The organism is Nitrospira sp. (assembly GCA_035968315.1).
Classification (GTDB): Bacteria; Nitrospirota; Nitrospiria; order Nitrospirales; family Nitrospiraceae; genus Nitrospira_D.
The window spans coordinates 1-85075 of record JAVYIN010000011.1 but is presented as its reverse complement, the minus strand read 5'-3'; the positions used below and the strand labels follow the sequence as shown (position 1 = coordinate 85075).

The following is an 85075-nucleotide window of genomic DNA, read 5'->3' as shown; positions in this document are numbered from 1 at the left end:
GCACATCCGGTTCTATGCCGGGGCGCCACTGATCACCTCGCAAGGCCATGCGCTGGGAACCCTCTGTGTGATCGATCGCGTCCCGCGCCGGCTCACAGCCACGCAGCAAGAGGCCCTCCGCAGACTCGCCAGGCAGACGGTGCAGCTATTGGAATTACGGCTGCGGGATCGGGAGCAGCGCGAAACACATACGGCACTCCGCGCAAGCGAAGCACAGTACAAACAACTCGTCGAGACCGCCAACGATATTCTGTACAGCACGGATGCCACGGGCCACTTTACGTTCATCAGCTCCTCCGTGGAGCGTTTCATGGGCTATCCCAAACAGGACTTGCTCGGCCAGCGATTCACCGTGCTGATCCGGGACGACCACCGCAAGAGAGTCGAACGATTCTACAACCGCCAATTCTTCCGAAAGATCCCCAATACCTATTTGGAATTTCCCGTACTCCGCCGCGACGGCGAAGAGCGATGGGTGGGACAGCAGGTCAACCTGCTGCAGAGCGGCGGGCAGGCGGCTGGCTTCCATGCCATCGTCCGCGACATCACCGACCGCAAGCGGGCAGAAGAGGCCTTGCAGATCAGCACGACCTTCCAACGAGCCATCCTCAACAACGCCGGCCATGCCATCATCTCCACCACGCCTACCGGCCTCATTCTGGTCTTTAACCCCGCCGCCGAAGCCCTGCTGGGATACTCGGCCGAGGAGATGGTCGGGAAGCAGACCCCGGCGGTGTTTCATGATCCCGAGGAAATACGCGCGCGCGCGCGCCTCTTCTCTGAGGAGCTGGGAGTCGCGCTCACCCCAGGTTTTGACGTCTTTGTCGAAAAAAGCCGACACAATTTGCCCAACGAACACGAGTGGACCTATGTGAAGAAAGACGGCACCCGCGTGGCCGTGCTCCTGAACATAACGGCCTTGCGGAACACAGACGGCCACATTACCGGTTTTCTCGGCATCGCCAGCGACATCACTGACCGAAAACGCATTGAACAGGAGCTGCTCATTGCGAAAAACGCCGCTGAATCGGCCAATCTTGCCAAGTCGCAATTCATGGCCCACATGAGCCATGAAATCCGAACGCCCATGAACGGGGTCATCGGCATGACCGAGCTGATGCTCACCACACCGCTCACCGACCGCCAGCGGCATTTGGCGGACACCGTCCATCAATCGGCAACGGCGCTGCTCGACATCATCAACGACATTTTGGATTGGTCCAAGATCGAAGCCGGCAAACTGCAACTGAGTCAGATCGATTTTGACCTCTCCGGCCTCTGCGAAGATGTCGCGGCGTTCTTTGAGGAAGCCGCGCGAAGAAAAGGGCTGACGTTCATCTGGCACGCCGCCGCATCCGTTCCGGCCCATATGCACGGCGACCCTGTCAGACTCAGGCAGATTCTCGTGAATCTGTTGAGCAACGCCGTGAAGTTTACCGAGCACGGGACCATCGAGCTGCGGATGGATCTTGTCGAAACATGTCACGACAACACCTTGCTCCGGTTCAGCGTCAAGGATAGCGGCATCGGCATTCCCCAAGAAGCCCAGCAGCAGATTTTCAAAGCGTTCCAGCAGGCCGACTCGTCCACGACGAGAAAGTACGGAGGGACCGGCCTCGGCTTGGCCATCGTCAATCAGCTGGTTGAATTAATGGACGGCGTGATCGGCGTCGAGAGCGCCCCGGGGGAAGGCGCGCTGTTTTGGTTCGTCGTTCGTTTGGCCCATAGCACCGGCGCCCCCCAAACATTCGATGCGAGACCGGCCCCCGCGATACCCCGCTCCGACAAAGCCGCTAGAACGGCCCGGCTCTCCGCCAAGGTGCTCCTGGCTGAAGACAATGCCGTGAATCGCGAAGTTGCGCTCGGCATGCTGGAGAATCTGGGTTGCCATGTTCACGCGGTCGAGACCGGCCGCCTTGCACTTGAGGCACTCCGGAGAGAGCCCTTCGATCTAGTCCTCATGGACTGCCAGATGCCGGACATGGACGGCTTCGAAGCCACGCGCGAGATTCGCCACAGAGAGGAACGGCTCGGCACCAGAATCCCCATCGTGGCGCTCACCGCGCATGCGCTGCAAGGCGACCGGGAGCTCTGCCTCGTGCTCGGAATGGACGACTACCTCAGCAAACCCTTTACGATCGACCAGTTGCGGAACCTCCTCCAGCGCTGGCTCCCGTCCTCCGCATCAACCCAGGACCATGCGGCCCCACCGCAAGCCACTCCCCCGTCATTGCCAGCGGCGACACCGCTCCTAACAGACCAATCTCCCGTCGATCCACGCACGTGGGAGAGCATTCTGAGCCTCCAGCGGCCCGGGCACCCTGATCTCCTGGCCAAAATCATCGATCTCTACCTCAAGGATTCAGAGAAATTGGTCGATAAGATAGTGGCTGCGGCAGAGACCGGCGATCTCCCCGGCCTGCAAGACGCGGCACATAGCTTAAAATCGCGCAGTGCGACGCTCGGCGCGTGGCAGGTCGCCGAAATCTGCAAGCAATTGGAACTGGGCGCACGGACACAGGACATGGGAAACGCCGGCACACTCGCCGCCGCGCTTCCGCGGGTCTTTGCGGCAACCTGCGAAATCTTTCATGCTGAACGACTGAAAAGAGCAGCCTAAATGAATCTGCCCCCGCTCGCTCTCATCGTTGACGACGATATCACCTTGCGTGTGCTCGCGCGGGCCGCCCTGGAGCAAGCCGGATGCCGGGTGGAAGACGCCGCGACGGGGCCGGAAGCGATTGAGGCCTTTCAGCGGGAAACTCCGCACATTGTCTTGATGGACATCGTGATGCCGGGAATGGACGGGTTTGCCACCTGCGCGGCCCTGCGGCAATTGCCAGGCGGCGCCAGCGTCCCGATCTTGATCATGACCGGCCTCGACGATGTCCGGTCGATCGAAACCGCATACGACGCCGGCGCCACAGACTTCATCACAAAGCCGTGGAACGGGCTCGTCCTCAGCCACCGCGTCCGGTATATGCTCCGCGCCAGCCACACCCTGGAAGAGCTCCGTGAACGGGAAACACGCTTGGCCGAAGCCCAACGGATTGCCCAACTGGGCAACTGGCGCTGGGAGCTGTCGTCCAATCGTCTCATCGCCTCCGGCGAAGTCTTCCGCATTCTGGGCATCGACGGGCATCCCGCCGCCATGCCATTTGAACAATTCTTGCACCACCTGCATTCCCCGGATCGCGCCGCGATCGAGGCCGGCATCCATCAGGCGCTGGCCACCGGAGTCCCGTTCCAGCAAGACCATCGGATTCTGCTCCCCTCAGGAGCGACTCGCGTCGTCCATCATCAGGCGGAAGCCGTCTTCGCCCCCGGCGGCACGGCCACCTTCGTCACGGGAACCATTCAGGATGTCACCGATCAAAAACAGGCAGAAGCTCAAATCCACTTCCTGTCCAATTATGACCGCCTCACCCAGCTGCCCAATCGCCAGCTGTTTCAAGACCGTGTGGCCCAAGCCCTCGCCGCGCACAAGCGCCATGGCACGGGGGGCGCGGTCTTTCTGATCAACCTCGACCGGTTCCAGCGCATTAACGATACGCTCGGATCCAAATGCGGAGACACGATTCTCCGCGAAGTCGCCGAGCGCCTCCGCTATTGCGTCAGGCAATCCGACACCGTCGCGCGATTCGACGATCAGGAACCCACCACGCTTTCCAGGCTGGGGGGAGACGAGTTCACCGTGCTCCTGACGCATCTCTCTTCGGTGCAAAACACCACGAAGGTCGCGCAACGGATCCAGGACGCGCTCAACGTCCCCTATCATCTCGACAACCAGGACATTGTCGTCACCGCCAGCATCGGCATCGTCCTGCTGGGAACGGACGGGGACACCGTCGATACGCTCCTGCGCAATGCCGATGCAGCCATGCACGCCGCGCAAGACCAGGGCCGCAACACCTATCAGTTTTATTCGCACTCGATGAACATCGCCCTGGCGGAACGGCTCAGCCTGGAGAGCGACCTTCGCAATGCCATCGCCCGGGAAGAATTTCTGCTTCACTATCAGCCCCAGGTGGATATCCGCCGCTGGAACATCACCGGCGTCGAAGCCTTGATCCGCTGGCGCCACCCGGTGCGGGGCATGGTGTCTCCGGCCTCGTTCATTCCCTTGGCGGAAGAAGCGGGATTGATTAGCGACATCGGCGAATGGGTCTTGCGTCAGGCCTGCAGGCAACAGGTCGCCTGGTCTGCCTGCGGCCTCGGCGACCTCTCGATCGCCGTCAATCTCTCTGCCGTGCAGTTTCATCAACGATCGCTGGTCGAGATGATCGCCCGCATCGTCCGGGAAACCGGCGTTTCCCCCAGCAAGATCGAACTGGAGCTGACGGAGAGCACCGCGATGCAGCAAGCGGAAAATGCCGTCTCCATATTCCATCAGTTAAAAGCCATGGGGTTCCACCTGGCCATCGACGACTTCGGCACCGGCTATTCATCGCTCGCCTATCTCAAACGGTTTCCCATCGATACGATCAAGATCGACCGGGCGTTCATCAAGGACCTCGATGAACAATCGGAACAGGCGGCCATCGCCGTGGCCATTATCGCCATGGCACATGGGCTCAAGCTCCACGTGCTCGCCGAAGGCGTCGAAACCCAAGGCCAGCTTGACATCCTCAAAGCCCAAGGATGCGATGAGATCCAGGGCTATTTCTTCAGCCACCCCCTGCCGGGCGAGCTCGTGGAACCATTCATCCGTGAGCACCAGGCCAAGCCCCTTCCTTTCAAGGACGCGGCCTAGCACGCATTCCGCCGCCCCATTCCTGTGCTTGTATTTCGAGGACGCGCGCGATACCCTCGCCCCATCCACCACCGGCTCGCAAGACAATGGCGACCTACGCAATCGGCGACATTCAAGGCTGCGCCCAATCCTTCGAACAATTACTCGAACAGATCCGGTTCGACCCGGCCTCCGACCGTCTCTGGTGCGCGGGCGATCTGGTCAACCGCGGGCCTGGCTCGTTGCGCGTCCTGCGCTATCTGAAACATCTGGGCTCATCCGCCCAAGTGGTCTTGGGCAATCATGATCTGTTCTTGCTCGCCGTGTCGGAGGGCATCGTACCCCCAAGGCCGAAAGATACGATCCACGATGTCTTGGCCGCAGAGGACCGGCTGGAATTGATGGACTGGCTGCGCCGGCAGCCGCTCCACTACCGTGAAGGCGCTTATTTCATGGTGCATGCCGGACTTCTGCCGCAATGGTCGATCGATGAGGCGGCGCAGCTGGCCCACGAAGTTGAAGCCGTTCTCGCAGGACCTGCCCATCGCGCCTTTCTCCAAGCCCTCTTTCACGGCACCGCCGCGCACTGGGATCCGGACTTAACGGGGCCAGAGCGCCTCGTCGCCATTACCCGCGCCCTCACCCGCTTGCGCACCTGCACTCTCACAGGCGCCCTGTCCGGATTTTCCGGCCACCCTGAAGACGCCCCCCCAGGACACCACCCTTGGTTTCGCATCCCGCACCGGCGCAGCACGGATCACACGGTCCTCTTCGGCCATTGGGCCGCGCTCGGCTTGCACATCGAACAGAATCTGCTCGGACTCGACAGCGGCTGCGCCTGGGGACGGCGCCTGACGGCGATTCGACTGGAAGATCGTGTCGTCTATCAAGTCGAGTGCGCCGATCGGCTTCACCGTGACTGACCCGCGCCAGGCTGATCCCTCGTGGCCTCGTTACTCGGCTCGCCCGTTTCCCTCCTTCCGGTTTATACCAGGCACGTCCCAGCATCCACGACACAACCCTCGCGGCCCTTCTTATGGCCAAGAAGAGCCTACGACGGGGCTGCTCCCTCCCGGCCAGTGGACACAATCCACCGACTACCTGTACGGGATCGACCTCTACAACTATGCGTACTGGTGGGAATGCCATGAAACGTTCGAAGGACTCTGGAATGCGGCCGGACGGCGCAGCGAACAGGGGAATTTCTTCCAAGCGATCATTCAGCTCGCCGCGGCCAATCTGAAACTGTTCATGGGAAACCCTCAGGCGGCGCACAATCTGCTGCACCGCGGCATGATTCGACTTCAAAGCGTACCGGCATCCTATATGGGGGTGGATGTCGGCGGCCTGACCGAAAATCTGCGGAACCGTGCGCCGGGATCAGCGCTCTGGGCGCCGCGCATTCGCCTGAATGGGCTGAACTAAGCGGGATCAGTGGTAGGATTCGGAATCGCTGGGGAACGTGCCTTGCTCCACGTCTTCCTTAAACTGCCGAAGCGCCTGAAGCGCGTCAGCTTTCAAGTGCGCATAGGGCCTGACGAATTTCGGCACGAAGTCGTCAAACATTCCGAGTAAATCGTACACCACCAGCACTTGTCCATCGCAATGGGGACCGGCCCCGATGCCGATGGTTGGAATCGAGAGTGCCGCCGTCATCGCCTTGGCCAGCGAGACAGGAACGGCTTCCAGCACGATGGCGAACGCGCCCGCCGCCTCCAGCGCTTTGGCATCGGCCAGGAGAGCCTTCGCACGATCCTTCGCCTTGCCCTGCACTTTGTAGCCGCCATATTGATTCACCGACTGCGGGGTCATCCCGAGATGGCCCATGACAGGGATGCCGACCGCGGTCATGGCCGCCACCCGGTCAGCCATCGGCCGCCCCCCTTCCAGCTTCACCGCATGGGCGCCGGCTTGAATTAAGCGCCCGGCATTCCGCACCGCCTCTTCCTGGCTGGCTTGATAGGACATGAAGGGCATATCTCCGATCACCAACGCCTGCGTGGCGGCACCGGCCACCAGCTTGGTGTGATACAGCATGTCCTCCATCGTGACGGACAAGGTGTTGGCCTGGCCTTGCACGACCACGCCAAGCGAATCTCCCACCAGAATGGCATTGATCCCGGCCTGTTCAAGGATGCGGGTGAACAGCGCGTCATAGGCCGTCACGACCACCAGCTTTTTCCGCTGGCGCTTGTGCTGTTGAAATTCAGGAATAGTCATCAGCCGAGCTGGGCCTTGGTAATGATGTCCGCCAGTCGATGCGTCGCCTTGATCGCCATGATGTGCACGCCATCACAATGGGCCCGCACCGCATTGATCGTCCGCACGGCGATCTCCACGCCGACATCCTCGGATTTCGGCCCGGCGGCCTTCAGTTCATCGATCATCTTCTGAGGCACCGACACGCCGGGAATATTAGCGTTCATGAACTCCGCCATCTTGTGGTTGCGCAGCACGAGAATCCCGGCCAGCACTTTCACTTTGTACGGCCGCACCGCCGTCATGAAGCTCGCAAATTGGTCGGGGTCATAGATCGCCTGAGTTTGAAAGAACTGGGCTCCCGCTTTGACTTTGACCTCAAACTTGGCCAGCATCGGGCCGAGCGGATCGGCCTCCGGCGTCACCGCCGCCCCGATCGTGAAGTCGGTCGATCCGTCCAGCTTGTTGCCCGCCATGTCCCGGCCGTTGTTCAGCCCCTGCACCAGTTGCATCACTTGGACGGAATCCAGATCATAGACCGGCTTGGCCTCTTTATGGTCCCCCACGGTCGGATAGTCGCCGGTCAGGCAGAGGATGTTGCGGATACCCAGCATATGGGCGCCCATGAGATCCGACTGCATCGCGATCCGATTCCGGTCCCGGCAGGTCAGCTGCATCACCGGATCGTGTCCCATCTCGTAGAGAAGACGGCACACCGGCAGCGACCCGGCCCGCACCACGGCCGCCGTGTTGTCGGTCACATTCACGCCATGGACACGCCCTACAAGCTGCCTGGCGTTATCCAACACGCCGGAGATATTCGTTCCCTTCGGCGGGTTATACTCGACCGTGACAGCGAACGCTCCTGAATCCAGCACCTCTTTCAGCCGTCGCGGTTCCTTACCCATGTTCCCCTTCCACTCCTTCACTTTTCCACACCGTTGTAGGAGGAATGGGGGCTCCTACTGCGCGCATTGAACGAGCACGGTCTTTTTGTGCGCGTTCAGCGAGCAAGGGAGCCCCCTTCCTCCTACAACATCCCCGCCATTCTCTTCGCCGACTCCACGGTATTGTCCAGCAGCATGGCAATCGTCATCGGGCCGACGCCACCAGGGACAGGACTAATCCACCCGGCCTTCTGGCTCACGGCCTCGAAATCGACATCGCCGCACAGCTTCCCGTCGGTCCACCGATTGGTGCCCACATCGATCACGACGGCTCCTTCTTTCACCATGTCCGCCGTCACAAACTTGGCCTTCCCGATCGCAACCAGCAGCAGGTCCGCCTCGCGGCAGACAGCGGCGATATCCTTGGTCTTGGAATGGCAAATGGTCACCGTCGCGTTGCGCTGCAACAACATGAGCGCCAGCGGCTTGCCCACAATATTGCTGCGTCCCAACACGACCGCCCGCTTCCCTTCAATGCCGATTCCGGTGGATTCCAACATCTTGATCACGCCCTTCGGAGTGCAGGCCTCAAAGACCGGATTCCCCTCGACCAGCCGGCCAAAATTATAGGGATGAAACCCATCGGCATCCTTGTCGGGGGACACGGCCTCAAGTACAACACGACTCTCGATGTGCTTGGGCAGCGGAAGCTGAACCAAGATTCCGTGAATCTTGGGATCCGCGTTCATCCTCTCAATCAAGGACAACAACTCTGCTTGTGTTGTGCTGGCAGGTAACTTGTGGTCATCGATATAGATACCGGCCGCATCGCAGGCTTTTTGCTTGCTCTTCACATACTGATGGGACGCGGGGTCGTCGCCGACAAGAATCGTCGCCAAACCCGGCTTCATCCCTGTTTTGGCCAATACGGCGGCTGACTCCACCGCAAGGCGGTCACGAACTTGCTGCGCCAAGGCCTTCCCGTCAATGAGTCGTGCTCCCACAATTTCCCTCCCTGAATTCAAGCGGTTGGCTAGAAAACCGTTGGCACCTTAGCAGGGCATTTTTATGCAAGTCAACGCTCTGCTTCGCGCGGCACAAGGAATGAGGCGAGGGGCACGAGGTCACCCTCTTCCTTGACAGGCTCTTCCGCCGTTCGCTACGATGCAATCCAATCCTCTTACATGATGATCCAACCTTGAACAGCCGTCCAACCGGGTACAATCGATCGAACAGCCTCCTTGCGGCCGCTGCGCTCGCATGCGGCTTGCTCATATGGCCGGCGGCCTCGCAGGCCGCCCAGATTACCGGTCTGGAATCGCCCAACAGCTTTGTCGGCGACCCGCAGGGCAAAGAATTCTTCATCTCCAATATCAATGGCGAGCCGGACGCCCGTGACAACAATGGCTTTATTACGAAAGTCGACGCCGAAGGCAAAGTGCTGAACCTCAAGTTCATCCAGGGCGGTATTTCCGACATGATGCTCCATGCCCCCAAAGGCATGGCCTTGATGGCGAACATCCTCTATATCGCGGACCTCGATCAACTCAAGGGGTTTGACAAAGCCACGGGGAAATTCCTGGTCACCGTCTCCTTTCCGCCTCAGACGGCAAAGATGCCCGTATCGCTGACCGATGTCACCGCCGGACCGAACGGCATCCTGTATGCCTCCGATCAATCCGGCAATACGATTTACCGGATCGATTCGTCCGCCGACCACAAAGTAAGCCTGCTGATACATGACGAGCGGCTGGCCGGCCCGTCAGGCATCGCGGTCCATCCGCGGACCGGCCATATCATTGCCGTCAGTTGGGAGAAGGGCAAGATTCTGGAGATCACCCCCGACGGACAGCTGACCGAACTGGTCTCGAATGGCTTCTTTACCAGCCGCTTCCAGAACCTGAGCGGCGTGGACTTCGATCGCTGGGGCAATATGTATGTATCGGATTTCACCAAAGGGAAAATCTGGCGGATGACCCGCGATAACCACTTTCAAGTCATCGCGGAATATCTCCCCGCCCCCGCGGACATCAGCATTGACCGCGCCAACAATCTCATTCTCGTCCCCTATCACTATGCCCATACCGCCGAGATCAACGGTTTGGAAGCGCCCTCGGAGGGCAAAAGCCGGGATACCAGAAGAACCCTCGCGGACTACGGATTCGGCGCGGCGGGGCCGCCCAAGGCTGCAGCGGAAGGATCGCCCAAGAAATGAGCCAGTGTCTCTATTGCAAGCAACGCAAAGGCAAACGCCCCTGCCCCGCCCTGGGCGGGCTCATCTGTAACTCCTGTTGCGGTGAACATCGCCTCGTGCGCGTCAACTGCCCCGCCGACTGCGTCTACCTCGACAGCGGCAGCGACTATCAGCAGAAGCGTCTGGGCGAACAGTTCATGCCGGTGCGGCGGGATTTTTACCGGGAGCTCAGCGAATTCGGAGGAGAGCAGGCCGTGGCGCTCTTCAACCTGGTCGAAGTGATTACCTTCAGCTTCTTTCAGGGGCGGCGGGACGGACAGGACGCCGAAGTCATCGCCGCCATCCAAGGCCTTCGCCGCACGCTCAGCCCCTTGCATGTGCCGTCTGCGCCCATGCCGGTCTTCGCGGAACACTTGATCAAGGAATACGAGACCTTCAAAAAGCAAAACCCGAAGCAGATCGCAGACTCCTCCAATGCGCCGGAGATCCTCGACCGCGCCGTCAAATTCGTGTCGGATTTTTCAGGGAAGGATTTCCAGTCCCGGCGATTCGTCAGCGGGCTGATCGGCTATGTCAGCTCCTATCATCCTCAGATTGCGGATCACTTGAAGAAAAAACATGAACCGGGACACATCGTGCTCCCCGGCCAATCGTTCATGCCTCCGCCCGCTGCCCAGCCCCATGAGCATGGGCCGGAATGCCAGCACCATCACCACTGATCCAGCCCTGTTCCCTCACAGGCGGAGCCGCTTTGCGCGCTGACGAGAGCGAGCATTCGACATACCGCGCCAGCTGAAAATCCGCTCCGTTCGACAGCGCCACGATCTGTAAGCCGATCTCCCCATGGCGTTCCCAGCGGATCACCGCCTGATCGATATCAATCGGCTCCTTCACCCCCGGCACCCATATCCGCACCATCACAAACGATCCCGGGGCAAACTCCCGATCCGACTGAATACGACACCCATTCAGCGATACATCAGAAATGCGACACCGGCTGACAGTCGTGGCCGTTAAAATACAGCCATCGCATTCCCTCTGTACGCGCCGATACATCCGCCGCGTCATCCCCTCGTGCATAGAACCTGCCCCCTTCATCGACCGCCAGACGGCAACGGAGCGAGAATACGCTGCAGAATAGGCCAATAAACATCCCGCAAAAGATCCCCCCTCGAAGGTAGGGTGACCTGACTAGCACCCCCCGGCCATTTCGCTGGGCAAATCGGGGCATGCCGCGATGACCGCACAAGAATGAGGAAGACTCGATTAGGAGATTGAAATGGCTGGGAGGAGAAATAGGCGCTCCCCCCATCGTGGGATGGGAGGAGCAAACGGGCTTGCTTGCCGAAACCGCTATTCTACGATGGTCACTGTCATCTCGATGCGTTCATTGGGATTGTCTCGTCCATCTCGCGGCACATTTACAATCTTATCGGCCACCCCGATGCCCTTGGTGACTTCGCCGAACGCGGTGTACTTCCGGTCGAGAAATCGTGAATCCTCGACCACGATGAAAAACTGCGAACCCGCCGAGTCAGGATCGGCCGCCCGCGCCATCGAGAGAATGCCTCGCTTGTGCGGGGTATCGCTGAACTCCGCCTTCACTGTAAACCCAGGACCACCCTGTCCATACGCGTCTTTCCTCAGCGAATCTTTTGTATTGGGATCTCCCCCTTGAATCATGAATCCAGGGATCACCCGATGAAAGATCGTCCCATTATAGAACCCCTCCTTCGCCAGCTTGATAAAGTTTTCCACATGCTTCGGGGCGATGTCGGGATAGAATTTCAGTTCAATGTCTCCGAACTTGGTTTTAATAATCGCACGAGGGCTCTTCGGCGCCTCTGCTTTAGGGGCAGGCCCCTTGTCTGCCGCCGCCACGATGCCACTCATCCCAAAAAATGGAAGGCCTACGGCCAACACAAGACATCCCAGCAATCCGGTCAATCGTCTCTGCATCATCATCCCTCCTTCTTTATCAAACCACTTATCAATAGATAGCGACCAGCCCCGCCTGCTTCAAGGCACCAGCCGTTCCAGTGCCTGCTGCGCCGCCATCTGCTCAGCCTCTTTTTTACTGAGGCCCCGCCCTTGCCCGGCTACGGACCCGTTGACCCGCACTTCGACATCGAACAGCTTTTGATGATCAGGCCCAGTCTCTCGCACAATGTCATATTGCGGCAACTGATCATACCGCTGCTGGCACCATTCCTGAAGCCGCGTCTTATAATCTTCGCCGCCCGGGGTTCCCTGCTGCGCCTCAGCCTGAGCGAGTTCATGAGCCAGCACCCCTTCGGTAAAAATCCGGCTCGCCTCCAGCCCGCCATCCAGATAGACGGCCGCAATCACCGCCTCCAACGCATCGGCCAGGAGCGAATTTTTCTCCCGTCCCTGCGACCGCTCTTCCCCCCGCCCAAGCCGCAGGAACGAGCCGAGCTTCAAGCGGCGCGCCGCCTGAGCCAGTGAGGCTTCGCTCACCAGCGTCGCTTTCAGCTTTGAGAGCGAGCCTTCGCTTAATTGGGGATAGAGCCGCGCCAGATGGTCGCTGACAATCAGGGACAAGACCGCATCGCCGAGAAACTCCAGCCGCTCGTTATGCGGGCGCACGCCCCCCTTCCGCTCATTCACATGCGACTTGTGGGTAAGCGCCTCCTCCAGCAACGAAGGGTTCTTGAACTGATACGCGAACGGATGTGAGGAAGAGTCGGCTGGCAAAGCCGGTGTCATAGTTCCGCGCTACGCTTCCGGACGCTTGAAGATCAGACAGGCGTTGACGCCCCCGAACCCGAAGGAATTGGAGAGCGCAACCTGAATAGGGACCGCGCGAGCCTGGTTGGGAATATAGTCCAGATCGCAGGCCGGGTCAGGATTGTCGAGGTTGATCGTCGGCGGCAACATCCCGTGATGGAGCGCCAGAATGCTGAACACGGCCTCGATCCCGCCGGCGGCGCCGAGCAAATGCCCCGTCATCGACTTCGTCGAACTCACGGGAATCTTGTAGGCCTGCTCGCCGAACACTTGCTTGATGGCCCGCGTCTCGATCGCATCCGCCATGGTGGAGGTCCCATGGGCATTGATGTAGCCGACCTGATCCTTTGCAATCCCCGCATCCTTCAATGCGAGTTCCATGCAGCGAACAGCCCCCTCACCTTCCTCCGGCGGAGCCGTGATGTGATAGGCATCGCTGTTCATCCCATAGCCGATAAGCTCGGCATAAATCCGCGCCCCGCGGCGCCGCGCATGGTCGAGCTCCTCCAGCACGACCACACCCGCGCCTTCGCCGAGCACGAAACCATCCCGATCCTTGTCGAATGGGCGGCTGGCTTTCGTGGGCTCATCGTTCCGGAACGACAGGGCTTTGGCCGCCGCAAACCCGGCCACGCCCAGCGGCGTGATCGCCGCTTCGGCGCCGCCCGCCACCATCACATCGGCATCGCCCCGCTGAATCAGCCTGAACGCATCGCCGATGCAGTGGTTGCCGGTCGCGCAGGCTGTGACCGCGCACGAGTTCGGCCCCTTCGCCCCAATGCGGATCGCCACTTGGCCGGACGCCAGATTGATGATCGTCATCGGAATAAAGAAGGGCGACACACGCCCGGGCCCTTTCTCCTTCAGCACATCGTGATAATGCTCGATCGAGCCCAGGCCGCCGATGCCAGACCCGATATAGACGCCCACCTTGGTCGCTTCTTCCGGCGCCACTTTCAACGCGGCATCATCCACCGCCAATTGGGCCGCGCCAACGGCATAGTGGATGAACGTGTCCATTTTTTTGATTTCTTTTTTCTCGATGAACCGGCCGGGATCGAAATCGCGCACCTCACCCGCAATCTGGGCATCATAGCCGGCTGGATCAAACTTGGTGATCCGCCCAATCCCGGATTGCCCGGCACAGAGCGCCGCCCAGGTTTTCTCCACTCCGGTGCCCAGAGGAGTGACCAGTCCAAGACCGGTCACAACGATGCGACGTGTCGATCGATCTGCCATAACACCCTGCCCGGTTAGGCCTTCTCTTTAATATAATCCAACGCCTTCCCGACCGTGAGGATCTTTTCTGCATCCTCGTCGGGAATCTCGATCTCAAATTCTTCTTCCAGCGCCATCACCAACTCGACGGTATCGAGCGAATCGGCACCGAGATCTTCCACGAACGATGCTTCGGGAGTCACTTCATCTTCTTCAACCCCGAGCTGTTCGGCGATAATTTTCTTGACCCGCTCTTCAACAGTTGCCATCGATCTGCCTACCTCCTTCCCCAATGTGACTGAACCTGCACTACAGCATGGGGATGTGCCGCAGCCCTCTCGTATCCGAACCCGTTGCCATCTATACCATTAACATCCCGCCATTCACATGCAAAACATGGCCGGTAATATACGCCGCCTCTTCCGACACCAGGAAGCGCACCGCCGCCGCAATATCCGCCGGCGTCCCGAGCCGCCCCAACGGAATCTGCTTCTGCAAGGTTTCTTTGACATCCGCCGGCAATCCATGCGTCATCGCCGTATCGATGAACCCCGGCGCAACCGCATTCACGGTGACATTGCGGCTGGCATACTCCCGGCCGACGGTTTTGGTGAATCCGATCACCGCCGCCTTGGACGCCGAGTAATTCGCCTGTCCGGCATTGCCCATGACTCCCACGATCGAGGCAATATTAACGATGCGACCATACCGCTGCTTGGTCATCGGCTGCAAGACCGCTTTGGTGCAATTGAACGTCCCGTTGAGATTCACCTGCATCACCAGGTTCCAATCCTCTTCCTTCATCCGCAACAGCAGCCCGTCGCGCGTGATCCCGGCATTGTTCACCAGGATGTCGATCTTGCCCCAGGCCTTCATCACCTGCTCGACCATCGCCTTGGTATCGGTGGCATCCGCCACGTTCACTTTGACGTTGAGCACGTTGCGGCCCAGGGCCTCAATCGCCTTCACCGTATCCTGAGACCGGTTGGGGTCGAGATCCGCCACCACAATATCCGCGCCCGCTTGCGCCAACACTTCCGCAATGGCCCGCCCGATACCCTGCGCAGCCCCGGTTACTATCGCCACTCGTCCTTGCAATGACATGCCGACTTCCTTGTTAAACGTGAAACTTCAGGCTGAATGCGCCGCGCCCAACGCCTGCAGCGTGGCATCCAGTGACTTGGGATCATTGACGTTCAATACCTTGGCCTCCGGCACGATCCGTTTGATCAAGCCTGTCAGCACCGTGCCAGGCCCGACTTCGATAAACGTCGTCACGCCCATCTTCGCCATCGCGAGGACCGAATCTTCCCAGAGAACTGACGAGGGTAACTGGCGAACCAGCGAGGGGGGAATGTCGGCCGCCCGGCTGATCGGCTTGGCTTCGGCATTGTTGATGAGCGGCATCGCGAGATCGGTCCATTGCACTGCGGCAAGATCTTTCGAGAGACGATCCGCCGCCGTCTGCATCAGCGGCGTGTGAACCGGCACACTGACGGGCAAGGGGATCGCCTTTTTACAACCCTTCCCCTTTGCCAATTCAATCGCCCGTTCCACGGCGGCTTTTGCTCCGGCAATCACGACCTGTCCCGGTGAGTTGAAATTAGCGGCCGCCACCACGCCGACCGATGACGCCTCCCGGCACACATCGCGCACCACCTCTGGCGTCAGCCCAAGCAACGCCGCCACTTGTCCCGTTCCCGGCGCGACGGCCTCGGACATATAGCGGCCGCGTTTCTGCACGAGCCCCACCGCATCCCGAAACGACACGCCCCCGGCCGCCACCAACGCTGAATACTCTCCCAGGCTGTGACCGGCCACGGCGACGGGCTTGAGGCCCGCCGAGTCCAAGGCTCTCAGGGCCGCGATGCTGCTGACCAGCAGAGCCGGCTGGGTATTCTCGGTGAGATTCAACCGTTCCGCCGGCCCTTCAAAACAGAGCGCGGCGCTATCATAGCCCAGGACGGCAGAGGCTTCGTCGTAAACGGCTTTCAGGGTCGGATAGGCTTCGAAAAGGGCTTTGCCCATCCCAACCGACTGCGACCCTTGCCCTGGAAATACGAGTCCGATTCCTGCATTCATAGCGCGCTAGATATCTTAGAAATGACGTGGAATGTCAACGGGAAAAGTTGTTGGAATCATGCCATCACTATCGCGAAGCCTCTACCATCTGATCAAGGCTGACGCCCAGGTCAGCCCCGCGCCGAAGGCTCCCAGCATGACCAAGGAACCGTCTTTCACCCGTCCGGCACGGACCGCCTCATCGAGAGCGATGGGAATCGACGCGGCGGAGGTATTTCCGTACCGATCCACATTCAACATAATCTTCTCTTGAGGCAGCCCCAGCCGCTCGGACACCGCACTCAGAATACGCATGTTGGCTTGGTGCGGAACGTACAAATCAAGCGCCTCGACGGTGAGCTGGTTGGCCGCCAATGTTTCGCGGGCAATTTCCTCCAGCGACCGGACCGCGACTTTAAACGTCTCATTCCCTTTCATCTTAATGTACTGCTGGCGTTCGGCGACCACTTTCTCCGACGGCGGCTGCCGCGACCCGCCCGCAGGCACCGCGATCAAGTCACAGAGCGCTCCGTCCGAACGCAGATGCGTGGAGAGGATGCCGCGCTCGCCGTCGGTCGCGCTAACGACCGCCGCGCCGGCGCCATCCCCGAACAACACACAGGTGTTGCGGTCCGTCCAGTCGGTGATCGCGGACATGACTTCCGCCCCAATCACCAGCACATGCTTCATGCCGGTGCGCACATAGGCGTCGGCGACCGACAGGGCATAGACGAACCCGCAACAAGCCGCGCCGAGATCACAGGCGGCCGCTTTGGTCGCGCCCAATTGATGCTGGACAAGACAGGCGGTGGAGGGAAGCGGATAGTCTCCCGTGCACGTCGCCACCAGGATCAGGTCAAGATCCGTCGGGGCAATACCGGCCGCCGCCAAGGCGCGCTTGCCGGCTTGCACCGCCAAGTCCGAACAGGCTTCACCGGCTGCGGCAATGTGGCGCTCGCGAATCCCGGTCCGCTCACGAATCCATTCGTCGGAGGTGGCGACCATGCCTTCAAGATCCGCGTTCGTCATCACCCGGGCTGGTGCATAGGAACCGGTCCCGGCAATGCGAGCCCTCATGACAGTGACTCCGCAGAAGGCTTATGGCTGAGACTCTCTTCGATATCCCGCTGGATCAGCTCATGCACGCGCCCTTCGGCCATGCCTTTGGCCCGCTTGATGGCGTTCTTGATCGCCTTCGCCGACGACCGGCCATGACAAATGATCGTAATGCCGTTGACGCCAAGCAACGGGGCGCCCCCGAACTCGGCATAATCGATTCGGCGTTTCAGATTGAGCAACGGCGCCGCAATCAGCGGATACGCCAGCCGCCCCAACCACGAACTGGATATTTCCTTGAGCAGCAGCTTCTTGATCGTATCGGCCACGCCTTCTGAAATTTTCAACGCCACGTTGCCGATAAACCCGTCGCACACCACCACATCCGCAGTGCCGCTATACACGTCGCGGCCCTCGACATTCCCGATAAAATTCAATGGACTGGCCTTCAGCAGCTTGAAGGCCTCTTTGGTCACTTCATTGCCCTTGCTGTCTTCTTCACCGATGCTTAACAGCCCGACACGGGGACTGGCTTTACGAAAAAGCAGCTTGCCGTAATCGTTCCCCATGAGCGCAAACTGTTCGAGGTGTTTGGCCGTGCAATCGACGTTGGCCCCTACATCCAGCATGATGGCTTCCCCGGTGAGCGTCGGCAAACTGGTCGCGATCGCCGGGCGCTCAACGCCCTTGATCAGGCCCAGCACAAAAAACGCCGACACCATGCTCGCTCCGGTATTGCCAGGGCTCACCACGGCGCTGGCTTCTCCGCTCTTCACCAGTTCGGTCGCAATCCAGATCGACGAGTCCCGCTTCTTCCTGGCCACCGCTGCGGGCGATTCATGCATTTCGACGACTTGAGGCGCGTGACGAATCGTGAGGCGGGGATCCGTCAAACCAAGGCGGGCACATTCCTGCGCAAGCGCCGCCTCATCGCCAACGAGGATGACCTCGACGTCGAGTTCTTTGGCGGCCTGGAGGGCGCCTTCGATACAGGGCGCAGGACCGTGGTCCCCCCCCATCGCATCAAGCGCGATCTTCATACGGGATGATGTGCTCAAGGTTGGAATAGTTGGCTGAATACGCGTCGCACCCGTAATCGTCTCCGATAGGCCGAGAGCTTAGCGCAGAAGCCCGAAATGCACAACTGAAGAGGCGCAGGAGAGGACCGAACCGGAGTCCCGCCATCTCCCGCGCCCGTCAGCTTACGACTCTTCGACCTGAATGACCGACTTCCCCTTGTAGGTCCCGCAATTCAAGCAGGTGTAGTGCGGTAGCTTCAGCTCGTGACACTGCGGACACACGGACATGCCTGGCGGCGTCATGCGCAGCTTCTGAGTGCGGCGCTTGTCTCGTCTGGCCCGTGAATGTTTATGTTTCGGATTAGGCATGGCAACTCCTTCCCACGTTCAACACCGCCGGCAGCCCGTGGCTCCGGCCTCAATTCAGTTCAGTCTTCAAGCCCCGCAGCACATGAAACGGATTCCGCTCCGGCTCCACCGGACACTGGCAGGGCCCTTCGTTCAAATCTTTCCCGCAATGGGCACAGAGCCCCGCACAATCTTCCTTGCACAGCGGATGCATCGGGGCCGAGAGGATGACTTGTTCGCGGAGCATCGGAGCCAAATCGAGACGATCGCCTTGATAGTGATAAATCTCGTCGCCGGTCTCGTCTGACTCGACCTCGTCCAGCTCAGCCTGTTTCCGCCGCGCATCAACGCGCTTCGCCGCAGGCGTGCCCACCTTGGGCTTGGCCTTGGGCTCCGGTTCGAACACCACACGCAACGAGAAGGCCATCGGCTCTTCAAAATCTTTCAGGCACCGCACACATTCCCGCACAGCCGTGCCTTCAATCACCCCGGTCACGCAGACGGTTTGCTCCACCTTTGTGAGATCCAATCCAACGGCCAGTGCGCCGCTCAGATTCGTATCCTCGCGCGTCAATCCGATTTCATCCCCGGTCACGTCGCCGGTCAGCGACAAGCCTTCCGGGGTGATATCCGCAAGATTTGGTGTGAGCAGATCCATCGTGATCTCCGGCGAGACGCCACCCTCCCACGCCTTCATGCCACCGAGCTCCGCCACAAACCCTATCGCTCCTCAGCAAAACTGATGATCGCAATGTGCCGCGCCCGCTTGATCGCGATCGTCAATTCACGCTGATGGCCCATACAGTTGCCGGAAATCCTGCGCGGGACAATGCGGCCGCGTTCCGTCAAAAAGTTCCGCAGCAACCCGGCGTCCTTAAAATCGATCGGCGCCTTATCCAAACAAAACCGGCAGGGCCGCCGGCGCTGGAACAACCGCCCGCCGCCACCACCGTTGTCGCGACGATCACCGCCACCCATACTTCCACTTCGTTCCATCACTGCCTCCTCATTCGGCCCGATTATGCCTGTTCATCGAACTCATAGCTGGGATCATCGTGAACCGGCGGTTCCCCGCCGGCAGCCCCGCCACCGTCCTGCCGCTTGGGCATGAACGTGACGCTTTGCGCCACCACCTCATGCTTGCTGCGCTTTTGGCCGTCTTCTGTTTCCCAACGGCGCTGCTGTAAGCGGCCTTCGATGATCGCCCCATTACCCTTGCTTAAATATTGCCCGCAGTGCTCGGCTTGCTTGCCAAACACCACAATATCGACAAAACACACTTCCTCTTTGAGTTCCTCACCCTGCTTGAACCGGCGGCTCATCGCCAAGCCAAAGCTCGCCACCGGCGTCCCGTTCGGCGTATACCGCAACTCGGGATTCCTGGTGAGGTTTCCCATGAGAATGACTTTATTAAATCCGGCCACCGTCAGACTCCTGAGCCGTCGGCTCCAACGGACGTCTCTCCACCAATTCTTTTTCGTGATGGATCGTCAGGAACTTGATGATGTTGTCTTCCAACCGATAGGCCCGTTCCAACTCGCTCACCGTATTGTTCGGCGCTTTGAAGTAGAAATAGGCATAGGTGCCCTTCCGCTCATGCCGGACTTCGTAGGCAAGTTTTTTCTTGCCCCAGTTTTCGAACTTGATGAATTCCGCGCCGGTCTTATCCGCCACGCCCTTCATCTTTTCGATAAGCGACTTGGTTTCCTCGTCGGTAATAGACGGACGAATGATAAACAGAGACTCGTAGAGCTCCATGCAGCGATCCTCCTGGACAAAGGCCCCCGAACCGGTCGGGAGCAAGGTGTAGGGCGCCTATATGGCGCAGAGAAAAAAGGACGGTACCATAGCGCCAAAGAACCTGTCAATTGAATGGTTACTGGGCCTCATTGACCTATTGCGCAGGCCAACTCAATTGGGGGCGCTCGCGCAATCTATGGCTCATCGGCTCGTGCCGGCTTCTCCCGCACATTGAACTGGTTCATGGCAACGGCCGTCCCTCGATGGGCCAGACATTCCAGCGCATCGACGGCACGATCGAGACAGGGCGCCAAAATCTCACGCTCCTCTTTCGAGAAGGCCTCCAGCACATAGTCCGCCGCATCCTGCCTGGGTGCTGGACGGCCGATTCCAATCTTGACCCTGACAAACTCAGACGTCCCCAGAGCTTCGATGACCGATTTTATTCCGTTATGGCCGCCGGGGCCGCCGCCCTGCTTAATCCGCAGGCGCCCCAGCTCCAAATCAAGATCGTCGTGAACAAGGATGAGGTCTTCCGGGGTGAGCTTGAACTCGCGCAGCAGACCCTTCAGCGGTGGGCCAGTGAGGTTCATCCAATCAAGGGTGCCAGCCAGCTCCAGTTGAATGGAACCAAGCCGTCCAGACCCGCGAATGGCGATGCCGCGAACGCTGAGTGGAATCCTCCACCGCGCCGCGGCACGCGCAATCACGTCTATCCCAACATTGTGGCGTGTCCCGGCATAGGCAGCGCCAGGATTGCCCAGCCCAACAATGAGCCGCACTGCGACTACTTCTTCGCGTCCTTCTTTTCAGCCTTCGGAGCTTCCTTGCCGGCGTCCTTTTTATCACCGGCTTTGGCTTCTCCCGCAGGCGCCGCAGCGCCGGCTTTCCCAGCTTCCGCGCCTTCACCAGCCTCTTTCCCCTTGGCTGCAACTTCCGTTTCGGCTGGTCCGCCCGCGCCGGCCGTCAAGAGCGCTTCCAGCTTGGCATCGGAAATCGGCGCCGCCACGCTCACAATCATCTGGTCGGCATCGTCCAAGAATCGAACCCCTTCGACCTTGGCGAGGTCTTTCAGGTGAAGCCCTTGGCTAATCCCCAAAGAAGACGCATCGACTTCAATCTGATCCGGCAAGACTGCCGGCAAACATTCGATGTGCAGGTCACGTACATGGTGATGCAACACGCCGCCTTCCTTCACCCCGGCAGGCACCGCGCCAACCACATGCACCGGCACCTTCACGCGAATCGGCTTGTCCATCGATATCTCAAATAAGTCTGCGTGCAATAGGCTGCCCGTAATGGGATCGACCTGGTAATCGCGGATCAAGGCGTTGCGGTTCGGCTTGGTCTTGGCCCCGTTCACCGTCAAGGCAAGCAAGGCGGAACTGCCGGCATGGGACTTGAGAATTTTGACCAATTCGTCTGGATTGACGGTCAATAACACACACTCCCCTTGGCCATAAAGCACTGCGGGCACTTGACCGCTCCGCCGCAATTGGCGCGCGGCACCCTTCCCGGCTTGTTCGCGAACGGTGACTGCTAATTCAAATTTCATGATGCTCCTCCGTCTCCCCTACGGTCGATCAGGCCCCCCCTCCAGGGAAAGCCTAGGCAAATAATGAGCTGACTGATTCGTCTTCGTGAATGCGCCGGATGGCCTCGCCCAAAAGCGGCGCCACCGATAGCTGGTGTAACTTTGGACAGGCCTGTTCTTTCCCGCGCAGCGGAATCGTATTGGTCACCACCACTTGGGAAATGCACGACTTCTGAAGGCGCTCAAGCGCCGGGCCTGACAAGACAGCATGCGTGCAGGCGGTCCATACTTCTCGCGCGCCCTTATCGGCGCAGGCCTGAGCGCCCTGCACAATGGTGCCTGCCGTATCGATCATGTCGTCCAACAGCAGCACGCTCTTTCCCTGCACATCACCGATGATGTTCATAATCTGTGTTTGATTCGGACCTTCACGCCGCTTGTCGATGATCGCCAAATTGGCCTGAAGACGCTTGGCGAAGGCCCTCGCCCGCTCGACACCCCCGGCGTCCGGCGAGACCACGACAAGATCGCTGAGCTTTTTCTTCGTTATATAGTCCAGCAACACCGGCAAGGCATACAAGTGATCCACCGGCACATTGAAAAACCCTTGAATCTGACCGGCATGGAGATCCATGGTCAGCACCCGATCGGTCCCGGCCGTGCTGATCAAATCAGCAATCAGCTTGGCCGAAATCGGCACCCGGGGCTGATCTTTGCGATCTTGCCGCGCATAGCCGAAATACGGAAGCACCGCCGTAATTCGATTGGCCGACGACCGCTTCAACGCATCGATGATGATCAGCAATTCCAGCAACGAATCGTTGACCGGCTGACAGGTTGACTGCACAACAAATACGTCCGCGCCCCGGACGTTCTCATCGATCCTAACCCGAATTTCCCCGTCGCTAAACGAAGAAACCGTCGCGGCCCCTAATTTTTGCCCAAGATATTGGCAAATCTCATTGGCAAGCGCAGGATTAGCGTTGCCAGAGAATATTTTCAGTTCTCTGTTCATCCACCGGCTCTCAACGCACTCAGGTTTTCATGCAAGACACTGATAATGTGAACGAATCGTCTTACGGCGGGCGTCGGCTGGGCAACTGTAGCCCCGCCACCTCTTCGCTGTTTGCTGCGGAGGAAGCCAACCAAGAGAGGGAATTTATCGGAAAGCCATGCTGCTTGTCAACCGAACCCAAGAGAAAGCCCCTGCACCCCTCAGCGCGCGCCTAAGGGCCCAGAGCAGGCAGGCACAGCGAACACCTTCAGCTCTCGGCGAGGTTGAAAGCAAGCAACCGCTTGCTGCGCTCCCGCTTCATCGCGAAACACCCCAAACACCGTCGCCCCACTGCCGGACAACAAAGCAATCTCGGCGCCGGCGGCCAACAATTCTTCTTTAATCTCCCGCAGCACAGGATGCGCCGAAAACACAGGAAGTTCGAAATCATTACCTGCCAGGTCCAGTACGTCATTCCATGAAAGTGGCGCGTGTGATTCCAGCCGCCTAAGTCCTTCCGACAGCGGCTCAAGGCCTTTTCTGGTAGCCGATAGCTGTTGATAGGCCCACTTCGTCTCAACCGGAAACCCTGGATTGACCAGTACTATCCATCGGCCGCCGGCAAGCTGAATAGGCCTCACATCCTCGCCTCGTCCTGCGACGATCGCCGCAGGCGCATAGAGGAAAAACGGCACGTCACTTCCCAGCGTTTGCCCCACTTCAGCCATCTGGGCAGGCAACCACTCTAAATGAAGAATACGATTCAGACCAATGATGGTCGCGGCTGCATCACTGCTTCCCCCGCCAAGCCCGGCCCCCATCGGAATACGTTTGGTCAAGTAGATATCGAGGCCGACGGATTTTCCCGACCGCTCCAGCACCGCTGCCGCCGCACGATAAACCAGGTTGGATTGATCCGTGCGGAGTGACGCATCATCACAGCCGAGCCGAATATCCGAACGATGAGGAGCGACACGGATCGAGACTTCATCTTCCAGCCCCACCGTCTGCATAATGGACCAAAGATTGTGATATCCGTCCGGACGGCGGTCGAGAACACGAAGAATGAGATTGACTTTGGCAGGGGCAACGATGGTGATCACGGGCAAATCTATGGCTGCTGATTCGGAGAACGCTTAGTCACGACCTCCTTTTATAGCATACTTCTCAAGCCGGTAGCGGAACGACCGCGTATTGAGCTTGAGCAACCGGGCGGCTTTTTTCTTGACCCACTTCGAGCGCTCTAGGGCTTTGAGCAGCAACTCTTTTTCAATCCCGCTGATCATTCCCTCCAGATCCAGCCCATCTTCAGGCAGTTCTGCGGGCACCCCTTGCGACTGCGGGGACACGGACCGGTGGAGCCACCCACGGACATCCTGCTCCGTCACTGGCACTCCCGTGGAAAACGCCACCACCCGCTCGATCAGGTTTTCCAGCTCACGAACATTCCCCCGCCATTCGTGGCCAAGAAGCACGTGCATCGCCTCTGCCGTAAGAGTCGGCGCCGGTTTGCCGCTCTCCTTTGAAAAACGTTCGAGGAAATGAGTAACCAATAAGGGGATGTCACCGGCCCGAAGCCGGAGCGGTGGAAGCCGGATCGGGATGACATCCAGTCGATAATAGAGATCTTCCCGGAACGACCCGTCAGCCACGGCTTTCTCAAGATCCTTGTTCGTGGCGGCCACGATCCGCACATCCACCTTCACATCCTGACTTCCACCAACACGGCGAAATTCCCGCTCCTGAATCACCCGCAACAGCTTCACCTGGATCGTCGGAGTCGTATCCCCGATCTCATCGAGAAAAATTGTCCCGCCATCGGCGACTTCAAACAACCCGGCCTTATTGGAAATGGCGCCCGTAAACGACCCCTTCATATGGCCGAAGAGCTCACTCTCCAACAAGGTCTCCGGCACGGCGCTGCAATTGACCGCGACGAAAGGCCTGACACTGCGCACGCTATTGTAGTGAATGGCCCGCGCGACCAACTCTTTCCCCGTTCCGCTTTCCCCGCAAATCAGGACATTGCTTTTGGAGTCGGCCACCTTTCTCACAATATCAAACACTTTCTGCATGGCATCGCTTTGGCCGACCAGTTGGGCAAACGACGATTGGCTCGCCATCTCCCGTTTCAGCAGAATGTTTTCAGCCGTCAGCCGGCGCTTTTCGAGCGCGTTGCGGATGATCATCTGCACTTCATCGACCTGAAACGGCTTCGTCAAATAATCGTAGGCACCCTGCTTCATCGCCTCAACGGCGGAATCGGCCGTCGCAAAGGCGGTGATGATCAAGACCACCGTTTCCGGCGAAGCCGACTTGACCGCCCTGAGCACCTCCATCCCATCGACCTTGGGCATGCGCAGATCGGTAATGACGAGGTCGAATATTTCCTTCTGGAGCTGCTCGATTGCCTCTTCGCCGTCGGCTACACTCGTGACCGCATACCCCGCCCGTTTGAGCATGATGCTCAAGACCTCTCGCAGGCTCTGTTCGTCGTCGACGACTAAGATCTTTTCCACGGTTCCCTGCCTTCGTGCCGAAGCCGCACACCAACTTCCGCCGAATGCGGCAAACACACGACGAATCGAGAGCCTTCACGCTCCCGGCTTTCCACCTTAATCCATCCTCCATGCAAGTCCACGATCCGATGAACTGCCGCCAGTCCCAATCCGGACCCTTGCTTCTTGGTCGTAAAAAACGGGAGGAAAATCTTGTCGAGATTGGCCTTGGGGATTCCTTCCCCTGTATCCTGAAACGAGATTTCGACGACATCCCCCTTCCGTCCGCCAACATCGATCACCCGGCATCCGGTCGCGATCGTCAGCTGACCGCCCTTGGGCATGGCATCAAACGCATTCGTCGCCAAGTTCCAGAACACCTGTTTCATCTGATCCTGATCCACCTGCCTGCCGAGGGACTCCGCCGCAAGCGCCGTTACGATCGTGATGTTTTTTCTGGCCCGCGCTTCATGTTGTACCAGATCCAATGTCTCAGCAAGGACTTTGTTCAAATCGTGCTCGGCCAAATTCAGGGCCGGCGGGCGCGCATATTGGAGAAATTCGGTAATAATCGTGTCCAGCCTGGTGGCCTCACGGACCGCAATATCCATCAGCCGCTGGCTCGTGTCATCGCCCTGGAGATCTTTGCGCAACATCTGCATCGCCCCGGCCAGCGCCCCCAGCGGATTACGAATTTCGTGCGCCATCCCGGCAGACATCTCTCCCAGGCTGGCCAGCCATTCTTTTCGCTGCATTTCCTCTTCGAGATCTCGAATTTGCGTCAGGTCCTTGAAGACACCGACCAACCCTGTCGCACGCCCCTGTTCATGGAGCGGCGAGAGCGTCATCCCGAGGATCAGGCGATTGCCGTCGGCCCGCTTGCTTTCGACTTCGAACCGCCGATGCGAATCCTCCTCACCCAACTCATCCGCCGGCCGATCGGGATGCCAATTGAAGACTTCCTCCCAGCGACGTCCCCGCACCTGGTCAAGCGAATACCCAGTCGCTTCCTGTGCCGCGGGATTGAATGACGTAATTCGCCCGCCCTCGTCCGTGGTGAACACCCCGCTGCTGATGCTGTAGACGATATTCTCATGAAACGCCTGCAGGCGATTCAGCCCCTGTTCCTTTTCCCGCAATGAATGATCGGCCTGTTGGAGTTGATCCACCAACGCACCGCTGAGCAAACCCACCACCAGAAAGGCAAGCCCATACACACCGAAGGTCTGGAGCGATTCCGGAGCGCTCAGCCGCGTCCTTGGCAGCCACCCCCAGACTTCGACGAGCCCATAGAGCTGAACATTGACCAGCACTCCAAAAAGAATGATACAGAGGCTCGCCGCTAAGAGCCCAACGCGACGGCGAGGCACCAGACTCGCCAACGTGATGGAGATGACATAGAGCACGGCAAACGGGCTCTCGACTCCTCCCGTCCTCGCAATGAGAACGGTTTCAAGCAAGGCATCGATTCCAATTTGAATCCAGGCAAACAGGACCAACGCTTCCGCCCCCGTGAGCGTCCGAAGCAGAACCGCATAGGGAATCGTGATGGCGTAGGTGAGGATGATGAGCGCGTAAAATGTTTCTACCCGCTCGCCGTTCGTGACTTGGAAAGTGAGAGACAAGCCCAGCAGCAGAGTAACCACAAGGACCCGCAGCCCAATCAGCCACTGGATCCTCGCTCTAAGATCGCCCATTGGTGCTCCGGTTTCAGCGCAAACCATCGCTCATTCGGTTGAGGCACTGGCCACAAGTCCGTGGGAATCGCCTCTCGGAATTGAGTCCGCACTGCGTAGACTCAGCAGGAGCAAGACACACTCACGCCCCAACAAGCCTCACTCACCCGCATCAGAACACTTCCAAAGCACGGGCTGCAAACCACCACACACTATCCGATGGCCGAAGCCATTGAGAAAATAGGCAGGTACATGGCAATTACGATAAATCCCACCGTCACACCGAGAAACACCATCATCATCGGCTCCAACAAGGCCGTGAGGTTCGTCACCGCTTGATCGACTTCATCTTCATAAAAGTCGGCGATCTTGCCAAGCATGTTGTCAAGCGCGCCCGTCGATTCGCCGACTGAAATCATATGCGTCACCATCTTAGGAAACACCTCGCTCTTGGCCAGGGGCTCCGCGATCGTTTTCCCTCCGCTGATGCTAACCCTCGCTTCCATGAGCGTGCCCTCGATAACCTTATTCCCAGACGTCTTTGCACAGATCGACAAGGCCTCCAAGAGCGGCACGCCGCTGGTCAGCAAGGTCCCCAATGTGCGTGTGAACTTTGCGACGGAGGCTTTTCTAATCAAGTCCCCAAACACCGGCAGCTTCAAAACAAACTTGTCAACGGTATAGCGGCCCTGGGTGGTCGAATAGTATTTCTTGAACATCACTACGGCGGCAATGATCGACCCTAAAATGATGTACCAATAGGCCTGGGCGAAATTGCTCATATCAATGACCAGCTGTGTCGGACCCGGCAACGCCATCTTGCCGCCCGACATTTCCTTGAACATCTTTTCGAATACCGGAATCACCCAGATCATTAACACCGTAATAACGATGGTCGCGATGCCGACAATCGCAGCGGGATAGACCATCGCACTCTTGATTTGTCCCTTCAGCTTCATGGCCTTTTCAATGTGCTTCGACAATCGCGCCAAAATGGTATCAAGCAAGCCGCCCACCTCACCGGCATGCACCATGTTAATGTATAAATCGTCAAACACTTTCGGATGCTTGCGAAGCGCATCGGAGAACGTCGAGCCGCCCTCGACTTGCACCTTGATCTCTCCGACAGCCTTTCGGAGCGCCGCATTCTCTGACTGGGTGGAGAGGATTTCGAGGCACTGAATCAGCGGGAGTCCTGCGTTGATCATTGTTCCGAATTGACGCGTGAAAATCACCAGATCCTTGTCCGTCATTCCGGACCCGAAACTCAAACTAAACCCGTCCTTCCCGGATTTTTCCTCCAGGCTAGTCACCACCACACTTTGCTTCCGCAATTGATCCACGGCCTCATCGCGAGTCTTGGCGACGAGTTCGCCCTTCTTCACTGACCCAGACTTGGTTCGTCCAACATACGCAAAAGTGGCCATGGGCGTGTCATCCTGTTATGGCTCGGTGAGCCGGTTGGGAAATAGATGGCGCGACTATGGAGTGAGTCTACGGGGGGGGCAAAAACCTGTCAAAATAAATGCGCTTTCCGTACGAAGCAGGCGCACGGAGCATGCCAGCAAAACCATCCCGGATTTTTATTCAGCCGTGCCCACAGCCTGAGTATGGCGATACCCTCGGTAGAGGTAATGGAATCCTGAGGCCAGCGTGAATGCCACCATCAGGAGAAGGAGGGGAAACAGGGACTTCTGATGGGAGCCATGCCAGGCGGTGAAGACCACGAACCCGACATAACCCAATTGAAATAACGTGGTGCCTTTCCCGAGCCAAGTCGGCGTGATATCAACGGGCGAATTCGTCACATGTGCCACCGCCGTGCCAAGCAGCAGCATGACATCCCGGCTGACCACGATAATCACCACCCAGGAAGGCACGAGATGCAGCACCGCAAGTGTCAGAAACGACGAGGTCAGGAGCAGCTTGTCGGCAAGGGGGTCGAGAATTTCACCAAGTTTCGTTCGCTGGTTCGTCCTGCGCGCAATCAGCCCGTCCAACACGTCTGTAACCCCGGCACACAGCAGCGTGACCAGCGCTGCACCGTACCGCCCATAGGTCATGAACCCCATATAGACAGGGATCAAAAAGATCCGCAAAATCGTTAAGCTGTTGGGTATATTCATGAGACCGCGATTGAGTCTCTGCCATTACCGGGCAGAACGGCATCTTAGTGAGGGTATTTCCAGCTTGTCAACGCGGTTGCAGTCGAGCGCCAGGCCGCCTATAATTCGACCTCCCTGTCATGCTTGAACCCTGTGGAGGACCCGATGAGCGCGCTGCCCTTAATCTTGAAGAAAGAAGGCTTGGTCGAAAAGCATCAACTGGAAGGCGTCGATCCCAGCGATCGCTATTTCAGCCGGGCGGTGCTGGTCAGTCGCACAGGCTCGGGCTATACCGCCAAGGTCATGTATGAAGCCTTGACCGTTCAGGGCGAATCCCATCAAACCATTGGCGCAGCGGTGCGCACCCTCGTCGAGAAACTGCAGGGGCTCGGATTCGTACGGATCCGCACCAGAGCCAATTTCAAAGGGACCCGCTATCTCGCCGAGAAGGAAACGTGGGTCGATTACCCCGATCCGGCCTAACGAGTTCCGGCATATTCCCGCCACACAACATCATGAATCGTCGGGCGAAACGCCCGGATAAGATCGTTTTTTCTTGTCGGATGCACCCGGTTCGAGAGCAACACCACCTCTAATTCCTTATCCGGATCGATCCAGAGGGACGTGCCGGTATATCCGAGATGGCCGAACGAGCTCGCAGAGAAATACTGTCCGGATGAGGAGGGAGACGAGGGGGTATCCCATCCCAAGGCCCAACTCGATCCTGGAATTCGCTGTTGCCGGGCGGTAAACGCACGAACTATTGCGGAGTCAAGCCACGATGGCTGCCCACTGTACGCTCGAAGCCACCCCCCCGTGACGGCTAACACCGATTCCGCTGTCCCAAAGAGGCCCGCATGACCTGCAACGCCACCTAAGGCCGCCGCATTTTCATCGTGCACTTCTCCGCACAGCAGCCGGCCCCGCCAGGAATCCACTTCTGTCGGCGCGATGCCTCCGTGCGCAACCCCACCGCCTTGTCGGACTGCCGCCAAATCCTCCACAGGAATAAATCGCAATACGCCGGCACCCGCGAGCCGAGCGATACGAACATCGAAAAACCGATCTAAGTGCATCCCGCTGCATCGTTCGACGATGAGACCCAACAAGATAAACCCGATATCGCTATAGAGGCTTCGCGCCCCGCGCTCATAGATCAGCGCTTCACCACACACAAGCGGCAATACGGCTTGTCGGGCCTTCCCCCTGGCCTCTTCTGTCGCAGGAATAGTTGCGGCAGGACTGAGCCGCTCATAATACCCTCGCCACCCAGGCAAGCCGGAGCTGTGTGTCAGCAAATGCCGCACCGTGGCACCCCCGATTGGAACACCGGCGCATTCAGGAAGAAGCGCTTCGACAGAATCCTCAAGATGACAGCGCCCCTCCTGAACCAAGAGCGCGATGGCCGTCACCGTCGCCAGCGGCTTCGTCAGGGACGCGAGATCGTAGATGGCCGACGCCGTAACCGCCTCGCCCGGCGGATGTGTGGAGAGGTGGCCTGCGCAGGCCACCTGAATCGGAGAGCCGCCTTTGCGCACGGCAAGCACAGCGCCAGGGAAAACCCCGTCTCGCACGGCTGCATCAAGAGCCGCTTGGATAGCTGGAGAAACGGGCATGATGAGCAGATCACTCACTCGAACGAGAGACTGGGCATGGTACGGACCGGCTGGAACCGGCGAACAACACCGGAACATCTGGAATCACACGGCACCCCACGCCCGACATACCTACCGGGCGGGGCTCGACTCGCCTTCCATTTTCTCTTCCGGCACGCCGGCATGATCCTGATAGGCTTCAGCCGCCTCGACATCAAGCATGCGCTCAAAGGTATGCAGCGTCGCGCGCATCCGCTCCAGCATCAAGAACCGCTGTTTCTGTAACTGCGAGAGGTCCCGTTGGGTATCGGCCAGGTCTACGCGGGCTTGGCGAATGACCTCCCCGGCTTTGAACTCCGCCTCTTTGATCACCAGCTCAGCCTCGCGCTGCGCGCTGCGTTTCACATCTTCAGCCAGGGATTGCGCCGCCACCAGCGTATTCGACAAGGTAGTTTCCGTCCGCTTCAACTCCGACACCTGCTGCTCCGCGGCCGCAATCCGCTCCCGCAGTTGCGCGTTGTCCCGATTGAGCGCCTCGACGGTCTGCGCGATCTCCTCCAGAAACCGGCTCACTTCCTCACGATCGTAGCCGCGAAGCTTTGTCTGAAATACCATCTGTTGAATGTCGAGCGGTGTTAAATGCATGGCAGCCCCCCATTCGTTGAATCAATTCATCCACAACGCGAGATCTTTCAGCGACTGCACGACCGCAAACTGAAGGAACGTCAGGATCAGAATCGCAATAATCGGCGACAAGTCGATCCCCATCCGCCAGCCGATCCATCGGCGAATCGGCGTGAGGACCGGCTCCGTGGCCCGATCGAGAAACTGGACGATCGGGTTCCAGGGATCGGGGTTGACCCAGGAAATCAACGCCCGCGCAATAATAATCCACATATACAGCCAGAGAATATAGTCGAGCACCGTGGCCGTACCGAGCAAGACATTGCGAAGTACAAACATCAGCGTCCTAACTCCTGCGACCGCTTCGTCGCTGTTTCGACCGCATCGATTAGCGTTGCGCGCAACCCCCCCGCCTCCAACCGATGCAATCCGGCAATCGTCGTGCCTCCCGGTGACGCCACGCGATCTTTCAATCGCGCCGGATGCTCACCGGTTTCCAGCACCATCTTGGCGGCACCCAGCACCGTCTGCCCTGCCAGCAGTTCCGCCGTCGCGCGGGGAAGCCCCACTTTCACCCCCCCGTCAGCCAGCGCCTCAATGGCGAGAAACACATAGGCCGGTCCGCTCCCGCTCAACCCGGTCACCGCATCCATCAACCGCTCTTCAACGGCAATCACCTTGCCAACCGACTCAAAGATCGTCCGTGCTGCGGCCACCTCGGCATCCGACACCCCTGCGCCGATGGCGATAGCGGTCATCCCCTCACGAACCATGGCCGGGGTGTTCGGCATGGCGCGGATAATCCTGCTTCCAGCCCCGCATCGCTCCGCAATGCTGCGAATGGGAATCCCGGCCGCGACAGACAGCACGAGCGCCTTCTTGACCTCCTCCCCAATCTCACGCAACACCGCGTCAAGCAGCTGGGGCTTCACCGCCAGCACCACAATATCGGCCCACAGGACGGCCTCCCGGTTCGATTGCCCGACCCGAATCCCATACTGGCGCTTGAGCGTATCCAGCCGCTCCGCAACCGGATCCGTCGCCCAGATCTGTTCCGGGGCACACAGGTTCGCGGCGGTCAACCCGCCAATCAACGCTTCGGCCATCTGACCGCCGCCGACAAACGCCAGCTTCTGTGTGAGCATACGATTAGACATGCCGCGCTCCAAAAATCGCCGTCCCAACACGAACAAGCGTCGCTCCCTCTTCAATGGCGACCTCGTAATCATGCGACATCCCCATCGAGAGTTCCTGCATCGTCACTGACGGCACCCCTTGATCGGCAATCCGGCCCGCTAGTTCACGCAACCCACGAAAATACGAACGGGCCTGCTCGGGCTCGGGGGTCAGAGGAGGAATCGTCATCAGCCCTTGTATCCGCACATGCGGCAACGCACCCAACACCGGGATCTGCCGCTCAATTTCATTCGGCTGAAACCCCGCCTTGGTCGATTCGCCCCCCATGTTCACTTCCAAGAGAATCGGTTGCGCCATCCCTGCCTCGCCCGCACGCCGGTCGATTTCCTGCGCCAGCTCCACCGAATCCACGGAATGAATCATATCAAAAAGACCGATGATTGACCGCACTTTGCGGCGCTGCAGTTGACCGATAAAATGCCACCGGACCGGAGCGTCTGCAAGACAGGCCATCTTGGCAAGCGCCTCCTGCATCCGATTCTCACCCAGGAGTGTGAGCCCCGCTGCGATCCCCTCCTGAATCCGCTCCGCCGAAACCGTCTTGGTCGCAGCCACCAGCCGGATCCCGTCAGGATTCCGCCCCACTCGCTCCGCCGCGCGGCGGATGTTCCCCAACACCAGCCGCACACGCTGGGCAATGGAATCCCCTGCTCCCGACTCCATGATCTCTGTCACCGCCTGGTTCCATCTTTCGCGGCAGCCGTATGAGCGCCAGTTGATATTCTAACGGAAGCCTCAAGGAATTGGCAGGGGATTCGCCCTGCTAGCGCAGGGGATCCAAGCCAATGGCACTCACCATCGTTCCCAAGACCTTCCCCTCCCGGCGATAGGAAAAGAACAAGTCCTCGTGGCAGATCGTGCACACATTGACACTGGTCACCCGTTCACCGGCGATCCCATAGTCCCGCACCTGCCGTCTGATCAGCGCCTTCAAGTCGAGGCGAGCCCTCCCCTCACGATGGTCCCGCAGCACCGCTTCCCACCAGGGGAATCGCTCCCGCACCTGATCGAGCACCGGCTCATCCACTTCATAGCAGCAGACTCCGGCCGAGGGGCCGATACTGACGTGCAGCGTGTCGAGATCCGCGTTGAATCGCGCCTGCATCAGCGCCAGCGTTTTGGGCACGATCCCGGCGACGGCGCCGCGCCAGCCGGCATGAATCGCCGCCACCACCCGGCGCCGGGCGTCATGGACCAACACCGGCACACAATCCGCCGTTCGCACCGCCACCATCGTCCCGGGCTGATCCGTCACCAGCGCGTCCCAGCCGCCGTCAAAGCGATCCGCTTCGGCCAGCGGGCGGTCCACCACGAGCGCGTCGGTCCCATGCACTTGCTTGACAGACAGCAGCCATGGCGCGCGCGCAGAGCTTCCCGCCGCACGCACGGGCGTTCCCGTCCCCAGGCGCAACGCCGAGGCATGCCGCCGCGTGCCGAAGAAATGCCGGACACCGCTGCGCGCCGGCGCAAACGCAGGCACCGTGATGACAGGCGCATTCACCATACGAGACTCCCTCACTCTCCAACCGTTGCAACGATTCCGCTAGTCCGCTTGCTTCCGGAGAAATGTCGGCACATCCCATTCATCTTCCGCGACCAGCGCCCGATCGATGGCTTCGCGGGATTCGGCCATCCGGCGAAGGAAGGTCGGACGATCGAGATCTTTCATCGGACGCTCAGTTGCCGCCGCAGCTCCGACACCCACCCCGGTCAATACCGGTTGAACGGGCTTGGAAGTCCGCACCGCCGCTCGCTCCGGAGCCGCCGTCATCGCCGCCACGTCCTCCTCCGTCTCAAAACCCGTGGCAATCACCGTCACCACCAAATCGTCGCCCATATCGTGATTGATCACCTGGCCCACAATGATGTTCGCCTCGGGATCGGCCGTCTGCTGAATAATCGAGGCCGCCTCTTCGATTTCATGCAGCGACATATTCGGGCCGCCCGTGATGTTCAACAGCACGCCGCGCGCGCCCTGCACGCTTCCTTCTTCGAGCAAGGGGCTGCAGATCGCCTTTTGCGCCGCTTCGATCGCGCGATTCGTGCCGCGCGCAATCCCCATCCCCATCACCGCGCGCCCCGTGTGCGACATGATCGTGCGCACATCGGCAAAGTCCACATTGACATGGCCGGTCGTCGTAATCACATCGGCGATCCCCTGGATCGCCTGCCGCAACACATCGTCGGCCACCTTGAACGCTTCGAGCAACGGCGTGGACTTGTCGACGATGCCGAGCAGCCGCTGATTTGGAATCACCAACAGGGTATCCACATGACGCCGGAGATCGCGGATGCCTTCCTCCGCATGCTTGTGGCGCCGCTGGCCTTCGTACTGAAACGGCTTTGTGACCACCCCGACCGTCAGGATGCCCTGCTCCCGCGCAATGCTCGCCACGATCGGAGCGGCGCCGGTCCCGGTTCCCCCGCCCATGCCGGCCGTGACGAACACCATATCCGCCCCTTCCAGACACTCGCGGATATGATCCTTGCTTTCGAGCGCCGCATCCTTGCCGATTTCCGGTTTGGCGCCGGCGCCCAGTCCGCGCGTCCGCTCCGGCCCCAACTGAATCTTATAGGGTGCCATCGACCGGTCCAGCGCCTGCAAATCCGTATTGGCCGCGATAAAGTCCACCCGGGCGAGCCCCGAATGGATCATCGTGTTGACCGCGTTGCACCCGCCTCCACCAACCCCGATCACTTTGATCCGGACCGGCAGCAGCACATCTTCCTGGAATGAGAACATGCGGCACCTCCTCACCTCTGATCGCTGAGCGGCCCCATGCCGCGCGCGAAACCTAGAACACTTCAAACACCCGTTTGGTCCAGCCCACCATCTTGGTCCAGGGACCGCCGTTGCGCAGCCCGGCCGTTTCCAATTCTTCCGCATGCCGGCGGGCGTGCAGCAGCAGGCCCACCCCGGTGGCATGACTGGGATGCGTCACAATATCCCGCAGGCCGCCCACGCCGGAGGGAGCCCCGCGCCGCGCCGGCAGATTCAACACCTTTTCCGCCGCGTCCGGCATGCCTTCGAGCAACGACGTGCCGCCCGTGATCACGACGCCCGCGCCCAGCATCCCTTCGTACCCGGCGCGCGCGATCTCCCGCCGCACCAAATCAAACATCTCCTCCACACGCGGCTCCAGAATCTCCGCAATGTCCCGGCGGGAAAAACTCCGCGCCGGACGATCGCCCACCGACGGTACCTCGACCATGTCATTCCCGGCAATCAACTCGGTCCTGGCGATGCCATAGTGCATTTTGATTTTTTCGGCTTCGGTCTGCGAGGTCAGCAGCCCGATCGCCAGGTCTTTCGTGAGATTCTGCCCGCCGATCGGCAACACCGCCGAGTGCCGGATGCTCCCGTCGAGGAAAATGGCCAGATCGGTGGTCCCTCCGCCAAGATCCACCATCGCCACCCCGAGATCGCGCTCTTCCTGGCTCAAGACCGCTTCGCTGGACGCCAGCGGCTGCAGAATGATATCCACCACGTCGAGACCGGCGCGGTTGACACTCTTGATGATGTTCTGCGCGGAGGTCACGGCGCCGGTAATCACATGTACGTTGACTTCGAGCCGGTTCCCGGACAGCCCCAGCGGCTCGCGTACGCCCTCCTGCCCGTCCACCATGAATTCGCGTGGCAACACATGCAGGATGCGCCGCTCGTGCGGAATCACCGCAAGCGTCCGCGCGCTCTCGATCGCCCGATGAATATCTTCGCGCGTGACTTCGGCCTTTTTCAGCGCCACCACCCCTTTGCAATTCTCCGCGGAGATGTGGCTGCCAGCGATCCCCGTATAGACGGAGTTGATCTGCACCGCCGCCATGAGCTCGGCCTCCTCCACCGCCTTCTTGATCGACTCCACCGTACTCTCGATATCGACGACCACCCCTTTGCGCAACCCGCGTGATGGACTCGATCCGACCCCGATGATGTTCAAGGCGCCGTCGTCCGTCACTTCGGACACGATGGCGCAAATCTTGGTGGTCCCAATATCCAACCCAACAAGGATTTGATCTCGTTTCGACACCGCGATCACCCCCTTTCTCGCACGATCACTCGATTGTCATAGCGCAGATCCACTTCGCTGGCGCCACGATTCTGGCCATCGAACGTCAACGTCTTCAGCGAGGGCTTGACACGCTGAAACCGCTCCCACTGATCGCTCAGCCGGTCCTGGCCGAATTGAAATTGCACGCCCAGCACAGAGGCCACCAGATTCGCCGGATTGGCGGCATTCACTTGCAGCCGCCCGTCGAACGAATGGCCGACCAATCTGGCCAGCTCGACCCCGGACTTCACCGCATGCCGCACGGCGGCATCGCCCTGCGCCAGCCCCTTCGGATCGATGCCGATCACCATCGGCAGCGCGCTCTCATCCTCTTGCCCCAACTTGGCCAGCACATGGCCCTCCTCATCGCTCAGAAAGTTCTCAGACCCGGAACGGATCACCGCCGCCGGTGCCCGCTCGACAATGGAGATGCGCACCTCATGGAACGGCACCCGCGTCACCACCGCTTCCTTGACCCAGGGGTGCGACTCCACCCGCTCCTTAATCGTTTCCGTGACGACATGGTACAGCGGCGTGCCGGGCTGCAGATCCACCTGCTCCAAGACTTGCTGCCGGGGAATGCGGTGCAGGCCCTCCACCGTCACGGTTTTCACTTCCAGCCACCGCTGTACCATCGGGCCCGCCGCGTTCAGACCGGCCACGATCGCCCATCCGGCCATCACCACACCCGCCACGATGGCGCCACGTCGAAACACGGCCCGGACGTTCGCCCACCGCTGCGCACGACGCGCCATGCGCTCCTGCTTCGCCGCGGATTCCGCACGGGAGCCTTTCCACTGATTCTTCCGCAATCCCGCCGGCCGTGGCGTCTCCTGTCGTCTCACTGCCCATCGCTTCATGGTCATACCCCTCGTATCTCACGAGTCATCCGCGCCGCACGGTCGAGCGCCGACTGCAGAATGCATTCGACCAGGGCGTCATAGGTGAGCCCCGCCTGCCCGGCCGCCATCGGCAAGAGACTCGTTTCCGTCATACCCGGCACCGTGTTGATTTCGAGCATATACGGCTTGCCGCGAGGCGTAATGCGGAAATCCACCCGTGCCGCCCCCTCGCACCCCAACGCTTCATACGTCCTCCGGCCGAGCTCAGCCACCTGCTTGGCAAGCTTGGCTGAAAGCGGAGCCGGACAGAGATACTGCGTCTTCCCTTTTTGATACTTCGCCGTAAAGTCGTAAAACCCGTCCGGCGCCACGATTTCCACGGCCGGCAAGACCGCGATCCGCCCCTCCGATCCCCCTAGAATCGACACCGTGATTTCATGGCCAGGGATATAGGCTTCCACCATCGCATCGGGATCGTAGCGATGCGCGAGCGCCAGCGCCGGTTTCCAGTGCGCCGGCTTGCGCACGATCGTCACACCGATCGTGGATCCCTGCGACGCCGGCTTGACGACCACCGGCAATTTCAGCTTCGCCGCTTTCAGAACCATCGCGAGCGAGGGCTGTTCACCCCGCCGCACCACCGTGCCGCCCGGCACAGGCACCCCCTGCGACGCCGCCAGGGTTTTCGTCGTCACTTTGTGCATGCCCACCGCGCTGGCCTGCACGCCGGATCCCGTATAGGGAATCCCCAGCGTGTCCAGAAATCCCTGAATCGTCCCGTCCTCCCCGCCCGGGCCGTGCAACGCCAGGAAGGCGATCTCGATCTTGTGCTCCATGAGATCCCGATAGAGGGTCGGACCGACATCGATGGCCACCGCGTCATAGCTCCGGCGCAACAGCGATTGCTGGACCGCCTGTCCGGTGCGCAACGAGACCTCGCGCTCGGACGATTGTCCGCCCATGAGGACGCCGATCCGTTTCTGTGTTAACCGATCAGTCTGTGCCATACGTTATTCCTCGCGATCGGTGATCCGTGACAAGTGATGAGTCGAACGTCGATCCATCCCGGCAGCTCGTTCATCACGCATCACACGCCACATCCCGTTAGGCCTGTCCGACGACCTTCAGTTCCAGTTCCAGCTTCACGCCGGTCTTCCGCGTCACCGCCGCACGCACCTTGCGGATCAAGGCCAGCACATCCTTCGCGCTAGCCTGTCCCTGGTTCACGATAAAGTTCGCGTGCTTCTCCGACACCTGCGCATCGCCGACCTGCGCGCCCTTGAGCCCGGCCGCGTCGATGACGCGTCCCGCCGAATCCTTGGGGGGATTCTTGAACACACAGCCGGCGCTCGGCAGCGTCAGTGGCTGCGTGTCGCGGCGATAGTGCAGATAGTCTTTCACCACTTTTTCGATGTCCGCTCGCACACCCGCCTTCAGCTGCAGCCACACGCCCACGACGATCCCCGGTGGAAGCGTCGCCCGCCGATAGGCAAAAGGGATCTCGGAGGCGGGAATATCGACAATCGCTCCCTGCCCATTCACCAGCCGCACGGCCTTCACACAGTCTTTCATTTCGCCCAGCCTGGTGCCCGCATTCATGACCACGCACCCCGCAACCGTTCCCGGAATCCCGGCCGCCCATTCCAATCCCGCCAGCGAATGGCGGATGGCATAGCCGATCAGCGTCGGCATCCCCACGCCCCCCTCGGCGTACAACACCGCCTCCGGTTCTTCTTTAATCGCACGCAGCTTTCCAAGGCTGACCACCACGCCCCGGATGCCCTTGTCCCGGATGAGCAAGTTCGTCCCCCCCACCACGAAGAGCGGAAGCTTCTGCGCACGGACTTGCCGGACGAGACGGGCCACATCCTCGACATCCGCCGGCTCCACAAGCGCATCGGCCGGCCCCCCGATGCGGAACGAGGTGTAGTCTTTGAGTGGCGCATCAAACTGCACCGTCCCTTTAAGACCGGCGACCGCCGCGGCCAACCGCCGCCCACTGCTGGTCTGCCGAGTCTGTGCCTGCGTCCGCCCCTGCCGCGCCATCGTGTTACGAACCGGGGGCTAACCGGGCCAACAAGCCCGTCCCGGCCTTCCAGATATCACCCGCCCCCAATGTCACCACCAGATCACCGGGCTTCAGATGAGGCAAAACCTGATCCGGCAACGATTCTTTCTTTTCGATGAAGGTCACGCCCTGATGGCCGGCTTGCTTCACGGCTTCGGCCAGCTGCGCGCCGGACACGCCGGGAATCGGCTGCTCGCCGGCCGCATAAATCTCCGTCATAAACACGAGGTCGGCGTGATCGAATGCGTGGGCGAACTCGTTGACCAGATCGCGCGTCCGGCTATACCGATGCGGCTGGAAGAGCACCACCAAGCGGCGATCCCATCCCTGTTTGGCCGCCGCCAGCGTGGCTTTGACTTCGGTGGGATGATGCCCATAGTCGTCCACCACCATGATGCCGTTGGCTTCTCCACGCAGGTGAAACCGCCGTTCCACCCCGGTAAACGCCGCCAAGCCCTTGCGGATCAAATCGACCGGCACCTCCAGCTCAATCCCGATCGCAATGGCCACCAGCGCATTGGAGACATTGTGAATGCCGGGGACGGCCAGCCGGAAGGGCCCGAGATTTTTCCCCCGGAAGTGCGCGCGGAATTCCGCCCCCCATTGCTTGAGGCTGATATCCGTCGCCTTGAAGTCCGGCACCACCCCGTCCCGCTCCTGCAGCCCGTAGGTGTAATACCGTTTCACAATGCGCGGGAACAGCGCCTGCAGCCGTTCGTCATCGGAACATAAGACCGCGACTCCATAGAAAGGGATCTTGTTGATGAACTCCAGAAAGCTGTCGTAAATCTTTTCCATCGACCCATAGTGGTCAAGATGTTCGCGATCAAGATTCGTCACCGCTACAATCGTCGGCGAGAGCCGGAGGAACGACCCGTCGCTTTCATCCGCTTCAGCTACCAGCAACTCTCCCCGGCCCAGCCGCGCATGGCTGCCGAGCGCGTTGACCTTGCCGCCGATCACCATCGTGGGATCCAATCCGCCCGACGCCAGCACGTTCGCCACCATCGACGTGGTAGTCGTCTTCCCATGGGCACCCGCAATCGCCACGCCGAATTTTAAGCGCATCAGCTCGGCCAGCATTTCCGCCCGTGGAATCACCGGCACCTGCTTGGCCTTCGCGGCGAGCACCTCGGGATTGGTCGCCGCTACGGCGGAGGAAATGACGACCACCTGGGCCTCCCCGACATTCGCTTCATGATGGCCGATAAAGATCTTGCCGCCGAGCTCTTCCAGACGCCGGGTGGTTTCAGAGGCTTGCAGATCGGACCCGGTCACCTTGTATCCCAAGGTGAGCAGCACCTCCGCGATCCCGCTCATCCCCGATCCGCCGATCCCGACCAGATGAATCTGTTGTGTTTTTCGAAACATGACGGTTCGCCTCAATCCTGTTGCGCCCGGTGATGGCCGAGGTTTCTGTTCGCGCGTGCTGCTTGCATTAGACTCCTGCCGCTCCAACAGTCCGGTTGATGTCATGGTTCACCCCCATGAGTGCGTAGCATTCACGGACAATGGTCTCCGCCGCCTCGATCCGCCGCATCCCCCAACTCTTCTCCTGCATCGCGCGCAGCCGCACCGGCTGCCGCAGAATGTCGGCAATGGCGCCGGCCAGCGTCGCCCCGGTCAGCTCCGGCTGCGGAAGGACCATCGCCCCGCCCGCCGCCTCCATCGCGCGCGCGTTCATCATTTGATGGTTGTAGATCGCCGTCGGCAGCGGAATGAGGATCGCCGGCTTTCCACAGGCCGTCAGCTCCGCGATCGTCATGGCCCCTGAACGCGCCACCACGAGATCGGCCGCCCGTAAGACGGCCGGCATGTCGTACAAAAACGGGACGACGTCTGCCGATACGCCGGCCTGCCGATAGGCCTCGACGACCCGCGCATGATCGGCCTCACCGGTCTGGTGCGTGATGGACAGGCGAGGCACCTGTTGCGTCAGCGACGCCAATCCGTCGATGACGGCGCTATTGATCGCCTTCGCACCCTGGCTTCCGCCGAAAATCAACAACCGCTGCGGCGCGCCGGTTGCCGCCGCCGCAGGCCGAGCCGCGTCCCGGAGAAAGTCTTGGCGAATCGGCGTCCCCACCACACGCACTTTGCGCGCGGCAAACCTCTTCGCGGCCGACTCAAAGGCCAGAAAGACCCGCTGGGCGCAGGGCCCGACCGCAATATTCGCCATGCCGGGATAGGCGTTCGGCTCCAAGATCACCCGGGCGATGCCTCTGAGCGCCGCCGCCGCCAACATCGTGGGACTCGTGTATCCACCCACGCCGATCACGAGATCGGCCCGGTGCGCGCCGAGAATCTTCCACGACTGCCAAAGCCCGGCCGGAACCGACAACAATCCCCGTAGCGCGTCCGCGAAACCCTTGCCCATCACCGGTTTCGCCGTGATGAGTTCGAGCGGAAATCCTTCATGGGCCAGCACTTTGGACTCAATCCCTTTCGCCGTGCCGACGAAAACAATCTTCGCCGAGGCGTCGCGCCGCAGAAACTCTCGAGCCAAGGCGATCGCCGGATACAAGTGCCCTCCCGTGCCGCCTGCCGCAATCACGATCGTCATCGGCGATTGAACCTGCCCCGAGCGGCTCGTGATCCGCTCTCTTCCCGTCCGGCTTGGCGATCCCGTGAAATATTCAGCAGGATGCCCACCCCGATCAGACAGATGATCAAGGAAGATCCGCCGTAACTGACAAACGGGAGCGTCAACCCCTTGGTCGGCAGCAAACCCGTCACCACGGCCGCGTTCACCAACGCTTGCACGCCGATCAGCAACGTAATCCCCATGGCCAAATGCCGTCCGAAGGGCATCCGAGCCCGCGCCGCGATCTGAAATCCGCGCACCACGAACAGTACGAAGAGCAGGATGATCGTGACGGTCCCCACCAAGCCCAGCTCCTCTCCCACCAAGGCCAGCACGAAATCCGTGTGGGCTTCGGGCAGAAAGAACAGCTTCTGCTTCCCCTCGCCCAGCCCGACTCCGAACGGCCCGCCGCTGCCAAAGGCGAGAAACGACTGGGTGATCTGAAACCCCGCGTCCGACGCGTCCTTCCAGGGAGCCAGGAACGTCAGCATGCGCTGGCGCCGGTAGCTCGAGCCGAGGACGAGCGCCAAAACGACCGGCACGGCACACAAGCCCAGCCCCACCAGATGCTTCACTTGCGCCCCGCCGAGAAAGAGCAGGCCCACGGTCACCAGGCCGATCACCACGACCGTCCCCAGATCCGGCTCCAGCAGCACCAATCCGCTCAACACCCCGATGACCCCCAACACCGGCACCAGGCCAGAGGAGAAGGTTGTGATGAGATCTTCCTTCTTCGTCAGATAAGCCGCCACATAGATCACCGCGACCAGCTTGACCATCTCGGCCGGCTGGATGGAGATCGGCCCCAGACGCAACCAGCGCCTGGCGCCTTTTGCCGCCACGCCCAACGAGGGAATCAGCACCATCACCAGCAGCAGCAGCATGCAGCCCAGCATGGGAATCGACAGGCGCTTCCACCAGATATAATCGATGCGCGACGCGAGATGGAGCAGCAGAAATCCGAACGTCAGCCAGGCCAGCTGCCGCTTGAGGAAGTACCCGGAGTCGTGGAAGCGGTTGCCCGCCACCACGGCGCTCGCGCTGAACACCATCACCAGGCCGACCAAGGCCAGGACGATCGTCACGATCAACAGCGTATGGTCCATCGGCACCCGCTTTTTCGCGGTGCGAGGACTCGTGGTGGGCCACGGTAATGCCAGCGTCCCTGCGGCTCTCTGTGACATCGTCCAGTGTCAATTCTCCTCTGCCTTGCACGCTCAAGCGGGCAAGGATTGCACCAGGGCCTTAAACTGCCGCCCTCGATCCTGGTAGTCCGCAAACATATCGAAACTCGCACAAGCCGGTGACAGCAACACCACCTCGCCGGAGACCGCCCCGTCCGCCGCCGCCTGGACAGCGTCTTTGAAAGAGGCAGCCCACACAATCGACGGGAATCCGGTCACCGCATTCGCAATCAAGGGCGTGGCTTCTCCAATTAAGATGAGCCCCTTGACCCGCTGCCTGATCGCCGGGGCCAATCGGGAAAAATCTCCGCCCTTATCACGCCCGCCGGCAATCAACCAAATAGGCTGCTCGATACTCTCCAAGGCTTTCAGCGTGGCATCGACGTTGGTCCCCTTGGAATCGTTCACAAAGCGCACGCCCCGGCGGTCCCGCACGATCTCCAAGGCATGCTCAAGGCCTGGAAACGTCATCAAAACGCGCCTGATGGCGTCGAGCGGACACCCGCTCAAGAGCGCATAGGTGACGGCCGCCATGACATTCTCAACATTGTGGTTGCCGATGATCTTGATCTCCGAACGCCGGCAGACCTCCTGCCGAACCCCGGTCACCGTGGTCACAATGCGATCGCCCTCCAAATAGGTGCCTCCGCTCAGGTCGGATGGGAGAGATGATTGCCGGGTAAATCCAAGGACCCGGGCCTTGACCCCATGCCTGAGCGCCGCCACCAGCGGATCGTCCAAGTTGAAGAGCGCATAGTCCGTCGGCTTCTGATTCTCAAAAATCCTGCGCTTAGCCGCGACATACTCGTCAATCGATTCATACCGATCTTGATGATCCACCGTCACATTCAGGATCGCCGCGATCCAGGGATGAAACTGATCCACGGTTTCCAACTGAAAGCTGGACACTTCCACCACGGCGAAATCATACGGACTGGGCAGCCCCTGCCGGGACGCCTGAAACGATTGCTCCGCCGCTTCACTGAGCGCCGTCCCGAGATTGCCGCCGACAAAGACCCGTTTCCCGCTTTCCTGCAGCATCTTGCCGATCAACGTCACAGTGGTGCTTTTCCCGTTGGTGCCGGTCAGGGCCAGGATCGGGGCGGACAGGAACCGGGATGCCAGCTCTAATTCGCTGATGACCTTGACGCCACGGCGACGAACCCGTTCCAACGCGTCCATCCGATAGGGCACGCCGGGACTGATCACGACCAGTTCCGCCGCATCCAGTGCCGTCTCGTACTGGCTGCCGACGGTGACGCCAATGCGCGAGCCGTCCAACTGCGTCAACACGGCCTCCAGCTCACGGCGTTCCTTTTTATCGGCCACGGTCACCTGCGCGCCCGCAGCCTGCAGCAACCGGGCTGCCGCCACGCCGCTGCGTGCCAGACCCACCACGGTGACTTTGGTTCCCGTCAGTTCCATCGTGTCTTCGCTCACCAATCCCATTACCGCAACTTCAACGTACTCAGGCTCAAGAGCGCCAACAGAATGGCGATGATCCAGAGCCGCACCACGACTTTGGGCTCCTCCCATCCCTTCATCTCGAAGTGATGATGGATCGGCGCCATCAGGAAAATCCGCTTCCCGCGCGACTTGAACGACAACACTTGGAAGATGACCGACACGGCCTCGATCACAAACACGCCGCCGACCATCAACAGCAACAGTTCGTGTTTGCTGATCACCGCCACGGTCCCGAGCGCCGCGCCCAACGGCAGCGATCCGACATCGCCCATGAAGACGGAGGCCGGATAGGTATTAAACCAGAGAAAGCCGAGGCTCGACCCCAAGATGGCCGCCGTAAACACCGCAATCTCGCCGGCATTTTCGATGTGCGGGATGAGCAGATAGTCGGACATCAGCCGGTGCCCGGCGACGTAGGCCACAATCGTGTAGGCCAGGGCGGTAATCATGACGGGCCCGATGGCCAAGCCGTCGAGGCCGTCGGTCAGATTGACGGCATTCGAACTGCCGACAATCACCAGCACGGCGAACACGATATAGAACCACCCGAGATCCGGCATGAAGTTCTTGAAAAAGGGCACACTGAGCTTCGTGGAATACCCCGGCAGAAAATACAACGTGAGGGCGATCCCCAACGCCACCGTCACCTGCGCGGCAAACTTCTGCCTGGCCGACAGCCCCTTCGATTGGGCCTTGATGAATTTGAGATAGTCGTCCGCGAATCCGATCGCGCCGAACCCGACGGTCGCCCCCAGCACCAGCCAGACGTAGGGCTTGGTGATATCCGCCCAGAGCAGCGTCGAAAGCACGACGGCAAAGATGATCAGCAGCCCCCCCATCGTCGGCGTGCCGCTTTTGGCCAAATGCCGCTTGGGACCGTCATCGCGCACTTGCTGGCCCAGCTTGATCTCTTGCAGCTTCCGGATCAGCCAGGGCGCCAGCATGAACGCGATGAGAAAGGCCGTCACCGCCGCATAGATAATGCGGAAGCTTTGATAGCGGAAGACATTCAGAAACGAGAACTCGGTATGGAGCGGATAGAGCCAGTTATACAGCATACGATCGCCTTGACGACGCTGGGGGCGGACAGCGTCTGAATAGTGACGCCCCTGAATGGTTACGACGCCTTCTTTGCGGCCCGCTTCATGCGCTGCAGCGCACTCACGACCTGCTCCATTTTCATGCCGCGCGACGCCTTCACCAACACCACATTACCCTGCGCGACCATCGCGGTCACGGCCGCCGCTGCCGCTGCCGCGTCCGGCATTTCGAGCACGGCATCAGCGCTCATCCCGGCCCGGCGCGCCCCTTCGGCCAACCCTCGTCCGAGGGCGCCGCAGGCCACCAACTGTGTAATCCCCTGCTGTGCGATGAAGGCGCCGACCTCTTGGTGCATTCGCCCCGCGTTCGGCCCCAGCTCCAACATATCCCCCAGCACCGCGATCGTCTTGCGCCCCGCGCCGGATTGCGCCAGCAACTGCACCGCCGCTTTCATCGAGGCCGGATTGGCGTTGTAACAGTCGTTGATGATCTTGACCCCCTGGCTCATGACGACCTGCGACCGCATCGCCGCCGGGCGGAAACGGGAAAGCCCCTGGGCAATCACCGCACCGGAAATACCTAAGACCGTCCCGACTGCTGCCGCAGCGAGAGCATTCGTGACATTGTGAGAACCCTGTACTTTCATCCGGACAATCGTATGGCGGACTTTTCCGGGAAGCAGTAGTCTGAAAATGGTGCCGTCCTTGCCATCGGACTTTTCCTGCACCGCCTGCACGTCAGCTTTCGGCGAATAGCCGAACGAGACCACCCGGCATTGCGCGCGCGCGGCCAGATAATCGAAATAGGGATCGTCGGCATTCAACACGGCGGCGCCATCCGGCGGCAGCAAATCGAGCAGCTCCGCCTTCGCCTGCGCCGACCCCTCCATGCTGCCGAAGAATTCCAAATGGTCCGGCCCGATATTGGTGATGATCCCGATCGTCGGCCGCGCGATTTCACACAGCCGCGTCGTCTGCCCGACGTTATCGACCCCCAGCTCGATGACCGCCGCTTCATGGCGGACCGTCAATCGGAAGAGGGTCTGCGGGACACCGATGCGATTGTTCAAATTGCCTTCCGTTTTCAACGTCCGCCAGCGCTGGCCCAGCACACTGGCGACCATTTCTTTCGTCGTGGTCTTGCCGTTGCTGCCCGTCACCGCGACCAGCGGAATCTCGAACCGGCAGCGATGGTGCGTGGCCAGTTGCTGGTACGCAAAGAGCGGATCGCGCACGCCAAGCACAAACGCCGAGGACTTTCCGACCGTTTTCACCACCGCCGGCGGCACGGCATAGGCATCGTGCACGATGGCGCCGACCGCACCCCGCGACAAGGCCATCGCGACATACTCATGCCCGTCAAACCGATCGCCCTTGATCGCCACAAACAGGTCCCCGGCGCGGATCGTTCGGGAATCCAGATTGATGCGCCGAATGCGTTGCTTGGCCCACCGGGCTCCCTCGGCGGCAAGCACCTTCACGCTGATGACTTCTCGCAATTCTTCAATCGTAAACAGGGCCATGGGATCCTCGAATCCTACTGCACCGTCAACTGGTCTTCGCCCCACTCGTCAATTGCTGGATGGCGTCCCGCGCAACTTCGCGATCGTCGAAGTGCTGTTTCGTCGTGCCAATAATCTGATAATCCTCATGCCCCTTGCCGGCAATGAGCACCATGTCACCCGGCCGCGCCTCCCGAACCGCCGCGCCAATCGCCTCGCGCCGATCCGCGATCTTCCGATACTGGACGTGCGGTCTCTGCCGGAGCGCATCCGTGACGCCGGCTTCCACTTCGTCCAAAATCGCCAGCGGGTTCTCCGTCCGCGGATTGTCCGATGTGAGAATCACCACATCGCTATACTGAACCGCCGCGCGCCCCATCTTGGGCCGCTTGCCCCGATCCCGGTCCCCTCCGCATCCGAACACCGTAAGGATGCGGCCGGCTTTCAGGGCCTGAGCGGCCGTCAGGAGGCGCACCAGCGCATCTTCCGTATGGGCATAGTCCACCACCACGGTGAACGCTTGTCCCGCCATGACCCGCTCAAATCGGCCAGGCACGTTCGTTACGTGCGCGACCGCCTCACGGACCTGTTGAGTCGTCGCGCCTTCATGCAGCGCCACGCCGATGGCCGCCAGCAGGTTGTAGACGTTATGCTCGCCGACCAAATGGCTCTCGACCGGGAAGGATCCAGCCGGCGTGGCCGCCGTGAAGGTCGTCCCGCCCAAGGACAGCCGGACATCCTCCGCCCGAAGATCCGCCTTCCCCTTGATCCCGTAGGTCCAGACCGGCGCGGGACTGAGGGCGGCGATGCGGCTGCCGCTCGGATCGTCCATATTGATGATCGCCCGCTTCTTCGGTTTCGCGGTTCCGGTTAATCCGGTGAAAAGCCGCAACTTGGCCTGGAAATAGGCGTCCATCGTCTTGTGAAAGTCGAGGTGGTCCTGCGTCAGGTTCGAGAAGACCGCCACATCGTATTCGCACCCGCTCGTCCGGTCCTGCACGAGCGCATGGGAGGACACTTCCATCACCGCCGCCGTGCAGCCGCTATCCACCATCTTTCTGAGCAACTGCTGCAGCTCCAGCGCGCCCGGCGTCGTATGCGACGATGGAATGGTTTCTGCTCCGATCTGATAGGCCACGGTCCCGATCAGCCCGACGCGCTTTCCGATCGCTTCGAGCAGCGATTTGCACACATACGTCGTGGTGGTTTTGCCGTTGGTGCCGGTGATCCCGATCATCCGCAACTGTGCCGACGGATCGCCGTAAAACCGACTGCCCAGCAACCCCAAGGCCTTCCGGGAATCCGCAACGCGCAGGGCGGGGAGATCGCCACCCGAGAGTGGCTCTTGCTGCACCAGCGCCGCCGCTCCGGCCGCCACCGCCCCGGCAACATACCGATGGCCATCCACCTGCTCGCCTTTGACGGCGACAAACAGACTGCCCGCCCGAGCCGCTCTGGAGTCGTCCGTGATTGCTGCCACAGGCACGCCGAGATCTCCCCTCTGGTCAAGGACCTCCACCTGTCCTCGCAAGGCCTCAGCTAATTGCGCCAACGTCATCGCCATGGCAGAAACATCCGCGTTATCGATGGCCGGTGGCCATCGCCAATTTCACCGGTTCATTCGATGACACGCCTAAGTAATTTAACACCTGCTCGCCCACCCGCCGAAAGACCGGCGCCGCCACCAACCCACCAAATGACTCCCCTTGCGGTTCGTCGATCACAACGATCATGGCCAGCCGGGGATTATCGGCCGGCACGAACCCGACAAACGACCCCACGAATTGCGTGGAGGAATAGGCGCCGGTGCGCGGATCGATTTTTTGCGCCGTGCCGGTCTTCCCCGCGACGCGGAATCCTGGAATCGCCGCCTTCGTCCCGGTCCCGTCCGTCACTACGCCTTCGAGAATCGAGGTCACCGCGCGCGCCGTCTCCGGCGAAATCACCCGCCGCTTCATGTGCGGCTCAATCTGCTTCAGCAGCTGCCCTTGCGCGTCCCGCACTTCCGAGACAACGTAGGGCTTCATCAACATGCCGCCGTTCGCCAGCACCGAAATCGCCGACACCATTTGCATCGGCGTGACGCCGATTTCCTGCCCCATGGAAATCGAGGCCAGCGAGCGGCGCCCCCAATCTTTGGGGTCCCGCAACAGGCCGACGGCTTCGCCTGGCAAGTCGATCTCGGTCCGCTGCCCGAATCCGAACGCCTGCAAATACCGATAGAGCCGCTGATCGCCCAGCGCCATGCCGGTTTTCGCAGCCCCGATGTTGCTCGACTTCTGAATGACCTGCGCGAACGTCACCCACCCGAGCTTCTCATGATCGTGAATCACCGTATTGGCAATGGTCATGCGGCCGTTCTCGCCGAACACCATCGTCCCGGGCTTCATGACTTTTTCTTCGAGGGCCGCAGCGGCCACAATGGCTTTCATCGTCGAACCGGGCTCATAGGCATCGGTCAAGGCCCGATTCCGCCAGCGGCCCGGCGTGAGCGCGGCCACGGAGTTCGGATCGAACCGCGGGCTGATGGCCAGGGCCAGCAGCGCCCCTGTCCGAGGATCGAGCACCATGACGGTGCCGGCCTTGGCCCGCGTCTTGTTCATCGCCTCTTCGAGTTCTTTTTCGGCGATATATTGAATGACTTCGTCGATCGTGAGCGTCAAACTGTGACCGGAGGCCGGGTTCTGCTCCGCCTCACCTTTCGGAAACACGATGCGCCCCAAGGCATCGCGCTGCAGCACCGCCACGCGCTTCTCCCCATGCAACTGCGACTCGTACCGGCGCTCCAGCCCTTCAAGCCCCGCTCCATCCATCCCGGCAAATCCCAGCACATGCGCCAACAGCGGGCCCTTCGGATAGAACCGGCGCCCTTCCAGCACCGTTCCGATGCCTTCCATCGGCATCTGCTCCAACCGATGCCCCTGCTCCGGATCCAGCTTTCTCGCCAGCCATACAAAGCTGCGATCCTGGCGCAATTTCTTTTCCAGCTCGGACGCGCGCACATGCAGAACCGGAGACAGTGTCCGCGCCGCCTGGGCGGGACTTTCGAGGGCGGTCGGCACGCCAAATACGGAGGGCACGTCCATATTCATGGCCAGCACCTTTCCGTGTCGATCCACGATCGTTCCCCGCGCGCCTTCCAACGCCACCGTCTTTTGATGCTGCCGGTCCGCCTTGACGGTCAATTCCGCCGCCTGCAACACTTGCAGCGACACGAGCCGAAACAGCACCACGCCGAATCCGCACAGCAACACCAGCAACAACACAAATCGGCGCGTGCGCGACGGAGAACCTGCCACTACCGCCTCCCTCCGGACATATCAATTTGGGCGAGCCGCACCTCTGCCGCTTGACGGGACGCCCCCGGCCATTCCGCCGGTCCGGACTGCACCATCACCACTTGTCCCGGTTGGGGCAACGTCATCCCAAACTTGTCCGTCGCCACCTTTGCGATGCGGTCGGGAGCACTGAGCGTCGCGACCTTCACCCGAAGCTCGTCCCGCTCCCGTTCAAGCAACACCTTTTCGTGCTTCAGCCGCTCGATGTGGTAGCCGAGGCGCACCATATCGACCCGCTCCCACACAAACACAAATACGAGACAGACCCCCATGAGCACTGCCAACAGCTTCTTCATTGGACACACTCCTGTGGAAGACGCTCCGCCACTCGCAACTTGGCACTCCGCGCGCGCGGATTCTCCCGGCATTCCGCCTCGGAGGGCACTTGCGGCTTTTTGGTGAGCACCCGGATTTGCGCCTGCGGCTCATCGGCCAGGGCGCGCAACGTGTGTTTCACAATGCGATCCTCAAGCGAGTGAAAAGAGATGACCGCGAGACGCCCCCCCGGACGCAGGACATCCACCGCGTCGCGAATGGCCGGCGCAATCACGTCCAGCTCCCGATTGACCGCGATCCGCAACGCCTGAAACGTCCGTGTTGCGCAATGAATGCGTCCGTGGCGATAGGCCGCGGGCACAGCTCCCTTGATCACCGCCACCAACTCTTGAGTCGTTGCCAATGCCTTGAGCACGCGCGCCTGCACAATGGCCCGCGCAATGCGCCGGGAAAATCGCTCTTCCCCATATTCGAAAATCATATCGGCCAGCTCGGCCTCTGGCAGCTCGTTGACCAACTGCGCCGCAGTGCGGGGACCAGCCTGATCCATGCGCATATCAAGCGGGCCATCGGTCTGAAAACTGAAGCCTCGCCGCGGATCATCCAGCTGCGGCGAGGACACCCCGAGGTCAAACAAGACACCATCGACGGATTGAACACCCACGCTCCGCAGCAACGGTTTCACATCCACAAAGTCACCCTTGAGCAACCGCACGCGCTGACCGAAAGGGGCCAACCGAGACCGGCACGCCGTGAGCGCCTCGTCATCCCGATCGATGCCGACGAGAGTCGATTGGTCCGCCATTTTCCGAAGCAATGATTCAGCATGCCCACCATATCCCACTGTCCCATCGACAAGGACCTGAACCCCTTCAGGATTGAGCCAATAGATGACTTCATCGTGAAAGACAGGAACATGCTGGCGATTTCCCTCGATATATACTTCCCCACTTATAGCCACTTTACCCCACTAACGGCGGAGTATACTCCCGTTTGACGCCTTGTCAATATTAAATTCATAGACTTACGACGAATTGTCTCCGTCCTGCCTCCACGTCATTTTTCAGGTTCAAAGAAGCCCTTCTACAGGCATTGGACCGCTCAAACCACATAGCCCAGAGCTATCCATCCCGTGCCAACCGACGAACCCCGCCCCACACTGGTCTGCCTGATGCACTGCGAGTCAACGGACACCAGGACAGGACGCGGCCATCGCCCGTGATAAATAGAGGATTCGTTGACAACACGCGTCATGACATCAACAATGGGCCTATGCGCGCGACAAGTACGAGGCACTACACCCTCTGCGTAATCACCCTGAGTTTAGGGCTGGCATGTGGCCTGAGCCTCGTGCCACACACGGCTCAGGCCGCATCGAACCTCTATTGGTGCCCTGATCGGAAAGCTGACCAGCAATACTCCGCGAAGCCAGGCCCCGGCTGCTCGCCGCTGGTTGAGAAGAAAGATCCCGCCCTGGAGCAGCCGGAGCGCCCAGGCGAGCCTGGCAAGGAAGCGCGGAATTTCAAAATCGATAATCTCCAGCACGACGTGTCGGAATTCCTGAAGCAGTACCGCCAATTTCTTGCCTGCTGCAGAACCGATCTTGGGGAACTGCAACAAATCGAGGCGATGGGTGATGAACTGGGCGATCTCCTCGCATCGATTCAGACGCAGATGTCCAATCACTCTCTCGCTTCCCGAGGCGTGATACTACGGGAGCTCATCCCCCCCATCGCCAAAGCAAGAGCCGATCTGCGCACACTACGCGCACGACTGGAGCAAATCGGGCAATCGACAAACCAGCGCAACAGCGCCAGCCTTGAAGAGGCGGGGCGAGAATCTCAGACCATTCACGCGATCGAAGAATCGATTCATCGGGACATCACCGCGCCATCCCTCCCCACCGGGCCACGAACTGGCGCCGCAATTGGCGCAGCACCGGCCACGGGCCCCAATATTGGGAAATCGCCCACAGCAGGATCGGCGATAGGACGGGAAGGAACCACCGGGCAAGATATCGGCGCCTCCCCCAAGAGCGGCGGCGACATTGGCCGTTCAGGAGCGACTGGATTTGCGATTGGCGAGACCGGCCGCGCAGGGCCATCGATCGGCGAATCAGAACTGAACAGCGACGCCTCTTCAAGCGTCAACTCCTCACTCCAGCAATCGACCGTCGGCTCCAGTCTTTCCGATTCAACGATCGGCTCAACCTTTGGCGGGTCATCTATTGGATCCAGCCTGCAGGATTCTTCGGTGGGCTCTTCGTTTGGCGGGTCATCCGCCGGGGCAAACCAGCAAGACCAGGAAACCAGCCGATAGCAGATCCTCCTTGAACTAGTTCACCGCGATCACCGGTGGCATGACCTCCCAGGATTCGCCTGCGTCTGCGCTCCGATACAATCCGCTGCCGTTCGTGCCCGCATAAAAGAGCTTGGGATCGGTCTGGCTCTGCGCGAGCGAGCGGATGTTCGTCGTGGCAAATCCTCGATTCATCACCTTCCACGTCGCGCCGCCATCTTCGCTCCGATGCACCCCTTCACGCCCGGTGATATAGATGACGCCCTTCTTCGAGCGATCGAGCACCATCGAAATGATCATCTGATCCGCCAGCGACTCACCGATGCGCGCCCACGACTTCGCGCCATCCGTCGACTTGTACAGCCCCGCCAGCGTCGCGGCGTAGACCGTCTCCGGCTCGAAGGCATCGACCTCGATCGCCGTCACATTCAACGCGCGGGACGACTTCACCATCTCGGGCGGCACTAGGCCATTGTTCACCTTTTCCCAATGGCCGGCCTGATCGACCGACTTGTACACGCCGCCGCTCGTGCCCGCATAGAGGATCGACGGCCTGGTCGGGTCCATCTCCAGCGAGACGACCATCAGCACTTCCTTCATCCCCTCCATCCGCTTCGTCCAGCTGTCGCCCGCATTCTTCGACTCGAACACCCCCATCGTCGTCGCGGCGAAGAGATGGGTGTTGTCCTGCGGATCGAACACGAACTGGTTCACCACCGAGGAGATCGTCGCATCGTCCAACCCGGACCGCTGCGACACCCAGCGCTGTCCGCCGTCGTAACTCTTGTAGACCGCATCGCCCTTCGTGCCCGCATACACCGTGGCGGGATAGGCCGGATCGATCGCCATCGCAATCACCCGGGAATGGCTCATCCCGCGCGAGAGATTCGCCCAGGTCTTCCCGCCATCACGCGTCTTATAGATGTAATCGTTCGTGGCGATATAGATGATGTCGGAATTCTTGGGATGGAGCTCAATGACGACGATGGGATCGCTGCGATTGCAGCCGGCGAGAGAAATCCCCACCAATAGACAAAGTAGGTACGCCAGCTGCTTCATAGAATCGGCTTAAAAAATTGCAGGAAAGGGGCGGGGTGAGCGCCTACTGCGCGCATGCACCGAGCACAGCCCTTGATCTTACCATTCGATCATTCCGAGTGCGCGGGGCGCGAGCAAAGGGGCTCACCCCGCCCCCTGATCCTACCGATAGTTCGTGAACTGCAAATCCACGCCGAAATCTTTCCCTTTGAGAAACGCCATCGTCGCCTGCAGATCGTCCTTACTCTTGCTGAGCACCCGCACCTGCTCGCCCTGAATCTGCCCCTGCACCTTGATCTTTGAATCCTTGATCGCCTTGGTGATTTCCTTGGCCTTTTCCGACGTCAGCCCGCTCTGAATCTTCGCCGTCTGCCGCACCGTCCCGCTCAACGCCGGCTCCACCGCGCCATAGTCGAAGGCCTTCAGCGACACCCCGCGCTTCGTACACTTCGTCTTAATAATCTCGATCACCGCGTTCAGCTTATAGTCGTCATCCGAGACAACCACAAGCTCCTTCTCTTTTTCCTTCAGCGTAATCTCCGTTTTCGAATCCTTGAAATCGAACCGCTGCTTGATCTCCTTCGTCGCCTGATCCAGCGCGTTTTTCAACTCCTGCATATTCACTTCCGACACCACATCGAACGAAAATTGATCAGCCACGATTTCCTCCTTCTTTCACCCTACTTACCCCAGGGGCGGTCGGGTCGATCTCCTACTGCGCGCATGCACCGAGCACAGCCCTTAATGTCACCCTTTGATCAATCCAAGTGCGCGGGGCGCGAGCACAGGAGATCGACCCGACCGCCCATCAACAACACCCGCCCCCATGCGGCAACTTAAACCCCTTCCCCTCATCATCACGACAGATCGCCGTCTGCATCCGTCCCGCCGAGCCGCCACCGGCCAGCACCAACACCTCGCTGCTCGTGAAGGGCTTCTTCAACACCACATACCCGTACCATTGCCGCAGGCTGTCGATCAAGACGATCAGCCCCAGGAAGGCCACCCCCGCGACCAGCACCGCGTCCAGATACAGCGCAAACGCCTGCCCGCTATCCTGCAGCTTCGCCGCCTTCCCCATGAAGAGGCCGAACATCTGATAGGACCCGATCAGCGTGACCCCTCCGACAAACAGCATCGGCACCGCCGTGATCCAGAGGAACTGCGCCTTGCGCATCTTGATCAGCACCGTCGTTCCGATGCAAAGCGCCAGCGTCCCCAGCAACTGATTCGCCGCGCCGAACATCGGCCAGATCGTCGAAATACTCCCCGTGCCGATCAGGTAGGCCCAGGCTCCCACCACCAAACCGCTGCTCGCCAGCACCCCCGGCCACCAGTTGATCCGCCGCAGCGGCGCATAGACCCGCCCGCCCATTTCCTGGAGCAGATAGCGCGCCACCCGCGTGCCCGTATCCATCGTCGTGAGAATAAAGAGCGCTTCAAACACCAGCGCAAATTGATACCAATAGGCCATCAACCCCGCCATCCCCGGCAAGGCCGAGAAAATCGAGGCCATCCCGACCGCCAGCGACACAGCCCCGCCCGGCCGCCCCGCCACATCCACTTCCACCAGCTGCGACAACTCCTGAATGCGCGAGACCGGGAATCCCATCGAGGCCAACTGCTCCGGCGAAAGCATCGTGTTGATCACAAAATAGTCACCGGGAATCAGCACCGAGGCCGCAATCAACGCCATCACGCCGACGAAACTTTCCAGCAGCATCGCTCCGTACCCCACCGTCGCCTGCGATTCCTGCTCGATCATCTTCGGCGTCGTTCCGGAGGAGACCAGCGAATGAAAGCCCGAGACCGCCCCGCAGGCAATCGTAATGAAGAGGAAGGGGAAGAGGGTGCCGGGGATAATCGGCCCGCCGCCGCTGGCGAAGATTGTCACGCGCGGCATCTCAATCGTGGGCGCCATCAGCACCACGCCGAGACCGAGCAAAAACACCACACCCAGTTTCATGAAGGTCGAGAGATAGCCGCGCGGCACCAGCAACATCCAGCCGGGCAAGATGGAAGCCAGGAACCCATAGCCCGCCAGCATCCACACCAGCGCCCCACGCTCAAACTCCAGCCAGGGCGCCAGCGCCGAATGGGCCACCGCATGCCCGGCGATCACCGAGGCAATCAACAGCACGACGCCAAGCACCGAAACTTCCCCCACCGCACCGGGGCGAAACTTCTGGAGATAGAAGCCCATGATAAAGCCAATAGGAATCGTCATCGCAATCGTGAAGGTCCCCCAGGCATTCCGGTACAAAGCGTTCACCACCGCAAAGCCCAACCCCGCCAGCGCCACCACCACGATGAAGAGCACCGCCACCGCCGTCGCCGTGCCGGTAATAGGGCCCAGTTCATCGCGGGCAATCTCCGGGAGTGAGCGCCCGTTGCGCCGCATCGAGGCCACCAGAATCACGAAATCCTGCACCGCCCCGGCCAGCACTGCGCCAATCACCAGCCAAAGGAAACCGGGCATAAAGCCGAACTGCGCTGCCAACACCGGCCCGAGCAGCGGCCCGGCCCCGGCAATCGCCGCGAAGTGATGGCCGAAGAGGACATAGCGATTGGTGGGGTGAAAATTGACGCCGTCGTTCAGCCGCACCGCCGGGGTAACATATTGATCATTCAGATCAACCACCCGCCGAGCGATCCAGCGGCCATAGAACCGGAACGCGAGCACATAGATGCACGAAGCCGCCACCACCAGCCACAGCCCATTCACCTTTTCTTCGGGATGGACGAGCCCAGTGACAAAGGCGAGCGCGACAGCGCCCAGAATGGCGAGGAATCCCCAAAGTACGTGTGTTAACGCCGACATGCGCGGCATCCTAACACAGTCTGTCAGTAGGGCGCCCCACCCCTCTCACTTACCGCACTCTTTCCATGACGATAGAGTCGTCATTTGGCATGCCATTTGACGACAGACCTACTACCCAATCCAACGAAGCGAACGCGTTAATTCCCAGGCTATGACTCAGTTGACATGACTAGCTACAAAAAGTAGCCTATCGTTAACTCCTACCGCGAGAGGACACGCTCGCCAACAAGCAGGACAAATCGACAACCATTCATGAGCACATCACGGATCAATGCTGACAAGCCGCACCGCTGGAAAGCTGACATTGCTGCCTCCGTTGACCAATTTAATCGGTGGTTTATGGAGTTCGCACCGGAGGCATTCCGTACGACGAGAGTCGCCACGACGGCGCATGTAAAGGCTGCCCTCCTTGCCACTCACGATTTACGCAGCCTCGATATCGCCACGCTCAAAGCGAACCCCAGTGCACTGCCGACACTCCGCATGTGTGCCGCCCCGCCGCTTGCGGTAGATCGATTAATTGGATTAGCCGATACAAACAAGAATCTTGTTGCACGGATGGAAGGCGGCACGCTTCCTCCCAAGATGGCGGAAACAGATCTTGATGCAGAATTGGCATCAATTAGTCGCATTCTGGAAAAACTCTTGGATAGAGATATCTTCCCTTGGCTTACCAGAAGTAAGAGCCCGACCGACCTTGAACGCGACCGCGCATCAACAATAGTCGCGGACCGTCTTTGCAGCGCAGTCGCCAATCCGATCGTTCGCAATGCCCAGGAGCAACGGCAACTCGCCCGGATCGAGGCCTTTCTCGACAAACGAGGCTATCGCAAACACCCGCACCCTGCGGGCATCCCACTCACCAAGATGACGCCTGGCACATACGCATTTCGGATGAATGTGCCGGTTGGAAAATCCCTCAAGGTCAATATCCCCATCGACGTGACCATTCAACCAAAGAAGCTTCGCAAGAACCGGTTGCCCATTTTGATTGAAGCAAAGTCGGCAGGCGACTTCACCAACACGAATAAACGCCGCAAGGAAGAAGCCACGAAAATTCATCAGCTTCAAGCAACGTACGGGACGTCCATTTCATTCGTCTTATTTCTCTGCGGCTACTTCGGAAGCGACTATCTCGGCTATGAAGCAGCCGAAGGACTGGATTGGGTCTGGGAGCACCGAATCGACGACCTGCTTAAATTGGGGTTGTAGATAGCATGATCGCGCAACTGGACGACTCCATCGAACGGCGCCGACAGGCAATCCAATCAGAGATCGACGCCACCAAATCCGCCGCCGATCGGAACCGCTTAGGGCAGTTTGCAACACCGCCCGGCTTAGCGGTTGAAATCGCCCGATACATTGACACGCAACTCAACCACGACAGGATACGGATTCGCTTCGCCGATCCAGCCGTCGGCTCCGGCAGTTTTTTCTCGGCGGCCCTAGCCGTCTTTGGGAGCAAGCGGATCGAACACGCCATCGGAATCGAACTCGATCCGGCCTTTTGCAAAGCGGCGCAGGAACTATGGAGCCCTGCGGGGCTCACCGTTCTGCGAGGAGACTTCACTCGCATCGTTGCCAACGGGTCACGCCCGCCGGCCCCCAACGTCATTTTGGCCAATCCCCCTTATGTCCGGCATCATCATCTCGCACGAACTGACAAGGAACGGCTTCAACGCCTCACCTTTAAGTTGACCGGCATCGAGGTCAGCGGCTTAGCAGGTCTCTATGTCCACTTCCTATTGCTTGCCACGGCATGGATGGACGATGACGGAATCGCCGCATGGCTCATACCGTCAGAATTTATGGACGTCAATTACGGCGCGGCCCTCAAAAGTTTTCTCACGAACCGAGTAACCCTCATCCGTGCCCACCGATTCGACCCGGACGACGTGCAATTTGGAGATGCACTGGTCTCGTCTGTGGTGCTCGTGTTCCGCAAATCATTGCCCGCCGATAATCATGCCGTCGAATTCACGTTCGGCGGCACCATGACCAATCCTCATATCCGAGACAGGATCACCCTCGACCGCCTGTGCGGATCGCGAAAATGGACCGTCTTCCCAGCCCATGCCAAAAACGACCGGCAAACCGCCGATGACAAGACCGGCCTCACGCTGAAAGACCTCTTCAAAATCCAACGTGGGATCGCAACGGGCAACAATAAATACTTCGTACTCGATCGAACCAATGCGAAACGCCTGGGACTGCCCAATCGCTATCTACGTCCCATCTTGCCCAGTCCTCGGCATCTCACCGAAACGGTGATCGATGGCGACGAGGATGGCTACCCAGTAATCAACCGCCAATTTTGCCTGATCGACTGCAATCTTCCCGAGCCCATCGTCGAAACTCGTCACCCGGCACTATGGGCATACCTGAAGACAGCCGAAGACCTTGGCATTAAGAGCGGCTACCTCGTGAGCCAACGAGATCCTTGGTACAAACAAGAACAGCGCATGCCCGCGCCCTTTCTCTGCACCTATATGGGGCGAGGCGCCAATGAAAAACAGCCCTTTCGCTTCATTTTGAACCGCTCGCGCGCCATCGGCACCAACCTCTACTTAATGCTGTATCCGAAAAATAGTTTGGCGAATATGCTGCGCCAGCATCCTGAACGAAGCGCGGAAGTACACGAACTCCTGCGCGGCGTGACCGCCCACGAACTGCGCGGAGAAGGCCGAGTCTATGGCGGCGGACTCAACAAGATTGAGCCACGTGAACTTGGGCGTGTGTCCGCGCTCTCATTCGTGAACCGCTGGCCCGAACTGGCGGATGGCATCGCGCAGATCGACACACCACGTCTTTTTGATTGATGGTTCACAACACAATATGCACCATAATAAACTGACGCGCTTAGCCTAACGGCCTACCATGCATTTGCTGCCCCCCTTGGGATTTCTCCTTCTCGCGCTGATCAGCCCGAGTTATCTTAACGTTGGCCTGAAATCGATCAAAGCTAGCATCTTCGGCTAACATGCAAAACTCGCCTATGTCAGTGATATAAATGCTCACGCCTGTCTTTCTCTCGCATCAGCAAGAAAAATTACCGGCGGCGGTCATGGGTGGAGAAAATACACAAAAGAGAGTGATGCTGCATTCACAGCAGTAATAAAAAGTGCCGCCCTGCGATCATCAGCTTCAGCCGAAAACACACTAATAATCCCTGTTAACAAGCCTCCTGCATTGCAGGCGATCCAGGCGAGAAACGTCAAGTAGGCGACGAGTCCACCCGGTCCTTCGATATGCATACCTGCTAGATGCCATGTCGCCAATGCAAAGAGAATTCCCGTAAAACCCATTGCACCTGACATGTATATTCCAAAACGGCCACGGGCCTTTGGAGTCCAGACCTCATGAGGGATTCCTGGATGGTCGAGCAAACCACCCGATCCGATATAACTTTCCTCACTCGAACGTCTTCGGCCTGTAGAGGGAGGGACAAACATATAAACAAAGCATACAACTCCAGCCAAATCTGTCAATTCATCCGATGGCTGATTCGAATCACCGAAGCTTTCTCGTTTCTAGCGTTAAATGGTCCAGCCTCTCTTGACTCATCTCCTTCCCCTGACAGGCTGATTCCGGCAATACTGGCCGTGTAGGATTCACCCTGGAGGCTGCAATGGGAATAGAAAAATCCGAGGCGCTCGAACCCATTCAAAAACTGCCGGACGAGGTCACCACTGACGACATCCTGGAGGAGCTCTTCTTCAAACGGATGATCGACAGAGGCTTGCAAGATGTCGATGAAAGTTGCGTCATCTCCCACCAAGAACTGAAAGAAAGAATCGCGCAATGGCGGAAGTCTGCTGGTCGCTGACCGCGACTCCACCCTTCACGCTGTTCATTTCATCAACCGCATTGTCGAGACCGCAGAGCGCCTGGAGCAGGCCCCGCAGCGGGGCCGTATTGTGCCGGAGTTCGGACGGCACCATTTGCGCGAATTGCTGTTCAGCAGCTATCGCATTGCCTACACCCTACAGAAAATCACGTCATTATTCTCCACGTCATCCATGGCGCACGAGACCTCGCAGAACTCGCCCGCAGAGAACCCTGGCACATCGAAGAATAACTCCCAGGTAATGGCGATTCGGATCAGTCATTGAAAGCTACGCTCCTCCAAGCGGCATCCGTGCTTGGTTCTCCTGCGCACGTTGAGCGAGCACAACCCTTCGTTTAAAAATCTGATTATCTCTGCGTGCGCGCTCAGTGAGCAAAGAACCAACACGGACGACGCCTCTTTCTTCCCCTCCAACGGGGGATAGGCGTGCGGCCTGCCGCCGCGCTACACTCCCTCCTACCATGGAACAGACTCAGGAACAGCCCAAGCCCTATCAACGTGAGCACTACCGGATCCCGCTGGCCGTAACCTATCCCGTGATGTTTGCGGGAGCGGCGGCGATCGGCGAAGGCACCGTGACAAATCTGTCGGTGTTAGGCTGCACGATCGAATGTGCCACACCCCCCTCTCAAACGAGCCACCTGTTGCTGCGATTGATTCTGCCTGATCGGCCCGAGTCGCTGCCGATCGAGGGGGCGGAAGTGCGGTGGGTGAAAGAGAACCAGATCGGCGTGCAGTTTACGAAGATCGAACGGGCGGCAGACCTTCGCCTGCACGGGTTCGTGTGGGACCGGATGATCGAACGGCTCACGACGATCAAGCAGGGTGGCGCGGTCTCTTAACTCTTGTCCGCAGTTCCCGAGCCCCTCCCCAACACCGCCAGACACAGCAGCCCGATGCCGATCCAGACGAGTTCGCGGAATCGCCGGAGCAACGCGAAGGTGATCCCGGTGACGTCGCTATAGCCGAACGCTTTCAACAGGAGCAGATTGCCGCCGTCCTGTGCGCCGAGGCTGCCGGGGATGAAGAAGGTCCCGCCCTTGATGAAAACCGAAAGCGCTCCGATGGAAATGGCCGAGACTGCCAGCGCCGGCCCGCCGAGATAATCAATGATGACGTAGACTTCCAGCGCTTCCGCCAGCCAGCCGAGAAAAAAGAGCCCGGTGGAGGTATAAAAGGCCGGCCGCTGGTGCGTATAGAACTCCAAGATCGTCCGGTCGAGTTCGCGCAATTTCTCTTCCCGCGCTTCCAGAAAGCCGATCCGGAATCCCAGCCGCCGGAGTGTCTCCAGCATCCAGGTAAAGAGGCCGCGCCGCTGCACAAACACGAAGGCCGCCGTCCCGAACGCCAGCAGCCCCACGCTCAAAAGCGCCGCCGCCACGGTCTGGCCGGACGAATCGTGCCCGCCCAACACCCACACGCCCAGCGCGATGCCGAGCAAAATGAACAGGACTTCGGCAATCGTCATCGTGGTTTTGGCAATGACGACCGAAGCCAGGCCTTCCACCATCGGCACGCGGTGTTTTTTCAAGAGATAGGCCTTCAGCGGCTCGCCGCCGACATAGGCGGTCGGCGTGGTCATGTTCACCACTTCCCCGGCGGTCCTGATGGCAAACACGCGCCAGAACGGCACCGCCTGCGCCGAAGGCCCCAGCGTGACTTTCCACCCGTAGGCTTCGATCGCGTACATGATGAACGAGGGGATGAGCATGACGAGCAGGGCCAGCGGCCCGAGCTGCGCCGCCGCGTCATAGATGCGGCCAGGCCCGATATGCCAGACGAGGAGCCCGAGTGTGGCCAGCCCGAGGGCAAGGAGGAGGGGCCTAAGCACGGGACGTAGCGGATGGACGAATCACCCACACCATCAGCGCGGCAAACACGATCGACCCGGCCGCGGCCATACACAGAAACCACTCCAGCTTGCCCAGCAGGGCAAAGAGCAGCACGACGACGGAAAAATCGCGGCTCGCCACGTTCTTCAACATGAAATCCGACCAGGCGGCATGGACCGGGGTCTTCCACCCGCTCGCCTGCTTGATCTTCTGCGCCCGATTGACCAGCAGGAACGACAGGGCGTTTCCGACAATAGCCGCCGCGCCCAGGGCCAAGGGAATCCAGGCCTCGTCTTGCGCGGCAACGCGCTGATAGGCGCCGATCGCAATCCCGCCGAATATCGCCATGTGCACGACGTTGTCCATGGCAATGTCGAGCCAGGCTCCGAACGGCGACTCCGTAAACGTGAGCCGCGCCACTTCACCGTCGCAACAATCGATCACCGCCGCCAGTTGAAACAGCGCCGCCGCCAGAATGCCCGCGCTGTAGGTACCGATGCCGAACCCCGCCGCCGCCAGCAGCCCGATCACCGTTGCGATCATCGTGATGACGTTCGGGGAGAGGCCCAGCACGAGAAACACACGGGTAAACCAGCGCGACAGCTTGCGGTTGAAATACCGATCGACGAACCCTTCGAATTCGCCTTTCAGCGAGGAGAAGAGCCGGCGTTCCGCCATCGGCACATCGGCCTGGATCCGCACGTCCTGATACCACTCCGCCGGATGCCGGTCCGTTCTCACCACCCGCACCCGCCCATCGAGCGCCGCCCGCTCGATCCATTGCCGGATCGGAATCGTCTCTTCCGTGGAATGAGCGGCACGCCTGGACCGCATGAGGCTGGCCGGCACCACCAAGAGATCCGCCGCAACGAATTCCGCCGACGCGCCTCGCACCGAACCGAGTGCCAGCAGCCGCTCCGCCTGCACCATCACCGGCACCTGCTGTTTACCAAGACCCTGCCGGCCTGCGGGCTGCGCCACCACGATGGCCTGCCCGTCCTGCACCTCACGCCGAAGGTGTTCGATCAAGGGACGAGAAAAGACGCCGCACACGCTCGCGATCAGGCAAAAGCCATGGACTTCCGCCGCCATCGCGTCCCAGGTACGGGGATCGTCGAGCGGGAACTCCCGAATCGGCATCCATCGGACCGGAATGGTGACACGCGGGCCACGGCCCAGCGCCTGTTTGAGCTGCTCTTCTTCCGGACCGGCCAGCACGATCAAGTGCCGGATGCCGGCCCGTTGCAATGTCAGAACGGCCCGCTGGAACAAGCTGATGCCCACGACGTGGGTCAACGGCCCAGCCGCACCGGGCCGGCGCTGGATCGGCTCCCCAAAGACTCCCACGGAGGGCAGCAGAATGGCCGTCGCAAGGCCCTGAATGTCCGCCTGTTGTTGGGTAAGACTTTCGCTCATAATTGGATTCGTGACTCGTCTCTCGTGGTTCGTCACACGTGACGCGTAACCCGTCACGAACGTCAGTTACAGTCGCGGCAGGATCTCGCGTTCGGCCTTGGTGATATCTTCAGGAAAATCGATTTCGGTCCAGGGCAGCCCGCCGATCTTTTCATGGCCGACCTTCACATCGCGGAAATATTCGAGCAACGCGTCTTCATACTCCATCTGCCAGGCCTCGCGATCGACATAGGTCCGCAGCGACGCCACGACATGGGGGGAATCCGCCTGCCGCACCCGCAAAAACCCCACCCCTTCGCCCGCATATTCATACCGTGCCGGCATCTTCTTCGTGAGGGCGATCACCCGGCCGCCTTCCACCACCACCATGCACTCTTCGCCGGTTTGCTTGACGGTTTCATCCATGAGCAGGGCGTTCTCGAATGGGGACTGCACCAACCGGCGCAAGATCTCCCGGTGAAACAGCACGTCGGCGTCCATGACGATCGCGTCGTCCGTGAACGCCGTCCGCGCAATCCACAAGGACGAGATGCTGCCGCGATGGAACTGGTCGTTGACCAGGAAATTCACCCGCACTCCGCAGGCATCGGCTTCCACGGCGGCACGAATCATCTCTTGTTTGTACCCGACGACAATGTCGGCCTGCCGGATGCCGACGCTCGCCAGCGAGGTGAGATACCGGTGCAGCAGGGTCTCTCCCCCGATCTTGATGAGACACTTGGGATGATGCTGGGTCACCGGCCAGAGCCGTTTGCCGACTCCGGCGGCGAGAATGATCGCTTTCATGCCGGTTTAGATGCCTGTTCGAATGCGTCAAGAAATCCGGTCAGCTGCGCCTCGGTGAGCGCGCCCATGTTCGCCACCCGGAAGACCGTGCTCTCCAGCTGACCCTGGCCGGCATAGATCACATAGCCCTGCGACTTCAGCCGGTCATGGAGCTGCGCGTACGTGACCCCCTCGGGCAGATAATAGGCCGTAATGGTATTGGACTGGCGGTCCGGCGTGAGCACTGGCTTGATCCCGAGCTTCGCCATGCGCGCACGAATCAACGCCGAGGCTTTTTTATAGCGCTGAATGCGGTTGGCCACGCCCTCTTCCAGCAATTCGCTCAGCGCCTCGTCGAACCCGTAATAGACCTGCACGGCAGGCGTGAAAGGAATCGTGCCGCGGCCCTGATCGTCCACATAATGCGTCAGGTGCAGATACCAGGAGCGCTTGGGATAGTTCCGCATCCGCTCCAGGAAGCCCTTGCGCACCAGCACGAAGGAGACACCCGGGAAACCCTGGATGCACTTCCCCGCCGTCCCCGCCACCATATAGATGTGCGACCCGGCGATATCCAGCGACTCCCCGCCCAATCCGCTGACCGCATCCAGAATGAAGGCGCGATTCTGGCTATCCACCACCTCCGCGACTTCTTTCACCGGATTGATGAGGCCGGTCGTCGTCTCATGATGCACCATGGCCACGGCATGGACTTCGGGATGCTGCCGCAACGCGAGCCGGAGGCGCTCAGGGTCCGGCTTGGCCGTCCAGTCGTACTTGAGTTCAGACACGCCCAGCCGATGGAGGCCGACCATCTGCGAAATGCGCTCGCCATACACGCCGTTATTCAGCACCAGCATGCGCTTCCCGTGCGGGATGGCCGACATGAGCGCCGATTCGACAGCCGCCGTGCCGGAGCCGGTGATGAGCACCGCCGCGTAGTCGGCTTCCGCACCGGGGACGAACGCTTTCAACAGCTTGTCCTGGATCCGATGGAGCAGCGCGGTGAACTCCGACTCGCGGTGGCAGATATCCGGCCGCAACAAGGCCTGCCGCACCCGCTCGCTCACATTGACTGGACCGGGATTCAATAAGATCATTCGATTTTCCGGCAAGAGGCTAGGGGCGAGGGGCCAGCGGTAAAATCTTACCCCTGGCCCCGTGCCTCGTGCCTCTGGCCTGCCTTTCTATTCGATGGCGGCCATAAACCGTTTGGTAATGTCGGGCGGTTCATGGAGCACCCGCCCGGCGTCTTCCGCAAACTCGTTGACCTTGATCAGCAACATGCTTGGCCCGTCTTTCTTCAGCATATCTTTGAACTCGTAGACGAGATCGTCGCGGTCGAGCACGCGCTCCACGTTCACGTAACCGGCCGCTTTGGCGACCTTTTCCAGCGGCACTACGTTGGAAATGGTCGGCTGATTCCCGGTCGTGCCATACACTTCGTTGTCGAACACGACGTGAATGAAATTCTTCGGCTTCAAGGCCCCCACCGTCGCCAGCGTGCCCATGCCCATCAGCACGTTGCCGTCGCCGTCGAATGTGATGACCTGCTTGCTGGGCTTGGCCAAGGCCACGCCGAGCGCGATGGCCGCGGCATTCCCCATCGACCCGATCATGTAAAAATGGGTGGGCCGGTCGGCGATTTTGTGCGCTTCGCGCGACGGGAAGCCGTTGCAGATGATCACCGGCTGGTCGGTGAGCAATTCGAGCAGCGCGGCAATCGCCTGCGCCCGGCTGATTAACGTTCCTTCTTCGGGTCTCATGGATGCAACCCCTTTACGACACCTTTGGTAATCACGAGTGCGACCGGCATGCGCTGCTTCATGAAGGTCTCGGCCACCCATTTGAAATCCTCGACGGCCGTCTTCTCGGTCAAGACCCGGTGCGGGATTTTCATGGTGTCAAGAAATTGCGGCATGACTTCACCCATCACCAGATGCTCCGGCGCGTCCTTCCCGCCCTGGCCCCGCCAGGAGACGATCAGGATGCAGGGCTGACGATAAATCTGATTGAGCGAGATCAGGGTATTGAGCGACGTGCCCAGCCCGGAATTCTGCATCAACACGGCGGGAATTTTCCCCGCCATGTACGCCCCGGCGGCCATGCCCACCGCTTCATCTTCCCGCACGGCCGGCGTATAGAGCCGGCGATCCATCAATTCCGCAATAATGCCGCCCAGAATCGAATCGGGCACCCCGGTGAAAAAGTCTACCCCCATGTCCTGCAGTGCTTGAACGAATGCGTCGCTCTCGATCATGTCCGTCTCAATCCTTTGCCCGCATGGCACCCATCGTGATATCGACTGTGAAAGCGAAGGCATTATAGGACAGGCGTTCCGCATTCTCAACAAACGGCGAGCGGTTGCACGGAGCCGGGCCGCATGGTAGCGTGCGCCTCGGCCACTGATTTCGACAGGATCTTTCGCCATGCGCTGTCTTCTGAACTGCCGGCTCATCCTTGCGCTCCTGCTGTCATCCCTACTGCTTCAGCCCTCAGCCGCCGATGCCGTGCCGATGATTAACGATCCCAAAGGATTTCAGAACATTCCCTGGGGAACGGCCCTCATGGCCCGCACCGACCTGGAACCGGCGCGAACCGGCCCGCATATCAGCGAGTATCGCGCCAAGACCGGCACCCCTTCGTTTGCCAATGCCGAGATGACCAGCATCCTGTACGTCTCGGTCGATGATCAATTTGCCCGGGTCACCATCCGATACAGCGGCGACCAGACCCATAAACGCGTCATGGAGTACATGGAAGCGCAATTCGGCCCGCTGGAGCGCATCCCCGGCCAGATGACCCGCGGTCTCAACCAGCAATATACCTGGCGCGGCACAGACACCGAGATCAATCTGACCTATCAGGCCAGCACGGAGCGGGGGTTCATCTTCATCGATAGCCGGACCCTGGCTCCGCGGTTCAACGACCACATCACCGATTCAGCGGAGTAGCCCATGGCCCTCGCTCTCATCCGACAGCCTCTCACGCAGTGTCTCGGCTTGATCGCGGGCCTGCTGCTTCCCGCCGCCCTGGCGCTCGCCGTCCCGATCGTGAACGACCCGAACGGATTCGAAGGAATGCTGTGGGGCACGGAACTGGGCGAGAGCGACCAGCTGAAGCAAGTGGAAGTGGCCGGCGCGTTACGCTCCTTCGAACAGAAAACCGGCACTCCGGCGCTCGGCGCCATCCCGGTCGACGTGTTGCGGTACACTACGTTTGAAGGAAAATTCGGCCGCGTCCTGATCCGCTACCACGGCAAGGAGACGCACGAGCAGATGCTCACCTATCTGCAATCCAAGTACGGACCGCTCGATCGGACACCGGGACAGATTTCCGTCGGCCCGATCCGCGTCTATGCCTGGCATGGGTTCGATACGGAAATCACGCTGCGGTTTGAATCGCGCGCCGAGGAGGGCATCATTTTCTTTGAAAGCCGCACGCTCCGCGAAAAACTCGCCGAGGGCAACTCCGGCACGGTGTTCTAAATTCCCCCGTACAACAATCCCCCTCTGCATGCTGTGACCGTTCATTGTTGAACAGTGCCCCCCCCCCTTTAGCAGGGTGCCCTCACCCTCGCCTAGGGGGCTGTCAAAGGAGCCCTTGTGCGGTAGGGTTGAGCTGTCAGTCCACCGGGCGGCTCCAACAGAGGGCAAGGGAGGGACAACAAGATGAGACGTGCCAAGCAAGAATCCCTGACCATCGATACCCCATCGGCAATGCTGGCGGAAGGAATGGCCGTATCCTATTCCGGGATAGACGGCAGCCAATGTGTCCTCGGCGACGGGAGAGTGACCAGCCTATTCGCCCACACCCTGAGCATCCAGGGCGATTGCCCTGTCAAGCCGGGCATGGCCCTCGCCCTCATGGTTGCCATCCCGGACTCAGACGATCACCTCTGTCTCGTGGGCGCCCAGGTGGCCTCGTCCACATGGGACACTTTTGAGGTGGATCTCCAGCAGGTGCCAGAAGCCTCTCGAGTGCGGCTCAAAGAGTTGCTGGAACGCGTTCAGGCAGAACCCAGCTTTTCCTACCAAGGGGTGTGTTGAATAATCCTGCTTCTCCCTGGATGGCGGACAGGCTCATCCTGAAAGAGGCTGTCTGCGTTCCCCGGGTTCCGATCCGTCCGATTGGCAGAAGGAGACAGTGACCATGGCGACACCATCGACCGAAAAACAGCCCCGCACAATGCTCGACAGGCGGCAGACGTATCGAATTGCCATGACGCAACCGGTTGGCATCGCTATTGAGCAAGGGCTCAACCTGAACGACATCGCCGCACTCAAGGATGTGTCCGAATCCGGATGCCTCCTCCAAGGGTACCGCCCGGTCGGTCCTGGAGAAAGGCTCAAGCTGGTCCTCGATCTTCCGCAGCCGGTCTGCATCACCGAGGCCCGTATCGTCTGGACAAACGGCGCCCAGTGCGGGCTTGAATTTGTTCGTGTCAGCCCCGTTGAACGCGCCCGGCTTTGGCGTTTTCTTTGGAAGCACCTCGGCCAGGCCTCAGCCTCTGATATCGCCCCCCTCGTCGCCATCGCGGAAGAGCCGCACTACTCTCAAACAGGCCTCAAGCCAGCTCCATAACAGTCCGGCACGTCACCCACCAACCACATTCGTCTCGCCCACCCGATTCCACCCGTTGCTTGTCTTCGTGAGTGGCCTCATGTTACGTTTTTGTAAGTAACCACTTACTCACCAGAGCAGTATGCCGACGATCTCACGAGCCAGACGGTCGAGCCCTGAGCGGCAAGCCAGCCTTATTCAGGCCGCGACGGGTTTGTTCGCCAAAAAAGGCTTCAACGGCACCACCACCAAAGAGATCGCCAAGGCCGCCGGGATCAGCGAAGCATTGGTCTTCAAACATTTCCCGACCAAGCGCGCCCTCTATGCCGCCATCCTCGCAGAGAAAGTTACCGTCAACGAACTCCTCGGGGCCATCGAAGAATCGGCCAAGAAGCGGGACGACCGGCGCGTCTTCACCCTGATCGCCAGCTACCGGATCCGCCCCGGCGTCGATCCGACGTTGCTGCGGCTCTTATTGTTCAGCGCCTTGGAAGGCCACGAATTGTCCGATATGTTCTTCGGAAAGCATCACAAGGTTTTCTACGATCACCTGGCCGCCTATATCCGGCAACGGATCGACGACGGCGCGTTTCGCCAGGTGGATCCCCTCTTGGCGGCCCGGGCCTTTATCGGCATGGTCGTCCACCATCGCCTGCTGCACGAAATCTTCGGTGTGCCGATGGACCGATCGTACGACGACACCGTCTCAACCTATGTGGAAATCTTCCTGCACGGCCTCGTCACCACCCCCTCGACCGGCCGTGCCAAGACGAGGCGCTTGATATGAAATCGTTGAAGCAACACCCCTTCGTCATCCTGGGGGTGATCATTTTCTTCGCCGTCACCGCCCTGGTGGTGTTCCGCTTGAGCAGCGGCGCCAAAACCGACAGCAAGAAAACTCGCATCATTACCGTCGGGACCGTCGCTCCGCTGAAGCAAGATCTCCCGATTCGCCTGACCTACACAGCAGATATCATCCCCAACCAGGTCGTCAACCTCTTCTCCCGCGTCGATGGCTACATCGCCAAAATCCACGTGGACAAGGGGGACTTCGTCAAAGCGAACCAACTGCTGGTCGAGATCGACCATACCGACTACCAGCATGCCGTCAATCAGGCCAAGGCCAATCTGGCGGCGGCCAAGGCCAAGGTCACCCAGCAGCAGGCCGCGGTCCGCAACACGAAACTGATGCTCAACCGGATGCAATCGCTCATCACGGATCAATTCGTCTCACAACAAGACCTGGACAACGCCCAGGTGAATTTCGACGGGGCCACCGCGGCGCTGGAATCGCTCCAGGCACAGGTCAAACAGATGGAGGTCGCCCTCGCCCAGGCGGACACGAACCTGGCCTATTCCTACATTCGCGCACCCTTCGCCGGCTATGTCGCCGAACGCAACCTGGATCAGGGCGCCTCTGTCACCAGCGCGACCGCCAGCACCTCCACCAATTCGCGCGGCATTCTCAGCCTGCACGACATCGAGACCGTGCGGATTTTGATTGAAGTGGTCGAGAAAGACATTCCGCTCGTGCACATCGGCCAAAAGGCGGAGGTGCGCGCCGAAGCCTATCCGGAGCGCGTCTTCGAAGGCACCGTCACGCGCATCGTCCAGGCCCTCAACCGCGCCACCCGCACGATGACCGTGGAAATCGACCTGCCCAACAAAGAACGGGATCTGAAAGGCGGCATGTTCGCGCGGGTCGAAGCCCGCGTCGGCACACATCCCCAGGCCATTCAAATTCCGATCGATGCGGTCAGCCGGCTGGAAGACGTGCAATATGTCTATGTCGTGCGGGATGGGAAAGCCCAGCGCGTCAATGTCGAAATCGGAGCCCGCGAGGAGAATCGCGTGGAGATCACCAAGGGACTCACAGGCGAGGAGCAGGTCATCGTCTCCGGCAAGGACCTCGTGCACGACGGCACCCCGGTGCAAACGCAACCGATGAATGCCGTGAAACGTGAAACGTAAAAGGTGAAAAGTGAAGAAGCCTCCCCCTCTGACCGGTTACGCCCCACGTTTCACGTCTAACGTTTCACGCTTGACGTCTCTATCATGTGGCTGACACTCATCGCACTACGAAACCGCATCGGCATCCTGATGCTGTCGCTCGCGATGGTGGTGCTGGGCGTCACGTCGCTGGATCGGCTCCCGGTCGATCTCTTCCCGAACATCCAGGTCCCCGTCGCCTTCGTCGGCGTCATCTATAAAGGGGCTCCCCCGCTCGACATCGAACAGAGCGTCGTCTACCCCATCGAAAAGGCCGTGAGTTCCGCCTCCAACGTCGAACACGTCGAGTCCTTTTCGAAACAAGGCATCGGCGCGGTCCAAATCTGGTTCAACTGGGGCGCCGACATCAACGTGGGCCAGATGGAGGTGATGCAACGGGTCACGCAAATCCTGAACAGCTTGCCGCCCGGCATTCTGCAGCCCTTCATCGTCAAGTTCGACATCTCGAATATTCCGGTCTCGTTTGTGACCGTCTCCAGCGACGATCTGGACGAGCGCGCCCTCTACGACCTGGCCTACAACACGATCGCCCCGCAAATCGAGCAGATCGCCAATGTGGCCGCCGCCACGGTCGAAGGCGGCAAGATCCGCCAGATCAACATCAACCTGGACCCGGCGTTGCTCAATGCGCGGGGGCTCTCGATCCTCGACGTCGTCAAATCGGTGAAGGCCGCGAACCTGATTTTGCCGTCCGGCGACCTCAAGGCCGGCAATCTCGACTACAACGTCTTCACGAACAACCAATTCAAGACCGTCGATCCAATCCAGGACGTCATCGTGAAGGTAAACCAGCAGGGCAGCCCCGTCCGCGTCCGGGACGTGGGGACCGTGACCGACTCGTCCGACATCCAGACCAACATCGTCCGCACGGACGGCACGAGAGCCGTCTACCTGCGCGTGAACAAACAACCGATCGCCAACACGGTCGAAGTCGTGGACGCGCTGCGCGCCGCGCTGCCCAAGATGATCGGCGTTCCGCCCGGCGTGAAACTCGGCATCTCCTTCGACCAGTCCGTCTACATCCGCCAATCGATCCAGAACCTGATCGAGCAGGCCCTGCACGGCTCGCTGCTGGCCGCCGCCGTCATTCTGATTTTCCTCCGCAATCTGACGAGCACCCTGATCATTTCCGTGTCGATTCCCCTGTCGATTCTCGTCACCTTCATCGTGCTCTATTTCACCGGTCAAACGCTGAACGTCTTTACCTTGGGAGGGCTGGCCCTGGGCATCGGCCGCCTGGTGGACGACTCGATTGTCGAGCTGGAAAATATTCAGCGCCACCTGAACGACACGCCGCGCCGGTGGGACGCGATCCTGGAAGCCGCCCGCGAAGTGGCCATGCCGATCTTCGCCTCGACGGTCACCACCGTGGTCGTCTTTCTGCCCATGTTCTTCGTCGTCGGCATCGCGCGCCTGCTCTTGATCCCCCTGACCGTCACCATTGCCATTGCCCTCTTCACCTCCTTCTTCATCTCGCGCACCGTCACCCCGGCGCTCTGCTACAAGTTCCTGAAGCCGGAGCAGGAGGCCCATCGCGCCATGCCCGGCTGGTTCGTGCGCATGATGGACTGGAGCCGCGACCGCTACGAATCGCTGGACCGGCGCTACGAAGAATCGTTGCGCTGGGTCCTGAACCATCGGCGGGCCTTCATCTCCGCCGTGGTGCTGGTCTTTCTCGGCTCCCTGCTGCTGCTGCCCATGATCGGCACCGAGTTCCTGCCGGTCTCGGATGAGAGCCAGTTCCGGATTGTCTTGCGCGCGCCCGTCGGCCAGCGGGTGGAGAAAACGGAGCAGCAAGTTGCGGAGGTGGAACGCGTCCTGCGCGAGAATATTCCGGCGAACGAATTGGAAACGATGGTGTCCAGCACCGGCGTGCTCGCCCAGGGCCGCTCCTCCCTCTTCAACCCCAACACCGGCCCGCACACCTCCGTCATCTCCGTCTATCTGGTCCCGCCCGACAAACGGAAACGGACCCAGGTGCAGGTCATGAACGACGTGCGCCCCAAAGTCATCAAGCTGTTCCCCGGGGTCGCCATGTTTTTCGATCCAGGTGGATTGGTCAAACGAGTGACGAGTTTCGGTTCGCAAAAATCCATCGACGTCGAAATTTACGGCTACGACTTTGAGAAGGCCCGGAGCGCGATCCGCCAGGTGGAAGACGCGATGCACAAAATACCGGGGCTCGCCGACATCGAGGTCAGCCGCGAAGAGAACTATCCGGAAATCAATGTCGTGGTGGACCGCGAAAAGGCCGCGCTGCTGGGAATCAGCGAAACCGAGGTGGCCAACGCCGTGCTCTTTTCACTGAACGGCAACGGCCAGACCGACCCCATCATCTACACCGACCCGCAAAACGGCAACGAGTACTACATCAGCGCCTGGCTGGCGGAGGAATACCGGAAGGACCTCACCGATCTGGAAAATATTCTCCTCACCACCAAGGCGGGGGAGCCGGTCCTGCTGAAAAATGTCGCGTCGCTCAAGCTGAACGCCGGCCCCGTGAAAATCGACCGGAAATACTTCCAACGCGTCGTCCACATCACGGCGAATCCGGTCAATCGCGACCTGGGCGCCATCGCCGCCGACCTGGACGCCGCCTTTGCCAATCTCCAGCTGCCAACGGGGTTCAGCCTCAAGATCGCGGGACAGATCCAGCAGCAGCGCGAGACCTTCCAGGGGCTGCAATTCGCCACGGTCCTGGCCCTGGCGCTCGTCTACATGGTGATGGCGGCGCAGTTCAAATCGCTCGTTGATCCCTTCATCATCATGTTCTCGGTGCCGATGGGCTTCCCGGGCGTGATCCTGATCCTGTTCCTGACCAATACCACGCTCTCGACCACGTCCATGATGGGCATCATCATGATGCTCGGCATCGTCGTCTCGAACGGCGTGCTGCTCGTGGACTACACCAACGTCCTGCGCCGCAAGGGCCGCCCGTTGCATGACGCGGTGGTAACCGCCTCACGCACCCGGTTGCGCCCCATTCTCATGACCTCGCTCGCGACCGTCTTCGGCCTGCTGCCCATGGCCATCGGCTGGGGCACGGGCGGAGAAACGAACGCCCCGCTGGCGCGATCGGTCGTGGGAGGACTCAGCGTCTCGACCTTGCTGACCCTCTTCCTCGTCCCGACGATGTATATGATTTTGGAAGAACGGTTCCCGAGAAAGTTCGAAGAGGAACAGCCGGCCCCTGCCACCTCGCCAGCGAACCACATCCCGGCGGTGGAGCAACCAGCCCCACAATAGCGTCACACGGAACGGCTACGTAGCGCTTTCCTGCGCCTTCGGAACCTCCAAGCTCGTGCGTCCCAGCGTGCCGTCGCGATAGTCGGCCAAGAGAATCCTGGCCGCTTTTTCCCGGTCCAGCGCGCCGCCGCTTCCGGCCAGCAGACAGCCACGTTTTTTGGCGATGGCATCGATCACCCCGGCACTTGTGAGCCCCTCGACGGCAAAACCATAGCGGGCCGTGAGCCTGGCGGGGTACCGCGCAAGCAGGATGCCGGCGAGAAACTCAGCCACGGCCTCGTTGTCGACAACCGTGTGCCCGACCGCGTTGATCGTGGCCAGCAGAAGCCCCACCTGGGGATCTTTGATCGTCCCCCACAGCAAGCCGGGCGAGTCGGTGATGGTCATGCGGTCGTTCAGTTTATGCCGCTGCTGCACCTTGGTCACGGCCGGTTCATCCCCCACGCGGGCGATGCGGCGCTTGAGGAGCGCATTCATCAACGTGGATTTGCCCACGTTGGGGACGCCCATGATCAGCATGCGGAGCGGCTTGACGATGCTGTTGCGATGGGGCGCCAAGGGCTGGCACAGACGGGGAATCTTGGCGGCGTCGCCCGCATGCTGGCAGGACAGGGCCACCGCGCTCACGCCCGGTTGCCGGTTATAGAAATCGAGCCAGGCCTGGGTCACCGCGGGGTCGGCCAGATCCGCTTTATTGAGCACCTTCAAACAGGGCCGCTGGCGGGCCTGGCGCAGCTCTTCGATCAACGGATTGCAGCTGGCCTCGGGAATGCGCGCGTCCAGGATTTCGACGAGGACATCGATCATTTCCATGGTCTTGGCCGCTTCTTTGCGGGCCGCATTCATGTGACCGGGAAACCACTGGATCGACATAGGGACAGGGCCTTTCAGATGAAGAAGACAGTGGAACACCGTCGCAGAGGGGAGCAACCGGCGTCAAGCCCGGCAGAGAGGCATGCACTGAACCGGCCCCTGGACGGGTTACGACCCGATGGTGGGAAACAGCGACTTGAGTTGGAGCGCCAACCCCATATCCCCGCTCACCCGAAGGCGGCCGGTCATCACGCTGGCCGGGGCATTGAGCTGGCCATTGAGCAGCTTGAGACAGTCTTCGCCCGTCATAGAAATAGTCACGTGCGGATCAGGATGCGGCCCATTCTGAACCGTACAGGCCCCATCCGCGACGTGAACGGAATACTGCCCGCCCTGAGTCCCGCTCAGATCGAACTGATAGACCACCGTGACATCCTCAGCGGCGTCCCGGTCCAGCGAGGCCGGCAATGACTGAAAAAACTGGGCAACGGACGTGGGTTTCATGGGTCGCTAGAGGGGCTATCGTGGGTCACGGCAATGGGGGCCACGAGCACGCGGCCCCCATTCCTGGGTGACTCAGCGTGCGACTAATACCGTAGCGTGGCGGTGGCCATGCTGCGGCGCGCGCCGAAGAATTCCTTCGAGAACGCTTCGACGACCGCTGGGTCATAACCCTTGCAACTGAAGATGTCGAGATACGCGTTGTTGGTGTCGTTGGCGAAATGTCCACTGATCAGCGAGGTCGAGATCAGCTGCACCATGGAATACCCAGCCACGCGGCCTTCGCCGAAATTGACGACCTGGCATTCGCCAAAGCGTTTCATGCCGATGAGCTCGCAGAGCTCCACAACATAGCGCTTGATATGGTCGGCACTGCGGATCAGTTCGGGATTGCAATCTTGGAGGTCGACTGAGGTGCAGAGTCCCCAGGCTTTGCCGGCTCCCACCATGTCTTGGACGGGAAGCGACGAGGCCGCTGGGGCGCTTGTTGGTAAGATAGACGACTCGGAACCAGCCGAGATACTCATAGGGTTAAACCCCTTTCTGGTTAAAAGTGAGGACCCGCGCGCACGACATCTAGGTCCAACTATACCATGAACTTTTTCCGGTCAGATGCGCCTCACGAACTTTTTTTTCGGATCGAAGGCTCCGCGCGACGGACGAGATCGAGTTGACAAGGTTCGCGCCCCTCGGTGACAATGCGCCCCACTATGAGCACCCCAACCGCAGCTCCAACCGAACTCCCCGACCGCCTCTGCACCTGGTGCAAGGTGCCCATGAAGAAACGCCTGGTCGGCGGTGCCCAGTTCGTCCATTACACCTGCCCGAAGTGCGTCTTCCAGCACACGACCCGCTTGGGCCCCGTGCTTCCGCCGGTCAAACACTAGCTCCCCTGTCGATCTGTTTGCCTGGGACCTAACATACGGCGGCTCGACGACAACCCCAGCTACAGCTTTCCTTCCACCAACGACCTGATTCCTTCCATCCGCTTCCGGTTCACCCCCAGATCGCCATACCCAGTCCGGGACGCGGAACGAAAGTGGATGGTCTTGGTGTCATCGTCGAAGAGAAACTCCACATCATCGATAAAGCGGATCAGCAGGCTGGTGAACTCGTAATGCAGGTAGGACTCGTCTTCCTCGACGAGCCTGGTACGAGGCAGTGTGTGAAGGGCTTCTTTCAGCGCCTCCTTCGCCTCCGCTCGTGACTTGCGATAGCGAAACGGAGCGATGGCATGGCCTTCGTCCGTGGCTTGTGTAGACACGCAGTTGGGGCTGGAAGGACGGGGCGCTAAAACGAGAGGATTCATGTCGCCTTTGGCAATGATTCACTCATAGACACACCCAATGTCACGTAACCAGTGCTCAAAAATCAACACCGAGCCTGCCAGGGTCAATAGGCCGCCGTCCTCAGTGACGTCGGACGCTCACCCCGCTCCTCCACTCGCACCGACACCCGCCCGACGACGCGGCCGTCTTCCGTTTCCACATCGACCCGCCAGTCGCCGGGATCGAGCCGCTGCTTGAAGGTGTAGGCCCGATAGCCGCCTTCGCGGCCGCCCACGATCTTGATCGGGATCTTGTCGGCATGGGCGAAGGGCTTGCTGCGGTTCGGACGGAAGTACCAATGGTGATAGACAGTCGTATCCAGCGCCACCGGCGCGAACACGGCGGTGAAACAATAGATCGGCTCGTTTGCAGGGTAGGGATTCTCCGACCGCTTCCAGACCTCGTACCAATCCCGGTCATAGGTCAGAAGGAAGCGATCCCCCTGCCGCTGCACCTCCCGATACATGCCGCCGAATTTCATCGACAGCGGCACCGGCGGAATCCAGTTGAGAAAGTAGAAGCCGACCAGCAGGCCGATGAGGGCGATACCGGGCACACTGGTCCCCATCGCCTCCCGCGCGCTCCGTTCCCGATTGTCTTTGTAGATGAGATGCACGACTCGCAGCGTGACGATGACGCTCAACCCGGCTCCAAGAAGGAACACCCAGGTTCCGATGGAACCGACCATCACCGGCAGGAAGAACGTGAAGAAACTGAAGCAGACCAGTGCATAGAGGCTGACCAGCAGACGCAGATTCGACAGCCGATCGCGCAGGAACTCGTTTCCCACCAGCAACAGCACGAGGAGGCCCAGAAAGATGCCGGTGCTCGTCAGCGAGGCGCTCCGCGAATAGAAAATCGCATAGGCGCTGAAGAGCCCGCCCAGGAGGAACTGCATCGCCATGGGATAGTAGGGCCTCGTCCGCAACAGCAGGCGCGCGAGCCCGGACGGATGCTCCAGCTCATGAGTTTCCGCCGGCGCAATCCCCAGCCGGCCGGTGAGCACAATCAACAAACCCAGCAGCACAATGTAGAGAAGCAAGAGGAGATTGTCCTGGAGCCGGTCAATACGGGTCAGCGTGAGGGTATCGTAGGTCACACCGGACAGAAAGAACACCGCCGGCATGAAGGGTTTCGTGAAAATGGCCTGAACCTTCGTGAGCGGACTCATGCCACCACTGTGCGAAATCCGAATGGTTTGTTCAATGAAATTCTAGATTCGGAAGCGCACGCCGGTGTCAGACAAACGCTGGCAAGGGTGCATACGTGACGGAGTACCCGATCAGGCGCTCCAGCCATGCCCCCATCGCTTCTTCAGCCAGCGGAGCCCGGTTCAGGCGCACTTCGATTTGAAACTGTCCGTTTTGGCCGACGATGCCGATGATCGCCGACGCGTCCTCGCCTTCGGGAATGACCGCCTGGGTCTGAAACTCGCAGAGTGTGGCATAGAGGCGGCCGTCGGGCTGAATCGCGTCCAACACCTCGGGCAATTCGTCCAGCGGGCAATGGACCGAGCAGCGGTAGGCGAAGCGGGCGCCGGCTTCGATGGCTTGAAACTCCGTCAGGGCCTCTTCGGAAAAGCCGGTCAGGTAGGCCCGCACTCCGGCCAGCTCCGGCACAACCGTCGATGCCAGCTTGCTGGCCGGGACCAGGAACTCAAACGCGTCCGTCGTATTGTATTCAAACTGGGACGGGCCAAAGGCGTCGGGCCAGGAACAAAAGAACGGGGTCGCGGGATCGGCCGGACGCAACACGACTTGGTTCTTTTCAATGAGCGTTTCAATCGGCAATTCCAGCGTCGCAATGGCATCGAGGAAGGCGGCACGGCGCTCATCCAGCCATTGCGGCCGCATGGCATCCCCGCGGGTTTCACCCGGCGTAATCACCTCGCAGGTCTGCAACCGGACGCGGAGAAAGGAATGGGCATGCCGAAACCCGAGCCAGAACATTCCGCGCGGCTCGTGCAGCCGCAGCGGCTCCCGAATGCGCCACGGGTGGCTCACCGAGCAGTAGGTGCCGACATCCTGATAGCGCTGGTAGACGGTATGGTAGGCGCCGGCCAGGAGAAAGAAATCACCCTTCCAGCCCTCTCGCACATGCACGAGCGTCACATCTTCTGTGGCCCAGGGATCCAGCTGGTCGAATTCGTCCGGCGCGGCGACGGTCCATTCTTCGACGTAGCAGATGACGTCCTGCGCTGGAACCGCCGGCTTCAAGCCCAGCGAAGCCAATCGCTCCCCGACGGCCAACACCTGGCCAAACGTCAGCGGAGTTGTCGTTTCCCAGCGCCGCTCACGCATTGCAACGCCCCTGCTTACTCACCTGTTGCCACAACGATTGGTCGCGGTCAGTGCGTGGCCCGGAGAGCCCGCTGCTCGATCGTGGTATCGCTGACGAACCGGTTGATCCCGTCCTGCAACGTGGCGGCCAGCAATTCTTGCACATCGGCCTCGTCAAACCAGAACACCGTCCGGCTCTGCGCCCCTTCGACGGTGCGCGTCGTCGTGCTCTTATCGCCAAGGTTGCGCGCCTGCACGGTAATTTTACTGGAGGCCGTCACGACGGTCGAGAAGACCCGGCTCTTGGCATTGGCTGAAAAATCATTCACCTGCCCGCTGATGAGAATATCGGCATCGGCCACAGACCCCGCCGGCGCGACGCGTACGTTCCAGGATCGGTCACGCCAGCCACGGTTTTTGAGCCGCTCCGCCAAGGCCTGCGCGATCACGTCGCCCGGCCGTTCCCCAGTGACATTGAAATACGTTACCCCACCCCAGAGATGGCTCCGCATCCCGACCCGGCTCTTGTCCGCTCGCCGATCTTCAAATGGCTCGATGACGATCGTCACCTGGTCTCCCTGCGCGGCGGATGCCGGCACCGGCGTCCGCACATCGAGCAGCCGCGTGTCGCCCTTGCCCGCACACCCAGCCCCCATCAACATCAGACCGACCAGCCCCAACCTCATCACCTGCCGCATCATGACAAGTTTCACAGGCTCCTCCTCACGCTCATAGACCATTGACCGCTTGCCGGACACCTCCGGCCTCTCTCATCGCTTCATCACCCTGCCTCGCAGCGTCTGAATCATAGATGTCATTGAATGGGAACCAGTCTACCCAAGTCGGCACGGAGAGACAATTGCCGGCACCCCGCCATTAGGCGGAGACGATAGGGAGGATCGCCCGAAACGTGTCCCGGCTGAGGACGGGCAACTGGCCGGCTTGCAGCCGCGGATCGCTCATGGGCACGAATCGTACGATCTTGACAACCCGGCGCTCGGCAAGGACCGCCGCAATCTGCGCCTTCCGATCGTGCGTGATCGGCAGGGTATAGCCTTCGCCGCGCTTCCATTCCCACAACGTGGGGGCCAGCGACAGCTCCAACTCCTGCCCGGCCACTTGATGGAACCGATCGACGAGGTGCCGCTTGTACTGCTTGAGGCCCGGCCCCTCCAGCATCAGGGCGCAGGCCAGATGATGGCCCCACCAAAAGAGCGTCCGGAAGGTGAACGTCGCCCCTCCGCCGAAATGCTTCGGACAATCGAGGTATTGATAGGGGAACGATTCCAGATGCTCGCCCTTCACGAACTGATGGGCGCGCGGATCGAAACCCAGCGGCGTGAGCACGTTCGCCTGGCGCAGCTCCTCCATCAGCGCCACGTGCGTGGCGTCCAGCCACCCGCGCACCTTCGCCGAGATCTGCGCCTTCTTGCGAAAAAACTGCGCATCGGCCACCAGGGCCATTTCTTCTTCGGTCAACGCATTCGTCGTGTGCAGCATAGGGATGATGCCGAGGGCGCAGGGAACGGAGGTTATTTCTGACGGGTTTCGAACACCGCCACGGCCAGCGCATAGTGACAGCGGCAGTCCGCGCAGCGCAGCACGGCGTAATCCTCGAACACATCCATCTCGCGCAGCGACAACGCGGGCGCATGGGCTTCGATGCAGGCCGCGAGCTGCGACGGCCCTGTCACGTCACCGGGGCCGGACAGCTCCGGATCCTCCGGCTGGCTCGGGGCCGCTGATGGCTTCGCGACGATCGCGGCACATTGCAAATGATGCGCGGACCGGCAGGAACTGCAGAGCAGGACAACGGTGTTCCCCTCAGTCACCCGCTTGACAGTCACACAGAGAGGATGCACCGACCAGCATTGCTGGAGAAACGCGCCGCTGCGAATGACCTGCGCCATATGCCTCCCATAACCGGCTACAAGAGCCAGAGCGCCATCATCAACACCCACCCGACCACATACGGCGCCACACAGGCAGACAGAAGCACCATGCGGGCTCGTTCAGGCGCGAGGCCGCGCGCGAGCTGTTCCTTATACACAAATTCGTAGGACAGGATGAGCACCGTCAGCGTGAGCGCCAACACACGGCTCGTCCGCGGCCATGTATAGAGGCCGCTGATGACAAAATTCGCCGTGAAGAATCCGCTGAACACCAGCACCAGGGGCGCCAGGACCCAGCGAATCGAATCGGACAGCAGCTGGTGCCACCGGGAACGGGAAGGAGCGGGATGCGAGTGGGATGCGGGCGTCACGACCCGACGGCAGCCGGCGTCTCGTCCTTCGAGGGCGAAGGAGAGGGGGTGCCCTCTTGGGCGGCGCGGCAGGTCTTGCACACGCGAGGACGCGCTTTCAAAAAGGAGACCTTGCCGCTGGCAAGACAACTATAATGGACAAACTCATCGCACACGGCGCACCGGGACCAGCCGCCGCTCAAGAAGGTCTTATTGCGATAGAGGCCTTCGTTGCAGACCTTGCAGCTCCGGGGCTCGATCCCCAGCAGCATCGGCTCCCAATCTCCACCGGCTCTTCGAATGCTCATAGTGGAGGGAGTATAGCGAAGGCGCGAGGCGAGAGGCAAGGGGCGTGGTTTGACAGCCCCCAGCCTGTTTGGTACTCTCCGCGCCGGGCTACAATCGTTTATCACAAACCCATCTCATCCCCATGAACATCAAGGACTATCTCGAACAAAAGCGGATTGCGGTTGATCGTTTTTTGGATGACGTGAGCCCATCGGCCACGACGCCGCCCACGACGCTCCATGAGAGCATGCGCTATAGCCTCATGGCGGGCGGCAAACGGGTGCGGCCAATTCTGACGATTGCCGCGGCGGAAGCGCTCGGCACGAGCCCGCCAGGCTTGATGGCCGTGGCCTGCTCGCTGGAATTCATCCATACCTACTCGCTCATTCACGACGATTTGCCGTCGATGGACAACGACGACTTCCGCCGCGGGAAGCCGACAAACCATAAAGTGTATGGCGAAGCGATGGCCATTCTCGCCGGTGACGCGCTGCTCACCATGGCGTTCGATGTAGTGAGCCGCCCCGATCTGATGAAGGGCTGCGATCCGGCCCGGCAAGTGCGGTTGATTCAGGAACTCGCCTACGGCTCGGGCAACCTGGGGATGGTGGGCGGACAGGTGTTCGACATTCAGGCCGAGAACAAGGATATCGACCTCCCCACACTTCAGAACATTCACAAACACAAGACCGGTATGCTGATGCGCGCCGCCGTCCGCATGGGCACCATCGCCGCGGGCGCGACCGACCGGCAATTGGACGACATGACCGGCTATGCGGAAGATATCGGCCTGGCCTTTCAAATCGCCGACGATGTGCTGAATGTGACCGGCACGCGCGAGGAACTCGGCAAGAATCCGAACACCGACGCCGAACGCGGGAAAAAGACCTATCCCACCTTCTACGGCGTGGACGGCGCGAAGAAACTGGCCGATGACTGCGTGGAGCGCGCCATCAACCGGCTGTCATCCTTCGGTCCGTCCGCCGATCCACTGCGCGAAATCGCGCGGTATATTACGTCCCGCCGCTCCTAGCGGCGCGTGGCAAGAGGCACGAGGCTATGGGCCAGAGAATTATTGCCTTCGCTTATCACCTCTCGCCTTTTGCCCCTAGCCTCTCGCCTGCGCACAATCGATGAAAGCTCTCGTCACAGGGGCGACCGGATTTGTGGGATCCGCGGTGGTCCGCGCGCTGCTCAAGGCGGGAACCGAGGTTCGCGTCCTCGCGCGCCGCGACAGCGACTTCAGCAATCTCCAACAATTCAAGCTCGAAGGCGCCTACGGCGACTTGCGCGACACAGACTCGCTGCGCAAGGCCCTGACCGGCTGCCAGCAGCTCTATCACGTCGCCGCCCACTATGCCCTGTGGGCGCGCAACCCGTCGATTTTCTACGACGTCAACGTGACAGGCACCCAAAACATCATGGAGGCCGCACGGGACGTGGGCACCGAGCGGATCGTCTACTGCAGCACGATCGGCGCGATCGGACTGCCGCCCGGCGGCGGACTGGGCACGGAAGAGACGCCGGTGTCGCTGGAGCAGATGGCCGGTCACTACAAACGGTCGAAGTATCTGGCCGAGCAGGAAGTGCTGAAACTGGCACACGCAGGGTTGCCGGTCGTCATCGTCAATCCGAGCGCCCCTGTCGGGGAAGGCGATGTGAAACCGACGCCGACCGGCCAAATGATCGTCGATTTCATGAAAGGCCGGATGCCGGCCTATATCGAAACCGGGATGAATATCGTCGATGTGGACGATGTGGCCACAGGCCATCTCCTCGCCATGGAGAAGGGCCGGATCGGTGAACGGTACATCCTCGGCGCAAACAATCTGATGCTGCGCGAGATCTTCGAGATTCTGAGCCGATTGACCGGCGTGAACGCGCCGTCGCTCAAACTCCCGCGCGAACTCGTGCTGCCCCTCGCCTATCTGAACCTGGCCTTCTCCTCTATCACCGGCATTCCTCCGCGCATTCCGCTGGAAGGCGTGAAGATGGCCAAATACAAGATGCACTACGATTGCAGCAAAGCGATCCGCGAACTCGGCATTCCCCAGACCCCGCCGGAGGTGGCCCTGGAGAAAGCCGTGCGCTGGTTCCGGGAGCATGGCTACGCATAAGATCACTGCCAGCCATCAGCTCTCAGCATTCAGCACTTGGCTGACGGCTGATCGCTGAAAGCTGAAGACTTCCGCTATGGACTTTTTCACCCTCTTTCTGAAAACCATTCTCTTCCGCCCCTATGTCTTCGCCTTCCTGGCGGCGTTCCTCTTCGCCGCGATCCAGCTCATCGGCTGGCCCCGCACCTGGCGCTTCTGGTTAATCAGCTGGGCCACCGCGTTCATCTGCGAATATTCCTCCACGCGCAACGGCGTTCCGTTCGGCTGGTACCACTACAACGGATCGACCGTCGGCCAAGAACTATATTTCTCCAATATTCCCTTCATGGATTCGATTTCGTTCAGTTTCCTGCTCTATGCCGCCTACTGCCTGGCGCTCTGTTTCCTGCTCCCGCGAGCTGACAGCACAGGCACGCCTCCCTGGCTGCTGCCGCTGCGACTCGATCGAGCGGTGCGGACCGGCTGGCCGGCCCTCCTGCTCACCGCGCTCTTCTTTGCCTTCATCGATATGGTGATCGATCCGGTGGCGCTGCGCGGCGACCGCTGGTTCCTGGGCAAGATCTATTACTATCCCGATCCCGGCACACACTTCGGCGTGCCCCTGGCTAATTACGCCGGCTGGGCCGTGGTGGGCCTGATTTCGCTCGCGATTTATTTCCCGCTCGAGCGCCGGCTTCCGGCGCTCGGCACCATCGAACACCGGTCCGCCACCCCGCGGCTTCTCCTTGGCGCCGGCCTTTATTATGGTGTGCTTGCGTTCAACCTTGCGATGACGTTTTGGATCGGCGAAGATCTCCTCGGCATGACCGGCACACTGATGTATGTGCCGGTCACCGTCCTGCTGCTGATCCGGCTCCTGTATCACCCCCCGCCAGCTCCCACCCGCCCGCCCGGTC

Annotated in this window: 90 protein-coding genes; 23 read left to right on the top strand and 67 right to left on the bottom strand. The window is 60.3% G+C overall.

The genetic code is table 11. From position 1 onward, the window contains the following. The 4 genes from RI101_15100 to RI101_15085 form a co-directional block, all read left to right on the top strand. Positions 1 to 2620, top strand: a 2620-nt coding sequence (locus RI101_15100) for a PAS domain S-box protein (protein ID MEC4891378.1), incomplete at its 5' end; no start/stop codon positions are given. After that, positions 2621 to 4753, top strand: coding sequence for an EAL domain-containing protein (locus RI101_15095; protein ID MEC4891377.1), 2133 nt, complete (start codon positions 2621 to 2623; stop codon positions 4751 to 4753). 86 nt (positions 4754 to 4839) lie between these two features. Then, the gene (locus RI101_15090) at positions 4840 to 5655 is read left to right on the top strand and encodes a symmetrical bis(5'-nucleosyl)-tetraphosphatase (protein ID MEC4891376.1); all 816 of its coding nucleotides are present in this window, start codon (positions 4840 to 4842) and stop codon (positions 5653 to 5655) included. Continuing rightward, positions 5648 to 6157: a DUF309 domain-containing protein gene (locus RI101_15085; GenBank protein MEC4891375.1), complete on the top strand. Its 510-nt coding sequence runs from the start codon at positions 5648 to 5650 to the stop codon at positions 6155 to 6157. The genes RI101_15090 and RI101_15085 overlap by 8 nt, the downstream gene beginning before the upstream one ends. Before the next feature lie 6 nt (positions 6158 to 6163). Here RI101_15085 and panB read toward each other — a convergent pair whose 3' ends face one another. From panB to folD, 3 genes are all read right to left on the bottom strand, one after another. Then, the gene (gene panB / locus RI101_15080; GenBank protein MEC4891374.1) at positions 6164 to 6952 is read right to left on the bottom strand and encodes a 3-methyl-2-oxobutanoate hydroxymethyltransferase; all 789 of its coding nucleotides are present in this window, start codon (positions 6950 to 6952) and stop codon (positions 6164 to 6166) included. After that, positions 6952 to 7839 carry a methylenetetrahydrofolate reductase gene (locus RI101_15075; protein ID MEC4891373.1) on the bottom strand — a complete coding sequence of 296 codons (888 nt, stop codon included), beginning with the start codon at positions 7837 to 7839 and terminating at the stop codon, positions 6952 to 6954. Before RI101_15075 ends, panB begins: the two co-directional genes overlap by 1 nt. 122 nt (positions 7840 to 7961) lie before the next feature. After that, a complete protein-coding gene (gene folD, locus RI101_15070; protein MEC4891372.1) occupies positions 7962 to 8822 on the bottom strand; it encodes a bifunctional methylenetetrahydrofolate dehydrogenase/methenyltetrahydrofolate cyclohydrolase FolD in 861 nt (286 codons plus the stop codon). A gap of 194 nt (positions 8823 to 9016) precedes the next feature. Here folD and RI101_15065 point away from each other — a divergent pair, with 194 nt between their 5' ends. Together RI101_15065 and RI101_15060 are read left to right on the top strand one after the other, a co-directional pair. Then, a complete protein-coding gene (locus RI101_15065; GenBank protein MEC4891371.1) occupies positions 9017 to 10033 on the top strand; it encodes a hypothetical protein in 1017 nt (338 codons plus the stop codon). After that, entirely contained in the window at positions 10030 to 10731 is a 702-nt protein-coding gene (locus tag RI101_15060; GenBank protein MEC4891370.1) for a hypothetical protein, read from the top strand. Before RI101_15065 ends, RI101_15060 begins: the two co-directional genes overlap by 4 nt. On the opposite strand, the gene RI101_15055 is transcribed toward RI101_15060, so the two are convergent. The 22 genes from RI101_15055 to RI101_14950 all read right to left on the bottom strand — a co-directional run bounded on the left by RI101_15055 (position 10667) and on the right by RI101_14950 (position 29030). Next, positions 10667 to 11068, bottom strand: a complete 402-nt coding sequence (locus RI101_15055) for a PilZ domain-containing protein (GenBank protein MEC4891369.1) — start codon at positions 11066 to 11068, stop codon at positions 10667 to 10669. The two genes, RI101_15060 and RI101_15055, sit on opposite strands and share 65 nt — an antisense overlap. Positions 11069 to 11365: 297 nt before the next feature. Further along, the gene (locus RI101_15050; protein ID MEC4891368.1) at positions 11366 to 11977 is read right to left on the bottom strand and encodes a peptidylprolyl isomerase; all 612 of its coding nucleotides are present in this window, start codon (positions 11975 to 11977) and stop codon (positions 11366 to 11368) included. 54 nt (positions 11978 to 12031) lie between these two features. Beyond that, positions 12032 to 12739 (bottom strand): ribonuclease III, encoded by a 708-nt coding sequence (rnc, locus tag RI101_15045; protein ID MEC4891367.1) that lies wholly within the window; start codon positions 12737 to 12739, stop codon positions 12032 to 12034. A 9-nt stretch (positions 12740 to 12748) separates the two neighbouring features. Beyond that, a complete protein-coding gene (gene fabF / locus RI101_15040; GenBank protein MEC4891366.1) occupies positions 12749 to 13999 on the bottom strand; it encodes a beta-ketoacyl-ACP synthase II in 1251 nt (416 codons plus the stop codon). A gap of 14 nt (positions 14000 to 14013) precedes the next feature. Next, positions 14014 to 14247 carry an acyl carrier protein gene (gene acpP / locus RI101_15035; protein MEC4891365.1) on the bottom strand — a complete coding sequence of 78 codons (234 nt, stop codon included), beginning with the start codon at positions 14245 to 14247 and terminating at the stop codon, positions 14014 to 14016. 91 nt (positions 14248 to 14338) lie between these two features. Continuing rightward, entirely contained in the window at positions 14339 to 15082 is a 744-nt protein-coding gene (fabG, locus tag RI101_15030; protein MEC4891364.1) for a 3-oxoacyl-[acyl-carrier-protein] reductase, read from the bottom strand. A 27-nt stretch (positions 15083 to 15109) separates the two neighbouring features. Continuing rightward, positions 15110 to 16060 carry an ACP S-malonyltransferase gene (gene fabD, locus RI101_15025; protein MEC4891363.1) on the bottom strand — a complete coding sequence of 317 codons (951 nt, stop codon included), beginning with the start codon at positions 16058 to 16060 and terminating at the stop codon, positions 15110 to 15112. An 81-nt stretch (positions 16061 to 16141) separates the two neighbouring features. Beyond that, positions 16142 to 17116: a beta-ketoacyl-ACP synthase III gene (locus tag RI101_15020; protein MEC4891362.1), complete on the bottom strand. Its 975-nt coding sequence runs from the start codon at positions 17114 to 17116 to the stop codon at positions 16142 to 16144. After that, positions 17113 to 18135: a phosphate acyltransferase PlsX gene (gene plsX / locus RI101_15015; GenBank protein ID MEC4891361.1), complete on the bottom strand. Its 1023-nt coding sequence runs from the start codon at positions 18133 to 18135 to the stop codon at positions 17113 to 17115. The genes RI101_15020 and plsX overlap by 4 nt, the downstream gene beginning before the upstream one ends. Positions 18136 to 18297: 162 nt before the next feature. Continuing rightward, the gene (gene rpmF, locus RI101_15010; protein MEC4891360.1) at positions 18298 to 18483 is read right to left on the bottom strand and encodes a 50S ribosomal protein L32; all 186 of its coding nucleotides are present in this window, start codon (positions 18481 to 18483) and stop codon (positions 18298 to 18300) included. A 49-nt stretch (positions 18484 to 18532) separates the two neighbouring features. Continuing rightward, a complete protein-coding gene (locus RI101_15005; protein MEC4891359.1) occupies positions 18533 to 19159 on the bottom strand; it encodes a DUF177 domain-containing protein in 627 nt (208 codons plus the stop codon). 23 nt (positions 19160 to 19182) lie between these two features. After that, positions 19183 to 19458 (bottom strand): 30S ribosomal protein S18, encoded by a 276-nt coding sequence (gene rpsR, locus RI101_15000; GenBank protein MEC4891358.1) that lies wholly within the window; start codon positions 19456 to 19458, stop codon positions 19183 to 19185. A 23-nt stretch (positions 19459 to 19481) separates the two neighbouring features. Further along, positions 19482 to 19886, bottom strand: a complete 405-nt coding sequence (locus tag RI101_14995; protein ID MEC4891357.1) for a single-stranded DNA-binding protein — start codon at positions 19884 to 19886, stop codon at positions 19482 to 19484. Continuing rightward, positions 19873 to 20220 (bottom strand): 30S ribosomal protein S6, encoded by a 348-nt coding sequence (gene rpsF / locus RI101_14990; GenBank protein MEC4891356.1) that lies wholly within the window; start codon positions 20218 to 20220, stop codon positions 19873 to 19875. The genes RI101_14995 and rpsF overlap by 14 nt, the downstream gene beginning before the upstream one ends. 176 nt (positions 20221 to 20396) lie before the next feature. After that, positions 20397 to 20984: an aminoacyl-tRNA hydrolase gene (gene pth / locus RI101_14985; protein MEC4891355.1), complete on the bottom strand. Its 588-nt coding sequence runs from the start codon at positions 20982 to 20984 to the stop codon at positions 20397 to 20399. A 5-nt stretch (positions 20985 to 20989) separates the two neighbouring features. Further along, a complete protein-coding gene (locus RI101_14980) occupies positions 20990 to 21757 on the bottom strand; it encodes a 50S ribosomal protein L25 (GenBank protein ID MEC4891354.1) in 768 nt (255 codons plus the stop codon). A gap of 52 nt (positions 21758 to 21809) precedes the next feature. Further along, entirely contained in the window at positions 21810 to 22751 is a 942-nt protein-coding gene (locus RI101_14975) for a ribose-phosphate pyrophosphokinase (GenBank protein ID MEC4891353.1), read from the bottom strand. A 200-nt stretch (positions 22752 to 22951) separates the two neighbouring features. After that, the gene (ispE, locus tag RI101_14970) at positions 22952 to 23833 is read right to left on the bottom strand and encodes a 4-(cytidine 5'-diphospho)-2-C-methyl-D-erythritol kinase (GenBank protein ID MEC4891352.1); all 882 of its coding nucleotides are present in this window, start codon (positions 23831 to 23833) and stop codon (positions 22952 to 22954) included. Positions 23834 to 23866: 33 nt separating this feature from the next. After that, positions 23867 to 25249: a sigma-54 dependent transcriptional regulator gene (locus RI101_14965; protein MEC4891351.1), complete on the bottom strand. Its 1383-nt coding sequence runs from the start codon at positions 25247 to 25249 to the stop codon at positions 23867 to 23869. Beyond that, a complete protein-coding gene (locus tag RI101_14960) occupies positions 25234 to 26925 on the bottom strand; it encodes an ATP-binding protein (protein MEC4891350.1) in 1692 nt (563 codons plus the stop codon). Before RI101_14960 ends, RI101_14965 begins: the two co-directional genes overlap by 16 nt. Positions 26926 to 27116: 191 nt before the next feature. Further along, entirely contained in the window at positions 27117 to 28331 is a 1215-nt protein-coding gene (locus RI101_14955) for a type II secretion system F family protein (protein MEC4891349.1), read from the bottom strand. Between the two features lie 156 nt (positions 28332 to 28487). Continuing rightward, the gene (locus RI101_14950) at positions 28488 to 29030 is read right to left on the bottom strand and encodes a CDP-alcohol phosphatidyltransferase family protein (protein MEC4891348.1); all 543 of its coding nucleotides are present in this window, start codon (positions 29028 to 29030) and stop codon (positions 28488 to 28490) included. Positions 29031 to 29174: 144 nt separating this feature from the next. Here RI101_14950 and RI101_14945 point away from each other — a divergent pair, with 144 nt between their 5' ends. Then, positions 29175 to 29492 (top strand): hypothetical protein, encoded by a 318-nt coding sequence (locus RI101_14945; GenBank protein MEC4891347.1) that lies wholly within the window; start codon positions 29175 to 29177, stop codon positions 29490 to 29492. On the opposite strand, the gene RI101_14940 is transcribed toward RI101_14945, so the two are convergent. The 21 genes from RI101_14940 to rsmH form a co-directional block, all read right to left on the bottom strand. Further along, a complete protein-coding gene (locus tag RI101_14940) occupies positions 29489 to 30625 on the bottom strand; it encodes a serine hydrolase (GenBank protein MEC4891346.1) in 1137 nt (378 codons plus the stop codon). The two genes, RI101_14945 and RI101_14940, sit on opposite strands and share 4 nt — an antisense overlap. Before the next feature lie 111 nt (positions 30626 to 30736). Then, positions 30737 to 31249, bottom strand: a complete 513-nt coding sequence (locus tag RI101_14935; GenBank protein ID MEC4891345.1) for a DivIVA domain-containing protein — start codon at positions 31247 to 31249, stop codon at positions 30737 to 30739. A 21-nt stretch (positions 31250 to 31270) separates the two neighbouring features. Then, positions 31271 to 31567: a YggT family protein gene (locus tag RI101_14930; protein MEC4891344.1), complete on the bottom strand. Its 297-nt coding sequence runs from the start codon at positions 31565 to 31567 to the stop codon at positions 31271 to 31273. Beyond that, positions 31567 to 32385 (bottom strand): pyrroline-5-carboxylate reductase, encoded by an 819-nt coding sequence (gene proC / locus RI101_14925; GenBank protein MEC4891343.1) that lies wholly within the window; start codon positions 32383 to 32385, stop codon positions 31567 to 31569. The genes RI101_14930 and proC overlap by 1 nt, the downstream gene beginning before the upstream one ends. After that, positions 32378 to 33100: a YggS family pyridoxal phosphate-dependent enzyme gene (locus tag RI101_14920; protein ID MEC4891342.1), complete on the bottom strand. Its 723-nt coding sequence runs from the start codon at positions 33098 to 33100 to the stop codon at positions 32378 to 32380. The genes proC and RI101_14920 overlap by 8 nt, the downstream gene beginning before the upstream one ends. A gap of 88 nt (positions 33101 to 33188) precedes the next feature. Then, on the bottom strand, positions 33189 to 33929 hold the full coding sequence (gene pgeF / locus RI101_14915) for a peptidoglycan editing factor PgeF (GenBank protein ID MEC4891341.1): 741 nt from the start codon (positions 33927 to 33929) through the stop codon (positions 33189 to 33191). Between the two features lie 39 nt (positions 33930 to 33968). Then, positions 33969 to 35168, bottom strand: a complete 1200-nt coding sequence (gene ftsZ, locus RI101_14910; protein MEC4891340.1) for a cell division protein FtsZ — start codon at positions 35166 to 35168, stop codon at positions 33969 to 33971. A gap of 52 nt (positions 35169 to 35220) precedes the next feature. Then, positions 35221 to 36453, bottom strand: a complete 1233-nt coding sequence (gene ftsA / locus RI101_14905) for a cell division protein FtsA (GenBank protein MEC4891339.1) — start codon at positions 36451 to 36453, stop codon at positions 35221 to 35223. A 5-nt stretch (positions 36454 to 36458) separates the two neighbouring features. Then, positions 36459 to 37334 carry an FtsQ-type POTRA domain-containing protein gene (locus RI101_14900; GenBank protein MEC4891338.1) on the bottom strand — a complete coding sequence of 292 codons (876 nt, stop codon included), beginning with the start codon at positions 37332 to 37334 and terminating at the stop codon, positions 36459 to 36461. 2 nt (positions 37335 to 37336) lie between these two features. Beyond that, positions 37337 to 38323: a D-alanine--D-alanine ligase gene (locus RI101_14895; protein MEC4891337.1), complete on the bottom strand. Its 987-nt coding sequence runs from the start codon at positions 38321 to 38323 to the stop codon at positions 37337 to 37339. Positions 38324 to 38420: 97 nt separating this feature from the next. After that, positions 38421 to 39362 carry a UDP-N-acetylmuramate dehydrogenase gene (murB, locus tag RI101_14890; GenBank protein ID MEC4891336.1) on the bottom strand — a complete coding sequence of 314 codons (942 nt, stop codon included), beginning with the start codon at positions 39360 to 39362 and terminating at the stop codon, positions 38421 to 38423. A 4-nt stretch (positions 39363 to 39366) separates the two neighbouring features. Next, positions 39367 to 40755, bottom strand: a complete 1389-nt coding sequence (gene murC / locus RI101_14885) for a UDP-N-acetylmuramate--L-alanine ligase (GenBank protein MEC4891335.1) — start codon at positions 40753 to 40755, stop codon at positions 39367 to 39369. A gap of 67 nt (positions 40756 to 40822) precedes the next feature. Beyond that, a complete protein-coding gene (gene murG / locus RI101_14880) occupies positions 40823 to 41947 on the bottom strand; it encodes an undecaprenyldiphospho-muramoylpentapeptide beta-N-acetylglucosaminyltransferase (GenBank protein MEC4891334.1) in 1125 nt (374 codons plus the stop codon). Continuing rightward, positions 41944 to 43152, bottom strand: a complete 1209-nt coding sequence (gene ftsW / locus RI101_14875) for a putative lipid II flippase FtsW (GenBank protein ID MEC4891333.1) — start codon at positions 43150 to 43152, stop codon at positions 41944 to 41946. Before ftsW ends, murG begins: the two co-directional genes overlap by 4 nt. Before the next feature lie 33 nt (positions 43153 to 43185). Beyond that, positions 43186 to 44601, bottom strand: a complete 1416-nt coding sequence (murD, locus tag RI101_14870) for a UDP-N-acetylmuramoyl-L-alanine--D-glutamate ligase (GenBank protein ID MEC4891332.1) — start codon at positions 44599 to 44601, stop codon at positions 43186 to 43188. Further along, positions 44601 to 45677: a phospho-N-acetylmuramoyl-pentapeptide-transferase gene (gene mraY / locus RI101_14865; protein ID MEC4891331.1), complete on the bottom strand. Its 1077-nt coding sequence runs from the start codon at positions 45675 to 45677 to the stop codon at positions 44601 to 44603. The genes murD and mraY overlap by 1 nt, the downstream gene beginning before the upstream one ends. Positions 45678 to 45736: 59 nt before the next feature. Then, a complete protein-coding gene (murF, locus tag RI101_14860; protein ID MEC4891330.1) occupies positions 45737 to 47182 on the bottom strand; it encodes a UDP-N-acetylmuramoyl-tripeptide--D-alanyl-D-alanine ligase in 1446 nt (481 codons plus the stop codon). A 25-nt stretch (positions 47183 to 47207) separates the two neighbouring features. Then, positions 47208 to 48725: a UDP-N-acetylmuramoyl-L-alanyl-D-glutamate--2,6-diaminopimelate ligase gene (locus tag RI101_14855; protein ID MEC4891329.1), complete on the bottom strand. Its 1518-nt coding sequence runs from the start codon at positions 48723 to 48725 to the stop codon at positions 47208 to 47210. 16 nt (positions 48726 to 48741) lie between these two features. After that, a complete protein-coding gene (locus RI101_14850; protein MEC4891328.1) occupies positions 48742 to 50460 on the bottom strand; it encodes a penicillin-binding protein 2 in 1719 nt (572 codons plus the stop codon). Further along, positions 50460 to 50795: a cell division protein FtsL gene (gene ftsL / locus RI101_14845; protein MEC4891327.1), complete on the bottom strand. Its 336-nt coding sequence runs from the start codon at positions 50793 to 50795 to the stop codon at positions 50460 to 50462. The genes RI101_14850 and ftsL overlap by 1 nt, the downstream gene beginning before the upstream one ends. Next, positions 50792 to 51736: a 16S rRNA (cytosine(1402)-N(4))-methyltransferase RsmH gene (rsmH, locus tag RI101_14840; protein MEC4891326.1), complete on the bottom strand. Its 945-nt coding sequence runs from the start codon at positions 51734 to 51736 to the stop codon at positions 50792 to 50794. Before rsmH ends, ftsL begins: the two co-directional genes overlap by 4 nt. A 389-nt stretch (positions 51737 to 52125) precedes the next feature. On the opposite strand from rsmH, the gene RI101_14835 reads away from it, so the two are divergent. Further along, entirely contained in the window at positions 52126 to 53094 is a 969-nt protein-coding gene (locus tag RI101_14835) for a hypothetical protein (GenBank protein ID MEC4891325.1), read from the top strand. Between the two features lie 15 nt (positions 53095 to 53109). Here RI101_14835 and RI101_14830 read toward each other — a convergent pair whose 3' ends face one another. The 3 genes from RI101_14830 to RI101_14820 form a co-directional block, all read right to left on the bottom strand. Then, entirely contained in the window at positions 53110 to 54132 is a 1023-nt protein-coding gene (locus RI101_14830) for a hypothetical protein (protein ID MEC4891324.1), read from the bottom strand. A gap of 141 nt (positions 54133 to 54273) precedes the next feature. Continuing rightward, entirely contained in the window at positions 54274 to 54771 is a 498-nt protein-coding gene (locus RI101_14825; GenBank protein MEC4891323.1) for a YajQ family cyclic di-GMP-binding protein, read from the bottom strand. A 148-nt stretch (positions 54772 to 54919) separates the two neighbouring features. Further along, positions 54920 to 56932 carry a carbon starvation CstA family protein gene (locus RI101_14820; protein MEC4891322.1) on the bottom strand — a complete coding sequence of 671 codons (2013 nt, stop codon included), beginning with the start codon at positions 56930 to 56932 and terminating at the stop codon, positions 54920 to 54922. A 252-nt stretch (positions 56933 to 57184) separates the two neighbouring features. Between RI101_14820 and RI101_14815 the strand changes: the two genes are divergently transcribed. Both RI101_14815 and RI101_14810 read left to right on the top strand, forming a co-directional pair. Further along, complete coding sequence (locus tag RI101_14815; protein ID MEC4891321.1) at positions 57185 to 58144, top strand: XamI family restriction endonuclease; 960 nt, start codon at positions 57185 to 57187, stop codon at positions 58142 to 58144. Between the two features lie 5 nt (positions 58145 to 58149). Next, entirely contained in the window at positions 58150 to 59751 is a 1602-nt protein-coding gene (locus RI101_14810) for a class I SAM-dependent methyltransferase (GenBank protein MEC4891320.1), read from the top strand. A gap of 243 nt (positions 59752 to 59994) precedes the next feature. Here RI101_14810 and RI101_14805 read toward each other — a convergent pair whose 3' ends face one another. Further along, the gene (locus tag RI101_14805; GenBank protein ID MEC4891319.1) at positions 59995 to 60249 is read right to left on the bottom strand and encodes a hypothetical protein; all 255 of its coding nucleotides are present in this window, start codon (positions 60247 to 60249) and stop codon (positions 59995 to 59997) included. A gap of 311 nt (positions 60250 to 60560) precedes the next feature. On the opposite strand from RI101_14805, the gene RI101_14800 reads away from it, so the two are divergent. Both RI101_14800 and RI101_14795 read left to right on the top strand, forming a co-directional pair. Next, positions 60561 to 60758 carry a hypothetical protein gene (locus RI101_14800; GenBank protein MEC4891318.1) on the top strand — a complete coding sequence of 66 codons (198 nt, stop codon included), beginning with the start codon at positions 60561 to 60563 and terminating at the stop codon, positions 60756 to 60758. A gap of 482 nt (positions 60759 to 61240) precedes the next feature. Next, positions 61241 to 61621: a PilZ domain-containing protein gene (locus tag RI101_14795; GenBank protein MEC4891317.1), complete on the top strand. Its 381-nt coding sequence runs from the start codon at positions 61241 to 61243 to the stop codon at positions 61619 to 61621. Here the strand turns inward: RI101_14795 and RI101_14790 are convergent. The 6 genes from RI101_14790 to RI101_14765 form a co-directional block, all read right to left on the bottom strand. Further along, positions 61618 to 62610, bottom strand: coding sequence for a lysylphosphatidylglycerol synthase transmembrane domain-containing protein (locus tag RI101_14790; GenBank protein ID MEC4891316.1), 993 nt, complete (start codon positions 62608 to 62610; stop codon positions 61618 to 61620). The two genes, RI101_14795 and RI101_14790, sit on opposite strands and share 4 nt — an antisense overlap. Further along, positions 62603 to 64027, bottom strand: coding sequence for a CDP-alcohol phosphatidyltransferase family protein (locus RI101_14785; protein MEC4891315.1), 1425 nt, complete (start codon positions 64025 to 64027; stop codon positions 62603 to 62605). Before RI101_14785 ends, RI101_14790 begins: the two co-directional genes overlap by 8 nt. A gap of 66 nt (positions 64028 to 64093) precedes the next feature. After that, a complete protein-coding gene (locus RI101_14780) occupies positions 64094 to 64813 on the bottom strand; it encodes a phosphocholine cytidylyltransferase family protein (GenBank protein MEC4891314.1) in 720 nt (239 codons plus the stop codon). Beyond that, positions 64810 to 65892 (bottom strand): alanine--glyoxylate aminotransferase family protein, encoded by a 1083-nt coding sequence (locus tag RI101_14775; protein MEC4891313.1) that lies wholly within the window; start codon positions 65890 to 65892, stop codon positions 64810 to 64812. The genes RI101_14780 and RI101_14775 overlap by 4 nt, the downstream gene beginning before the upstream one ends. Before the next feature lie 87 nt (positions 65893 to 65979). Continuing rightward, positions 65980 to 66558 carry a thiamine pyrophosphate-dependent enzyme gene (locus tag RI101_14770; GenBank protein MEC4891312.1) on the bottom strand — a complete coding sequence of 193 codons (579 nt, stop codon included), beginning with the start codon at positions 66556 to 66558 and terminating at the stop codon, positions 65980 to 65982. Beyond that, a complete protein-coding gene (locus RI101_14765; protein MEC4891311.1) occupies positions 66555 to 67052 on the bottom strand; it encodes a thiamine pyrophosphate-binding protein in 498 nt (165 codons plus the stop codon). Before RI101_14765 ends, RI101_14770 begins: the two co-directional genes overlap by 4 nt. A 169-nt stretch (positions 67053 to 67221) precedes the next feature. Here RI101_14765 and RI101_14760 point away from each other — a divergent pair, with 169 nt between their 5' ends. The 7 genes from RI101_14760 to RI101_14730 all read left to right on the top strand — a co-directional run bounded on the left by RI101_14760 (position 67222) and on the right by RI101_14730 (position 74611). Beyond that, positions 67222 to 67746 (top strand): hypothetical protein, encoded by a 525-nt coding sequence (locus RI101_14760; GenBank protein ID MEC4891310.1) that lies wholly within the window; start codon positions 67222 to 67224, stop codon positions 67744 to 67746. 3 nt (positions 67747 to 67749) lie between these two features. After that, a complete protein-coding gene (locus RI101_14755; GenBank protein MEC4891309.1) occupies positions 67750 to 68280 on the top strand; it encodes a hypothetical protein in 531 nt (176 codons plus the stop codon). A gap of 183 nt (positions 68281 to 68463) precedes the next feature. Further along, positions 68464 to 68841, top strand: a complete 378-nt coding sequence (locus RI101_14750; GenBank protein ID MEC4891308.1) for a hypothetical protein — start codon at positions 68464 to 68466, stop codon at positions 68839 to 68841. 103 nt (positions 68842 to 68944) lie between these two features. Further along, a complete protein-coding gene (locus tag RI101_14745; GenBank protein ID MEC4891307.1) occupies positions 68945 to 69376 on the top strand; it encodes a PilZ domain-containing protein in 432 nt (143 codons plus the stop codon). 121 nt (positions 69377 to 69497) lie between these two features. Continuing rightward, entirely contained in the window at positions 69498 to 70142 is a 645-nt protein-coding gene (locus RI101_14740; protein MEC4891306.1) for a TetR/AcrR family transcriptional regulator, read from the top strand. Continuing rightward, positions 70139 to 71326, top strand: coding sequence for an efflux RND transporter periplasmic adaptor subunit (locus RI101_14735; GenBank protein MEC4891305.1), 1188 nt, complete (start codon positions 70139 to 70141; stop codon positions 71324 to 71326). The genes RI101_14740 and RI101_14735 overlap by 4 nt, the downstream gene beginning before the upstream one ends. A gap of 84 nt (positions 71327 to 71410) precedes the next feature. Beyond that, a complete protein-coding gene (locus tag RI101_14730; GenBank protein ID MEC4891304.1) occupies positions 71411 to 74611 on the top strand; it encodes an efflux RND transporter permease subunit in 3201 nt (1066 codons plus the stop codon). Between the two features lie 15 nt (positions 74612 to 74626). Here the strand turns inward: RI101_14730 and ylqF are convergent, their stop codons facing one another. The 3 genes from ylqF to RI101_14715 all read right to left on the bottom strand — a co-directional run bounded on the left by ylqF (position 74627) and on the right by RI101_14715 (position 76452). Beyond that, on the bottom strand, positions 74627 to 75484 hold the full coding sequence (gene ylqF / locus RI101_14725; protein MEC4891303.1) for a ribosome biogenesis GTPase YlqF: 858 nt from the start codon (positions 75482 to 75484) through the stop codon (positions 74627 to 74629). Between the two features lie 108 nt (positions 75485 to 75592). Next, a complete protein-coding gene (locus RI101_14720; GenBank protein ID MEC4891302.1) occupies positions 75593 to 75928 on the bottom strand; it encodes an SCP2 sterol-binding domain-containing protein in 336 nt (111 codons plus the stop codon). An 83-nt stretch (positions 75929 to 76011) separates the two neighbouring features. After that, positions 76012 to 76452 (bottom strand): S-adenosylmethionine decarboxylase, encoded by a 441-nt coding sequence (locus tag RI101_14715; protein ID MEC4891301.1) that lies wholly within the window; start codon positions 76450 to 76452, stop codon positions 76012 to 76014. A gap of 183 nt (positions 76453 to 76635) precedes the next feature. Here RI101_14715 and RI101_14710 point away from each other — a divergent pair, with 183 nt between their 5' ends. Continuing rightward, complete coding sequence (locus RI101_14710) at positions 76636 to 76812, top strand: hypothetical protein (GenBank protein MEC4891300.1); 177 nt, start codon at positions 76636 to 76638, stop codon at positions 76810 to 76812. Positions 76813 to 76871: 59 nt separating this feature from the next. Here RI101_14710 and RI101_14705 read toward each other — a convergent pair whose 3' ends face one another. The 8 genes from RI101_14705 to RI101_14670 form a co-directional block, all read right to left on the bottom strand. Then, complete coding sequence (locus RI101_14705; GenBank protein ID MEC4891299.1) at positions 76872 to 77234, bottom strand: DUF1499 domain-containing protein; 363 nt, start codon at positions 77232 to 77234, stop codon at positions 76872 to 76874. Between the two features lie 83 nt (positions 77235 to 77317). Beyond that, positions 77318 to 78424, bottom strand: a complete 1107-nt coding sequence (locus RI101_14700; GenBank protein ID MEC4891298.1) for a DUF2914 domain-containing protein — start codon at positions 78422 to 78424, stop codon at positions 77318 to 77320. Between the two features lie 67 nt (positions 78425 to 78491). Further along, the gene (locus RI101_14695) at positions 78492 to 79553 is read right to left on the bottom strand and encodes a hypothetical protein (protein ID MEC4891297.1); all 1062 of its coding nucleotides are present in this window, start codon (positions 79551 to 79553) and stop codon (positions 78492 to 78494) included. A 47-nt stretch (positions 79554 to 79600) separates the two neighbouring features. Further along, positions 79601 to 80245 carry a hypothetical protein gene (locus RI101_14690; GenBank protein ID MEC4891296.1) on the bottom strand — a complete coding sequence of 215 codons (645 nt, stop codon included), beginning with the start codon at positions 80243 to 80245 and terminating at the stop codon, positions 79601 to 79603. Between the two features lie 163 nt (positions 80246 to 80408). After that, a complete protein-coding gene (locus tag RI101_14685) occupies positions 80409 to 81032 on the bottom strand; it encodes a hypothetical protein (protein ID MEC4891295.1) in 624 nt (207 codons plus the stop codon). A 32-nt stretch (positions 81033 to 81064) separates the two neighbouring features. Continuing rightward, the gene (locus tag RI101_14680; protein ID MEC4891294.1) at positions 81065 to 81442 is read right to left on the bottom strand and encodes a hypothetical protein; all 378 of its coding nucleotides are present in this window, start codon (positions 81440 to 81442) and stop codon (positions 81065 to 81067) included. Positions 81443 to 81459: 17 nt separating this feature from the next. Further along, positions 81460 to 81795 (bottom strand): hypothetical protein, encoded by a 336-nt coding sequence (locus RI101_14675; protein MEC4891293.1) that lies wholly within the window; start codon positions 81793 to 81795, stop codon positions 81460 to 81462. Next, positions 81792 to 82082 carry a hypothetical protein gene (locus tag RI101_14670; GenBank protein ID MEC4891292.1) on the bottom strand — a complete coding sequence of 97 codons (291 nt, stop codon included), beginning with the start codon at positions 82080 to 82082 and terminating at the stop codon, positions 81792 to 81794. The genes RI101_14675 and RI101_14670 overlap by 4 nt, the downstream gene beginning before the upstream one ends. Before the next feature lie 122 nt (positions 82083 to 82204). Between RI101_14670 and RI101_14665 the strand changes: the two genes are divergently transcribed. From RI101_14665 to RI101_14655, 3 genes are all read left to right on the top strand, one after another. Then, a complete protein-coding gene (locus RI101_14665) occupies positions 82205 to 83095 on the top strand; it encodes a polyprenyl synthetase family protein (protein MEC4891291.1) in 891 nt (296 codons plus the stop codon). A gap of 100 nt (positions 83096 to 83195) precedes the next feature. After that, positions 83196 to 84179, top strand: coding sequence for an NAD-dependent epimerase/dehydratase family protein (locus tag RI101_14660; protein ID MEC4891290.1), 984 nt, complete (start codon positions 83196 to 83198; stop codon positions 84177 to 84179). 76 nt (positions 84180 to 84255) lie between these two features. Then, positions 84256 to 85075, top strand: an 820-nt coding sequence (locus RI101_14655; protein MEC4891289.1) for a carotenoid biosynthesis protein, incomplete at its 3' end; no start/stop codon positions are given.

Bases quoted from the DNA above. Each gene is read 5' to 3' on its own strand.
- RI101_15095 (MEC4891377.1), top strand. From the start codon at position 2,621: ATGAATCTGCCCCCGCTCGCTCTCATCGTTGACGACGATATCACCTTG.
- RI101_15090 (MEC4891376.1), top strand. From the start codon at position 4,840: ATGGCGACCTACGCAATCGGCGACATTCAAGGCTGCGCCCAATCCTTC.
- panB (MEC4891374.1), bottom strand. From the start codon at position 6,952: ATGACTATTCCTGAATTTCAACAGCACAAGCGCCAGCGGAAAAAGCTG.
- RI101_15075 (MEC4891373.1), bottom strand. From the start codon at position 7,839: ATGGGTAAGGAACCGCGACGGCTGAAAGAGGTGCTGGATTCAGGAGCG.
- RI101_15060 (MEC4891370.1), top strand. From the start codon at position 10,030: ATGAGCCAGTGTCTCTATTGCAAGCAACGCAAAGGCAAACGCCCCTGC.
- RI101_15055 (MEC4891369.1), bottom strand. From the start codon at position 11,068: ATGTATCGGCGCGTACAGAGGGAATGCGATGGCTGTATTTTAACGGCC.
- RI101_15050 (MEC4891368.1), bottom strand. From the start codon at position 11,977: ATGATGATGCAGAGACGATTGACCGGATTGCTGGGATGTCTTGTGTTG.
- rnc (MEC4891367.1), bottom strand. From the start codon at position 12,739: ATGACACCGGCTTTGCCAGCCGACTCTTCCTCACATCCGTTCGCGTAT.
- fabF (MEC4891366.1), bottom strand. From the start codon at position 13,999: ATGGCAGATCGATCGACACGTCGCATCGTTGTGACCGGTCTTGGACTG.
- acpP (MEC4891365.1), bottom strand. From the start codon at position 14,247: ATGGCAACTGTTGAAGAGCGGGTCAAGAAAATTATCGCCGAACAGCTC.
- fabG (MEC4891364.1), bottom strand. From the start codon at position 15,082: ATGTCATTGCAAGGACGAGTGGCGATAGTAACCGGGGCTGCGCAGGGT.
- fabD (MEC4891363.1), bottom strand. From the start codon at position 16,060: ATGAATGCAGGAATCGGACTCGTATTTCCAGGGCAAGGGTCGCAGTCG.
- RI101_15020 (MEC4891362.1), bottom strand. From the start codon at position 17,116: ATGAGGGCTCGCATTGCCGGGACCGGTTCCTATGCACCAGCCCGGGTG.
- plsX (MEC4891361.1), bottom strand. From the start codon at position 18,135: ATGAAGATCGCGCTTGATGCGATGGGGGGGGACCACGGTCCTGCGCCC.
- rpmF (MEC4891360.1), bottom strand. From the start codon at position 18,483: ATGCCTAATCCGAAACATAAACATTCACGGGCCAGACGAGACAAGCGC.
- RI101_15005 (MEC4891359.1), bottom strand. From the start codon at position 19,159: ATGAAGGCGTGGGAGGGTGGCGTCTCGCCGGAGATCACGATGGATCTG.
- rpsR (MEC4891358.1), bottom strand. From the start codon at position 19,458: ATGGAACGAAGTGGAAGTATGGGTGGCGGTGATCGTCGCGACAACGGT.
- rpsF (MEC4891356.1), bottom strand. From the start codon at position 20,220: ATGGAGCTCTACGAGTCTCTGTTTATCATTCGTCCGTCTATTACCGAC.
- RI101_14980 (MEC4891354.1), bottom strand. From the start codon at position 21,757: ATGAAATTTGAATTAGCAGTCACCGTTCGCGAACAAGCCGGGAAGGGT.
- RI101_14975 (MEC4891353.1), bottom strand. From the start codon at position 22,751: ATGAACAGAGAACTGAAAATATTCTCTGGCAACGCTAATCCTGCGCTT.
- RI101_14960 (MEC4891350.1), bottom strand. From the start codon at position 26,925: ATGGGCGATCTTAGAGCGAGGATCCAGTGGCTGATTGGGCTGCGGGTC.
- RI101_14955 (MEC4891349.1), bottom strand. From the start codon at position 28,331: ATGGCCACTTTTGCGTATGTTGGACGAACCAAGTCTGGGTCAGTGAAG.
- RI101_14950 (MEC4891348.1), bottom strand. From the start codon at position 29,030: ATGAATATACCCAACAGCTTAACGATTTTGCGGATCTTTTTGATCCCT.
- RI101_14945 (MEC4891347.1), top strand. From the start codon at position 29,175: ATGAGCGCGCTGCCCTTAATCTTGAAGAAAGAAGGCTTGGTCGAAAAG.
- RI101_14940 (MEC4891346.1), bottom strand. From the start codon at position 30,625: ATGCCCGTTTCTCCAGCTATCCAAGCGGCTCTTGATGCAGCCGTGCGA.
- RI101_14935 (MEC4891345.1), bottom strand. From the start codon at position 31,249: ATGCATTTAACACCGCTCGACATTCAACAGATGGTATTTCAGACAAAG.
- RI101_14930 (MEC4891344.1), bottom strand. From the start codon at position 31,567: ATGTTTGTACTTCGCAATGTCTTGCTCGGTACGGCCACGGTGCTCGAC.
- proC (MEC4891343.1), bottom strand. From the start codon at position 32,385: ATGTCTAATCGTATGCTCACACAGAAGCTGGCGTTTGTCGGCGGCGGT.
- pgeF (MEC4891341.1), bottom strand. From the start codon at position 33,929: ATGGTGAATGCGCCTGTCATCACGGTGCCTGCGTTTGCGCCGGCGCGC.
- ftsZ (MEC4891340.1), bottom strand. From the start codon at position 35,168: ATGTTCTCATTCCAGGAAGATGTGCTGCTGCCGGTCCGGATCAAAGTG.
- RI101_14900 (MEC4891338.1), bottom strand. From the start codon at position 37,334: ATGAAGCGATGGGCAGTGAGACGACAGGAGACGCCACGGCCGGCGGGA.
- RI101_14895 (MEC4891337.1), bottom strand. From the start codon at position 38,323: ATGGCACAGACTGATCGGTTAACACAGAAACGGATCGGCGTCCTCATG.
- murB (MEC4891336.1), bottom strand. From the start codon at position 39,362: ATGGCGCGGCAGGGGCGGACGCAGGCACAGACTCGGCAGACCAGCAGT.
- murC (MEC4891335.1), bottom strand. From the start codon at position 40,755: ATGTTTCGAAAAACACAACAGATTCATCTGGTCGGGATCGGCGGATCG.
- murG (MEC4891334.1), bottom strand. From the start codon at position 41,947: ATGACGATCGTGATTGCGGCAGGCGGCACGGGAGGGCACTTGTATCCG.
- ftsW (MEC4891333.1), bottom strand. From the start codon at position 43,152: ATGTCACAGAGAGCCGCAGGGACGCTGGCATTACCGTGGCCCACCACG.
- murD (MEC4891332.1), bottom strand. From the start codon at position 44,601: ATGGGATTGGTGAGCGAAGACACGATGGAACTGACGGGAACCAAAGTC.
- mraY (MEC4891331.1), bottom strand. From the start codon at position 45,677: ATGCTGTATAACTGGCTCTATCCGCTCCATACCGAGTTCTCGTTTCTG.
- murF (MEC4891330.1), bottom strand. From the start codon at position 47,182: ATGGCCCTGTTTACGATTGAAGAATTGCGAGAAGTCATCAGCGTGAAG.
- RI101_14855 (MEC4891329.1), bottom strand. From the start codon at position 48,725: ATGGCGATGACGTTGGCGCAATTAGCTGAGGCCTTGCGAGGACAGGTG.
- ftsL (MEC4891327.1), bottom strand. From the start codon at position 50,795: ATGAAGAAGCTGTTGGCAGTGCTCATGGGGGTCTGTCTCGTATTTGTG.
- RI101_14830 (MEC4891324.1), bottom strand. From the start codon at position 54,132: ATGAAGCAGCTGGCGTACCTACTTTGTCTATTGGTGGGGATTTCTCTC.
- RI101_14820 (MEC4891322.1), bottom strand. From the start codon at position 56,932: ATGTCGGCGTTAACACACGTACTTTGGGGATTCCTCGCCATTCTGGGC.
- RI101_14815 (MEC4891321.1), top strand. From the start codon at position 57,185: ATGAGCACATCACGGATCAATGCTGACAAGCCGCACCGCTGGAAAGCT.
- RI101_14810 (MEC4891320.1), top strand. From the start codon at position 58,150: ATGATCGCGCAACTGGACGACTCCATCGAACGGCGCCGACAGGCAATC.
- RI101_14805 (MEC4891319.1), bottom strand. From the start codon at position 60,249: ATGTCAGGTGCAATGGGTTTTACGGGAATTCTCTTTGCATTGGCGACA.
- RI101_14800 (MEC4891318.1), top strand. From the start codon at position 60,561: ATGGGAATAGAAAAATCCGAGGCGCTCGAACCCATTCAAAAACTGCCG.
- RI101_14795 (MEC4891317.1), top strand. From the start codon at position 61,241: ATGGAACAGACTCAGGAACAGCCCAAGCCCTATCAACGTGAGCACTAC.
- RI101_14785 (MEC4891315.1), bottom strand. From the start codon at position 64,027: ATGAGCGAAAGTCTTACCCAACAACAGGCGGACATTCAGGGCCTTGCG.
- RI101_14780 (MEC4891314.1), bottom strand. From the start codon at position 64,813: ATGAAAGCGATCATTCTCGCCGCCGGAGTCGGCAAACGGCTCTGGCCG.
- RI101_14775 (MEC4891313.1), bottom strand. From the start codon at position 65,892: ATGATCTTATTGAATCCCGGTCCAGTCAATGTGAGCGAGCGGGTGCGG.
- RI101_14770 (MEC4891312.1), bottom strand. From the start codon at position 66,558: ATGAGACCCGAAGAAGGAACGTTAATCAGCCGGGCGCAGGCGATTGCC.
- RI101_14765 (MEC4891311.1), bottom strand. From the start codon at position 67,052: ATGATCGAGAGCGACGCATTCGTTCAAGCACTGCAGGACATGGGGGTA.
- RI101_14760 (MEC4891310.1), top strand. From the start codon at position 67,222: ATGCGCTGTCTTCTGAACTGCCGGCTCATCCTTGCGCTCCTGCTGTCA.
- RI101_14755 (MEC4891309.1), top strand. From the start codon at position 67,750: ATGGCCCTCGCTCTCATCCGACAGCCTCTCACGCAGTGTCTCGGCTTG.
- RI101_14750 (MEC4891308.1), top strand. From the start codon at position 68,464: ATGAGACGTGCCAAGCAAGAATCCCTGACCATCGATACCCCATCGGCA.
- RI101_14745 (MEC4891307.1), top strand. From the start codon at position 68,945: ATGGCGACACCATCGACCGAAAAACAGCCCCGCACAATGCTCGACAGG.
- RI101_14740 (MEC4891306.1), top strand. From the start codon at position 69,498: ATGCCGACGATCTCACGAGCCAGACGGTCGAGCCCTGAGCGGCAAGCC.
- RI101_14735 (MEC4891305.1), top strand. From the start codon at position 70,139: ATGAAATCGTTGAAGCAACACCCCTTCGTCATCCTGGGGGTGATCATT.
- RI101_14730 (MEC4891304.1), top strand. From the start codon at position 71,411: ATGTGGCTGACACTCATCGCACTACGAAACCGCATCGGCATCCTGATG.
- ylqF (MEC4891303.1), bottom strand. From the start codon at position 75,484: ATGTCGATCCAGTGGTTTCCCGGTCACATGAATGCGGCCCGCAAAGAA.
- RI101_14720 (MEC4891302.1), bottom strand. From the start codon at position 75,928: ATGAAACCCACGTCCGTTGCCCAGTTTTTTCAGTCATTGCCGGCCTCG.
- RI101_14715 (MEC4891301.1), bottom strand. From the start codon at position 76,452: ATGAGTATCTCGGCTGGTTCCGAGTCGTCTATCTTACCAACAAGCGCC.
- RI101_14710 (MEC4891300.1), top strand. From the start codon at position 76,636: ATGAGCACCCCAACCGCAGCTCCAACCGAACTCCCCGACCGCCTCTGC.
- RI101_14705 (MEC4891299.1), bottom strand. From the start codon at position 77,234: ATGAATCCTCTCGTTTTAGCGCCCCGTCCTTCCAGCCCCAACTGCGTG.
- RI101_14700 (MEC4891298.1), bottom strand. From the start codon at position 78,424: ATGAGTCCGCTCACGAAGGTTCAGGCCATTTTCACGAAACCCTTCATG.
- RI101_14695 (MEC4891297.1), bottom strand. From the start codon at position 79,553: ATGCGTGAGCGGCGCTGGGAAACGACAACTCCGCTGACGTTTGGCCAG.
- RI101_14685 (MEC4891295.1), bottom strand. From the start codon at position 81,032: ATGCTGCACACGACGAATGCGTTGACCGAAGAAGAAATGGCCCTGGTG.
- RI101_14680 (MEC4891294.1), bottom strand. From the start codon at position 81,442: ATGGCGCAGGTCATTCGCAGCGGCGCGTTTCTCCAGCAATGCTGGTCG.
- RI101_14670 (MEC4891292.1), bottom strand. From the start codon at position 82,082: ATGAGCATTCGAAGAGCCGGTGGAGATTGGGAGCCGATGCTGCTGGGG.
- RI101_14665 (MEC4891291.1), top strand. From the start codon at position 82,205: ATGAACATCAAGGACTATCTCGAACAAAAGCGGATTGCGGTTGATCGT.
- RI101_14660 (MEC4891290.1), top strand. From the start codon at position 83,196: ATGAAAGCTCTCGTCACAGGGGCGACCGGATTTGTGGGATCCGCGGTG.